The sequence below is a fragment of the Gordonia sp. DT101 genome, from assembly GCF_049844895.1.
GTDB lineage: Bacteria > Actinomycetota > Actinomycetes > Mycobacteriales > Mycobacteriaceae > Gordonia.
The window spans coordinates 915656-1030998 of sequence record NZ_JBNCLX010000002.1 but is presented as its reverse complement, the minus strand read 5'-3'; the positions used below and the strand labels follow the sequence as shown (position 1 = coordinate 1030998).

The following is a 115343-nucleotide window of genomic DNA, read 5'->3' as shown; positions in this document are numbered from 1 at the left end:
CCCCGGCCGCCAGGTCGCCGGTGCCGAATCCGCCGAGCAGATCCGTCAGCGGTTTGATCAGGATGTCGAGATTGATCGGCGGCAGCGGCGGCAGCCCCGGGAGCGGAGCCGATGGTGGCGGCATCGCAGGCAACGCAGGCAACCCGTGTCCGGCCAAGACGTCGGCGACGGTCTTGTCCAGGATCGGACCCAACGGTGACGCGTTGATCATCTCCTGGACCGTCATGTGCGACATGGCAGGTACGTCGGGAATCCCGGCCGGCAGCGGGCCCGGAAAGGGTGTGCCAGTCACAGGACCGATCGGATCGCGGAACCGGCTGCCGCATCCTCGGATTGGAACTCGGCCAGGCCCGCGAAGGTCGCTGCCGCGGTACCGGCATGGACCGCCGCGAGGTTGCCGACCGACATCAGGTGATTGGCCTGCGCCACGATGAAGGACGCCAGGAATTCCTGGCCGATGAGCCCGAACACCGGGACCATCACGGCGGTGTTCGCCGCGGCATTGATCGACCCGGCGGCGCCGACCGCGGTGGCCATGGCAGCACTCGTGGCCCCGAACGTCTCGACCACCTCCGGTACAACCGTCACATCGCTCATCGCTGTTCCCTCCCATTCACGACCATGGACGTTCTATTCATCTCGTTGCTTTCCTCGATCCGACGCATCGGCGACCGATCTGGTTCCCCACCAGGTGTCATCGGCACGCGATCATCCGCTCCGCAGTCGGGAGTCGAGCAGTTCACCGAAGGATTCGTTGAACTCTTCGGTGATCAGGGCACGTTTCGCGAAGGCGCGCTGGGCCGCCAGTGCTGCGGTCCCGACTATCAGTTCACCCAGGCGCGGCCCGCCGAGTTCGTTGGCTCCCGCCGCCAGCCACAGACCGGTCAGCCCACCGACACCGTCCACCTCGACGGTCACCAGATCGTCGGCCGACGTCTCCCGCACACTGATCGCCGCGAACTTCTCGTTCAGTTCGTACATGCTGTTCAACTGCGCGTTGGCCCGGGCCTCGAGCTCATCCATCGCCCAACTCATGTCGCGCCCCTCAGACCGATCGCAGCCAGGAGGCCGGCGCGTCATGGTCGCGGTCGTCGAGCTGTTCGGCTCGCGCGAGATCGTCGGGCCTGGGCAGTTTCATCGCGTCGACGACGTCTCGGGCGACCCCGGAGGCGACGAGTTGCTCGCGCAGCCGGATGCCGGCGGCCATCGCCGACTGCTGACAGAGCCGGAGAATCTCGCCGGCGAGAACGGCCGGCTCTTTCGACAGGGCCGAGTTGTCGATCCGCACCGACATCGGCAGCCCCTGCGGCGTGGTGACCACCGAGACGGCACCGGAGCGCGAGCGCGCCGACGACAGCGCGAGCGCCGCGTCGAGATCGTTCCCGTCGGCCGACCGGTCCGTCACGGCGTCCCCGGCGTGACCCGACCCGGCCCCGCGATCATGAGATGTCATGGCGATGTCCCCCCTTCATGACACTTGGACGCGACCCGGCCTCCATCGGTTCCCCGATCCGACGAACTCTTCCGGATCCCCCGATCGACCGCGCACACGCCATGTGAGTGTCTGCACCACGACGACCCGGGCGCACAGCTGTGTGCAGGTCGTCGTCGGAGATCCTCTCATAGCAGTCGCCGGCCATCCACACAACATCCGGGTTTCCCTCTGTTCGAACGACCGTGGGGCACCGGCTCTCGGTGGGTGTGCGATCCGGTGAGGATCAACCGTCCCCCGCACGCCCTGCACGTATCGCGATCGGCGATGCTGTCAGGGTGACGAACACCGACGTTCCTCCCCTGGGTGCACTCGATGGTCTCCGCGTGCTCGAACTGGGCACCCTGATCGCGGGCCCGTTCGCCGGACGCCTCCTCGGCGACATGGGCGCCGAGGTGATCAAGATCGAGGCCCCGGGCTCCCCCGACCCGATCCGGACCTGGGGACAGGCCGAACAGGACGGCGAGCGCGTCTATTGGACCGTCCACGCGCGCAACAAGAAGGCCATCACGCTCGATCTGCGGGCGGATGCGGGCCGCGACGTCTTCCTCGCCCTCATCGATCGCGCCGACATCGTGGTGGAGAACTTCCGGCCCGGCACCCTCGAGCGATGGGATCTGGGTTACGACGTGCTGTCGGGCCGCAATCCCGGGATCATCCTGGTCCGGGTGTCCGGGTACGGACAGACCGGACCGGCGGCGAGCCGAGCCGGGTACGCCTCGGTCGCGGAGGCCGAGAGCGGTCTGCGCTACCTGAACGGATACCCGGGCGAGGCCCCGCCACGGTTGGCGTTGTCGATCGGCGACACGCTGGCCGGCATGTTCGCCGCGCAGGGAGCGCTGGCCGCCGTCTACCGGCGGACGGTGACCGGAAGAGGGCAAGTCGTGGACACCGCTCTCACCGAGGCCTGTCTGGCCGTGCAGGAGTCGACGATCGCCGACTACGACCTCGCCGGCGTCGTCCGCGGCCCGTCGGGGACGCGGCTCGACGGCATCGCGCCGTCCAACCTCTACCAGGCCGCCGACGGGTTGCGCGTGGTGATCGCGGCGAATCAGGACACCGTCTTTCGCAGGCTCTGCGACGCCATGGGCCGACCCGACCTCGCGACCGACCCGCGGTTCGCCGACCACCGGGCGCGCGGGATCAACCAGGACGAACTCGACTCGATCATCGCCGACTGGGCCGGCGCGCACACCAGCACCGAGCTGATCGAGATCCTCGGGACGGCAGGCGTCGTCGTCGGCCCCGTGAACACGATCGCCGAGGTGGTGCGTGACCCGCAGATGCTGGCCCGCGACATGCTCGTGCCGCATCACGACGAGCGCCTGGGACGCGACGTGCTGGGGCCCGGCATCGTGCCGAGACTGTCCGAGAGCCCCGGTCGGGTGCGCACGGCCGGTCCGCCGCGCCCGGGCACGCACAACGACGAGATCTATCGCGGACTCCTCGGCCTCGACGACGACACGGTGTCCGCGCTCAGCGAGCAAGGGGTCATCTGAACGGTTGCGCCTGAGCGGTTGTGATCGGCACCCGGTCAGCGAACATGGCTGGTCAGCGACCCGTCACGAATGCCCCGGGAGTTCGGTGGCAGAATCGATCTTCGGTAGACTCCTGCAACGATGGCGTGCACTCCATCAAACGATCTACAGGGGGACCATTCCGCATGACGTACGACGACTCCGGAAGTGTGGACGATTCCGGCGTGCCGGCGCCCCCGCCGTGGCTCCAGTTCGCCGAACCCGAGCCACCCACGGCGCCCGTACCCGCACCTCGCGAGCAGTCCGCGTATCCGTCTCCACCGGAGCCGATGCGTCGCGACGTACCCGCGGATCCGACACAAGCGGATCATCGGGATTCGACGTCCGGTCATCACGCGGCCGCCGATCCCGGCGTCGGGCAGCCGGACCAGTCCACCGGGAAGTCCGCCGCCGAGAGCGGGCCACCGCCCGTCGACCGCGCGGGACCGCAGCGACCGGCCGGCGGGCTGCCGACACCCGGGCTGCCACCGCAGGGTGCGCCGCCGGGGCAGGCGGCGCCGTATCCGCCGCAGGTACCCCCGCACCAGAACCATCCATCACAGATGCCCCCGGGCGGGCCCGGCCACGTGCCCGCACCCCCGTTCGGACCGGGCGCACCGTACGGCGGTCCGTTCGGCGGTCCCCCGATGGGCCCGCCCGGATACGGCGACCCGCAGGCGGGCCCCGGCCTCGACGAGGTCGCCCTGATCCGCAAGGCCCGCCGGGCACCCAGCCGCGGGTGGCGCCGCGCCGTGCACACGATGTCGGCCGGCGCCATCAACCCCGGCGAATCACCTGCGGACATCGAATACAAACACCTGCTCGACCGGGTCAATCGGCCGGTTCGCGGCGACTATCGGATCGCCGTGCTGTCTCTCAAGGGTGGCGTCGGCAAGACCACCACCACAGTGGGATTGGGTTCGACGTTCGCATCGTTGCGCGGCGACCGTGTCATCGCCGTCGACGCCAACCCCGACCTCGGGACGCTGGCCCAGCGGATCCCGCAGCAGACCCGCTCCACGGTCCGCGATCTGCTCGCAGACCCCAACGTCTATCGTTACTCCGATGTCCGCGCACACACCTCCCAGTCGCCGAGTCGCCTGGAAGTCCTTGCCTCCGAACGTGATCCGGCGATGGCAGAAGCATTCAGCGACGAGGAGTACCGCGGCGTCATGCGGATCCTCCAGCGCTTTTACAACATCATCATCACCGACTGCGGCACCGGCTTGAGCCACTCGGCGATGAACGGTGTGCTGGACATGGCCAACTCGATCATCCTGGTCAGTTCACCGGCGATGGACGGGGCGCGCAGCGCGGGCGCCACCCTCGACTGGCTCGAGGCACACGGCTACGGCCATCTGGCCTCACGCGCCGTCGTGGTGTTGAGCTCGTCCCGCCCGGGCGCGTCGACGATCGACACCGACCAACTGGGGCAGCACTTCCTGACCCGGTGCCGCGCCGTGCACCAGGTCCCGTTCGACGACCACCTGTCCGAGGGCGCCGACGTGGACCTCGATCTGGTGAGCAAGCAGACGCGGCGTGCCTTCGCAGAACTGGCGGCCACCATCGCCGACGACTTCGCGTCGGTGTCCTCGGAGCGCGACGAGCCCTTCTACCCGTAGAGATCCCGATCCTCAGGCCGGCCGGTCCTCAGGCCGGCGGGTCCTCAGCGACCGAACCCCGGGACCGACGCCATCGGCGACCGAGATGGATCGCGGTGGGGATCACCACGGTCAGCACCGAGGCGATGATGAACAGCTCGATGTTGTCCCGGATGATCGCCACCTGTCCGAGGAAGTAGCCGAGGAGGATGATCCCGACCGCCCACACGACGCTGCCGAGGACGCTGAAGACGGTGAAGATCCGATAGGACATCCCGGTGAAGCCGGCGACCACCGGCGTCAGGGTGCGGATGATCCCGACGAAGCGTGCGAAGAACACTGTCAGAGCTCCGAAACGGTCGAAATACCGATGGGTTCGCTCCAGCGGCTCCGGACCGATCCAGCGCATCAGGCGGCCCTCGACGACCCCCGAGCCGAGACGCCGGCCGATCAGGTAGCCGAGTTGGTCGCCGAGGATCGCCGCGAGCGGGACAGCGACGCAGAGCCACCACAGCGGCGCGAACGGATCCGGTTGCGCCGCAAACACCCCCGCGGTGAACAGCACCGAGTCGCCGGGAAACACGAATCCGATCAGCAGCCCGGTCTCGACGAAGATCAGGATGCACAGACCGATCAGTCCGCCGGTCGCGAGGAAGGTGTCGATGTCGAACGGGTTCATCGCCTTCAGCGTACGGAGGACGGCCGCCTCGCCGCGCGATCCCGACCGTCGGATCCGGCCTTCGACGGTCCGAGGTTAACTCGATGCAACATCCCGCGCAGATTGTGCCAACGTGCGGTTTACTGATGGGTAACGACGCCGGACGGTCGTTGTGGATTCACTCACACCGCCGGACCGAACAAGCCATCACACCGATGTGGAGACGAGGAGGCCCCGTGTCCGGTTCCCCGCACCCGCCCGACACGGGCGTGCGGACGCACCCCCACACCCGTACCAACAGCGGAAAGGGGCGGGCGCTCCGACCGGTGAGCGACACCCAGATCCGCGTCGAGTACCACACGATTCACGGATATCGCCGCGCATACCGCATCGCCGGCAGCGGACCGGCACTGCTGCTGATCCACGGCATCGGCGACAACTCGTCGACGTGGGACGACGTGATACCGACGCTGGCCCAGCATTACACGGTGATCGCACCCGACCTCCTCGGACACGGCAAGTCGGAGAAGCCGCGCGCGGACTACTCGGTGCCGGCCTTCGCCAACGGGATGCGCGACCTGCTCGTGGTACTCGGACACACCAAGGTCACCGTCGTGGGCCACTCCCTCGGCGGCGGCGTGGCCATGCAGTTCTGCTACCAGTTCCCGCGTTTCGTCGAACGACTGGTACTGGTGGCCGCCGGCGGCGTGACGCGTGATGTCAATCCCGCGCTGCGCCTCGTGTCGATGCCCGTGGCACACGAGATCCTCACCATGCTCCGGGTGCCCGGCCTGCTCCCGACACTGCGCACGGCGGCACGGACTCTCGCCGCCGCGCCCGCGGTGCCGGGCCTCCCGTCGATGTCGCTGCGACGACTCCTCAACGACCACGAGGATCTGGTGCGGGTGCTGGGAGACCTCGCCGATCCGACGGCATCGGCGGCCTTCCTCCGCACTCTGCGCGCGGTGGTGGACTGGCGTGGTCAGGTCGTCACGATGATGGACCGGAGCTATCTCACCGAACGTCTTCCGGTGCTGCTCATCTGGGGCGATGAGGACACGGTCATCCCCTACCACCACGCGCAGCTCGCGCACTCCGCGATTCCGCACTCCGAGCTCGAGACCTTCTCCGATTGCGGGCATTTCCCGTTCCACACCGACCCGGAACGGTTCACCAAGGTCATCATCGATTTCATCGAGCAGAACGAGGCGGTGGTGTTCGATCCCGCGAACTGGCGTCAGCTGCTCTCCGAGGGGCAACAACGCGGTGGATTCGCCGGCGACGAGGAGACCGTCGAGGCCGTGCTCGAGGCGATCGAGGACGAGCGCAGCGCCACGTGACGACCGGTCACGCGAATGATTCACGGGTCGCGGTCATCATGCGATGATGTGCCGATGACCTACCCGGGACAACCCCCGAACGATCCCCCTCGCGACCCGGACGGCTGGTCGCCGACCGCCTACGGCCGTCCGTATGACCCCTACTCCCAGGGGAGCTCGTACCCGGCCAATCCGTACCCGCAGGGAAATCCGTACGGCTCCGCACCTGGCGCGCAGCCGTACGGTAACTACGGCGCCGGGTACCCGGGCATGGATCCGTGGGCGCCCTACGGGCGCGATCCCGTCACCGGACTGCCGTTCTCGGACAAGTCCAAGGTGGTCGCGGGACTGCTGCAGATATTTCTCGGCAGCTTCGGCGTCGGGCGATTCTATCTCGGCGACAATCAGACCGGCGGAATCCAGCTCGGACTCACCATCATCGGCTGGATCACCGCGATCTTCCTCGTCGGGTTCCTCATTCTCCTGGGCGTAGGCATCTGGGCCCTGATCGACGGGATCATGATGCTCACCGGCAGCGTGCGGGACAAGAACGGTCTGCCGCTACGATCCTGATCCGGACACCGCCACCGAACCTGAAACCGGCCGACGGCAACCTGTTTCGCGTCGAGAGCACCTCGGGTCCCGTCGAGAGCACCCCCTGCCTTGAATCTGCGCCGCTGCGCAATGTGGTTCTCTCGGCGAAGTCCAGGTTGCTGTCGACGGGATTCCGGTTGCTGTCGGCGAAATTCGGGTTGCTGTCGGCGAAATTCCGGTTGCTGTCGGCGGCGGGGTCAGCCGCAGCACCCTCCCGACGACGAGCTCCGGACGTCCCGGGTGATCACGTTGCGGGCGGCGAGTTCGTCGTCGCCCGGATAGTCGACGCCGATCAGGCACAGGCCACGCGCATCGGCCACCGGTATCCGACTGTTGCGCGACGTCTCTGCCAGCAGTCCACGGCACCACTCGAGGTCGCGCCGACCGTCACCGACGCTCGCGACCGCCCCGACCAGTGAGCGCACCATGGACCAGCAGAAGGCATCGGCGCTCACCCGACCGATGAGCACACCGTCGGTGTCGGCCGTCCACTCGAAGCGCTGGAGATCGCGGATCGTCGTCGCGCCCTCCCGGCGGCGGCAGAACGCCGCGAAGTCGTTGAGGCCCAACAACGAGCGAGACGCGATGTTCATCGCATCGATGTCGAGCGACCGGGACCAGGCCGCGGTGGTCCGAGCCACGACCGGTTCCGCGCCCCACCGCGCATCGGTGAGCCGGTAGACGTAATGCCGACGCAAGGCGGAGAACCGGGCATCGAAGTCACCGCTGACCGGTCCGATCGCGCGCACCCGGACATCGTCGGGCAGCATCTTCGCCAGCCGGCCGACCAGGCGCGACGGGTCGCCACCGATGGATCTGGTCTCCAGCGCGGACTGCGGGATCTCGGTGTGCGCGACCTGCCCGGTGGCGTGTACCCCCGCGTCGGTGCGCCCTGCGACGGTCAGCCGCACCGGCACCCGCAGGACGGTGGCCAGGGTGTCCTCGAGCAGTCCGCAGACGGTGCGCTGGCCGATCTGCCGTGCCCACCCGGCGAAGTCGGTGCCGTCGTAGGAGACGTCGAGGCGCAGTCGCACGGACGGGCTCACCGCAGGACGACAGAACCCGCCGGCACCGGATGCGGTGACGGCGGGTTCTGACAACTGCTCTGGACTCAGTCGTCCGACTTCTTCTCGTCGGCTGCGGCGTCATCCGCCGTGGCCGCACTCGACTGGTCGTCGACGGCGTCGGCGACAGCATCGGCGTTCTCGACCTCGGCGTCGGTGGCGTCGGCCTCCACGGCCTCCACCACGTTGTCGGCGTCGGCTGCGGGCTCATCGCCCTCGGCGACGACCTCTTCGGTCGCCTCCAGCTTGTCCTCGGCCGCCTTCTTGGAGGCCGCGACGCGGGTCGCACGGCTGGCCTCGCTGCTCGCGGTCGACTCGCGCACCAGCTCGATCACGGCCATCGGGGCATTGTCGCCCTTGCGCGGCAGCGTCTTGATGATGCGGGTGTAGCCACCGGGACGATCGGCGAAGAACGGGCCGATCTCGGCGAACAGGGTGTGCACGACATCCTTGTCCCGGATGTCCTTCATGACCTCGCGACGGTGGGCCAGCGACCCGTCCTTCGCGTGGGTGATCAGCTTCTCGGCGTAGGGGCGCAGCCGCTTCGCCTTCGCTTCGGTGGTGGTGATGCGGCCGTGCTCGAAGAGCGAGGTGGCGAGGTTCGCCAGCATCGCTTTCTGGTGGCTGGCCGACCCGCCGAGGCGGGCACCCTTGGTGGGCTTGGGCATTGTCTTCTCCTAGAAGAAACTCACGATCTCACGACCGGAAGTCAGGGTTTGGCAACAGCCTTACAGCTGCTCGGTTTCAGCGAAATCCTCACCGGAGTCGGCGTCGAACGACGCGTCATCCGACCACGTTCCGGTAGCCGGGTCGTAACCCGCGACCTGCGACGGGTCGAAGCTGGCCGGGCTGTCCTTGAGGGACAGTCCGAGCGCGTGCAGCTTGACCTTGACCTCGTCGATCGACTTCTGGCCGAAGTTGCGGATGTCGAGCAGATCCGACTCGGTCCGGGCCACCAGCTCGCCGACGGTGTGCACACCCTCGCGCTTGAGGCAGTTGTAGGACCGGACGGTCAGCTCGAGATCCTCGATCGGGAGGCTGAACGACGCGATGTGGTCGGCCTCGGCCGGCGACGGTCCGATCTCGATGCCCTCGGCCTCGACGTTGAGCTCCCGGGCAAGCCCGAACAGCTCCACCAGGGTCTTACCCGCCGAAGCGAGCGCGTCCCGAGCGGTGATCGAATTCTTGGTCTCCACATCGAGCACGAGCCGATCGAAGTCGGTGCGCTGCTCGACACGGGTGGCCTCGACCTTGTAGGTCACCTTGAGCACCGGCGAGTAGATGGAGTCGACCGGGATCCGGCCGATCTCCGCACCCGATGCCTTGTTCTGCACGGCCGGGACGTAGCCGCGGCCCCGCTCGACGACGAGCTCGATCTCGAGCTTGCCCTTGTCGTTCAGGGTGGCGATGTGCAGATCAGGGTTGTGCACGGTGACGCCGGCCGGCGGCACGATGTCGGCGCCGGTGACGGTGCCCGGGCCCTGCTTGCGGACGTACATGGTGACCGGCTCGTCTTCTTCGGAGCTGACCACGAGGCCCTTGAGGTTCAGGATGACGTCGGTGACGTCTTCCTTCACCCCGGGGACGGTGGTGAACTCGTGCAGGACACCGTCGATACGGATGCTGGTGATGGCAGCACCCGGGATCGACGAGAGCAGGGTACGACGCAGCGAGTTGCCGAGGGTGTAGCCGAATCCCGGCTCGAGGGGCTCGATGACGAACTTCGAGCGGTCCTCGGCGATGATCTCCTCGGTCAGAGTGGGTCGCTGTGAGATGAGCATTTCGTTGATTCTCCTTGTGGCCGACCGCTATTTGACGGCCTAGAAGGTGGACCGAACAGCTGTTGCTGTCTGGCGTTTCTGCTGTTGTGTAGTCGCGGTGACGATTACTTCGAGTAGAACTCGACGATGAGCTGTTCCGTGAGCGGCACGTCGATCTGAGCGCGCTCGGGCACCTGGTGCACGAGGATGCGCAGGGTCGACGGGACCACCTGCAGCCAACCCGGGACCGTACGGTCGCCCTGGATCTCCTTGGCGATCTGGAACGGCACGGTCTGCAGCGACTTCGGACGGACATCGACGATGTCGTACTGGCTGACCCGGTAGCTGGGCACGTCGACATTCACACCGTTGACGGTGAGATGTCCGTGGGTGACCATCTGGCGGGCCTGACGACGGGTCCGGGCCAGACCGGCCCGGTAGACGACGTTGTCGAGACGGGTCTCGAGGATCTTCAGCAGTTCGTCACCGGTCTTGCCGTTGCGACGGTTGGCCTCTTCGTAGTAGCGACGGAACTGCTTCTCCATCACTCCGTAGGTGAAGCGGGCCTTCTGCTTCTCCTGCAGCTGCTGCAGGTATTCGCTCTCCTTGATCCGCGAGCGGCCGTGCTGGCCGGGCGGGTAGGGGCGACGCTCGAACGCCTGGTCGCCGCCGATCAGATCGACGCGAAGACGACGGGACTTCTTTGTTGCGGGGCCGGTATAACGAGCCATGGTTTTCTAGTCCTCCCTTTCCCGCTAGACCCGGCGCCGCTTGGGCGGACGGCAGCCGTTGTGCGGCTGCGGGGTGACATCGGAGATGGTGCCGACCTCGAGGCCGGCGGCCTGCAGCGACCGGATCGCGGTCTCACGACCCGAGCCCGGTCCCTTGACGAACACGTCGACCTTCTTGACGCCGTGTTCCTGAGCCTTGCGCGCAGCGTTCTCCGCAGCGAGCTGTGCCGCGAACGGGGTGCTCTTGCGCGAGCCCTTGAAACCGACGTGACCCGAGGACGCCCAGCTGATGACGTTTCCGCTGGGGTCGCTGATCGACACGATGGTGTTGTTGAACGTCGACTTGATGTGTGCGCTGCCGTGCGGGACGTTCTTCTTATCGCGACGGCGGGTGCCCTTCTTGGGGCCTGCGCTACGTGACTTAGGAGGCATTACTTCTTCTTCCCGGCGATGGTCTTCTTCGGGCCCTTGCGAGTGCGGGCATTCGTCTTGGTGCGCTGGCCACGGACGGGCAGGCCACGACGGTGGCGCAGACCCTGGTAGCAGCCGATCTCGATCTTGCGACGGATATCGGCCTGCACCTCGCGACGCAGGTCACCCTCGACCTTCACCGAGGCCTCGATGTACTCACGCAGCTTCGCGACGTCTGCGTCGGTGAGATCCTTCGCACGAAGGTCGGGACTGAGCCCGGTGCCCTCGAGGATCTCCTGGGAGGTGGTACGCCCAACTCCGTAGATGTAGGTCAGTGCGATCTCCAGCCGCTTCTCGCGGGGGAGATCCACACCAGCAACACGTGCCATGTGGCGGATTTCCTTTTCTTGTCAGAGGTCTGCTCCCAGTCCGTCCCGAATCTGTTGCCGGACCGTTGTGTCCGGCCATTCGGGCTCCGGCCTCTGAACCGGAGGTGGGCGTCGACCCGTTTGTCGACACTGGTGTTGGGAGTGCTTCGTCGATATTCAGTTGTCCTTCAAGCGACCCGGAGGGTTGCCGTGATCAGCCCTGACGCTGCTTGTGACGCAGGTTCTCGCAGATCACCATGACCCGACCGTTACGGCGGATCACCTTGCACTTCTCGCAGATCGGCTTGACGCTCGGCTGAACCTTCACGTCCGCTTCTCCTTGAATGGTCGGGCACGGCTGTGCCGCGCCCGTCGGTGTTTTCCTTCAGCGGCGACTGCGCCGCCGCTGTGGTTCTTACCCGTGTTCCGGGGAAGTCTTACTTGTACCGATAAACGATGCGCCCACGACCGAGGTCGTACGGCGAGAGTTCCACGACGACCCGGTCCTCGGGCAGGATGCGGATATAGTGCTGCCGCATCTTGCCGCTGATGTGGGCGAGAACCTTGTGACCGTTCTCCAGCTCAATACGAAACATCGCATTGGGCAGGGGTTCGATGACTCGTCCCTCGACCTCGATGGCCCCGTCTTTTTTCGCCATGTCCTCCGCGATCCTGGCTGCTCACCCGAGGCTTCCTCGATCTGACCCGTAGGTTGGAAGCCCAGTTGAAACCGTGTTTATCCGTTAGTGTGATGACACCGAATCGGGTGACCGGTCTCATCGGCGGTGAAGCGCGTCGGACCCTCGACGTCACTCGGCGAACTGCCGGATGACACGCAAGGACCGGCGTGCGATGCACACCGACGTTCTATGTTACGCGAACTGGCAGAACAGTCCAAACCGCCAGGAGCGGCGGGGCCCGGATCGGTGTCGGCCCGACCGAGCGGACGTGTCTCGATCGGCTCACGGAGAAGGGATTCGTCCGCCGCCGCGCGCCGACAGGCGACCGGAGGCGAGTCCTCGTCGAAGCTCACACCGAACGCCACCGGACCCACCTCGAAGCGGGAGAATGGGCGGCGTGGGCACCGTCGACGATTACCTTGCCGGACTCGACCCCGACGATCGCGCGGCCGTCGACCGCGTTTATTCGATCGCCCGTGAGCTGGTCCCCGACACCGAGCAGGGCACCGGCTACGGCATGCCCGCACTCACCTACCGCGGCAAGCCGCTCCTCTCTGTCATGCGGACCAAGAAGCACATCGGTGTCTACCCGTTCAGCCGGGACGCGGTGGCGGTGGCCGCCCCGAGACTCGTCGGCTTCGATCTCGACAAGGGCACGATCCGGTTCCAGCCCGACACACCCCTGCCCGACGACGCCGTCCGGGCGATGGTGAGCGCCACGCGAGATCAGATCGCCGACGGCTGAAGATCATCGGCTACCGGCGACTTGTCGGACCGGGCGGCCATCACGGATTTTGCAGCGTCGCCTGGCACACCGTCGCCTGGCACACTGTTGGCCATGTCCGCGTTCTTGATTCGTTCCGCATTCACCGGATTCGCCCTGTGGATCGCGACCCTGATCGTCCCGGGTCTCGACTTCGTCGGCGGCTCGACGAACTGGGAGAAGTTCGGGATCGTCGTCGTGGTCGCGCTGATCTTCGGCGTCGTCAACGCGATCATCAAGCCGATCGTCCAGATCCTCTCGATCCCCCTCTACATCCTCACGCTCGGCCTCATCCACGTGGTGATCAATGCGTTCATGCTGGAGATCACGGCATGGATCACCCGTAACACCACCCACTGGGGCCTCGCTGTGGACGACTTCTTCTGGTCGGCGATCTTCGGCGCGATCGTGATCTCGCTCGTCGGCTGGGCCGTCGGCCTCGTCCTCAAGGAGCCGGCGTGAGTGCGCCCGGCGGCAGGTTCGTCCGACTGCTGGCGCTCGGGGCCGTACTGCTCGCCGTAGTCGGCGTATCCGCCTGTGGCAGTGACAACAGCGGTGACAAGCCGCGCACAGTGACGGTCGTGGGTAGCGGAAAGGTCACCGGCACGCCGGACACCCTCCGCGCCGACATCGGTGTCGAGGCGACGGCCGCCGACGTCTCCAGCGCGCTGAACGAGGCGAGCGCGAAGGTCAAACAGGTGACCGACGCTGTGGTGGCGGCCGGCGTGGAACGCAAGGACATCCAGACCCAGCAGGTGAACCTGAGCCCCCAGTACTCCAGCCCGATGCCCGGCGGCACCAGCGCGATCTCCGGCTATCAGGCGACCAACACGGTCCGCGTCACGATCCACGACATCGGCAAGGCATCCGACGTCTTGGCCGCCGCAGCCACCGCGGGCGGCGACAGCACCCGGATCAGCAATGTCAGCTTCGCCATCGACGACGACTCGGACCTGATGAAGAAGGCGCGTGAGGCGGCATTCGACGACGCGCGCAGCCGGGCCGATCAATACGCGGAACTGGCCGGCGACTCTCTCGGCAAGGTGCAGACCATCTCCGAAACGACGAGTGGCCAGGATCAGCCGACGCCGCTCCAGCGGGACTCGTCGGTGGGTGCCACACGGGTCCCGGTCGAGCCCGGCGAGCAGACGCTGACATTCAACGTCAACGTCACCTACGCGCTGACCTAGGTTTCCACCCCTGGTCGAGTAGCCTAGGGCGTGAGCGGAGGGTCAATCGATATCGCCGTATCCCCTCGTCGCGCAGTTGGTCTCGATACACCGACTCGCAAGCTCGTCGGCTACGCGACGCGCGGATGGGAGTCGCCAGGCGTATCAGTCGGCCTGCAGGATCGCGGCCAGTGGTGGCACCGGGTCGCCGTCGCCGAGCACCTGGACCGCCACATGATCGGCGCCCGATGACAGGTGCGCGTCGACCTGAGCCCGCACCGACGCCGCATCACCGTGCGCCACAAGGGTGTCGATGAGCGCGTCACTTCCACCGCCGGCGATGTCGTCGTCGGTCCAGCCGAGCCTCTTCAGGTTCGCGACGTAGTTGCGCAGGTGTAAATACGGCTTGTCGACCGGCGGGCGGCCCACCGCACGGGCGGCCGCCGGATCGGTGTCGACCACGACCTTGTGCTCCGGCGCCAACAACACGCCGGGACCGAGGATCTCGCGTGCCTCGGCGGTGTGGGCAGGCGGCGTCAGATACGGATGCGCACCGAGCGACCGATCCGCGGAGAGCTTCAACATCTTCGGGCCCAGCGCAGCCAGCAGGCGACGCTCCACGGGCACTCCCTTGCCGTCGAGGACGTCGAGATAGTCGACGACTGCTTCGTACGGCTTCCGGTACTCGGCATTGGCCTCGCGGTGGCCCGCCCCGATGCCGAGGTAGAAACGTCCCGGGAAGTCGGACTCGATCTCGAGGAACTCGTCGGCGATGGTCGCGGCCTCGGTGTTCCAGATGTTCACGATGCCGGTGGCCACCGTGATGTCCTCGGTGGCCTCGAGCACCGTGCGGACCGGCCCGAGATTCTCCGGCGATCCACCGAGCCAGATGGTGCCGTACCCGAGTTCCTCGATGGCCCGAGCCTGGTCCGGTGAGGACTTCCCCCACCCACCCCAGGCCCCGTGGGTGCCGAATCGTGCGACATGGGCTGCTCTGTCCGAACTCATGCCGCTGGCAACCTCCTGCGGCGGTTCACTATTCCGTCCGCAGGCAGGTGCGACGGACAGACTCACCCGTCGATACGAAACATACTGTTCAGCAGACCAATTCACGTACCGAACCCTGGCCGGGCGGCGCACGGCATCCACGGCCGGGCGCCGCCGTCGCGGTGACCGGGTGGGCCGTGGCACCCTGGTGCGCATGCGTGCTGTGGTCCAGCGAGTCACCGAGGCATCAGTGGCCGTCGACGGCCAGACGATCGGCGAACTCGACCTCGCAACCGGCCGACAGGGGCTCGTCGCCCTCGTCGGCGTCACCCACGACGACACCGCCGAACACGCCGCGAAACTCGCGGACAAGATCTGGCGGCTGCGCATTCTCGACCCCGACGATCAAGGCCGGGAGCGATCGGCGTCGGACTTGGACGCGCCGATCCTGGTGATCAGCCAGTTCACCCTCTATGCAAACACTGCCAAGGGGCGCCGTCCGTCCTGGAACACCGCGGCACCCGGTCCGGTCGCGGCACCTCTGGTGGACGCCGTCGCGGCCGCTCTGCGAGACGCTGGTGCGACCGTTGCCACCGGTGAGTTCGGCGCGAACATGGACGTCCGGCTGGTCAACGACGGCCCGGTGACCCTGGTCCTGGAGGTCTGAGGCGCATCGCCCTCACCGGTTTCGTCGGTCGCCCCGGGAGTAGCCTGAACGTCGATGGGACGCATCACCGCTCGACGGCGGGTGACCAGAGTCCGCGTCGGCGCGGAGCCCACAACACGCGCCGACGTGCTGGCCGTCGAAGAACCGTTGGAGATCCGGGTGGGAGGTACGGCGCTGGCCGTGACCATGCGTACGCCCGGCGACGATGTGGAGCTCGCGGCGGGCTTCCTGGTGTCCGAGGGAATCCTCACAGCCGCCGATGATCTCCGGACCGCGCGCTACTGCGCCGGTGCGACCGAGGACGGAACCAACACCTACAACGTCCTCGACCTCGCGATCGCCGACCACGTCACTCCGCTGGACGGCTCCCTCACCCGGAACTTCCTGACCACCAGCGCCTGCGGGCTGTGCGGGAAGTCGAGTATCGAGACAGTGGTGACGCGTTCGATCTTCGACCCCGCCGGTGACGACCTGACCGTCGACAGCGCCACGGTGCTCGCCCTTCCGGACCGCCTTCGCGACGGCCAGGCGGTCTTCGACAAGACGGGTGGACTCCACGCAGCCGCACTGATCGACGGCCGGACCGGCGAGCAACTCGTCCTGCGCGAAGACGTCGGGCGCCACAACGCGGTCGACAAGGTCATCGGATGGGCGTTGCTGCACGATCTGCTCCCCCTGGCCGGCCACATCCTGCAGGTCTCCGGCCGCGCCAGCTTCGAGCTGGTGCAGAAGGCCTCGATGGCCGGAATCCCGCTGCTCTCGGCGGTCTCGGCACCGTCGTCGCTGGCCGCCGATCTGGCCGAGGAGCGGGGCATCACCCTCGTCGGCTTCGTCCGTGACGAATCATTGGTGATCTACACCCGCCCGGATCGCATCACCGTCGCCGAACCCGCCGACGACGGTGCCGAGCGGTTCACGCCGGACGCGTCGTGAGAATCCTCGGACCGCCGGCCGTAATCGCGACGGTCTGCATCCCAGGTGCCGTCTTTCCACCTGTGGATTCGTGTTGCGGCTCCTCGAGACCCGACACAACCGGCGTCAGACGCCGCGCGCCCGGCGATCGTCGGACGAGGACGACAGGTAGGGCAACAGAACCTCTCGCTCGTCGCGATGCATCGCGGCCAGGCGGCCGACGATGTCACGGCCGTGGTCGGTGATGTGGATCTGCACGCGACGACCGTCGGTCGGGTGCGGCTCTCGACGGACCAACCCCTTCTCTTGAGCGCGATCGATGAGCTCGACGGCGCTGTGATGGCGTACCAGTAGTTGCTCGGCAACCTCTTGGACCGTGGCCACGCCGTTTCCCGGCAGTCCCATCAGCGCGAGCATGAGTTGATACTGACCACTCGTCACGCCACTCGACCGGATCGCCTCCTCGCTGAACCGCAAGTAGCGGCGGATGCCATAACGAAATCGCGCCAACGCGACGAAGTCAGCCGCGGACGCTGAGGATCGATCATCGGGCCCGTTCATCTTCCCCCTGTGTCCGCCGGACTTCAAAAGTATATCGTCACACGATATATTTACCTTCGCCGCTTGTTCTCCGATCCGTGAGGAACCACAGATGGACTCTCCGTCTCACGCATGGCGTGACCTGCGCGATGGCAACCGACGTTTCGTCGAAGACACCCCGCGCCACCCGAATCAGGACGCCGACACCCGGCATCGCCTGACCCGGTCACAACATCCCAAGGCCGTCATATTCGGCTGCTCCGATTCACGAGTCGCCGCCGAGATCGTCTTCGACCAGGGTCTCGGCGATCTTTTCGTGGTGCGCAACGCCGGTCACCTCGTCGATTCGTCTGTACTCGGCTCCATCGAGTTCGCACTGGACATCCTCGAAGTGCCACTGGTGGTAGTACTCGGCCACGACTCTTGTGGAGCTGTCGGAGCGACGGTGAATGCGCTCGACACCCTTGCACTTCCGTCCGGACACATCCGCGACCTGGTCGAACGTGTGACCCCGAGCATTCTCGCCGGACGAGAGGCAGGGCTCGAGACGGTCAACGAATTCGTGTCCGAGCACGTTCAACAGACCTCCGCGATGCTGATCGAACGGAGCAAGTCCATCGCGTCGAAGACCCGGTCCGGCGAGGCTGCCATCGTGGGCCTCACCTACCACCTCACCGACGGCGCGGTCGACGTCGTGAGTGCGCACGGTGAGATCGACCAACTTCCGTGTCACGGCTGATCTCGGTCGGCCACGGGACCCTCACAGGTGACGGGTTGATCCGGCTATTGCGCTCTGCAGACGTCCACTCCGTCGTCGACGTACGCAGATATCCCGGCAGCAGGAACAACCCTGATGCCCGGGCCGGAGCACTGGCCCGCCGGTTACCCGACGCCGACATCGCATACCGGACATGCCAGGCGCTCGGCGGTCGCCGACGTCTGGATCCGGACACCCCGCTGGTCGACACCTGGTGGCGCGTACAGCAGTTCGCCGCCTACGCGGCCCACACCCGAACCGACGAGTTCGACGCGGGATGCACCGAGCTCCTCGCCGAGGCCGCACGTCATCGCACAGCGATGATGTGCAGTGAGAGCGTCTGGTGGCGATGTCATCGACGGTTGATCGCCGACGTCGCAACACTCGTGCACAACACCACCGTCAGTCATCTGATGCACGACGGACGACTGGTCGATCATGTGCCCGCAGACGGTGCACGTGTGCGCGACGATGGTCATGTCGTCTGGGATTCTGTCACCCGATAGGATTCCGGGGATGGCGTCGACCGATTGAATGCACTGACGACGCCCAACCGCCCCTGAGATAGGAGGCCACATCGTCGTGACTTCACTCGACGGAAAGATCAAAGACCTGTACGACGAGGTCGTTGCCCGCAATCCGGGAGAGGCCGAGTTCCACCAGGCCGTGCACGAGGTGTTCGACAGTCTCAGTCTGGTACTGGCGAAACATCCGCACTACGCGGACTCCGGCATCATCAAGCGACTCTGCGAGCCGGAACGACAGATCATCTTCCGCGTGCCCTGGGTGGATGACGATGGGCGGGTGCAGATCAACCGTGGATTCCGGGTCGAATTCAATTCAGCGCTCGGCCCGTTCAAGGGCGGACTGCGCTTTCACCCCACCGTGTACCTGGGTGTGGTCAAGTTCCTCGGTTTCGAACAGATCTTCAAGAATGCCCTCACCGGGCTGCCCATCGGCGGCGGCAAGGGCGGGGCAGACTTCGATCCGAAGGGACGATCCGACGGCGAGGTGATGCGCTTCTGCCAGTCCTTCATGACCGAGCTGTACCGGCACATCGGCGAATACACCGACGTGCCGGCCGGTGACACCGGAGTGGGCGGCCGAGAGATCGGATACCTGTTCGGTCAGTACAAGCGGATCACCAACCGCTACGAATCCGGCGTGCTCACCGGCAAGGGCCTGGCCTGGGGCGGCTCCCAGGTACGCACCGAGGCAACCGGATACGGGGTCGTCTACTTCGTTCAGGAGATGCTCGCGGCCTCCGGCGCACAGTTCGACGGGCGCCGGGTCACCATCTCCGGCTCCGGGAATGTCGCGTTGTACGCGATCGAGAAGGTACAACAACTCGGCGGTCATGTGGTCGCCTGTTCGGACTCGAGCGGTTACGTCGTCGATGACAAGGGCATCGACCTCGAGCTGTTGAAACAGGTGAAAGAGGTTGATCGCGGTCGCATCTCGGACTACGTCGAGCATCGCGGGGAAAGCGCGCGTCTGGTCACTTCGGGCTCCATCTGGAACGTTCCGACCGACATCGCCATCCCTTGTGCCACCCAGAACGAACTCGGCGCCGACGATGCACGCGCGCTGATCGACAACGGATGCCAGATCGTGGCCGAAGGCGCGAACATGCCGACCACCCCTGACGCGATCCGCGCATTCGCGCAGGCCGGGGTGCGGTTTGCCCCCGGCAAAGCCGCGAACGCAGGCGGCGTCGCGACGAGCGCACTGGAGATGCAGCAGAACGCTTCTCGGGATTCGTGGAGCTTCGATCACACCGAGGGGCGGCTCGCCGACATCATGCACACCATCCACCACAACTGCCTGGCAACCGCGGACGAGTACGGTGTGCCCGGCGACTACGTGCTGGGTGCCAACATCGCCGGGTTCACGCACGTGGCCGACGCGATGCTGTCACTGGGCGTCATCTGAATCGATGCCCGACGACGTTCTCGCCGCGATCGTCCGTTGGTACGAGTGCGGTGGCGTCGTCGACGTACTCTCGCGGCGGCGAGACCACGCGGTGGTCTCCCTTCGGACCTGCGACGCAGGAGAAGAGATGGCGCGCCTGCACACCGACGACCACGCTGTTCTCCGCTGGATCGATGAGCATCTCGGCCGGTGCTGCCCACCGAGGGCTTAGCTCCACCCACCCGACGTCTTCAACCGCATCCGCCGGCCAGGGGGCGGGTCCGGCAGGTCGGCCCGACCGATCGCCAGGCCTAGACGCGGCAGGTCAGCGTAGCAACGGAGCACGCACCTCACCTGCGATCAGCGCAGGTGAGGAGTCAGTTCGGGCGTGTGGTGAGAATTCGTGGACCATCTCCGGTCACCACGACCGTGTGTTCCCAGTGCGCGGCCCGGGATCCATCGTCGGTGACAACGGTCCAGTCGTCGTCCAGAACACTGGTCTCAGTGGTACCCAGCGTCAGCATCGGCTCGATCGCGAGTGTGGAGCCCACGACCAACACCGGTCCGCGATTCGGTTTGCCCTCGTTGGCGAGGAAGGGCTCCATATGCATCTCCCGACCGATGCCGTGCCCGCCGTAGCCCGCGACGATTCCGAACGACCGGCCGAACTTCTGTTCGGCCGCAATCGTTCCCAACTCGATCGCGTGGGAGATGTCGGTCAGCCGAGCTCCCTCGACCATGGCCGCGATGCCCGCTTCCATGGCCAGTCTGGTGGCCTCGGAGAGATCCGAGTCGGCCTCGGAGAGTTCGCCCACGCCGAAGGTCCAGGCAGAGTCGCCGTGCCAGCCGTCGAGAATCGCACCACAGTCGATGGACACCACGTCACCATCGGCGAGGATGACGTCGGAAGACGGTATCCCATGCACCACCACGTCGTTGACGGAGCTGCAGATCGATCCGGGAAAGCCGTGATAGCCCTTGAACGACGGCACCGCACCGGCCTCCCGGATCACCGTCTCGGCGACCTCGTCGAGATCCTGGGTGCTCACACCGGATTCGGCAGCCGCGCGCACCGCGACCAGCGCAGCGCCCACGACGGCGCCGGCCGCCGCCATCGCGTCGACCTCACCGGCGGTCCGGAACGGAACCGGCTTGGGTTTGCGAAATGCCATGAGCGCGACCGATCTCTCTGTCGTCAGGTCGGCGAGATCAGGAAACGCCCGCGCCCAGCGCGCTCAGCACGCGCTGATGCACATCCTGCACGTCGCCGACCGCGTCGATGGTCTTGACCTGCTCGCCGTAGTACTCGAGCAACGGCGCGGTCTCCTTGGTGTAGACCGCCATCCGGTTACGGATCACGTCTTCGGTGTCGTCCGCGCGGCCGCGGGAGAGCATCCGGTCGACGACGACATCCGCATCGACCCGGAACGAGAGCACCGCGTCAAGCGAGGTGTCGAGCTTGGCGAGGATGTCCTTGAGCGCATCGGCCTGTTCGGTCGACCGCGGGAACCCGTCGAGGATGAACCCCTTCGCCGCATCGGGCTCGCCGACGCGGGCACGCACCATGTCGACCGTGATCTCGGACGGGACCAGGTCGCCGGCGTCGAGATACCGCTTCGCCTCGATACCGACCGCGGTTCCCTGGGAGATGTTGGCACGGAAAAGGTCTCCGGTGGAGATGTGCGGGATGCCCAGAGCCTCGGACAGCAGTTCCGCCTGAGTGCCCTTGCCAGCGCCGGGGGGGCCGAGAATCACGAGTCTCACTTGAGGAACCCTTCGTACTTGCGTTGCATCAGTTGACTGTTGACTTGCTTCATCGTGTCCAGACCCACACCGACCATGATCAACACGGCCGTGCCCCCGAATGGCAGGTTCTGCGCACCGCCACTGTTTCCGATCTCCAGGAACAGGTTCGGCAGTACCGCGATGATACCGAGGTAGATCGAACCCGGCAGCGTGATGCGGCTCAGCACGTAGCCGAGATAGTCCGCGGTCGGCGTTCCCGGACGGATGCCCGGGATGAACCCGCCGTACTTCTTCATGTCGTCGGCGCGTTCCTCCGGATTGAAGGTGACCGCCACGTAGAAGTACGTGAAGAAGATGATCATCAGGAAGTAGACGAGGATGTAGACCCCGCTGCTGGGATCGGTCAGGTACTGACTGATGTAGCGCTGCCACGTCGACTGCTCGCCTTCCGATTTCTGCGTCAACTGCAGGATCAGCTGCGGCAGATACAGCAGAGAGGACGCGAAGATCACCGGGATGACGCCGGCCTGGTTGACCTTCAGCGGTAGATAGGTCGACGAGCCGCCGTACATCTTGCGGCCGACCATCCGCTTCGCGTACTGGACCGGGATACGCCGCTGGCCCTGCTCGATGAACACGACACCGGCAACGATGACCAGCGCCGCGACACAGACGAGGCCGAAGACCAGGCCGCCGCGGGTATCCAGGATCATCTTGCCCTCGGACGGGATGCGCGCGGCGATGCCGGCGAAGATCAGCAGCGACATACCGTTGCCGATGCCGCGCTCGGTGATCAGCTCGCCGAACCACATCACCACACAGGCACCGGCGGTCATCACGAGCACGATGATCGCGAGGCCGAAGATGGACTGGTCATTGAGGATCTGGTCGGCCTGCGAACAGTCCTGGAGGAGCTGACCACGATCGGCGAGCGCGACGATGCCGGTCGACTGCAGCAATGCGAGCGCGACCGTCAGATAGCGCGTGTACTGCGTCATCTTGGCCTGGCCGGACTGGCCCTCCTTGCGCAACTGCTCGAAGCGCGGGATGACCACGGTCAGCAGCTGCACGATGATGCTGGCGGTGATGTACGGCATGATGCCGATCGCGAACACCGACAGCTGCAGCAACGCGCCGCCGGAGAACATGCTGATCAACGAATAGATGTCGGCGGAGCTGCCGTGCGACACCTCGTCGATGCACGCATGGACGGCTTTGTAGTCGACGCCAGGGGAAGGAATGGTCGCACCCAGTCGATACAGCACGAGAATGCCGATGACGAAGAGGATCTTCTTCCTCAGATCGGGCGTCCGGAAGGCCGCGACGAGGGGGGAAAACACTAACTCCTCCTAGGAACGACCACGCGGATGGACTAGGACGTCCCCCCGCGTGCTCGGCAATCGACGTTGATCGAAGCGTCAAGACAACGCTTGAACTCTAACAGTCACGCCATCGGCCCTCGTCAGCGCGACGGGGTGATGTCCGCCTTGTCCGATGGCCTCATGACGCCGAAACCGTCGGCCTGCGGGCAGCGCCGTTTCCGTGCTGCCCGCCGCCGACGGTATGTGGCTCAGAGTTCGGTGACGCTGCCTCCGGCAGCGGCGATCTTCTCTTTGGCCGAGGCCGTGAACTTGTTGGCGGAGACGTTGACCGCGACACCGAGGTCGCCGTCGCCGAGCACCTTGACCAACTGGTTCTTCCGAACCGCACCGGCCGCGACGAGTTCGTCGACCCCGATGGTGCCGCCCTGCGGGAACAGCTTGGCGATGTCGCCCACGTTGACGACCTGGTACTCGACCCGGTTGCGGTTGGTGAAGCCCTTCAGCTTCGGCAACCGCATGTGGATCGGCATCTGGCCACCCTCGAACGCGGCGGGCACGTTCTTACGTGCCTTGGTGCCCTTGGTGCCGCGACCCGCGGTCTTACCCTTGGACCCCTCACCGCGACCCACGCGGGTCTTGTCGGTCTTCGCGCCCGGAGCGGGGCGAAGATGATGGAGCTTGATTGTCATTACTTGACCTCTTCGACTGTCACGAGGTGCCGAACCACGTTGATGAGGCCGCGGTTGATCGGAGTGTCCTCGCGGGTGACCGACTTGCGGATGCCCTTCAGGCCGAGGGTCCGCAGGCTGTCACGCTGGTTGCTCTTGGTACCGATGGTGCCCTTGATCTGGGTGATCTTCAGCTCTGCCATCACTTAGCTCCCTGACTCAGCGCACGTGCACGCAGCATGCCTGCAGGCGCAACATCTTCGATCGACAGCCCGCGACGTGCCGCGACCTCTTCGGGACGCTGCAGCATCTTCAGAGCGGCAACGGTGGCATGCACCACGTTGATCGCATTGTCACTGCCGAGGCTCTTGGCGAGGACGTCGTGCACACCCGCACACTCGAGCACGGCACGCACCGCGCCACCGGCGATCACACCGGTACCCGGGCTGGCCGGGCGGAGCATGACGACGCCGGCCGCGGCCTCACCCTGCACGGGGTGGGTCACGGTGCCGCCGATCAGGGGCACGCGGAAGAAGTTCTTGCGAGCCTCTTCGACGCCCTTCTGGATGGCCGCAGGAACTTCCTTGGCCTTGCCGTAGCCGACGCCGACCATGCCCTGGCCGTCGCCGACCACCACGAGGGCGGTGAAGGAGAACCGACGTCCACCCTTGACCACCTTGGAGACACGGTTGATGGCGACGACGCGTTCGAGCTGGTTGCGGTCCTCGCGATCGCGACCTCCGCGGTCGTCGCGACGGCCACGGCCGCCGCCACCGCCGCGACGGTCGTTGCCGCCGCCTGCTGCGTTCGAGTTGTTGTCGTTTCCGGCGGGTCCGTTTCCGCCGTCACGCTGACGTCCGGGCATCAGAGGTTCCCTCCGGTCATGTTGGTGTAGCTGGTGCAGATGGTGATCATCAGAAGCTCAGGCCTCCCTCGCGGGCGGCGTCGGCGAGCGCGGCGATACGGCCGTGGTAGTCCTTGCCACCACGGTCGAACACGACGGCCTCGACACCGGCTGCCTTGGCACGGGCGGCGATGAGTTCGCCGACCTTGGTGGCCTGAGCCGTCTTGTCGCCGCCGGCGGCACGCACATCGGCCTCGATCGTCGACGCGGCGGCCAGCGTCTTGCCGGCCAGGTCGTCGATCAGCTGCACGTGGATGTGCCGCGAGCTGCGCTTGACGGCCAGACGCGGACGCTCGGCGGTGCCGCTGACCTTCTTACGGAGACGGAAGTGACGATTCGTGGTCGCGGTGCGACGACGGGTCGAGACGTCCTTGCCGAGTGGCTTGCGGGCGGTCTTGGTTGCTGTGTCAGTCATGGCTTACTTACCCGTCTTTCCGACCTTGCGACGGATCTGCTCACCCTCGTAGCGAATGCCCTTGCCCTTGTAGGGGTCCGGACGACGCAGGCGGCGGATGTTCGCCGAGATCTGGCCGACTTGCTGCTTGTCGATACCCGTGACCGAGAACTTCGTGGGCGACTCGACGGCGAAGCTGATGCCGTCGGGGGCCTCGATCGGCACGGGGTGGCTGTAGCCGAGGGCGAACTCGAGGTCACTGCCCTTGGCCTGCACGCGGTAGCCGACACCGAAGATCTCCATCTTCGTGGTGTAGCCCTGCGTGACGCCGATGACGAGGTTGTTCACCAGCGACCGGCTCAGACCGTGCAGTGCACGACTGCGACGCTCGTCATTCGGCCGGCTGACAACGACCGCGTTGTCTTCCTTGGCGATGGTGATCGGCTCCGACACGGTCAGGCTCAATTCCCCCTTGGGGCCCTTGACCTTCACGTTCTGGCCGTCGATCGTGACGTCGACACCAGCGGGGATCTCGATGGGGCTCTTACCGATACGCGACATGTTGAGACCTCCCCCTTACCAGACGTAAGCGAGGACTTCGCCGCCCACGCGCTGATTGGCTGCCTGACGGTCGGTGAGCAGACCCGATGACGTGGAGATGATGGCCACGCCGAGGCCGCCCAACACCTTGGGCATGTTGGTGGACTTTGCATACACCCGAAGACCCGGCTTCGAGACGCGGCGCAGACCGGCAATGCTGCGCTCACGGCTGGGGCCGTACTTCAGGGAGACGACGAGGTTCTTGCCGACCTCCGCATCTTCGGTGCGGTAGTCGGTGATGTAGCCCTCGCGCTTCAGGATCTCGGCGATGTTCACCTTGATCTTCGACGACGGGAGGGTCACCTCGTCGTGGAACGCCGAGTTGGCGTTACGCAGACGTGTCAAGAAGTCTGCGATCGGGTCAGTCATGGTCATGGTTGACCGTCAACCTTTCTCGTAGCGGTTCCCATACATCGTCGATCGTCGGATTCATATCCTCTGACCTGCGGTGGGCCTTCCACGAAGTGGATAGTTGTGTAAAGGTTCTTGCCGCCGATGCCCTTGGCTTTTCACCGGCACCGGAGACTATTCGGTTGTGGCGTGCGCGCCCCGGGGAAGACCGCAGAGCGCAGGCAACCGCTCTAGTGTAGAGAATTCGCTGGCCAGACCCAAATCAATGCGTTCGAGGCCCCACTCGCGTGGTCTCGATACGCCATCCCGCAAGCTCGATCGCTACTCGATCGGCGGCGGAAACCGGAGCCACCGTCACCACCCGCCGGTTGAGTGGGCACGAGCGAGCGAAGCGAGCCCGAGCCGTATCGAAACCCGAACCGACCACCCTCACTCCAGCACGAAGTCGAACCGTGACGTCGGCACCACGTCGAGGTTCCGGTCGGCACCGAAGCGGTTGACACTTTCGAGCATCCTCGTCATCCGCCGCTCGAGTTCCTGCTGGTCACCGCCGCTCCCGTAAAAGGCGTGGACGTCGGAGACGGCGGCCATCGGGAACAGCTCCTCGACGATGGCGTCGACGGCCGGGGCGTCGGGGGTCAGCGGTCGGCCGACGATGTTCTGGTAGTACCCGAAGGTCGCCTGGGTCTCGATGGCCACCTGTGTGTGCTCGTCCAGCCAGCGGTGCAGCCAGTCGGCGCGTGCGAGGCCGTCGGGTCGCCGGAGGAACGCGACGTTGCTCAACGCCGCGATCCGGCTGCCGTCGGCCGGGAGTTCCGGATCCAGCGGTGCGCGCTCGTCGACCTCCCACGCGGCCAGTCGCGCGACCCGCCCGGCGAGCACATCGAGCACCGGGGGCAGATCCGCGGCCCAGACACTCACGACGCCACCGATCGGCGGATCGAGTTCGTCGATGCGCATCGCACCGGCGACCGCATCGTCGGAGACGTTCACCTGCAGCCGTCGCGCACCCGCGGCCGTACACGCCTCGACCAGATCTGCCGCACGCAGCACCGCGCTCACGTCCTCGCCCCACACCACCGCAATCGCCTTCGTGTCCATGACGCTGCACGGTAGCCGCCCGCCGCGGCGCCGCTCCGCGGAACCCAGAGAGCGCGCCGTGTGCACAGACCGGGCATTTCCGGCACCATCGGGGAATGGACCGGCGACGTTCCGGACCGCAGGGCCGTCGCGGGCCGGTCGGTCGCAGCGGGTGACGAGTCGGCCGTTTTCGTCTGTACACGTCCGAAGGCGACAACCGATTGGTGCGGATGGATTTCGATGGGCGCCCGCCGCCAGACAACCCGTTCGGGAACGAGATCTGGTCGTACGGGCACCGCAACGTCGAAGGGCTCGCATTCGAAGGCGGCGGCCGTCTGTGGGCGACCGAGTTCGGTCAGGACGAGCTCAACCGCATCCGGCGGGGCGGCAACCACGGGTGGCCGGAGATGGAAGGGCGCACGGCGCGTGCGGGCGGCCCCGGCGACGCGCGGTTCATCGCCCCCGATGGTTCGCTGGGGATCAGCACCAGCAACACCGACGGCCGTGGGCGACCCGCCGGGAGACCAGACGGGCGACGACCGGATTCGGCAACTGACCGTGTGACCGGTCGCCCAGCTGCCACAGTTGATGTCATGGACGCCACCCGCCTTCCCGAACTTGTCGACCGACTCCTGACCACCGCCCACTCCGCCCGCAGCGGTCGCGCGGCACACACTCTCTACGGCAGCGCCGACCATCACCTGCGACAGACGGTCATCGCGTTGGTGGCCGGCCAGGGCCTCACCGATCACGAGAGCCCGGGCGAGGCCAGCCTGCAGGTGCTGCGGGGTCATGTGACCCTCTCGACGTCGGACGCGCAATGGCAGGGCGTCGACGGGGATCTGCTCGCCATTCCGCCCGAACGGCACGGACTTACGGCCCAGCAGGACTCCGCCGTCCTGCTGACCGTGATCACGGGGTGATCGCGTCCGCCACCGTTTCGTCATCAACCTCACAGATCGGCAATGCTGCTTGTGAAGTGACCAGTTGTGAAGTGGTGCATGGACAGAACTGACATGGGGCGTTTGTCATCCGATTTCCGGCATTTCACTTCCCCGGGGCCAAAGAACCGTATGGTTTTCGAGTGTGAGCCGATCATCTGGGGTTGACGGCAAAGCGGCGAAGGCTCTGCTGGACGTCGGCAGGTTCTTCACCCGGTGGGATGAAAGCGACGACGGCCGTGCGGTGTTCCGCCACGGCGGACGCTCTGGTGACGTCTTCTATCGTGATCGGTGGAGCCACGACAAGATCGTGCGGTCGACCCACGGGGTGAACTGCACCGGATCGTGCTCCTGGAAGGTCTACGTCAAGGACGGGATCATCACCTGGGAGACCCAGGAGACCGACTATCCCTCGGTCGGCCCCGATCGACCCGAGTACGAGCCCCGCGGATGCCCGCGCGGCGCGGCATTTTCCTGGTACACCTACTCCCCCACGAGGGTGCGCTACCCGTACGCGCGTGGTGTGCTCGTGGAGATGTTCCGGGAGGCGAGGTCCCGGCTCGGGGACCCGGTCCTCGCGTGGGCCGACGTCGTCGGAGACCCGATGCGACGCCGGTCCTATCAGCAGGCACGCGGCAAGGGTGGACTGGTGCGCGTCTCCTGGGACGAGGCGATCGAGATCGCGGCGGCCGCCCATGTACACACCATCAAGACCTACGGACCCGACCGATGTGCGGGCTTCTCCCCGATCCCGGCGATGTCGATGGTCTCTCATTGCGTCGGAACGCGATTCATCCAGTTGATCGGCGGCGTGATGACGTCGTTCTACGACTGGTACGCCGATCTGCCGGTCGCCAGCCCGCAGGTGTTCGGAGACCAGACCGACGTGCCGGAATCGGGCGACTGGTGGGATGCCACGTATCTGATGATGTGGGGCTCCAACGTGCCGGTCACCAGGACACCGGACGCCCACTGGATGGCGGAGGTCCGCTACCGGGGCACCAAGATCGTCACGGTCAGCCCGGATTACGCCGACAACACCAAGTTCGCCGACGAGTGGCTGCCCGCGCAGGCAGGCACCGACGCCGCGCTCGCCATGGCGATGGGACACGTGGTCCTGACGGAATTCTTTGTGCGCAAACGCACCTCGTTCTTCGACGAATACGTCCGCACCTACACCGATCTGCCCTTCCTGATTCACCTCGAGGAACGGGACGGTGACCGGGCACAGGGCTACGTACCGGGCAAGTTTCTGACGGCCGACGAAATAGATGACGCGACAACGGCCGCAGACGAGGATGTCTGGAAGACGGTGGTGCTCGACGAGGCGACCGGCCGACCGGTGGTACCGAACGGTTCCATGGGCTTCCGGTATGCCGACTCCGGTGTCGGTCGATGGAATCTCGACCTCGAGGAGGTCGTCCCAGCTCTGACCCTGTACGGCGATTCTGCCGAGACCGTGCCGGTGAGCTTCCCGGCGTTCGACGCGCCGGACGGCAGTGGGTCGGTCCTTCATCGTGGCGTTCCGGCGGTCCGTGTCGGTGGACACCTCGTCACCACCGTGTTCGACCTGATGCTGGCGCAGTACGGCGTGGGCCGGGACGGTCTGCCCGGTGACTGGCCCAGCGGCTACGACGACGTCGACACCCCGTACACACCCGCGTGGCAGGCCGAGATCACCAGCGTCCCGGCAGAGGCGGCCATCCGGATCGCGCGCGAATTCGCGGCCAACGCCGAAGAATCCGAAGGCCGGTCGATGATCATCATGGGGGCCGGGATCTGTCAGTGGTTCCACGGCGACGCCACCTATCGTGCGATCCTGTCGCTGTTGATCCTCACCGGCTGCATGGGCCGCAACGGCGGAGGCTGGGCGCACTACGTCGGGCAGGAGAAGTGCCGCCCGATCACCGGCTGGATCTCACTCGCCAACGGGCTGGATTGGACCCGACCGCCCCGCACGATGACCGGCACGTCGTACTGGTACATGCACACCGACCAGTGGCGCAACGACGGCTATTCGGCTGCCTCCCTGGCCTCCCCGCTGTCGCGCGGGGTCCTCGACCACGAGCACACGGCCGACGCGATCGCACAATCGGCGCGGCTCGGCTGGATGCCCTTCTACCCGCAGTTCTCGAGCAATCCCCTCGACGTCGCCGAGTCGGCGCAGGCCGCAGTCGACAGCGGCGATGCCGAGAACATCGGCAGCTACGTGGCGCGTGAGCTCACGTCGGGCGCCCTGACCCCGGCGATCTCCGACATCGACGCAGCCGAGAACTGGCCACGCACCCTGGTGCTGTGGCGCTCGAACCTGATGGGATCGTCGGCGAAGGGCAACGAGTACTTCCTCCGGAATCTGCTCGGCACCCATCACAACGTGCTCGGCACCGAGAATCCCGATGCTCCGCGTCCGCGCGACGTGGCGTGGCGCGACGAGGCCCCGGAGGGCAAACTCGACCTGCTGATGTCGGCCGATTTCCGCATGACGTCGACCACTCTGCTGTCCGATGTCGTGTTCCCCGCGGCAACCTGGTACGAGAAGCACGATCTGTCGTCGACGGACATGCATCCGTTCGTGCATGCCTTCTCGCCCGCGATCGATCCGCCGTGGGAGGCGAAGACCGACTTCGACATGTTCCATCTGCTCGCCACGAAGTTCTCCGAACTGGCGCGTACCCATCTCGGCGTGCGACGCGATCTGGTGAGCGTGCCGCTCCAGCACGACACTCCCGGTGAGATCGCGCAGCCGCATGGCCGGGTGGCCGATTGGTGGGGCTCCGACGGGGCGGTGCCCGGTCACCCCGGCCGCAACATGCCGAACTTCAGTGTGGTGGAACGGGATTACACGGCAATCGCGGACAAACTCGGCACCGTCGGGCCACTCGCCGATTCACTGGGCTTCAGCGTGAAGAACGTGACCTACGAGCTCACCGCCCAGACCCGGAAACTGGCCGAGTCCAACGGTGTGATGCTCGGCGGCGCCGGCGACGGCCGGCCCGCGATCGATACCGATGCCAAACTCGCGGAAGCGATCCTCGCCCTGTCCGGAACCACGAACGGCGAACTCGCCGTGCAGGGTTTCCGTACCCTCCAACAGCGGGTCGGGTTCCAGCTCGACGATCTGGCCCGGGGGTCCGAGGAGAAACGCATCCGGTTCGCCGACACGCAGCAGGCCCCCGTGCCGGTGATCACCTCACCGGAATGGTCGGGGTCGGAGACCGGCGGGCGACGCTACGCGCCGTTCACGGTGAACATCGAGCGCCTCAAGCCTTTCCACACCCTCACCGGTCGGATGCATTTCTACCTCGATCACGACTGGATGATCGACATCGGTGAGTCGCTACCGATCTACCGGCCGCCGCTCGACATGCACCGGCTCTTCGGCGAGCCGAAACTCGGTCCCGACGGCGACCGGGAGATCACGGTTCGCTATCTGACGCCGCACTCCAAGTGGTCGATCCACTCGGAGTACCAGGACAACCTGTTCATGCTCTCACTCTCGCGCGGCGGGCCGACCGCATGGCTCAGCCCGGCCGACGCGGCCTCCATCGATGTGCATGACAACGACTGGATCGAATGCGTCAACGCCAACGGCGTGGTGGTGTGCCGAGCGATCGTGAGTCACCGCATGCCGGACGGCGTCTGCTATGTCCACCACGCCCAGGAGCGCACCATCGATGTACCGAAGTCGGAGGCGACGGGGCGCCGCGGCGGTATTCACAATTCGGTGACACGGCTTCTCGTCAAGCCGACGCACATGATCGGCGGATACGCCCAACTGTCGTACGCCTTCAACTATCTGGGACCGGCAGGCAATCAGCGCGACATGGTCTCCACCATTCGCAAACGCAGCCAGGAGGTGACGTACTGATGCGGGTGATGGCCCAGATGGGCATGGTGATGAACCTCGACAAGTGCATCGGGTGCCACACGTGTTCGGTCACCTGCAAGCAGGCGTGGACGAACCGTGCCGGCACCGAGTATGTCTGGTTCAACAACGTCGAAACCCGTCCCGGCCAGGGTTATCCGCGACGTCACGAAGATCAGGAGACGTGGCGCGGCGGTTGGCACCTCAACAAGCGCGGAAAATTGCGGTTACGCACCGGTGGGCGGTTGCAGAAACTGTTGACATTGTTCGCAAGTCCTGTCCAGCCGACCCTGGATGATTACTACGAGCCGTGGACCTACGACTATCAGACCCTGGTCGACGCTCCACTCGGCGACGACTTCCCGGTGGCCCGACCCAAGTCGCTCATCACCGGCGAGGACACCAAGGTCTCGTGGTCGGCCAATTGGGACGACAATCTCGGCGGTGCACCGGAGATGGGCGGACTCGACCCCATCGTCGAGAAGCTGCGCCGGGAATCCGAGGATGCGATCAAGTTCAGCTTCGAGCAGACCTTCATGTTCTATCTGCCGAGGATCTGCGAGCACTGCCTCAACCCGTCGTGTATGGCATCGTGCCCGTCCGGCGCGATCTACAAGCGGTCCGAGGACGGCATCGTCCTCGTCGATCAGGATCGCTGCCGTGGCTGGCGTCAGTGCATCACCGGATGTCCCTACAAGAAGATCTATTTCAATCACAAATCCGGCAAGGCCGAGAAATGCACGCTCTGCTATCCGCGGATCGAGGTTGGGCTGCCCACGGTGTGCTCGGAGACTTGCGTCGGACGGCTCCGCTATCTCGGGCTGTTCCTCTATGACGCCGATGCGGTCACCGCGGCGGCCTCGGTGCCGGACGAGAAGGATCTTTACGAGGCGCAACTGGATCTGATGCTCGATCCCGAGGATCCTGAGGTCATCGCTGCCGCACGAGCACAAGGAATCCCGGCCGACTGGCTCGATGCGGCCCGCCGCTCTCCCGTGTACGCCCTGGCCAAGAAGTACCGGGTGGCGCTACCACTGCATCCGGAATATCGCACGATGCCCATGGTCTGGTACGTCCCGCCGCTGTCACCGATCGTGGATCTGCTCACCGAGCAGGGCCATGACGGCGAGGATCATCGGAACCTCTTCGGCGCCATCGACTCCCTACGCATCCCCGTCGACTACCTCGCGGAAATGTTCACCGCCGGTGACGGCACGGTGATCGAAGGAGTACTACGCAAGCTCGCCGCGATGCGTGCGTACATGCGCGACGTGACTCTCGGCCGCGAACTCGACCCATCGATCCCCGAACGTGTCGGCATGACCGAGGAACAGATCTATCAGATGTACCGGCTGATGGCGATCGCCAAGTACGAAGAGCGCTATGTGATCCCGACGGCTCACCTCGAACAGGCCCATGAGCTCGAGGAGATCGGTTGCTCGCTCGATTACGACGAGGGCCCCGGCATGTTCGAATCGGGCGCGTTCGGCGAGGCGAGCGGCCGGCCGGCTCCGGTCTCGGTCGAGACCTTCCATGCCCTGCGGCAACGCCAGACCAGCGACACCGCAGCGGGTTCGGAGAGCATGGCGGGTCGGACCAACCTGCTCAACTGGGACGGCAACGGGGTTCCCGACGGCATGTTCCCGCACCGATCGGAGGGACGATGAGATTCCCACGTCACCGCACGTCCGATCATGCGGTTGTCCGCCAGGTGGCGTCGGTGTGTCTCGGGTACCCCGACGACGAGATGATCGCCATGGTTCCGCTCATCGATGCCGCACTGGGCGAGCAGCCGGCCGACGAGGCGATCACCGGGCTCCGGTCCTTCGTCGCACACCTGCGGGATTCCGAGCCGAAAATGCTACGACAGGACTACACCGATCTGTTCGATCTATCCCGCAAGCACACGCTGTACCTGTCCTACTGGACCGCCGGCGACACCCGGCGACGTGGCACCGCGCTCGGTTTGTTCAAGCAACGCTACCGGGACAGTGGATTCCTGGTCGACCTGCGCGGCGAACTCCCCGACCACCTGCCGATCGTCCTGGAGTTCGCGGCTCGCGTCGATCCGCAAGCGGGCAGCGAACTGCTGCAGGAGCATCGGCCCGCCCTCGAACTCCTGCGGCTATCACTCGTGGATCGACAGACTCCCTACGTGGACGTCCTCGCCGCCGTGTGCGCAACGCTGCCCGGCGAATCGCCCGCCGACCGTCGGGCCGTGATGGCCATGCAAGGGGCGCCACCGCCCACCGAGACGGTCGGGCTCGAACCGTTCGATCCGAGGCTGCTCCCGATCGCCGGAACGAGGTGATGAAGTCATGGCCGTGGTGTTGTGGGGTGTGCTGCCGTACGTGACACTGCTGCTGCTCATCGGCGGCACCATCTGGCGGTACCGCTACGACAAGTTCGGCTGGACGACACGCTCCTCGGAGCTCTACGAGTCGCGCCTGTTGCGCATCGGGTCTCCCCTGTTCCACTTCGGCATCCTGGTGGTGATCATCGGGCACGCAATGGGTTTGGTGATCCCAGAATCATGGACCGAGGCAGTCGGTGTGTCTGAACACATGTACCACGTCGTCGCGGCCGGGTTCGGACTGATCGCCGGCGTGGCCACTCTGGGTGGGCTGGCGATCTTGATCTACCGGCGCCGCACCTCGGGGCCCGTGTTCATGGCGACCACCAACAACGACAAGGTGATGTACATCGTCCTGACCGCAGCACTGGTCCTCGGCCTCTTCATCACGCTGATCGGCACCGTTCCGGGTGCCGAGGGAGTGAACTATCGCGAAACGGTCGCACCGTGGTTCCGGTCGATCTTCTTTCTCCAGCCCGACGTCCACGCGATGAGCGAGGCGCCGCTGCGCTTCCACATCCACGTCCTCGTCGGGATGCTCGTGTTCGCGATGGTGCCGTTCACGCGCCTCGTCCACGCCTTCACCGCGCCGGTGCACTACCTGTTCCGGCCCTACATCGTCTACCGGAGCCGAGATGCTGCAGCGGCTCCCGGTAGTCGCACGTCCCGGCCCGGTTGGGCGCCCGTCGGAACCAAGGATCGGCAACGATGACCACCGCAACGTCGACACCGGCCGCACTTCGCGCGGGCCAGACGCTGAATCTCGCACTCGCGACCCTCGCCTTCTGCATCAGCTTCTGGGCGTGGAACCTGATCGCGCCGCTCGGCGTCCGGTATGCCGAGGACCTCGACCTGTCGTCCACGCAGAAGTCGGTCCTGGTGGCGATACCGATCGTCGTCGGCTCACTCGGACGCATCCTGACCGGGGCCCTCACCGACCGATTCGGGGGGCGTCTGATGTTCCCCATCCTCCTCGTCGCGACGGCGCCCTTCGTCGTACTCGTCGCAGTGGCAGGCGAACTCGGTTCGTACCCGATGATGCTCATCGTCGGATTCTTCCTCGGCATCGCGGGTACCACGTTCGCCGTCGGCATCCCATTCGTGAACGCCTGGTACGAGCCGTCGAAACGCGGTTTCGCGACTGGCATCTTCGGGGCAGGCATGGGCGGAACCGCGCTGTCGGCGTTCTTCACACCCCGTTTCGTGAGCTGGTTCGGTTACGTCGCCACTCACGTGATCATCGCGATCGCTCTGGTGGTGGTGGCCGTCCTCGTCTGGATGTTCATGCACGACTCCCCCGGGTGGCAACCGAACCGCGCGGCGGTGACACCCAAACTCATTGCCGCCGCGAAACTGCCGATCACCTGGCAGATGTCGTTGCTGTACGCGGCGACTTTCGGTGGTTTCGTCGCGTTCTCGACCTACCTCCCGACATACCTCAAGGACATTTACGACTTCGACCTGCAGGCCGCGGGAACCCGCACCGCCGGATTCGCCGTCGCAGCCGTCATCGCCCGCCCGATCGGCGGTGTGCTCTCCGACCGTTTCGGCCCCCGCCTGATCACGCTCATCTCGTGTGCCGGTGCCGCGGTGCTGGCGATCTGGATGATCACCGAGCCGCCACTGGAGATCCCCGCCGGCATCAACTTCGTGTTGATGGCGGCCTGCATGGGTCTCGGGTCGGGCTCGGTGTTCGCCTGGGTGGCGCAGGCCTCGCCTCCCGAACGCGTCGGATCGGTGACCGGCATCGTCGGCGCCGCGGGCGGGATGGGCGGCTTCTTCCCGCCGATGGTGATGGGCGCGACCTACAACGCTGCCGAGCACAGTTACACCATCGGACTGACGCTGCTCGTCGTGTTCGCGGCCGGGGCCGCGTTGTTCACGATCTTCGGGATCAAGCGCAGGCCGGACGCACTGTCCTCCGGGTGACGCGCGCGTTCATCTTCCCGCGATCTCATCTCGTTCTCGCGACGTCGGTCGAGGTCGCGGGAATGGAATGAGGTCGCGGTGCGATCGCGGCGCGTCCCCCGAGCCCCTCGGCCCGAGCCGAGGTCGGCGCGTACCGATATATTCCTCAACGATGTCCGCCGCACCCATGCCGCCGGCCGCCTCGAGGAGCCACTGACGTTGGAACACCATCCGCTGACGCCGTCGCAGAGCGCTGTGTTGTTCGTGCTGATGTCGCAGGCACGAGATGTCCCCAATCCGGAGCTCCGGGCCCTCGCGCCCGAACTGACCCGCCCGAGTCGGCAGAAGCTCAACGACCTCGGTCTCATCGAATCGGCGAAGGGACCACGCAACAGCTGGGTACACAGCCTGACCGATCGCGGGTGGGCCTGGTGTGCACGAGAACTCGACGAGACGCCACCCAAGGGCGCGCAGCCGCCGATTCGTGCGCTGTACGCGGTCATGGCCGGGATCGGGCGGTACCTGGCCGCCGACGACCTGCGCCTGCACGAGGTGTTCCGACCGCCGGCACCTGATCCGGGGCCGGCACCGGTGCCCGTCGCGGCGCAGACACAACCCACCGCGCCCGACGACGACATCGACCGACGGATCCGTGCCGCCTATGCGGACTCTGCGCGCGGGCGGCCCGGCGCCTGGGTGCCGATGACCACGCTGCGCGCCCGCCTCCCCGCAGTCGGCGCAGCCGCGCTCGACGACGCCCTCGTACGCCTGCAGCGGCGACCGGGCGTGAGTCTCATCCCGCAGGAGGACCAGATGCTGCTGACCGACGCCGACCGGTCGGCCGCGGTCCGGGTCGGCACCCAGCTGTGCCATCTCTTCGCGATCGAGGACCTCTGATGGAAGAACCCACCCGGCAGGCGCTCGAATCGATCCGACTCGACTGGGCCGCCACCCCCGACGACGTCTGGGGATCGCAGGCGCCACTGCACGTCCGAGGATTGCACGAGCCCACCGTCGACGAGATCGTCCGCGCCTTCGACGACGCCAGGCGCAGCAGTGGTGCGAGTCCGCTCGGGGTGGCCGTACGGGGACCGGCAGGCGCGGGCAAGACCCATCTGCTCGGCCAGGTGCGCGAACGAGTGCAGGCGGCCGGCGGATACTTCTTTCTCGTCAAACTCCTGGACGGTGAGGACTTCTGGCGTTCGGTGCTGGTCGCCATGCTCGAGGACCTGAGTCGGCCCACCCCGACCCACCGGTCCCAACTCGCCCAGCTCCTCGACCGACTCGGCCGCGACACCGGGGTCACGGCCGACGATCTGGAAGCCGTGACGGGCACCACCGAGGTGACCCCGAAGATCCTCGACCGGTTCATCACATCGGTGTACACCAAGCACTCTCGACACCGCCGCAGGTCTCAGCACATCCTGCGCGCGCTGGTGCTGACCGAGGCAGACGATTTCGCCACCAAGGATCTCGGCGAGGCGTTTCTGCACCTCGACATCGACGACGGGCAGGAGTTGGCCGTCTGGGGCATCCGCAACGCCCGACTCGGCTACCACGAGATCGTCGAGAACATCTCTCGGATCATCGCCTTCGACAACGCGTCGGTGCTCGCCATCGACCAGATCGACACGCTCATCGAGGCCGCGAAGTCGGAGAACCGCCACGACGAGAACGCCGTCGAGAAGGTTGCCCACGGCCTCATGTCGACCCGCGAGACGATGAGCCGCACGGCGGCGGTGGTCTCGTGCATCACGGCCGCCTGGGACTATCTGGAGAACCGGGTCATGGCGTCGGCGACCGACCGGTTCCGCCAACCACCACACCTGCAACGGCCATCGACCGCTGACTTCGGACGCGCGTTGCTGGCCAAGCGTTTTGCACCATGCTTCGCCGAGGTCGGCTTCCGCCCTCCCTACCCGACATGGCCGGTCACCGACCGGGCGCTCGCGGCGTCGGTGGACTTCACGCCCCGCGAACTGATGCGCACCGCCGACCGTCATATCGGCGCCTGCCTGCGCGCCGACACCTTCGCCGAGATGACGTCGCTGACCGCAGATCAACCGCTCGAGACCATGTCGCAGTCGGACGAGAATCCCGCGCTCGTGCAACTCGATCGGCGTTTCGACGAGCTGCTCGACGCGGCCGACCCGGCACCGGCCGTGGCCCTGGAGAGCGAGGATCGCGTCGTCCCGCCGTTGCTCCAGGCGGGCCTGGCTTCGTGGATCGAGGCACTCGGAGACGCCGGCACCGCCTTCAAACAGGATCCGAAGCCCAGCCCCAAAGCCGTTCTCCACGGGCGTATCCGGCGCATCCTCGACCCGGAGACCGATGCCGAACAGTCGTGGGCCTTTCGCGGGCTCTCGGCCTCACATCACCGCGCGGTGCAGGCCCGACTGGCGAACGCGACGACCGCGGCCGGACTCTCGCGTGGGAGTGCGGCCCGTGCACTCATCGTGCTCCGGCGCCGGCCCTGGCCGTCGGGCGCCAGGACCCAGGAGATGGTGGCCGAGTTCGAGCAACGCGGCGGCCGGGTGATCGCCTGGACCGATGAGGACATCCGGGTGCTGTCCGCGCTGGACCGGTTACGTTCGGAGCGATCGGAATTCCTCACCGAATGGATCGCGCGACGCAACCCCGCGGCCCGGGTCGGCTTCATCAAGGAGATCCTCGAACCGACCGTCGACGCACCGCCACCAGGCCTGGAACCTGTCCCGGGCCCCACCCCTGCCGAGCGGCCCCAGAGCCCTCGTGGCTGGACCGCGCCCGAATCGACCCGCCCCGTCGACCGCTATGCCGTCCCCGCACTCAGCGAGATCGCCCAGAATGTTGTCCTCGGCGCATTCTCTTCCGTAAAGGGCTCGCCTCCAAAGGTTTCGGGGGCACCGGGTGTGGCAGCACCGCAGCGCACCCGCGCGACGGCACCGGAAGGCACCGCCATCCCGCTCGGGTCCGTGGTCGGTGACGGACGTCCCGTGCACATCGGCCTCGAGGCCCTCCGCAAGCACACCGCGATCTTCGCCGGTTCGGGCTCGGGGAAGACCGTGCTGATCCGTCGGATCGTCGAAGAGGCTGCCCTGCAAGGTGTCTCCTCGATCGTCCTCGATGTGAACAACGATCTCGCACGTCTGGGGACGGCGTGGCCGCCGGGCACCCGCGACTGGCACAGGGACGACGAGCGCCCCGATGACAGGCGCCCCGATGACAGGCGCAAGGCGGCCGACTACCTCGCCGGCACCGAAGTCGTCGTCTTCACCCCTGGCCGCAGCAACGGCAGACCCCTGAGCTTTCGTCCACTGCCGGATTTCGCCGGCGTCCTCGACGACGCGGACGAATTCACCGCGGCGGTCGAATCCGCGGCGGCCGGTCTCATCCCCAGGGCGATGGTGGCCGGCAAGACCGCCAAGTCGGTGCAGTCGCGCGCGGTCCTGCACGATGCGCTCCGGTACTTCGGCAGGCACGGCGGCGGTGGCATTTCCGACTTCATCGACGTGCTCTCCGATCTGCCGGACGAGGTGAGCGGGCTGATGAACGCGCACAAATTCGCCGGTGAGATCGCCGAGAACCTGAAGGCGGCACGCGCGAACGATCCTCTGTTCGGCGGGCACGGCGACCCGGCGGACCCCGGCCTGCTGCTCACGCCGTCGCCGGGCTTCCGGGCGCGGGTGTCGGTGATCAACCTCGCGGCACTGAGCAGCGACGACAAGCGCAACAACTTCGTCAACGAGTTGCAGATGGCCCTGTTCGCATGGATCAAGAAGAACCCGGCGGCACAGCGACCGCTCGGCGGGCTCTTCGTGATGGACGAGGCGCAGAACTATGCGCCGTCGGACCGGATGACGGCGTGCACCCAGAGCACCCTCGCCCTGGTGTCCCAGGCCCGCAAGTACGGACTGGGCCTCGTCTTCGCCACCCAGGCGCCGAAAGGACTGGACAACAAGATCCCCGGCAATGCGTCGACCCAGTTCTTCGGCCTCCTCAACTCCCCCGCCCAGATCTCCGCGGCCCAGGGGATCGCCAAGACCAAGGGCAGCGTCATCCCGGATGTCGGACGGCTGTCGACGGGCGTGTTCTACACGGCTCTCGACGGCGGGGGGTTCGCGAAGACGCAGACTCCCCTGTGCCTCTCGTACCATCCGAAGAGTCCGCCGACGGAGGACGAGGTCGTCGCCATCGCCCGAGGAGACCGCTGACCTGCGGCTTTCGGTTCTGTCGGACCCGTTTGCTCTACTCGAGGACATCTTCGAACAAAGGAGCGAATCATGTCCGACCATGCCGCCGCCATCCGGGGACTGCGCCGCTGGCATCCGAACCCGTTGGTTCAGGACACGATCAACCGAATCCGAGCACACGGATGGGCGGTGACCGCGATCAGTGAGCAATGCTCGTGCCGGTCCGACGAGTGCCATCCGCCGGATTGCTCCTTCGCGTACACCTCGGGGATGGGCCTGCACAGCATCCCGGAACTCGCCGTCTACGGGCTCGACGCCTGGACGAGCCGGGAGTTGCTCAACGAGCTGGGCGACATCTTCCACACCTACGACTGGCGGGACGCGGTCGATCGAGGTGTCGACATCACGGTCAGCTCGCTCGAGGTCCCGGTTCGCGTCATCGAGATGATCGACAAGGACGATCTGATCGTGACAGGCGAGCTGTTCCCGGACGCGCCGGCACTGCAGGCGGTCTGGGCCGATGACTTCGGGAAATACCCGTGGGACGACGGCTATTCGCTCGCCGAGCTCGATCAGAAGCTGAAAGGCGTTGCCGGGACGGGCGCGGACCGCGTCCGCGCACAGCGGGTGATCAGCCGTGGGCCCGGACCCAACCGGGCGCAGCGCAGAGCCGCACTTCGCAGGCGCTGAACGCACGAACGGCCCCACCTCTCGCCTGAGAGGTGGGGCCGTTCGTCAAACCCGTTGAATCCGTAGCACTCACACGCGAAAGATGCGTGTCGGTACTACAAAATCGGGAGGGAAGTCACCAGCTGGACTTCTGCACGCCCGGAAGCTCACCGGCGTGTGCCATCTCGCGCAGGCACACACGGCAGAGGCCGAACTTGCGGAACACCGAGTGCGGACGGCCGCAACGGTTGCACCGGGTGTAGCCCCGCACGGCGAACTTGGGCTTCTTGTTGGCCTTGTTGACCAGAGCCTTCTTTGCCATGTCAGTTGTCCTTCACGGAGTTGTCTTTGAACGGGAAGCCCAGCGCGCGAAGCAGTGCGCGGCCTTCGTCGTCGGTGGTGGCCGAGGTGACGACAGTGATGTCCATACCCCGCGGCCGATCGATCCTGTCGATGTTGATCTCGTGGAACATCGACTGCTCGTTCAGGCCGAACGTGTAGTTGCCGTTGCCGTCGAACTGACGATCCGACAGTCCGCGGAAGTCGCGGATACGCGGGAGTGCGATGGACACGAGTCGGTCCAGGAACTCCCACATCCGGTCACCGCGCAGCGTGGCGCGGGCACCGATCGGCATGCCCTCACGCAGCTTGAACTGCGCGATGGACTTGCGGGCGCGACGGATCTCCGGCCGCTGACCCGTGATCAGGGCGAGGTCCTCGACCGCACCGTTGATCAGCTTGGCGTCGCGGGCGGCGTCGCCCACACCCATGTTCACCACGACCTTGACCACGCCGGGGATCTGCATGACGTTGTCGTAGGTGAATTCCTTGTTGAGCGCGTCCTTGATTTCCTCGCGGTAGCGCGTCTTCAGCCGAGGCTGGACATTTTCGGTAGTGGTCATGTCAGATGTCCTTCCCGTTCTTGCGGGAAATCCGGACCTTCTTGCCGGTCTCCGCGTCCTCGCGGTAGCCCACGCGGGTCGGAGTTCCGTCGGAGTCGACGACCATCACGTTCGAGACGTGGATCGAGGCCTCCTGGGTCACGATGCCGCCGGAGGCCGCGCCACGCTCGTTGGCCGAGGCGGCGGTGTGCTTCTTGATTCGGTTCACGCCCTCGACCAGGACCCGCTGCTCCTTGGGGAAGGCCTGGATGACCTTGCCCTTGGCGCCCTTGTCCTTGCCCGAGATGACGATCACGGTGTCACCCTTGTGCACCTTCATGTCAGATCACCTCCGGTGCCAGCGACACGATCTTCATGAACTTCTTCTCGCGCAACTCACGGCCGACCGGGCCGAAGATGCGGGTACCACGGGGGTCGTTCTCACCCTTGAGGATGACGGCGGCGTTCTCGTCGAAGCGGATGTAGCTTCCGTCCGCACGACGGCGCTCCTTGGAGGTGCGCACGATGACCGCCTTGACGACCTCACCCTTTTTGACGTTGCCGCCCGGGATGGCGTCTTTGACAGTGGCGACGATCACGTCACCAATGCCGGCGTAGCGCCGCGAGGAACCGCCCAACACGCGGATACAAAGGATTTCCTTCGCACCGGTGTTGTCGGCGACCCGCAGGCGAGATTCCTGCTGAATCACTCGTCAATCTCCTTGACCTGGATGTTTATGTCCGCCGGATTGCCGACCCGACGCACACGGTCTGTCGCCACCGAACACGCGCCTGCCTGGGGTTTTGCGTCCAACATGGCGTCAGAGCGGCCATCCCAGTGGGTTCACGAGCCGATTCGCGACACAGCCGTGCCGCAGGCAACCCCACAAGTGTAGGGGAAACCGCAGGTCGGAACCAAATCCCGGCCGATGCGACCGCGCACTCCACGATATCGCGGTTGCTGTCGGCGAGATTTCGGTTGCTGTCGGCGAAATGTCCGCTTCGCGAATGGCCGATTCACGCTGCCACCGATCCGGACCAATCTGCGCCGCCCCCTCACGCGAAGCACCGATAGACGGCCGACGCACCGGCAACCCGCCGAGCCAACAGCCGACCAGAGGGAGGACCGCGTGACCACCGACAACGCAATCCGCACCGACATCGGGCACATCGCACGCCACGGCGCGATCCCGATGACCGCCGCACAGCGTGGCATCTTCTACGCCCAGCAACTCGATCCCGAGGTGCCCATGTCGGTCGCGGCGTTCGCGGAGTTCCGCGACAACGTCGACGCCGATGTCATGGAGAGTGCGGTCGCCGCCACGGCGCACGAGACAGAGTCGGGACGCCTGCGGCTGATCGCCACCGACGACGGTGAGCCCGTGACCTTCGTCGACGACGATCGGACGATCATCCTCGGTCGGCGGGACTTCTCCGACGCCGACGACCCGCGGTCCGCGGCGATGGCCTGGATCGACGATCACCGGTCGCACGCCACCGACCTCTACAACGACGAGCTGCTGCAGACCTACCTGTTGCGCCTCGGTGACAAGCACCACATCTGGTACTGCTGGGGCCACCACCTGGCCTTCGACGGCTATGCCGCGATGTACATGATGATGCGCGTCGCCCAGCACTACACCGCGATCGTCGGCGACGACGAGGTGCCGCCCGCCCAAATCGCGTCGATGGCGCAGATCGCCGACTTCGACCGGGAGTACCGCTCTTCTGAGGCCTTCGCCGATGACCGGCGGTACTGGGCCGACCACCTCCTCGACGACGCAGGCGCCCTCCCCGAGATCACCTCCCTCTCGACGACGACCGCGGCCGCCGCGCCCACCGCCACGGTGCGGGCGCACACCCTCCCCCAGCCGCTCGTCGAGCGCATCCGCGAGATCGCCCGCGACCACGCCGTCCGGCCCGCCTCGGTGATCACCGCGGCGGTGGCCGTCTACCTCGCACGCTTCGCCGATCGCGACGAGGCGATGCTGAGCCTGCCCGTTGCCGCCCGCGACCGCGACATCCTGCGGACGTCGGCAGGCCTGACGTCGAACGTCGTGCCGGTGCGCGCCCGCATCGAGGCGCCCGACGAGCAGGAGGTCACGCTCGGCGAGTTCCTCCGCACGGTGAATGCCGACGTCAAACAGGCTGTACGCCACCAGAAGTTCCGCCACGAGGACATCACCGGGGATGTACTCGGGTCGCCCGGCGGACGTCGTGGCTTCTTCGGGCCGATGGTCAACGTGATGCTGTTCTTCGAGCACATCGACTTCGGCACACTTCGCGGCGAGCTCAACGTGCTCTCCACCGGGCCCGTCGAGGACGCGTCGATCAACGTCTATGACGGTTTCACCGGCGGTATGCGTCTCGACCTCGAGGCCAATCCGAATGTCTACTCCCCCGAGGAGATCGAGCGCCACCACGACCGGATCGTCTCCTTCGTCGAGCGGTTCGTGCTCACCGATCCCGGCAGCCCGGTCACCTCGATCCCGTTGCTCGCCGACGACGAGGGACCCGTCGCCCGCCGATTCGCAACCGGCGACGTCCTCGATCTCGGCGACACCACCCTGGTGGATCTCCTCACCGACTCATTCGCGAGCCACGGCACGGAGACCGCGATCATCGATGTCGACGGCGAAACCCTCGACCACTCGGCGTTCGCCGCCCGCGCCCGGTCGGTCGCCGACGGCCTCCGGGCCCGCGGTATCGGACCCGAATCGGTGGTGGGCGTCGGGCTCCCGCGCAGCGCCGAACAGGTCATCGCGTTGCACGGGGTGACCCTGGCCGGCGGGGCATTCCTGCCGATCGACCCGGCCGAACCGGCGGCACGTCTGCAGCACATTCTCGACACCGCACGGCCCGCGGTCGTGATCACCCCCGACGGCGCCGCCCTCACCGACCACGAGGTCGACACCGTCGGTCTCGACGAACTCCGAACCGATGCGCATCCCGGGCGCGGGCGCCACGCGGTGCACACACCCCGCGCCGCTCGACTACACGCCGATCATCCCGCGTACGTGCTGTTCACCTCGGGTTCCACCGGAAAGCCCAAGGGCGTCATGATCAGTCACCGGTCGATCGTCAACCGGTTGTCATGGATGCAATCCCGGTACGGCCTCGACAGCACCGATCGGGTGTTGCAGAAGACACCGGCCACCTTCGACGTGTCCGTCTGGGAGTTCTACTGGCCCATGATCACCGGGGCGACGATGGTGATCCCGAGCCCGGACGGCCATCGCGACCCGTGGTATCTGCGAGACGTGATCGCGCGGCACGCCGTCACCACCACCCACTTCGTCCCGTCCATGCTCTCTGCCTTCGCCGCGGCCCACGGTGGCGACGACACAGTGGCCGACGACCTGCGTTCACTGCGCCGGATCGTCACGAGCGGTGAGGCGCTGACCCCCGAAACCGTCGCGGCGGTGGAACGTCTCACCGACGCTCCGGTCCACAACCTGTACGGACCCACCGAGGCGGCCGTCGACGTCACCTTCCACGACCACTGCACATCCGATGCCGGCGCGGTGCCCATCGGCGCGCCGGTCTGGAACACGACGGTCCAGGTCCTCGACCACCGACTGGCCCCCCAGCCGATCGGCGCGATCGGCGAGCTCTATCTCGGCGGTATCCAGCTCGCGCGCGGCTACCGCAACCGTCCCGACCTGACGGCCGGCCGGTTCGTGGCCGACCCGTACGGCACCGGTGCTCGTCTCTATCGCACCGGCGACCTGGTCCGTCGCCGCGCCGACGGCGAACTGGAATACCTGGGCCGCAGTGACTCTCAGGTCAAGATCCGTGGACAGCGAGTGGAGCTCGGCGAGATCGAGGCCGCGTTGAGCAGCCTCGACGGCGTCCGCGCCGCCGGCGTGGTAGTCCGCGACGACGTGGTTGCCGACTCGGCCGCCGTCGTCGGCTATGTCAGCGGCGACGATCTCTCCGACCGCGCCCTGCGGGCCGAACTCGCAGACCGTCTCCCCGAGCACATGGTCCCGGCGATGATCGTCGTGCTCGACGAGCTGCCCACGACCGCCAACGGCAAGCTCGACCGGCGCGCGCTGCCCACGCCGCCGCGGCCCGACTCCGCCGAACATGTGGCGCCGCAGGGGCCGATCGGCGAGCTCGTCGCCGACACCGTCGGCAAGGTGCTCGGCACCGACCACGTCTCGATGTCGGACAACTTCTTCACGCTCGGCGGCAACTCGCTGTCGGCGACCCGCGTGGCGGCCCGACTCTCCCGCGCAATCGGACGACGGATCGATCTGCGCACGGTGTTCGACAGCACGGACCTCACCGGCATCGCCGACGCGGTCGCCGCGCTCGGGGTCGACGAGCAGACCCTGCGGGCCGGATCCGCCACCCATGATCCGGCCCCGGAGCGGGTCGACGGTCCGATCCCCCTCTCACCCGCCCAGTACCGCCTGTGGCTGGCCGCCCGACTCGACCCGGAAGCCGCTGCCACCTACAACATCCCGTTCACCGTGCGGCTGGTCGGCGAGCTCGACGTCGACGCCCTGCAGGCGGCGTTGAACGACGTCGTCGGACGCCATGAGCCGTTGCGGACCACCGTGTCCGAACGGGACGGCATCGCCTGTGCCGAGGTCGCCGACGCATCGGAAGCCCATGTCGCCCTGGATGTCTTCGATGCCACCGCAGGCGACCGGGCCGAGATCACAGGTGCACGCGAGTTTGCCGCCGCGCCGTTCGAGCTCGTCCGGTCCCTGCCCATCCGAGCCCGCCTGGTACGGACCGGCGACGACGACCACCGGCTGACCGTCGTCATCCACCACATCGCCGCGGACGGCTGGTCGCTCGCGCCGCTCGCCGCCGACCTGGCCGCCGCCTATCGCGCACGACGCGACGGCTCCGAGCCCGACTGGCCCGCATTGCCGCTGACCTACTCGCAGGTGAGCGCGGCACGCCATGCGTGGCTGACCGATTCGGGCCCCGACTCCCCCGTCGACGACGATCTCCGGTACTGGACCGAGCGCCTGGCACACTCCCCGCGGGAGACCGAGCTCCCGTTCGATCGTCCTCGTCCGCGCACTCCAGATTCCGCCGGCGCCACCCTGCACGCCGGGATCTCGGCGCCCCGCCATCGCGGGTTGCGAACGCTGGCCGCCGAGAACGACGCCACCACCTTCATGGTGCTGCACGCCGCGGTCGCCGCGCTGCTGCGCACCCTTTCCACCTCCTCCGACATCGCCGTCGGTACCCCGGTCTCCGGCCGTGGCGACGCCGAGATCGACGGTCTCGTGGGCATGTTCGTCAACACGGTGGTACTGCGCACCGAAGTGAACAAGGGAGCCGGCTTCTCTGACCTTCTCGCCGACGTCCGCGGTCGCGACCTGGAGGCGTTCGCGCATGCGGACCTTCCGTTCGACCGCCTGGTCACCGACCTGAACCCGGACCGGTCGGGCAACATCCATCCGTTCTTCCAGGTCTCGGTCGCCGTGGAGGACAGTTCGGCGATCGAGCTGGAGTTCGCCGGACTGAGCGCAACCGCGTCGCGCGTGGAGATCGGGCAGACGAAGTTCGATCTGCAGTTCACCTTCACCGAGCACACCGACGCCGACGGCGATCCCGGGGGCCTGGGCATCGACATCGACTACGCGACGGCGCTGTTCGATCGCGAGACGATCGCCGGCCTGTCCGCACGACTCGTCCGGCTCATCGACGCCGTCACCGCCCGCCCCGAGATCTCCATCGGCGACATCTCCCTCCTCGACCCGCACGAGCAACTCGACCTCGTGCCCGCGGTCGGTGCGGGCCGGCGGCCGGTGGAGCACCTGAGCCGCATCCTCGCCCGCGCGGTCGACGCCGAACCCGACCGGGTTGCCGTGAACGACGGCACCTCGGTCCTGACCTACCGCGAGCTCGACGCGGCCGCCAACCGTCTGGCACGGCTGCTCATCTCGCATGGCGCCGGTCCGGAACGCTATGTCGCCGTGTCGCTGCCACGCAGCGCCGACTGGATGATCACCCTGTGGGCCATCACCCGCACCGGCGCCGCATGGGTGCCGGTCGACCCGAACTACCCGCCGGAGCGCATTGCGTTCATGATCGGTGACTCCGGCACCCGGCTACTCGTCACCGACACGGCGTCGGCCCCCTCCAACGACGTCGTCGACGGTGACGATCTCCACACCGTGATCCTCGACGACCCGGCCACCGACGCCGCACGAAAGGCACTGCCCCACGGCCCGATCCGCGCCGGCGAGCTCGACGGACCCACGTCTGTCGACCATCCGGCCTACCTGATCTACACGTCGGGGACCACCGGCACCCCGAAGGGCGTGGTGGTGAGCCACCGCGGTCTCGCGGATTTCGCCGCGCAGCAGGTCGTCCACTTCGGACTCACTCCGCGCTGCCGCACCCTGCATCTCGCCTCACCGAGCTTCGACGCCTCGGTCCTCGAGGTGCTGATGGCGGTGTCCGCCGCGGCGACCATGCATGTCGCACCCCCGACCATCGTGGGCGGCGCAGAACTCGCCCACCTGATGCGCTCGGAGCGGATCACCCACGCATTCCTCACCCCCTCGTTGCTCACCACCATGTCTCCCGAGGAACTCCCAGATCTGGCCGCGCTGGTCATCGGCGGCGAACACCCCAATCCGGAGGTGGTGCGCCGTTGGTCGGCCGGACGCGCATTGTTCAACGCGTACGGCCCGACCGAGACCACGGTGGTGGCGACGATCTCCGAGGACATCACCCCGGACGCCCGAGCCCTCACCATCGGCCGCCCGATCCGTGGGATCGCCGCGATGGTGCTCGACGAACGGCTCCAGCCCGTCGCACCCGGTGCCGTCGGCGAGTTGTACATCGCGGGTCCCCATCTGGCCCGCGGGTACCACGGTGTGCGCCCGTTGACATCCAAGAGCTTCGTCGCCAATCCGTACGGAGACCCGGGTGACCGGATGTACCGGACCGGCGATCTGGTGCGATGGAACACCGACCGCGAGTTGGAGTTCCGCGGCCGGGCCGACCATCAGACCAAGATCCGCGGCCACCGCATCGAGCTCGGTGAGATCGATGCCGCCCTGGTCACCGACGACGCGGTGCGGGCCGCGGTCACCACCACAACCGGCGAGGGCGCACAGGCCCGCCTGGTGTCGTACGTGACCATCGAACCGGCTCAGACGGACGGTGCCGCCCGGCCGGCGGCCGGGGACACCGCCCGGGCGATCCGTGAACGGCTCGCCCGCCGCCTCCCCCGCCACATGATCCCCCACACCATCATCGAACTCGACGAGATCCCCACCACGCCGATCGGCAAGGTCGACATGCGAGCACTGCCGGATCCGGCAACCGCGGACGGCTCGACCGTCGGGGGCGTGGAGCATGTCGCGCCACGTACCGATACCGAACGCGCGGTCGCCGCCATCGTCGCCGACCAGCTCGGCCTCGATACCGCCGACGTCGGTCGCCACCACGACTTCTTCGATCTCGGCGGGAACTCGTTGTCCGCCACACAGATCGTCGGGCAGCTGGAGCAGATCAGTGGTCGCCGTATCGCGGTCCGCGACATCTTCGACCACTCGACCATCGAGGAGTTGGCCCGACTGGCGGTGCCGGCCGACACCGACGCCGACTACACCGACCATCGCCCGCTCGCCACCCTGCATCATGATGCCGACCTCGTCATCGCTCCCGGACCGGCACAGCAACAACTCTGGTTCCTCAACCAGCTGACCCAGGACCCGACGGGCACCGACAGCGAGTCGAGTACGGTCGGCCAGTACAACATCGCGTTCGCGCTCGACCTGCGTGGCGAACTCGACGTCGCCGCGCTCGACGGCGCCCTGCGCCACGCGATCGACCGGCACGAACCGTTGCGCACCACCTTCCCTGCGCACGACGGCCATCCGGTCATCGACATCCTGCCCGCCGACGCCGTGACCCTGGATCTGACGCCGACGGAGATCGGCGAGGACGAGTGGGTCACCGCCTCGGAGCAGTTGGCCCGCACGGCCTTCGACCTCACGACCCAGGCACCGGTCCGGGTGGTGCTGCACCGCATCGCCGATCGGGTGGCCGGGGAGCCGGACACCGAGGGTCACCACAAGCTGACCATCGTCGTGCATCACATCGCTGCCGACGGATGGTCGATGGCGCCACTCGCGCGTGACATCGCCGGCGCCTACGCGGACCTGCGAGACGGTCGATCACCGTCGCAGGCCGCACTTCCGGTCGGCTACCGCGACTATCTCCGGTGGCAGGCCGAGAATCTGGAAGGCCGGCTCGACGAGCTGGCCGGGTGGTGGGGTCGAGAACTCGACGGTCTCGACTCCACCCCCATCCTGATCCCTGAGCCCGCATCGACCGCGGAGTCCGTGGACGCCGACGCCACCACGGCGGCGGCGGACGTCGTCGAGGTGGAACTCGACGGTGCGCTGCGGTCGGCGCTCGGCGCCATCTCGGACGGCCGGACAACGGAGTTCATGACGATCCACGCCGTCTTCGCGGCGCTCCTGCACCGGCTGCACGCCGACCCCGACACACACATCGGCGGAACCCCGTCGGATGTCGTCATCGGCACCCCGGTGGCCGGTCGCACCGACCCGCGCCTGTCCGACCTGGTCGGCATGTTCGTGAACTCCGTCGTGCTCCGCACCCCGGTGGACGGTTCGGCCGGGTTCACCCACCTGCTCGACGAGATCCGGCCCCGCGACCTCGAAGCACTGTCGCAGGCCGACATGCCGTTCGAGAACGTGGTGGCGACCGTCAATCCGCCCCGCACAGGCCGGCATCCGATCTTCTCGATCGCACTCGCGTTCGACGCGGTACCCGGAGTCTCCAACTCGGCGCTGGGCGTCGACGTCCACCTCGACGGACTCGAGGTGACCGCGGAAGAGGTCGAGACCGGTGCTGCCCGCTTCGATCTCGAGCTGCGCCTGCGTGGCGACACGGCCCGGTTCACCTACGCGACCGATGTCTTCAGTCGCCCCCGTGTCGAGGCCATCGCACGGGGCCTGGTGGAGATCACCCAGCAGATCGTCGCCGACCCGGAGCGGCCGATCGATGATCTCCCGCTTTCGATCGACACCCCGGAACCCGTTGCGGCACTCACGGAGCCACTCCATCTGGCCGACATCCTGCGAACCACCGTCGCCGAGCATCCGGATGCGATCGCACTTCGCGACGGCGAGACCTCGTTCACCTACGCGGAACTCGATCGACGCGCCGCACGCTGGGCCGATCGTCTGAGCCTCCTGGGTGTCGGCGCCGAGGACGTGATCGCCGTGGCCTTGGATCGGTCCGCGGAATCGGTGGTCGCCACCTGGGCGGTCACCCGCACCGGTGCGGCCGTGCTGCCGCTCGATCCTCGCTACCCGTCCGACCGCGTCCGGCACATGCTCGACGACGCGCAGGCCGTCGTCGGGATCACCGGCCCGGACCGGTTCGGTGAACTGCCACATCATCTCTGGTGGCTGACCACCGACGAGCTCGACCTGCTGCCGGTGCCGACGGATCGCGCAGATCTCGCTGCCGACGATGTCCGCCGGAACCCGGACACCGTGGCCTACATCGTCTACACCAGCGGCTCGACCGGGAAGCCCAAGGGCGTCACCGTGACCCACCGCGGTCTCGCGGCCTACGCCGCCGCCCAACAGCAGACCTACGAACTCGCCGAGGGCGACCGCACCCTGCACTTCGCCTCACCGGGTTTCGACGCGTCGATGCTCGAGTTCCTGATGGCGTTCGCCACCGGCGCGACCATGGTCGTCGCCCCGCAGTCGATCTACGGCGGCGACGAACTCGTGGAGTTCATGGCGACCGAGCAGGTGACCCACGCGTTCATCACCCCGGCCGCGCTCTCCGCCGCCACCACGTCCGACCTCCCTGCGCTGCGATGCCTCGGCGTCGGCGGCGAGGCATCGAGCCCGGCCCTGGTGGCGCAGTGGGGCGCCGACAGGCGCTATCTGAACCAGTACGGGCCCACCGAGACCACCATCGTCTCCACCATCTCCCGACCGCTGCGTCCCGGTGACCCGATCACCATCGGCACCCCGATTCCCGGCTGTGGCGCCCTCGTCCTCGACCATCGGTTGCACCCGGTGCCGCCGATGGTGCCCGGAGAGCTCTACCTGTCCGGCCCCGGTGTCGCACGCGGCTACCTGGGACGCGCGGACGTCACCGCATCCCGATTCGTCGCGGCACCGGACGGTTCCGGCACGGTGATGTACCGGACCGGCGACATCGTGCACCGCGACCCGTCCGGATCGCTGGTCTACCACGGCCGCACCGACAATCAGGTGAAGGTGCGGGGCTTCCGCATCGAACTCGACGAGGTGTCGGGTGCACTCGCGGAGCATCCCGACGTCGACTTCGCGACCACGCTCGTCCGCGGCACCGGCGCCGATGCCGTCCTGGCGTCATACGTGACGCTGCACGACCACACCGATCCGGCCTCGGCACCGACCGGTACCGATCTCCGGAACACGGTGCGCGGTCGGCTACCCCGTCAGATGGTGCCGTCGTCGGTCACCGTGCTCGACCGGATTCCGCTGACCACCAACGGGAAGCTGGACCGGGCGGCGCTGCCCGAGCCGGTGGCCGTCGCCGATCCGGGTGGCCGCGCACCGTCCACCGCCGCGGAGACCTCGATCATCGGGATCCTCGCCGATGTCCTGGGTGTCGACACCGGTGCCGTCTCCGCCGACGACGACTTCTTCGGTCTCGGGGGCACCTCGCTCCAGGCGACCACCGTGGTCGGTCGGCTCAACAACGCCTACCCGTCGGTGGACTGGCGGGTGCGGGACATCTTCGACACCCCCGCCATCGCCGGGCTGGCCCGGATGGTCCCCGCCGACGCGGTGGCCGCTGCGGCGTCCGCACCTGCGGAGCCGGCCGCCGATCGGCCCCGACCGACGCGGGTGCCGCTGGCACCGGTCCAGCGTCGCCTGTGGTCGCTGGCGCGCACGGCACCGGACGCCACCGACTACCTGATGCCCTTCGCGGTCCGTCTGAGCGGCGCACTCGATCCGGAGATCCTCCGCGACACCCTGATCGACCTCGTGAATCGGCATGCGTCCCTGCGCACCATCTACCCGGTGGTCGAGGACACTCCCGTCGGTGTGGTGCTCGACGACACGGCGAGCATCGTCGGCGATCTCACCCCGATCGCGGGCGACGACACGATGCGCGATCGGCTGCTCGCGCCGATGGATGTCACCACCGATGCGCCGCTGCGCGCCGCGGTCATCGAACACGCCTGCGACGAGCACACTCTGGTGCTGGTGATCCATCACATCGCCGCCGACGGCGCCTCACTGCCGGTGCTGATGGGCGATCTCGTGACCGCCTACACCGAGCGCGCGGCCGGACGCACGGAGATCTGGACGCCGGCGGTGGTCGACTACCGGGATTACGCATCGGAGGTCGCCGGTGACGGAGGCGTCGCGGATTCCGCCGAGGCGGATCGACGCTACTGGGCCGACGTACTCGCCGGTTCACCTGCCGAGACGACGATCCCCACCTCGTCCCCGGCCGGCCGACCCGACGGCGGCGAAGGGGCATCGGTGGTGACCGCGGTGGACGACGAACTCCGCACCGCACTGGCCGAGTTCGCCCGTGAACGCTCGACGACGCCGTTCGCCGTGCTGCACACCGCACTCGCGGTTCTGCTGCATCGCCTCGGGCTCGGTGACGACCTGGTCATCGGTACCCCGGTGGCCAATCGCGCACCGCGCGGCTCCTCGGCCGGCTACGAACGTGTCGTCGGGATGTTCGTGAACACCCTGGCGCTGCGCACCCGTCTCACACCCGAGGAAACGGTTGCGCACCTGCTCGACGCGACGCGAGCCGCCGACCTCGAGGCGCTCGACCACCTCGACGCGCCCTTCGACGACATCGTCACCGACGTCAACCCCACGCGCGAGATCGGGAGGCATCCCCTGTTCCAGATCGCGTTGTCGGTGCACGACTTCGCCGAGTCCTCGCCGGCGGATGGCGGATCGATCCCGATGACCGGCGAGCTCACGCTCGGACTATCCGAGATCGGCACGCGCACCGCCAAGTTCGACATGCAGTTCACCGTGACCGGGATGGCCCCGGCCGCAACCGAGGCGGCCGTCGAGCTGACCTATGCGACCGCACGGTACTCCCGAGGGGATGCCGAGCAGATCGTCACGCGACTGCTGCGCGTGGTCCGCGCGTTCATCTGCGACCCGGACCGTGCGGTCGGGGACATCCGGATCACCGACCCGCTCGAGGTCGCTGAGGTCAGTCCCGCCACCGGCCCGGACGCGGCGCCGCAGGCCACCTTCGGCGAACTGCTCGCCGACGCCGTCCGGCGCAATCCAGAGGGCTGGGCCGCGGTCACCGACGGTGACGCGATCACCTACGCCGATCTGGACGCACGATCGAACCGCCTGGCCCGGGTCCTGCTCGGACGCGGGGTCGGTGACCAGCCGGAAACCGTTGTCGCGATGGCCATCCCCCGATCGATTCAGGCCGTCGTGACGATCTGGGCGATCATCAAGTCCGGCGCCGCGTATGTGCCGGTCGACCCGACCTACCCACCCGAGCGAATCCGTCACATGCTCGACGACAGCGGCGCATCGATGGTGGTCACCACCTCGTCGAGCCGCGCAGGCTTCGGCGACGCCCTCCACCTCCCCGTCCTGGTGCTCGACGACCTGTCGACCCGGACCCGGTTGGGCCATTCCTCGCCCACCCCCATCCGGGAGAGCGAGCTGGCCGCGCCGGTCCGGCCGGATCAGTTGGCGTACATCATCTACACCTCGGGTTCCACCGGCCGCCCGAAGGGTGTCCTGGTCCCGCACAGCGGCCTCGCCGCCGTCCACGAGGAGCTCCGGACCCGGATGCACCCGGACCGCGAATCCCGTGTCCTGCACTTCGCCTCGCCCAGTTTCGATGCGTCGGTGCTGGAGTTCCTCATGGCCGCCGCCGGCGGCGCGGCCCTCGCGATCGTGCCGCCAGGGATCTACGGGGGCACCGAACTCGAACGCTTCATCGATCGTCATCAGGTCAGTCACGCGTTCATCACGCCGGCCGCGGTGGCCACCATGGACCCGGCTGCGGTGCCGCGACTGCGGGAGCTCGCCGTCGGCGGCGAGGACTTCGGCTCCGAGCTGGTCCGCCGCTGGGCACCCGGCCGCATGATGTTCAACGTCTACGGTCCCACCGAGACCACCGTGATCATCACCGGCAGTACCGCATTGGACCCGGGCGGCCTGCTGACCATCGGAACCCCGAACAACGGGGTGGGCACACTGGTGCTCGACCGGCGTCTACACCCCGTGCCGACCGGTGTGGTCGGTGAGCTTTACCTCATCGGCGACCAGGTCACCCGCGGCTATCACCGACGACCGGAGCTCACCGCGACCAGGTTCGTCCCGGCGCCGATGGTCACCGGCGACGCATATGCCGGTCAGCGGATGTACCGCACCGGCGACCTGGTGCGGTGGACTCCGGACGGCCGTATCGAGTACGTCGGCCGCGCCGACAATCAGGTGCAGGTCCGCGGCTTCCGGATCGAGCTCGGGGAGATCGACGATGCCCTCGCCGCCCATCCCGCAGTGGATTTCGCGGTCACCGTGGTGGACGAGTCCGCCGGTGCCCCGACGTTGCGCAGCTATCTGACGACCTACCAGGGCGTGACGATGGACAGCGACGACATCCGCGCCCATCTCGGATCGCGGCTACCGCGGCACATGCTGCCGTCGTCGATCACCCGGCTGGACGAGGTGCCGCTCACGCCGACCGGCAAACTCGATCGCGAGGCGTTGCCCGCCGCATCCGGGGCGACACCGTCACGCGCGCCGCGTCCGGGCATCGAACAGCAGATCGCCGCGGTCTTCTCCGACGTGCTGGCGCTCGACGAGAACTCGGTGGGCGCCGACGACGGCTTCTTCGATCTGGGCGGCAACTCGCTGATGGCCACCACCGTCGCCGCTCGGCTGGGCGACCTGCTCGGCTGCGAGGTCCCTGTCCAGACGCTGTTCGCGGCGCCGACCGTCGCCGAGTTGGCCGCGGTCACCGAGACTGCCGGGCGCCGGGCCGGCGCCGGACCCGATGGCGCGCCCTCGATCACCGGCGTCGGTTTCGACCCGCTGCTGGCGCTGCGACGGGCACCGTCGAACGCGGAGACGACGCAACCACCACTGTTCGTGATCCACCCGGCGATCGGGCTCTCGTGGAGCTTCGCGTCGCTGCTGCCCCACGTGGCACCGGACCGTGCGGTCTACGGACTGCAGAATCCGATGCTCACCGGCGAGCCCGCGGCACAGACGATCTCCGAGCTGGCCGCCGACTATGTGGCCCGAATCCGCACCGTCGCGCCGCACGGGCCCTATCACCTGGTGGGTTGGTCGCTCGGTGGACTGATCGCCCATGAGGTGGCGATCGCGCTGCAGGCGGCCGGCGAGGAGGTGGCACAGCTGGTGCTGCTGGACTCGTTCGTGCTCGCCGACCGCCCGGACCTCGCGACCGAACCGTCGGTGGCGGAACTGCTGTCCGAGTTCGGCATCACTGCCGCCGATGATGGGCGAGAGCCCTCGGTCACCGAGGCATGGCAGGCCGTGCGTGCCGCGGGCGGACCCCTCGCCGGGCTCTCCGAGGCCGACTTCGCGGCCGTCCACCGAACGTTCCGGCACGCGACACCGCTCGCCGCGCACTGGCGTCCCGGCACGTTCCACGGCGACATGACATTCGTGACGGCGGCGGGTGACCCACCGCCCGGGCGCCCTGCGGTGGACGACTGGCGCGATCACGTCAGCGGTGAGATCGCCGAGACCATCGTGGACTGCGCCCACGCGCGGATGCTGCTGCCGGAGAACGTGACCGGATTCGCGGCCGCGATCGACTGCACCACCGGCGATGCCAACCCGGCACCCGCCACCACCGATCTGGACACCGATAACGGAATCGCCAACGAGGAGGAAGCATGACTAATCCGTTCGACGACACCGAAGGGGTGTTCTTCGTGCTGGTCAACGACGAAGGGCAGCACTCACTCTGGCCCGAGTTCGCACCGGTACCGGAGGGCTGGCGCACCATGCACGGCCCCGCCGGACACGACGACTGCCTCGCCTACGTGGAAGAGAATTGGCGCGACATGCGGCCGACCAGCCTGATCCGGGCGATGGAGTCGGCTGCGGCAGCAAAGGAGAGCGAGGACCGCATTGGGACGGCACAGCATGATTGACGCCACCGATCACACCGACGACATCGAGGACACCGGCGATGCGCGTGCCCTCCGGCTGTCGGGCGTCCGGAAGACCTACCGCTCCGGCCTTTTCGGGCGTGGGCCGCGGGTCCATGCGCTCGACGGACTGGATCTGACCGTTCCCACCGGAACCGTGCACGCGCTCCTCGGACCCAACGGCGCAGGCAAGACCACCACGGTCCGGACCGTCGCGACCCTGCTCCGGCCGGACGAGGGAGAGGTGGAGGTCTGCGGGCTCGACGCGGTGGCCGAACCGGACGCCGTGCGTGCCCGGATCGGCGTCTCCGGCCAATATGCCGCCGTGGACGGCACTCTCACCGGTTTCGAGAATCTCCGTCTGGTCGGTCAGCTGTACAAGCAGTCCCGCGGCGAGGCCTCCGACCGTGCCCGCGAACTGATCGCGGACCTCGCGTTGGAGGACGCCGCCGACCGGCCGATGCGTACCTACTCGGGTGGCATGCGCCGACGGCTCGACCTCGCCGGAGCGCTCATCAACCGCCCCGAGCTGATCATCCTGGACGAACCGACCACCGGTCTCGATCCCCGTGGCCGGCGACAGATATGGGAGGTGATCGAGACCCAGGTGGCGGCCGGTACGACCGTGTTGCTCACCACCCAGTACCTCGAAGAGGCCGATGCGCTCGCCGATGCCATCACCGTCATCGACCATGGGCGCGTGCGGGCACAGGGCACCGCCGACGAGCTGAAATCGACCACCGCACAGTCGCTGCTCACCATCGAGGTACGCGGGACCGAGGATTCCGACGAGCGATCCGGCCTGGTGGCCACCACCCTCGCCGAGGTCGGCCTCGGGATGCCGAGCAGGCTCGGGCCCAACCGCTGGTCGGTGCCGGTCGCCGACGGCACCCGAAGCGGCGTGGACGCCGTGAAGATCTGCGACCGCGCCGGAATCGACGTGGTCGACGCCGAGGTGACCACCCCGACCCTCGACGACGTGTTCCTGCGCCTCACCGGCAGACCCGAGGACGACGATCCCGACGCAGGCGAGGCGCAGGCCCGCACCGAACGATTGGAGCGAGTGTGATGTTCGCCGACACCGCCGTCATCGTCGAACGCAATCTCCTGACGGTCCGACGTATCCCGACCCTGCTGGTGAGCGCGACGATCCAGCCGCTGATGTTCGTGTTCCTGTTCGCCTACGTGTTCGGCGCCACCTTCGGCGGCGGATCGTATCGAGAGTTCCTGATGGCCGGGATCTTCACCCAGACCGTCGTCTTCAATGCCGCCTTCACCACCGTCGGACTGGCAAACGACATGTCCGACGGCATCATCGACCGGCTCCGGTCCCTGCCGATGTCCCGGCTCGGCGTGATCGCGGGCCGGGTCACCTCGGACATGTTGCTCGGGATACTCGGACTCGGGGTGATGGTGGCCTGCGGGCTGGCCATCGGCTGGCGCGTCCGTGGCAGTGCTCTCGATGCGGCCATCGCCTTCGGGGTCCTGTTGCTGTTCGCTCTGGCGATGGCGTGGGTCGGTGCGGTGACCGGATTGGCGGCGCCCAATGTCGAAGTGGCCCAGAGCATCGGGTTCCTGTGGATGTTCCCGGTGACCTTCCTGTCCAGCGCCTTCATCTCGGCGCAGAGCCTGCCCGGTTTCCTCCGGCCGATCGCGGAGTGGAATCCGGTCACGGCCGTCGCCACCGCCTGTCGCCAGAAATTCGGCAATGCCTCACCGCCGGATTTCCCGGCGCCCACCGGCTGGGTGGCCGAGCATGCGGTGAGCTACTCGATCGGCTGCAGCGTCGCCATCCTGGCGATCTGTATCCCGTTGTCGCTCATCCTCTACCGCAAGTCCACCGCGTAGGGGCTCGCCCCGACGTCTCCGGCGGCGTCCCCGCATCGGCTCACGCCGGCGCGGGGACGCTTGCGTTTCTCACACCCGAGGGTCCCTAGATCGGGATCTGGGTGAGGATCGGCGTGGTGGGCTGAGCCGACCCGCCTCGGGGTTCGATGGTCACCGCCAGCACCTTCGAGTTGTCGAGAGCATCGACGAGCGTGGGTGCGTTCGCCCCGCCGGGCGGGATGAGTCCGGCCGAGACCGGATTGTCCGCCTTGCCGACGAGCCAGAGTTGGTATTCGCGGTCGTCGGCGATCGGATTGCGCAGGTCACGCAGGAGGGCGACCGCCTGATTGCGTTCGCGCGAGGTCACCACCGACATCGTGCCGCGATCGTCCTGCAGATCACCGACGGCCAGTTGGGCATCGGGCGCCTTGAGGACGTCGAGAACCTGCTGATCCGACTCGGCCACCGTGGAGGCGGGCGGCGCATCGGGAGCGGTCGTCCGGCCGACGATCACGCCGGCGCCGAGCGCGACGACGACCGCCGCGGCAGCGGCGGCCACCCCGACGGCCCATCGTCGGCGGCGGCGATGCTCATCCATCGACACGATGTTGCCGGCCGTCGGTGCATCCGGCTGATCGGGCTGATCGACCTGCGGCGGAACGGGTTCGTCGGGTCCGCCGACCGCGGCGCCGCCCGCGTCCGCCGCCTCGATGTCGACAGTGGCGGCGAAAACAGTCTCGAGAACACGACCCCGCAACGCGTTCGGCGGTTCGAGAGCATACGAGCTCGCGAGATCGGCCATCGCCGAGCGGGTGTCGGCGATGCGTCCGTCGTAGATCCGACGCTCCACCGGCGACAATCCGCCCAATTCGCGCTCCACCCGGGCGTCCTCGGCTGCGGTGAGGATGTCCACGGCGAAGAGTTCGACGTGGTCGTCGAGCCAGTCGGTGTCAGGCATCGTTCTGGCTCCTCAGGCAATGGCGCAGCTTACGCAATCCGTCCCGGATACGGGACTTGATGGTGGGCAACGGCGTCGAGGTCTGCTCAGCGACCTCGGGATAGCTCATTCCGCTGAAATAGGACATCTCGATGCTATCCCGTTGCAGATCGGTGAGCCGGTTCAGACACGTCCGGAGTTCGTCGTTCTCCTCACGATCGACCACGATCTCCAGCGGCGCAGGCGTTCCCGCGGGCGCCTGATTGGTGGCGCCGTACTCGGCGATCTTCCGGTGTTGCAGTTCTTCGGTCCGTACCCGGTCGACGGCCCGTCGGTGCGCGATCGTCATCATCCAGCTGATCACGGTGCCTCGCGCGGGGTGATAGTCGGCGGCCTTCTGCCAGAACACAAGATAGGCCTCCTGCACCACCTCCTCCGCATAATTGCGGTCGCGCACGACACGGAGGGCCAAACCATAGATCCGGGCGCTCGTGAGGTCATACAGACGCGCGAATGCCCCCCGGTCGCCGCCGGCCGAATCGGCCAGCAGCGTTCGGAGGAGATCGGTGTCGTTACCCGCACCTGTGGAAGTCACTCCCCCACGGTAGCCAAAGAGTCCCGCATCATGCGCGCGTTCACGATGTCCCGAGCGGCTCACGGAACGGTCAGGTTCATCACCTAGACTGAGCAGCCACGCTCTCGGACCAGAACGGATGTACATCGTGGGTAGATCTCAGCGCCTCCTCCTCGGGGCGATACTGACGGTGGTCGCAACCGTCGCGGCACTGGTCGCAGCCGTTCCCGGTATGTCCGCTGCGGCCACGACATCGCATGTCGTGAGCCGCTACGACGACGATCCCCAGCAGGTCACGCTGATGGTCTACTCGGCATCCATGGGACGCAACATCCCGGTCACCGTGTTGACGCCGCGTAATCGATCCACCCCGAGTCCCACCCTGTATCTCCTCAACGGTGCCGGCGGCGGCGAGGACTCCGCGACCTGGGATGCCCGGACCGATTACAAGCAGTACTTCGCCGACCAGAACGCCTATGTGGTGACGCCCATCGGCGGCGCGTTCTCGTACTACACGGACTGGCAGCGCGATGACCCCGCACTCGGGCGCAACAAGTGGCAGACCTTCCTCACCAAGGAACTCCCGCCCCTCATCGACGCCGAGTTCAACACGACCAAACGCAACGGCCTCGCCGGGATCTCCATGGCGGGTACCTCGGTGCTCAACCTGGCCATCGCCGCACCCGGTCTGTACAAGTCCGTGGCGGCCTTCAGCGGTTGCGCGCGGACCAGCGACCCGGTCGGGCAGGAGTACATCCGCCTCGTCGTGCAGGATCGCGGCGGCGCGAACATGACCAACATGTGGGGACCGCTCAACGGCCCGGGATGGCGTGCGAACGATCCGTACCTCAACGCCCAGAAGTTGCGCGGCACCAAGCTGTACATGACCGCCGGCACAGGGTTGTCCGGACCGCACGAGCAACTCAGCGACCCGGGCGTGAATGGCGATCCGTTGTTCCTCGCGAACCAGGCGGCGCTGGGCGGTGTGATCGAGGCCGCCATCGACCAGTGCACGCGACAGATGGCGACCCGGCTGGCCGACCTCCACATCCCGGCCAGCGTCAAGCTACGACCGACCGGCACCCATTCATGGGGCTACTGGCAGGACGACCTGCACCAGACCTGGCCGCGGATGGCCGCCGACCTGCGCTGAGGACCAGGGCCACGCCGGCAGGCCGGTCACCAACGATCGAGGCTGGTGTACCCGTCCTGCAGCGCACGGGCGAGCAGATGTGTCTTGGTCGGGGCGTCCCGCCCGACCGCCGAGTACTTTGCCCGGATGCGTGCGAGATGAGTGCTCACCGTCGACGCCGAGATGAACAACGACGCGGCCGCGTCTTCCTTCGACTCGGCCGCCAACCAGCCGAGCAACACCTCGACCTCACGTGACGAGAGCACCGGCCGTCGGTGCGGCGTCACCGCCCCGTCGAAGTTCCGATGGTCCGAGATTCGGGCCACACTGCGATCCGGCCTGTCCTCACCGGAGGTGTGGTGCTGCGGCGCCGGCACGCCGATCTCGCCGCGGCGGGCATCGGCGCCCCGCGCCAAGTGAATGGGCACTCGTGAACTGGCGGTCACTGGTCATCCTTCGCTCTGCACGACCGCATGCGTAATACGGTCTGTTGTCCCACGGAGCGCCCCAGTCCCCCCGACAAGACCGCACCACAGGTAATGAACATTAGGGACTTGTCGCCGTGATCGTTAGACCCAGAACTGGGGACATCGCGTGTTCACGCGATCGTGCAGAGCGTTTGCGACGGGTGCGACCTGGCTGATTCGGTCGCGCCGGGTCACCCCTCGGACCGTCCTGGCCCGTCGCGGCGCGATTGCCGGCCCGCCGCGGCCCCCCGTCCGGGAACCGGCAACCAGCCGTCCTCGACTGCTCGCTTGAACAGATCGAGTTTCGTCCGTGTGGGCCGGCCCGCGGCCGCATATTTTTGACGGATCCGTTTGAGGTACTCGTTGACCGTTTCCGCGGTCACCCCGAGCGCCGCCCCGACGCCGGCGGATGTCTCACCCGACGCATAGAGGGTGAGTACCCGCTGCAGCTGCGGACTCAGGTCCACGGCCTCGAGCTCCGGGTCGGCATCGATCGCGGCGGCCCACTCGGTGGTCAACACCTCACATCCCGACCCTGCCGACCTGATGGCTTTCACGATCTCGTCTTCGGATGCCGATTTGAGGACGACCCCGAGCGTGCCGGCGCGGGCCGCCGAGCGCAGCAAGGAAGGGTGCTCCCCAGAGGTGTAGACCACCGTGCCGATACCCGCGTCCGTGAGACGGGTCACGTTCTGGCCCGGCGTCGTCCCGTCGTCGAGGCGCAGGTCCAGGATCACGATGTCGGTCTGGATTCCTTGTTCGAGAAGGCCGCTGACCGTGGACGCCGAGCACACGAGATCCATGTCGGGTTGCCGATCCAGGATGCGTTCGATGCCCCAGACCGGGGAAGGGTGATCGTCGACCATTCCGACCCTCAGCACCGTCGGCGCATCCGGTGTCATCGCCATCCCTTCCGGTCATTCCCTCCTCCGTCGAGGGTATCGGCATCACCGTCCGCAGTCCTGCCACCCGGCGACCTCGCGTCGGTTCACTCGACCCGCTGGCCCCGCGACGATCGACCTGGCACCATGAGAAAACGAGAACGTGTTCTAGTAGAACCCCCGATTTCCGGTCGAACCCGAGGAGACCCGCCGATGGCTTCCGCCGCATCCACTCACGACGTACTGGGCACCACAGTCACCATGCCGGTCGAGATCCGGCATGCCCGATGCTTCGTCGCCGGCTTCACCGCGGACAGCGACGCCGTCGAGCACGCGATCCGCACCGGTGGCGATGCGGGCGACGCGTACCCGCGTCCGCTGCGCATCCGGCCCGGACGCACCATGTGCATGCTGGTGTTCGTCGACTACGTCGACGGCGACCTCGGACCGTACAACGAGTTCGGTGTCTGCTTCCTCGTCGAGGATCCGACCCGGCCTCCCTCGTCACCGATCCGGGCTCTTCGCTCCCTGATCGGCGGCGATGCCCGTGCGCTGATCCATCACCTGCCGGTGGACGGCGACTTCACCCTGGCCGCGGGCCGCGGCATCTGGGGCTTCCCCAAGACCCTCGCCGATTTCGAGGTCGATCACGATTCGTCGACCAAGCACGGCCGCGTCGTCGCCGACGGACAGCTCGTCGCGGACCTGACGGTCCGCCCGGGGATACGGGTCCCGGACTCCGCGCAGGACACCGTCCTCAACGCCTACTCCCAGCTCGACGGCGTCCTGCGGATGACGCCGTGGCGACTCACCTCGACCTCGGGCACCCGCACCCGCATGGGCGGCGCCGACCTCGTCCTCGGGACCCACCCGATCGCCGACGAGCTGCGCTCCCTGAAGCTGAGCCGGCACGCGCTGATGGCGTCCTCGGTCTCCCGGGTCACGATGGCTTTCGAGGACGCGACGGTCATCTCCGCCACACCGTGACCACCCTGTAACAATCCGCCGCCGCGGACCGACTACTTTGTGAGTTCATCCGCCCGCAACCCGTGGGCCGTCCTCGACCGTGCCGGATCCGGCGACGGTCGGAATCCCGACCAAAGGAGTGAATCGCACCGTGAGCCCGCTCAGGCGCTGGACAACGGTCCTGTTGATCGTCGTCGGGTCGGTGGCGTCACTCCTCGCCACCGCCGGCACCGCCCAGGCCGCGCCGGCGAAGCCGTCGCGGATCGTGAAGGTCGTCCACGACGGACCGCAACAGGACACCCTGACCGTCTACTCGGCCGCGATGGGCAAGACTTTCCCGGTCGAGGTGCTCACCCCGCGCGACCGCAGCACCCCGTCTCCGGTCTTCTATCTGCTCAACGGTGCGGGCGGCGGCGAGGACGGGGCGACGTGGGCGGCCCGCACCGATTACAAGAAGTACTTCGCGGACAAGAAGACCTACGTGGTGACTCCCATCGGCGGCGCCGCGTCGTACTACACCGACTGGATCCACGACGACCCCGAGCTCGGACGCGTCAAGTGGCAGACCTTCCTCACGAAGGAACTCCCCCCGCTGATCAACCGACAGTTCTCGACCACCGGACGCAATGCCATCGGCGGCATCTCGATGTCCGGGACGTCGGTGCTGAATCTGGCGATCGCCGCGCCGAAGCTCTACCGGGCCGTCGGTGCATTCAGCGGTTGTGCCCGCACCACCGATCCCCTCGGCGAGGCCTACGTCCGGATCGTCGTCGAGAGTTTCAGTGCACGCAAGGTCACCAGCATGTGGGGCCCACCCGGCGGTCCGGTGTGGCGTGCGAACGACCCGTACCTCAATGCCGAGAAACTGCGTGGCACCAAGATCTACATGACGAGCGGCAACGGTCTGCCGGGTCCGCACGAGACTCTGAACGATCCCTCCGTCAAGGGCGACGCCGCGTGGCTGGCCAACCAGACCCTGGTCGGCGGTGTCCTGGAGAGCGCCGTCGGGCAGTGCACCGGCCAGATGGCCCGGCGCCTCGCCGATCTGCACATCCCGGCCGACGTGTCGGTGCGTCCCAACGGCACCCATTCCTGGGGGTACTGGCAGGACGATCTGCGCCGGACATGGCCGAAGATCGCCCGCGACCTGGCATCCTGACCGCCTGGCATCCTGACCGCGCACGCCCGTCGTCGGGCATCACCCGGCAGGCATCGCCCACCAGGGCCGGTGACCCGACGGCGCGGCGTCAGCCCCACTCGGCAGTCATCGGCGACGCCCGCTCGTCCTCTCGCGCGAAGAGCCGCCACGGTCGCCACGTCCGCGTCCGCGGATCGAACGGCTTCACCCGCAGCCACCAGACGAAGAGGGACGTGTACAGCAGCGGTGACTGCGCCACCATGAAGCTCGCCTGGCGATGCCGACCGTGAGCCTTCGTGGTCTTCACCGCCGCGGCCCGATATTTCCGATTGGCCCACGGGCTCATCCGGAATCGGCGGGGCGACACCCCCGCCAGCATCGCCGGCACCACCCACACGACCGCGTCCTTCTCGAGCAGCGTGAAGAACAGATCGATGTCCTCATGGGTACCCGGAAGATTCGGCACATCCGACCGGACCGAGTCCCATGCGGTGCGGCGTATCGCCATGTTGTTCCCCAGCAGCGTGAACGCCTTGCGGCCCTCCGAGGAGCGTTCGGCGTTACGGCGCTGACGCTTCTCGAACCGGTGCTCGAGTGGGACGTCGTACAGGTAGTCGAAGCCGGTGACCGCGGCGACTTCTGGTCGCCCGGTCATGAACTCGACGAGTGACGCGCACCAGTTCGGGTCCAGCCGCGTGTCTGCATCGATCCGGCCGATGACGTCGGTGGACGACGCGTCGAAACCGGCATCGCGCGCCCACCCGACGCCTTGGCGCGGCGCGGTCACGATGCGGATGGGAAGCCGATGGGAAAACGACTCGGCGACGGCGACCGTCCGGTCGCTGCAGTTGTTGTCGACGACGATGCACTCGTCCACGGCACGAGTCTGAGCGGCGATGCCCTCCAGGCACGCGGCGATGACCTCTTCTTCGTTGTAGACCGGAATCACCACACTGACCGTGAACATCTCGCGTCTCCCTCGCTGTCGGTGCTCGTCGCATGTTAACCAGCGCGACCGCGCAGCGCGGCGTCGGCACCGCGCATCCGGTGGCGGATTCACCCGTCCGGACCCGTCATCCGGATACCGACATCGACGAATCCGCACCAGCGCTTCTCTAGACTGAGACCGCCAGCCCATTCGTCGAAGGATGCCCATGAGCAATCTCGAGATCCAGCCTGCCGAGCTCGACTGCCGGTCGGGTGCGACAGATCCCGCGCAGGACTCGGGGAGGCCGGCCGTGGAGGTGCTGACCGCACGTGACGTCCCGCTCGGCGGGCCGCGGGCGATGACGGTGCGTCGCACGCTGCCGCAGCGCAGACGATCGCTGATCGGCGCATGGTGCTTCGCCGACCATTACGGCCCGGACGACGTCTCCGCGACCGGCGGCATGGACGTTCCGCCGCATCCCCACACCGGGCTGCAGACGGTGAGCTGGCTGTTCTCCGGCGCGATCGAGCACCGCGACACCATGGGCAACCACGCGGTGGTGCGGCCGGGAGAGCTGAATCTGATGACCGCGGGCCACGGGATCGCGCACACCGAGGTCTCTACCCCCGACACCACGTTGCTGCACGGCGTTCAGCTGTGGATCGCGTTGCCGGCGGCCGCGGCCGACACGACCAGGGACTTCGCGCACCACGTACCGGCCGTGATCGAGCGGGAGGGCGTCGCCGTGCGCGTGTTCCTCGGGGAACTGCTCGGCGAACGTTCGCCCGTCCAGACCTTCACGCCACTGATGGGCGCCGAGATCACCATGACGCCCGGCGCCGAGATCGATCTGCCGGTGTCGCCGTCCTTCGAACACGGGATTCTCGTGGACGCCGGGCGCATCCGACTCGTCGACGTCGCCGCCGAACCGCTCGAGCGCACCGAACTGGGATACGTGGGCGTCGGAGCGACACATCTGCGGGTGCGCAATGACGCCGAAGAGGATGCGCGCCTGGTGATCCTGGGCGGCACCCCCCTCGACGAGGAGATCATCATGTGGTGGAACTTCGTCGGCCGCAGTCACGACGACATCGTCCGGTACCGACAGGAATGGACCGATCACAGCGACCGATTCGGGCAGGTGGAGGGCTATCAGGGCGAGGTCCAGCACCTGCCCGCACCGGCCCTGCCCACCACACACCTGAGACCCAGGCGCATCCCGCCGGGCCGCGCCTGAGGCCCGTTCAGGCCTGCTCGCCCAACAACTTTGCGAAGTTGGCGATACCCGCCTTCTCGACCGCCGACTGGTGGGCCCCTCGACTGTCGTCCTTGTCCCGGTCCGCCCCGTTCGCCTGCGCCCGGCCGGCCGGGGCGCCCTGCTCGAGCCGGCCGGGTGGCAGTGCGGCGACGAGTTCGGTTGCCGCACGACGGATTCGGTCCGACAGCAACGCGGTGTCGCCCGACGTGCCGGCCCAATCTTCGGCCGCCGCGTAGACCGCGGTCGGCATGACCACCGCGCGGAGGTAGGCGAACAGCGGACGCATGGCGTGATCGAGAACCATCGAGTGCCGCGGACTGCCGCCGGTCGCCGCGATGACCACCGGGAGGCCCTGCATCCGATCCACCTCGACGAGGTCGAAGAACGACTTGAACAGACCGCTGTAGGACGCATTGAAAACCGGTGTCGCGACGATCAATCCGTCGGCGCCGTGGACCGCGTCCACCGCCGCGCGCACCCCGCCGACCGCAAATCCGGTCGTCATAGACCGCGCGACGTCGACGGCGAGATCCCGGAGGTCGATGACCTCGACGTCGATGTTCAGCCCGTCCCGCACCGCGTGCTCGGTGATGGCGTCCACGAGCCGGTCGACTAGCAGGCGGGTCGACGACGGGTCACCGAGCCCAGCGTTGACCGCGACCACCCGCATGCTCACGAGCGCACCGCCCCCGGCTGTGCCGGCTGACCGGCATCCGCAGTGGCCGACACGTCGCGGGCGGCCACCAGCGAGGCGTGCGTCGGCGCATCGGGAACATCGGCCGGACGGCCCTGTGCGAATCCGGCCCGCAGATCGGGCAGGACGTCGCCGAGCAGGTCGAGTTGCTCGAGCACCGTCTTGAGCGGCAGGCCGGCATGGTCCACCAGGAACAGCTGACGCTGATAGTCACCGAAGGTCTCGCGGAAAGTGAGCGTCTTGTCGACGAATTCCTGTGGGCTGCCGACGGTCAGCGGTGTCTCCGAGGTGAATTCCTCCAGGGACGGACCGTGTCCGTAGACAGGGGCGTTGTCGAAGTACGGACGGAACTCACGGACCGCGTCCTGTGAGTTCTTCCGGATGAAGAACTGTCCGCCGAGACCGACCACGGCCTGGTTCGCCGTGCCGTGCCCGTAGTGCTCGAACCGCTCGCGGTAGAAGCCGATCAACTGCTGGAAGTGCTCCTTCGGCCAGAAGATGTTGTTGGCGAAGAAGCCATCGCCGTAATAGGCGGCCTGCTCCGCGATCTCGGGGCTGCGGATCGATCCGTGCCAGACGAACGGGGCGACGCCGTCCATCGGCCGCGGCGTGGAGGTGAAGGAAGTGAGCGGGGTGCGGAACTTGCCCTCCCAGCTGACCACGTCCTCGGTCCAGAGCCGATGCAGCAGGTGATAGTTCTCGATGGCGAGCGGGATGCCCTGGCGGATGTCCTGACCGAACCACGGATAGACCGGGCCCGTGTTCCCCCGGCCGAGCATGAGGTCGACGCGGCCGTCCGCGAGATGCTGGAGCATCGCGAAGTCCTCGGCGATCTTCACCGGGTCATTGGTGGTGATGAGGGTGGTGGCCGTCGACAGCTGGAGCGTGCTGGTCTGGGCGGCGATGTAGGCGAGGGTGGTGGTCGGCGACGACGAGAAGAACGGCGGGTTGTGGTGCTCGCCGATTGCGAACACATCGAGGCCGATCTCCTCGGCCTTCTTGGCGATCTCCACGGCTGCCGTGATCCGCTCGTGCTCGGTCGGCGCCACCCCCGTGGTGGGATCGACCGTGATGTCACTGACGCTGAAGAGTCCGAACTGCATGTCGCGCCTCCTGTGTCTGATGCAAATCTGTCTGATACGAACGTCACCCAATCTAACCGGACCGCGGTCCGATTAATTCCGCGATCGGGCCCCCAGCTGCGTAGGTTAGTGTTGGCTCATCCAAGAGGAGGAGGCGAAATGAAGGTTCGGAAGTCCGTGGCCGCAGCGCTGCTCGCCGGAGCGACGATGCTGGTCGCAGCCGGCTGTTCCGACGAGGCGAACGACACCGTCAGCAGTGCCGCAAGCGGTGCGTCGGCAGCGGTGGCGTCGGCAGCCAGCGACGCCAAACAGGCCGTCGTCGGACTGAGCACCGACGATGCCCAGGTGATCCTGCGCAAGTCGGTCGACCCGGCAACCTCGTCAACAGAACTCGACGCAGTGGTCGACACCACGAACCCCGTCACCAAGGCCGCCATTCAGGGCTACGCGAAGGCCTCGAACATGGCCGGCTACACCCCGGAGGTGTACACGGTGAAAGAAGTGAAGGCCGACGGTGACGACAAGGCGGTCGCGACGGTGTCGATCAAGAGCCCGCACGCACCCCAACCGGTCGACGTCACACTCGCCTACGTGAAAGCCGACGGTGACTGGAAGCTCGCCGGCAGCGCGGTGACCCAACTCTCGTCCATGGGTGGCCAGCACGGGGGCTGATCCCGAGACATTCGACGAATCTCGCCGCAGCCCCGCAGGGGGTGCGGCGAGATTTCTGTCTGCCGGGCGGTGCGATGTCGTGACCTGCCCGCGTGCGCGGTCACCGGCGGACGCGAGGGGAATCAGGAACAATGGACCGGCGGCGCGGAATCTGCTCGCCGGCCGTCAGGAGGTTCGCCATGCGGGTGACCGAACACCCCACCCAGCCGATCGATGCGCCGGTCACCGATCGCCACCTACGGTGGCCACCGCCCGAGGATGCCGACCGACCGGCCGCCGAAGATCTGTCGATCGCCGACAACCCGGTCACCGGCGAGAACATCGGACACGTGCCTGCTCAGATCATCGCCGCACCGCCGGTGCATGCGCCGTTGCCCAGGGTCGGCGAGATCTGGGACCTGCCGGTACACACGGTCGACCCGGCCTGGTCGGATCCCGCATGGACCGCGGCAGCGTCCACGTATCCAGCATCCGTATATCCAGGGTCCACATATCCAGCGTCCACATATCCGGCGTCGCCATATTCACCCGGATACGGACAGCAGAAGCGGCCGGCGCCGGGCACCGCGACGGCCGCCGTGGTGGCCTCATCAGCGTCCCTGCCACTCGCGCTGCTCGGGGTCGGCGCGGTGCTCGGATTTCTCGGCGTCGTCCTGGGGATCGTGGCGGTCGTCCAGATCGGGTCGGGCCCACAGATCGGTTCGGGCCAACAGATCGGTTCGGGCCAACAGCGCCGTCAGGGGACGGGCCAGGCGGTGGCTGCCATCGTGATGGGTACGGCGAGCGTCGTCGTGGGCACGCCGATCCTACTGGTGATCCTGGCCGTTCTCGCCGTCATCTGAGACCGGCGAGGAACTCCGGAGCCATTCCTGGTCTCGACGGAGACGGGGTCTCAGCCGACGGCGCGCAACTCGTTGTCGGCACCGCCCTCGATGTCCCGTCCCAGCCAGGCGACGACCTCGCCGACCACTCGATTGCGCTCGGCGGTGCCGTCGATGCGGGTCAGGGACGGCATGCAGTGGAGCAGGCCGGCATGGAACGCGGCGTCGCGGGACAGGCCGTGGCGATCCATCACGGACTCGTACGACGAGATGCTCTCGTCGAGGGCACGATAGCTGACGACGTCGTCGCCGAAGCGCACAGCCGTCAGGCGCGGTGTCACCTGCGCCCGCTTCTGGATGTCTTCCAGCACGTCAGTCATCTTCACAGCCACTCCCCCGACTTCGTGATGTCGACCCTGGCCACTCTGCCTCCCAGTTCGAGCCGGCACCGGGTCCTTCTTATATAGCTTGCCTTGCTAACGGCACTTTGGAAACCGGTGACGCGGTATCTGTCGGCGAATCCACAGAAACTCTGCGTTAATTGCCGTGTTCAGATGTTACGTCCGTGAACAGAGTTATCGGAGTGACCAATGGGCTTGATGTGCAAGCGTTATCGCTGCGACATTTCGCCGCGATCTCACTCCGACGCTGAGCCGCCCTGCGCAGCCTTGTCCGCCTCCATGGCGTCGATCAGGCTCTTCGGCCGCAGATCGGTCCAGTTCTGCTCGACGTACTCCAGGCAGGCCGCACGGCTGTCCTCGCCGAAGACCTTGGTCCAACCGGCCGGGATGTCGGCGAACGTCGGCCACAGCGAGTGCTGGTTCTCGTCGTTCACCAGCACGAAGAATCGGCCGTTCTCGTCATCGAAGGGATTCGTCATAGTCGGTCCTTTCCACTCTCACCGGTCACGGACTCGTGACCACCATCGATAGTCAACCATTGGTTCAGCTCGGGCCCGATCACCTCCAGCGCCGAAGCGTTCGCCAGACCGAGGTGGTCGGCGTCGACATCGACGTTCGCGATCGAGCCGTTGACATAGGGTTCCCAGCCGCGGGCGACCGCGCTCGGGTCCGCTTTGTCCCTGGTGGCCGTGAACACCAGCAACGAACCATCGAACGGTGCTGGTCGGAACTGTTCCACGAGTTCCTCTCCGGTGGCAAAACTGTCCATGACCCACTGCACCTGATCGGCGCTCAACAGCCCCATCGACGATATCTGCTGCCGGATGATCTCCGCGACGTCCTCGGCGGACTCGGCACGGACGTCCTCGCCCAGGTCGAAGAGGTCTCGCCAGCCGCCCAGGAAGTCGCCGACGAAATCTCCACCGAGTCGGACGCCTGCGGATTCCTCGTCCGATGCCGGAACCGGTGAGGAGTCCATCACGCCGAGGAATGCCACCTCCTGCCCCTCGGCCTGCAGCGCGGTGGCCATCGCGTAGGCCACATAACCGCCCAGCGACCATCCCAGCAGGTGATAGGGCCCGTCCGGAGAGATCCGGCGGATCTCGGCGAGGTAGCGGTCGGCCATCTCCTCGATCGACTCGGCACTCGGTTCCCCGGCCACGGCGTGCGGGTCCTGGACGCCGTAGACGGGACGATCCCGGAGATAGGGCACGAAGCCGCCATAGAACCACGCGAGCCCGCCCGCCGGATGGATGCAGAACAAGGGTGCCCGGGAACCCTGGGCGTTGAGCGAGATGACCACATCTCCGCCGCTGCCCGACCCGCCGCCGATCCTGGCCCCGAGCCCGCGCGGGGTCGGATCGTTGAACAGCCAGGCGAGCTCGACGTCGGCGCCGCGCTCACGCAGTCGGCCGACCACTTGGGTCGCCGACAGCGAGTTGCCGCCCAGGTCGAAGAAACTGTGGAGGGCCCCTACCGCATCCACGCCGAGGACGTCGGCGAACACACCCGCCACCGTCCTCTCGTCGTCGGTCGCGGGTTCCACATACCGCTCGGCGTCGGTATCGATCACCGGTTCCGGTAGGGCGCGCTTGTCGAGCTTGCCGACCGGCGTCAGTGGCAGCGAGTCGAGTACCGCGATGCTCGCGGGCACCATGTGTGAGGGCAGCCGCCCTCCGACGAACTCGCGCAGCACGCGGACGTCGACCGCTGAGTCCGCGACGACGTAGCCGGCCAGCGCGGTCGCCACCGATCCGCCCACGCCCAGTACCACTGCCGATTCCACCGAGGGATGCGAGGCGAGGACCGCCTCGATCTCACCCAGCTCGATGCGCAGCCCGCGCAGCTTCACCTGGTCGTCGGACCGACCCGCGTACTCGACCACGACGTCGCCGGTGTCGTCCCGGCGCCACCGCACCACGTCGCCGGTCCGATACATCCGGTCGCCTGCGTCCCCGAACGGGTTCGCGACAAACCGTTCGGCGGACAGCCCGGGTCTGTCGAGGTAGCCGCGCGACAAGGCGCGACCCACCGCGTACAACTCGCCCGGGACCCCGACGGGCACGGGTTGCAGTCGACTGTCGAGGACCAGCAGTTCCACCCCCGCGAGCGGCCGGCCCAGACGAACGGGCCGGCCCGCCTCCATCGCGGTGCTGAGAGTGATGCCGATCGTCGTCTCGGTCGGCCCGTAGAGATTGTGGATCGGCACATGCGGCGACCACGCCTCGACCAGGGACGGCGGCACCGCCTCACCGCCGGCCATCAGACCTTCGAGGTCCGGCAGCCCGGCCGGGTCCAGCGTCGACAGCACCGTCGGGGTGAGGAACGTGTGGGTCGTGCGGTGTTCGCGCATGAAGTCCTGCAGCACCGGACCACCGACCGCATCTGCCGGCCGGTAGGCGACCGCGCCGCCGTTGACGGTCGCGAGCAGGTACTCGAGCACCGATGCGTCGAAGCTCGGCGAGGCGAATCCCAGCACCACCGGAGCATCACCCACCGACAGTCGGGCCGACTCCTGCGCAGCGAAGTTCGCCAGCCCGGTGTGGGTCACCGAGACGCCCTTCGGGCGTCCGGTGGAACCCGACGTGTAGATGACGTACGCAACGTTCTCGGGCCGGACCGGCCCGAGCTTCTCGTCCGTTCGGAGCGGGTCGTCGCGGAGACTCCCGACCTCGGCTCCCACCGCGTCGTCGTCGAGACGCACCCAGGCGAATCCCTGGTCCGGCAGGTCGCCGGTGGCGATGGTCAGACCCAGGATCGCGCCGGAGTCTTCGACCATGGTGGCCACCCGATCGGCCGGATAGTCCGGGTCTATCGGCACGTAGCCCCCGCCGGTCTTGGCGACCGCCCAGATCGCGGTCAGCAGTTCGACCGAACGCCCGACCGCCAGCGCCACCAGGGACTCCACCCCGATCCCACGTGAGATCAGCCACCGCGCAATCTGATTGGACCGACGGTCGAGCTGATCGTAGGTCAGTGACGCGCCGGTGCCGTCGACCACCGCGACCCGGTCCGGATGTCGGGTGGCCACGTCGGCGAACATCTCGGCGAGCAGCCGCGGCTCAGTGCCGACGCCGCCGGAGACAGGTGCCAGAGCACGCCCGTCGACGGCCCCGACGAGCGGGATGTCGGCCGTGAGCAGGTCCGGTCGGGTCGCGACGGTACGCAGGATCTGCACGAGCGCATCGATGAAGACCTGGATCTGGCTCTCGTCGAACGCCGCGGGCAGGTACTTGAGGGTGAGCGAGATCCGTTCCCCGGGAACCGGTGACGTGGACATGTTCAGCGGATAGTGCGTCGCGTCGGTGCCCTCGAAGTCCTGTATCTCGAGGCCACCGGTCAACGCCGCGTCGGTGGTCGAGAGCGAATCCGTGTCGACCGGATACGACTCATGCACCGTCAACGTGTCGAACAGTGGCCCACCGACCCCGGCCAATGCCGTCAACTCCGGCAACACCAGATGCTGATGGTCGAGCACCGACACCTTCGCCGCCTGCAGCCGGCCCAGTACGTCCGAGATGGGCGCAGCCGGGTCCACATCCACCACGGCGGGCAGGGTGTTGATGAAGAGCCCGACCATCGACTCCACACCCTCCAGATCTGCGGGGCGCCCCGACACCGTCTCGGCAAAGGTCACCACCTGGTTGCCGGTCAGCCGCGACAGCAACACCGCCCACGCGAACTGCAGCACCGTGGCCACCGTGGCACCCTCGGCCCGCCCCACCGCCTCGATCCCCGCGGTCAGTTCGGCATCCAGGATCGTCGAACGGTCCTGCGGCAACGATTCCGCGGTGGCCTCGACGCCCGGCGCGACCAGGGTCGGTCCCTCCAGCGGAGCCAGCACCGCACGCCAGGCCGCCGACCCGGCAGTCCGGTCGATCATCGCGAGGCGCCTCAGATGATCCGCGAAATCTCCACTACCCCTGCCGATCTGGCCGGTATAGGTGGTACCACCGGCGTAGAGCGCCAGCAGATCGGCCAGCACCAACGGACCCGACCACCCATCGATCAGGATGTGATGATTGGTGACCACCAGGTGTGCGGCGTCGCCATGACGAATCAGAGCGAACCGCATCAGCGGTGGCGCCTCGAGGTCGAACGGTGCCGAGCGCTGCGCGTCCGCGATCTGTCGGATCGCCTCGTCGACCTGGCCGCCGCCATCCCCTCCGTCGAGATCGACGACCTGCCAGGGCAACACGACAGACTCCGGGATCACCGCGACGACCGCACCGCTGCCGGTACGGACGAAACCGGACCGCAGGGCACGATGGTGTGCGAACAAGGCCTCGGCCGCGACCTGCAGACGGGCGACGTCGATGGTCCCACCCAGCTTCAGGATCGACTGCACCACATACACATCCACCGATGATTCGGTGCCGCCGTGCCCAGCGATCTCCGACTCGAAATGGAGTCCCCGCTGCAGCGGCGCCAGTGGCCAGATGTCCGCGCGCGGGTACCGCAGGTCGAGGGCGTCCAGATCGGCCTGCGAGACCCCCGTACCCGGCACATCCGACGGCGACAGTCCCGGATCATCCTCCTGCACCGACTCGACCACGGCCGTCAATTCGGCCGACCAGCGCTGCGCGAGGTCGGCAGCGTCCGCGGCCGACACGATCCCCTGGACGAACAGGAAGTCTGCCACGAGTTCACGGCCTTCATCCGTGGTCTCGGCACCGGGAGTCTGCGAGCGGGCCGCTTGTTGCGTGCCCACGTTCACCGTCAGCACATTCATCGCCGTCATCGCCCCGGAGACCGACGCCGGCAGCGACGGCGCCTCCACATCGACCATGAACGGGAGTTCGATCTCGTCTCGGGCGCCGCGGGTGCCTGCGCCGAAGAAGTTGAAGCCGATCGACGGCAGCGCACACCCGCCCAGTCGCGGATCACCACCGAAGCGCAACAACCCGAACCCGATCCCGCGGTCGGGCTGGCCGAGTCTCTCCTCCTTGGCCGCCTTCACCGCGTGCACGATGCTGCCGGCCGGGTCGACCGTCATCGGTGTGATCGCGGTGAACCAGCCCACCGTCCGCGACAGATCCGCGGACCGCGGGTCCGAACCCCGCTCGACAACCTCCTCGTAGCGGCCGTGTCCCTCCATCAGCACCGACACCGCCGCGTCGTCCGCGATGTCGCGCGACCGCTGCCAGGATCGGACCGCCCGTGCCAACGCCGCCACCAGCGCATCGTTCACGTGGCCGGCAAATGCCTCCGGCACCGCCGTGAGCAGCGCCTCCGTCACTCTCGAATCGATCCGAACGCGTTCCGCGGACACGGAACCGAAGCGATCCCGCGTGCGGTCCAGCGGCGAGCCGAAGCTGGTCGGTTCCCGATCCACCCGGGCCAGCCAGTGGTCGACCTCGGACTCGTGGTCGGCGATCTGTGTGTCGAGCGCGGCATGCCAGGCGCGGGCCGAGGTCACCTCGGCCCGAACCGAGAGCTCCTGACCTGCCTGCATCTGACTCCAGACAGTCACCACATCCTCGATCAGAATCGGCCACGACACCGCGTCCACGGCGAGATGGTGGATCGCCAACACCACGCGCGCACCGTCGGAACCCGTGACCAGGATCGAGGACACCAACTGTCCGACAGCAGGATTCAACTCACTGAGGGCCACAGCGTGCGCCGCGTGCAACGCCTGGTGGAACCCGGCCGAGGCCACCGCTGCGTCGGCACTCGCCTCGTCGACCACACACCTACGACCGTCACCGGCCGTCCCGACCCACACATCGTCGTCGAAGACGAGCCTCGCCGACATCGCCGGATGCGCCGCCACCACCGTCTGCAGCACCTGGCGCAGCGTGATGACATCGAGTCCATCCGGCGCCACCAGCACGACCGACTGCGAGAAGTCCGCGAAATCCTCCGCGGAGTCCGACAACTCGAGCATCCAGGACGCCACCGGCGGGATGACCATCTCGGGGGGGTCACCGGCAGGCTCCTCCAGGAGCGCCAGTTCCTCACCACCGGCCGCCACCGCACGCGCCATCGCCCGGACCGACTTGTGTTCGAACACATCTCGCGGCGACACCACCAACCCGGCCGCCCGGGCCCCCGACGACACCTGGATCGCCAGGATCGAATCCCCGCCGAGCGCGAAGAACGATTCGACGACGCTCACCCGGTCGACACCGAGGACGCCCGCCACGACCTGGGCGAGCGTCTCTTCCACCGATGACTCGGGTGCCACGTAATCCTCGCCGGCGCCGCCGATCTCCGGCATCGGCAGGGCGCGCCGGTCCAGCTTGCCGTTGGCCGTCAGCGGCAGATGACTGATCGGGACGATCAGCGCGGGCACCATGTACCCGGGAACCGCGCGGGCCACGGTGTCACGCACGGACTGCGAGTCCGGTTCCATACCGGGCTCGGCAACCACATAGCCGATCAGCTGTTCACCACGACCGGGTAGGTCGACGACGCCGGCGGCGGCCGCGGTCACACCGTCCACTCCGAGCAGCGCCGCCTCGATCTCGCCGAACTCGATCCGGAATCCGCGCAGCTGCACCTGAGCGTCGCCGCGTCCCAGGTACTCGATGTCGTCGCCCACGCGGCGGGCCAGGTCGCCGGTCCGGTACATCCGGCCGCAGTCGGGACCGAACGGGCTCGCGACGAACCGCGTCGACGACAGGCCGCGCCGGCCCAGATACCCCTGCGCCAGCTGGCCGCCGGTGACGTACATCTCGCCGATCACGCCGGGCGGTACGGGGTGCAGACGTCCGTCGAGGATGTGGATGCCGAGCGAATGCAGCGGGCGACCGATCAGCGAGGCGTCACCCGCGGCGACCAGCGCGCGGTCCAGTGGGCGGAAGCTGACATGCACGGTGGTCTCGGTGATCCCGTACATGTTCACCAGCTGCGGGGAGTCCCCGGGGTGATCGTCGAACCATCGGCGCACCTGGTCGAAACTCAGTGCCTCGCCGCCGAACACGAGATAACGCAGCGGGAGATCCACGCTGTTCCGGCGGCGCGCGTCGATCAGTTGATAAAAGGCCGACGGCGTCTGACTCAGGATGGTGACGCCCTCGTCCGCCAGCAGTTCGACGAACGCGTCGGGATCACGGGCGAGGTCGCGGTCGACGATGACCAGCCGACCACCCGACAGGAACGGTCCCCACAGCTCCCAGACCGAGAAGTCGAACGCATACGAATGGAACATGGTCCACACGTCGGTGGCCCGGAACTCGAAATCGCCTGCCGCGGTGTCCATCAGGGTCACCACGTCCTGATGGGTGATCTCCACCCCCTTCGGCAGGCCCGTCGACCCGGAGGTGTAGATCACGTACGCCCGCGCCGACGGCGGGATCACGACGGGCGGGGCGGTCTGTGCGGCACCCTCGGCCACCAGATCCGCGACGTGCGCGGTCGTCACGCCGGGCGGCAGCACCGAGAACAATTCGTGGCCTGCGGTGGCCGCATCCGTGATCACGGTGCCCACCGCGGCATCCGAGACGATGAAGGCCAGGCGTTCGGCGGGATTCGTCGTGTCGAGCGGCAGGTACGCCGCCCCCACCTTGAGCACACCGAGCACGGCGGCGACGAGATCCACCGTGCGCGCGGTGGCCACCCCGACCAGATCGCCGAACCCGACACCGCGGGCCCCGAGTGCGGCGGCGACCGCGTCCGAACGCGTCTGCAGCGCCTCGTAGGAGAGGGTGACGCCGTTGGCCGTGACCGCCTGTCGCCCACCGTGTGCGTCCACCGTCGACCGGAACAGGTCGACGAGAGAGCGACGGGTGTTGACGGTGTCGACGACGGGTGCCGGCAGGGCCGACAACACGGCGGCCTCGGCGGCCGACACGAGGGTGACGTCACCGACCGGCCCGTCGACCGACTCGAGGCACCCGGCGAGCACACGCACGAAGCGGTCCGCCATCGTCTCGATCGTCGACCGATCGAAGAGGTCTGTCGCATAGACGATCTGGGCCGGCCAGGACGTATCCGGCGAGTCGGCGGCGATACCGAAGGTCAGGTCGACCTTGGCCGGGGTCTCGGGGGGCTCCACCGGCGAGATCGTCAGACCGGCGACCGTGGTCGCGCCCACTCCCGCCGCGAGCTCCGGCAGGGCTGCCTGGTGGAAGGTCAGCAGGATCTGGGTCAGTGGCGCGAACGCCTCCGACCGGACGGGGTCCAGGTGGTCCACCAGCGCCTCGAACGGGACGTCTGCGTGGGCGAAGGCGTCGAGATCGGTCACCCGGACCTGATCCAGGATCTCGCCGAAGGACATCGGCGCATCGACCCGGGTGCGCAGCACGAGGGTGTTGACGAACATGCCCACCAACGCGTCCAGCTCCCGACGGCCACGGCCCGCGATCGGGGTGCCGACCGCGATGTCGTCGGTCGCCGACAGCCTCGCCAGCAGCACCGACAACCCGGCGTGCACCACCATGAACGGAGTCACGCCGAACTCCGTGGCCACCGATCCGATCCGCTCGACCACGTCGGCGGGAATCCGGAACGGAACCTGATCACCCCGCTGGCTCGCGACCACCGGACGCGGTCGGTCCGACGGCAGTTCGAGCACGTCGGGCAGCCCGGACAGCCGCTTCGCCCAGTATGAGAGCTGTTGCGCCACCACCGAATCGGCATCACCCGCCGAGCCGAGCACCTCGTGCTGCCAGATCGCGAAGTCGGCGAACTGCACCTCGAGCGGCGCGAAATCCGGCGCCATGCCGGCCGCGCGCGCGGCGTATGCGGCCATCACGTCGCCGATCAGCGGAGCCATCGACTCGCCATCGGCCGCGATGTGGTGGGCCACCAGCGCGAACACCCACTCGTCGCCGCCGACGTGCCACAGTCGGGCACGCAGGGGCCACTGCGCGGTCACGTCGAAGCCCGCGGTCACGTCCGCATCGAGTGCCGCAGCGGAGTCGACGATCGCCCAGTCCAGCTGTCCGGCAATGCCGTCGAGGGGCGCGATCTCCTGGATCGGCGACCCGGCCACCGACGGGAACGTGGTACGCAGGACCTCGTGTCGCGCCACCACGTCGGCCAGCGCCGAGCGCAGCGCGGCGACGTCCAGAGCGCCCGTCAGCCGCAACACCACCGGGACGTTGTAGGTCGAGGCCGAGGGTTCGAACTGATTGATGAACCACATGCGCGATTGCGCGAACGACAGCGGCACCCGTTCAGGACGCGGCACAGCCGCCTTGACCGGCGCCAGACCGAGTCCCCGACCGTCCAGTGACCGGGCCAGCTCACGGACCGACGGCGCCTCGAAGACGTCGCGGACGGACACATCGACTCCGGACACGTCCGAGACGCGGGCGGCCACCCGGGTCGCGGAGAGCGAGTTGCCGCCCAGTTCGAAGAAACTCTCCATGACGCTGACCGGTCCGATTCCCAGCACGTCGGCAAACACCTGCGCCACCGACTCCTCCGCCCCGGTGGCGGCGGCCACGAACTCACGCCCGCCGTCGGCCATCGGCTCGGGCAGAGCGCGTTTGTCCAGCTTGCCGACCGGTGTCAACGGCAGCGCATCCAGCACCGTCAGACTCGACGGCACCATGTGCGACGGCAATCGCTGCCCCACAAAGGCCCGCAGCTCACCGGTCTCGACGTGCTCCCGGAGCACGACATAGCCGGCCAGCGCGGTGGCCACCGAACCGCCGACACCGATCACCACCGCCGATTCGACCGAGGGATGAGAGGCGAGGACCGCCTCGATCTCTCCCAGCTCGATACGCAGACCACGGAGCTTCACCTGATCATCGCTGCGACCCAGATAGTCGAGCGCGATCTCGCCGGAACCGTCGCGCCGCCAGCGCACGACGTCGCCGGTGCGATACAGCCGCTCGCCGTCGACGCCGAACGGGTTCGCGACGAACCGTTCGCAGGTCAGTCCGGGCCGTCCCACATATCCGCGGGCGAGCACCCCACCGGCGATGTACAACTCACCTGCGACACCGACCGGCACCACGCGCAGCCGCGAATCCAGTACCAGGAGGGCGACTCCGGGTATCGGCCCGCCGAGGGTCGTCGGCACGCCGGGCCGCATCGCGTCACTCATCGCCACGACGATGGTCGTCTCGGTGGGGCCGTACATGTCGTGGAACCCGACCAGCGATCCCCAACGATCGACCATCGCGGGCGGTACCGCCTCGCCGCCGGCGGCGAGCACCCGCAGATCCGGCAGTCCTTCGGGTTCCAGCGTGGCGAGCACTGTCGGCGTCAGGAACGTGTGTGTCACCCGCTGTGCACGCATGAACTCGGCCAGCGGTTCCCCGCCGAGCGCATCGTCGGGGCGGTACACGAGTGCCGCACCCGCGGCGACCGCCATCAGCCATTCCAGGACCGACGCGTCGAAGCTCGGGGAGGCGAACCCCAGCACGCGCGAGCGATCGGTCACGTCGAAACGGTCGACCTCGGTCAGCGCGAAGTTCTCCAGTTTGCGGGCGGTGAGCTGCACGCCCTTCGGTGTACCGGTGGAGCCCGACGTGTAGATCACATAGGCGACGGCATCCAGATGGGGCGTGCCGATCAGTTCGTGATCGGCCACCGGATCCGGACTCATCTCGTCGATCGCCGCCAGGGTCTCGGCGGAATCCATGGTGGCCCAGTCGGCCATGGTTCCCAGGGCAGATCGGTGGCGCCCGGCGGTGAGGCCCAACCGAACACCCGAATCGGCCAGCATGTGCTCGATGCGCTCGATCGGATACGCCGGGTCGATCGGCAGGTGGCCGGCTCCGGTCTTGGCCACCGCCCAGATCGCGGTCAGCAACTCGACCGATCGGCCCAGTGCCAGCGCCACCAGCGTTTCGACGCCGACACCCTGCGAGATCAGCCATCGTGCAACCTGATTGGATCGAGCATCGAGGGCGTCGTAGGTTAGCGCGGCCCCGGTCGCGTCGACCACCGCGACACGGTCGCGATGGCTCTCGACGACATCGGCGAACATCGCACTCAGCAGCCGGGGCGGCGCGGCAGGTCCACCTCTCACCGGCGCCAAGGCGGCGACGTCACCGGCGGTGAGCAGATCGATGTCGCCTACCGCGACGGTGGGATCGTCGACCATCGACTCGACGATCCGCAGCCATGCCGTCAGGAATTCACGGACCGTCGACTCGTCGAAGATCGAACGCGCATAGACGAAATCGACGGTCATCGGCGATACCGCCGTCCGCCCGGTCACCGCCACCGACAACTCGAACTTGGCGACCTGATCTGCCAAATCGAGTGGTTCCGCACGGAGTCCCGCCGTCTCGAGGGCTGCCGTTCCCCGATCGCCGTCGACGTGGGTGAACGCGATCTGGGCGAGGGGCGGGAAGGCCGTCGACCTGGTCGGCGCGAGTTCGTCGATCAGCTCCTCGAACTGGACATCGGCGTTGGCGAACGCATCGAGATCCTCGCGCCGCACCTTCGCGACGAGGTCGGTGACCGTCTGGGCCGGGGGCACCGCGGTGCGCAGCACCAACGTGTTCACAAACATGCCGACCAGATCACCGAGCGCCGGATCCGTGCGGCCGGCGATCGGCGTGCCGATCACCACATCGTCGGTCGAGGCCAGCCGCGCGATCAGGATCGCCAGTGCCACATGGGTCGCCATGAACGGGGTGACTTCTTCGGCGCGCGCGAACTCCTCCACCCGGCGGGCCAGATCGTCGTCGACGGTCATCGACACCACACCGGCCATGGTCTGCATGACCGCCGGCCGCGGCCGATCCATCGGCAGATCGGTCACCGACGGCACAGCCCCGAGGTGCTCACGCCAGTAGCCGAGCTGCTGCGCGAGTCGGCTCGCCGGGTCGTCGACGTCACCGAGCATCTTGCGTTGCCACAGTGCGTAATCGGCATACTGCACCGCGAGGGGTCGCGCACCGGGGACCGAGTCGTCGACCCGCGCGAGGTACGCGGACAGCAGATCACGGACGAACACCGCGGTCGACGACCCGTCGAACGCGATGTGGTGAGCGGTCAGCACCACATCGTATGTGTTGTCGGCGGAACGGCGCACGCACCCACGGATCGGCAGGTCGACGGTCACGTCGAAGCCCTTCGCCGCCGAGGCCGTCACCTCACGTTCGTCGTCCACCACACGCCAATCGAACAGATCGCGGGCACGGTCGGCAGCGAGAATGCGCTGGACGGGAGCGTCGCCGTCGAGCGGGTACACGGTGCGCAGCACCTCGTGGCGTTCGATCACGTCGCCCAGCGCACCCACGAGATCGTCGAGGTCGAGGTCACCGGTCAGCCGCAGCGCCATCGGGATGTTGTACGCGGGCGACGAGGGGTCGAACCGGTTGATGAACCACATGCGAGACTGCGCCATCGACAGCGGCAGCCGCTCCGGCCGCCGGGAAGCGACCAAGGGCGCCACGGTCTGTGCACGCCCGCCCACCGCCGCGATCAGCGCCCGCACCGAGGGGAACTCGAAGAGGTCGCGCACCGACACGTCGACACCCAGATCGTCGGCAACCCGGGCGGCGGCACGCATCGCCGACAGCGAGTTGCCACCGACCTCGAAGAACGATTCGGTCACCCCGACCTGCTCCACGCCGAGCACCTCACCGAACACCTCGGCCACCATCACCTCGGCGTCGGTGTCCGGAGCCACGTATTCGCCGACCTCGAACACCGGGGCGGGCAACGTCTTCCGATTGAGTTTGCCGGAGCTGTTGAGTTCGATGTCGTCGAGGAACATCCATACCGTCGGTCGCATGTACGCCGGCAATGCCTCGGCGACGAGCGTCGTGACCGCGGCTTCGTCGACAGAGGCGGGCGCCACATACGCGACGAGGTGGTGGCCACCGATGGGCGCGTCGACCACCGCACACGCCACGTGCACCACCCCGGGTGCCGAGGCGATGACCGACTCGATCTCGCCGAGCTCGATGCGCTGCCCACGCAGCTTCACCTGGAAGTCGGTGCGGCCCAGATACTCGATCTCGCCACGATGTGCCACACTCGGCCCGCTCGCTCCGCTCCCGGCGCCGGGACTCCAACGGACGAGGTCGCCGGTGCGATACAACCGCTCGCCGTGGCCGCCCAAGGGATCCGCCACGAACCGCTCGGCCGTCAGCCCGGGGCGTGAGGCGTAGCCGCGTGCCAGCTGCACGCCACCCAGATACAACTCGCCGGGGACACCCGGCGGCACCGGGCGCAGGCGCGCGTCCAGCACGTACGTCGACGTGTTCCATTCCGGCTGACCGATCGTGACGCGATCGGCGCCGGTCACGTCGACGGCTGTCACGTCGACGGTGGCCTCCGTCGGCCCGTAGAGGTTGACGATCTGCACGCCCGGCAATGCACGGTGCGCGTGGGTCGCCACCGAGACGGGCAGCGCCTCACCCGAAGTGAGCAGCCAACGCAGCAGATCGAGCCCGTCCAGCTTCTCGGCCGGGACCACGTCCAGGAAGACCGACAACATCGACGGCACGAAATGCACCGACGTCACGCGTTCGTGCGCGATGAGATCGGCGATGTAGACCGGTTCCAGGTGACCACCTGCGCGCGCGACGATCGTCGTGGCCCCCATCATCACGGGGGCGAACAACTCCGGCACCGACACGTCGAAGGTGAACGGCGTCTTCAGCATCACCCGCTCGGCCGCGGTCCAGTCGAAGATGTCCAGGCACCACCGCATCCGGTTCACCAGCGCGCGGTGCGACACGGTCACGCCCTTCGGGCGGCCTGTCGATCCCGAGGTGAACAGAGTGTATGCGGCATCATCGGAACGCAAGGGCGCCGGCCGATCCGCGTCGGTCACGATCGGTACCGACAGGTCGACCTCATTTGACGCGTCCACCTCGACCGTCCGCACGCCGTCGACCGTCGCGGCGACGACGGCTCGTCCGGCACCGACGACGAGCACGCGGACGCGGGCGGTGTCGAACATGTACTCCACGCGGTCGACCGGGGTGTCGGGATCGATGGGGACGTATTGCGCGCCTGCGGCGAGGACGGCATTCACCGCGACCACCATCTCCACCGAACGCTCCAGCGAGACCCCCACGGCCACACCCGGTCCGGCACCGGCGGCGATGAGTTCGCGGGCCAGCACCGCGACCCGCGCGCCGAACTCGGCGTAGGACACGGACCTGTTGCCGAACACCAGCGCAACGGCATCAGGTGTACGGAGAGCCTGTGCAGCAACGAGGTCGGGTACCAGATCGGCGGGCACATCGACGACGGGGCCCAACGACCAGCTCTCCACGACGGCCTGCTCGTCGGTGGAGATGAGATTCACGTCGCCGACGGCGGCGGGCGGGCTCGCGACCAGTTCGGTCAGCACCGACACGAACCGGTCGGCCATGTTCTCGACGGTCGGGCGGTCGAAAAGATCGGTCGCATAGACGATCGAGCACGCCCAGTCGCCTTCCACCGCCGAACTCACCGTCACTGACATGTCGAGCTGTGCGGGAACCCACGACGGTTCGATCGACTGCACCGACAGCCCCCCTATCGACAGCTCGGCCGACTCCGCCGACGCGGCCGGATCGAAGGAGAGCATGACCTGCGCCAGCGGCGCGAATGCCTCCGAGCGCGTGGGATTGAGCGCCTCGACGACGGTTTCGAACGGGACGTCCGCATGAGCGAAGGCATCGAGATCCGTCAGCCGGATGTCGTCGAGCAGAGCCGCGAACGTCATCGCGGTGTCGACCCGGGTCCGCAGGACCAGGGTGTTCACGAACATCCCGACGAGTGGGTCGAGCGCCGCCTGACCGCGGCCCGCGACAGGGGTCGCGATGGTGATGTCGTCGGTGGCCGACAGCCGCGCCAGCAGGACTGCGAGACCGGCGTGCACCACCATGAACGGCGTGACCCCGAACGCCCGGGCCACGACACCGATCTGCCGTCCGAGTTCGGCGGGCAACACGAACCCGGCGCGTGCACCCCGATGGGAGGCGACGGCCGGACGTTCCCGGTCCGTAGGGAGTTCGAGCACGCCGGGCGCGTCGACGAGTTGGTCTCGCCAGTACGACAGTTGCCGGCCGATCACCGTATCCGGTGCATCCGGCGACCCCAGCACACGGTGCTGCCAGATCGCGAAGTCCGCGAATTGGACTGCCAGCGGCGCAAATTCGGGCTCTCGTCCCTCTGCCCGAGCGACATACGCGGATACGACGTCGGTCACCAGCGGCAACATCGACTCGCCGTCCGAACCGATGTGATGTGCGATCACCGCGAGCAGGTACTCGTCGTCGGAAACCGCGAGCAGCCGTACCCGCAGCGGCCATTGTGCGGTCACGTCGAAGCCGGTCGTCATCGCCGTCTCCACGTCGGCCTGCGTGTCCACCACGGCCCAGTCCAGCCGTTCGGTCACCTGGTCGACCGGACCTATCACCTGCACCGGCAGACCGTCGACGGCCGGGAAGGTCGTCCGGAGCACCTCGTGGCGCTCGACGGTGTCCACCACCGCGGCGCGCAGGGCATCCACGTCGAGTGCGCCGGCCAGGCGGAGGACCGCCGGGATGTTGTACGTCGCGGTGCCGGGCTCGTATCGGTTGATGAACCACATGCGGGTCTGCGCGAACGACAGCGGGATGGGCGCCGGTCGCGGGGTCACGGCCACGAGGGGCGCCAGACCCGCGCCACGCGACGAGACCGCGGCCGCCAGGCCGCGGACCGTCGGGGAGTCGAAGATGTCCCGCACCGACACCGCGGCACCGAACTCGTCGGCCACCCGGGCCGCCACCCGCATCGCCGACAGCGAGTTGCCGCCGACGGCGAAGAAGGATTCAGTCACGCCGACCTGCGCCACGCCGAGCACCTTCGCGACAATCGCCGCGACGGATTCCTCGGCATCGGTGGCCGGGGCCACATATTCGGCCGCCTCGAAGACCGGGGCGGGCAGCGCACGCCGGTCCAGCTTGCCCGCGCTGTTGAGGGCGATGTCGTCGAGCAGCATCCACACCGATGGACGCATGTACTCGGGCAACGCCTCGGCGACCGCCGCCTTCACCGCACCCTCGTCGACCGTGGACGGGGCGACGTAACCGACGAGATGTTGCCCGCCGCCCTCGGTCTCGACGACCGTGCACGCCACGTGCACCACCCCGGGCGCGGAGGCGATGACCGACTCGATCTCACCCAGCTCGATGCGCTGTCCACGCAATTTGACCTGAAAATCGGTGCGCCCCAGGTACTCGATCTCACCTCGGTGATTCCAGCGGACGAGGTCACCGGTTCGATACAACCGCGAACCCGATGCCCCGGACCCCGCTCCACCGAAGGGATCGGCCACAAAGCGCTCGGCAGTCAAACCCGGACGCGACTCATAACCGCGTGCCACCTGGACACCACCGAGGTAGAGCTCACCCGGGACGCCGGGCGGCACCATCCGCAGGCGGGCATCGAGGACCAGTGTCGACGTGTTCCACACCGGCACACCGATGGGCACCACGTCGGGCGCATCGGTCACATCCGCAGATGCCACTTCGACGGCAGCCTCGGTGGGACCGAACAGGTTCACTATCGCAACCTGCCCGAGCAGCTGGTGGGTGTGTGCGACGACCGGCGGCGGCAGCGCCTCACCCGAGCAGAACAACCACCGCAACGAGTCCAGCGTGGTGATCTTCTCGGCGGGCACGACATCCAGGAACACCGAGAGCATCGACGGCACGAAATGTACCGACGTCACGCGCTCGCGGGCGATGAGGTCGGCGATGTATATCGGGTCCGCATGCCCGCCCGGGCGCGCCACGATGATGGTCGCGCCCGCCATCACCGGGGCGAACAGCTCCGGCACCGAAACGTCGAAGGTGAACGGCGTCTTCAACACCACCCGGTCGCCGGTCGACCACGGATACTGATCCAGGCCCCACCAGAGCCGATTCACCACCGAGCGGTGCGAGACCGTGACGCCCTTCGGACGGCCGGTCGACCCCGAGGTGAACAGCGTGTAGACCGCGTCGTCGGCGCGCAACGGGGTCAGCCGATCCGCATCCGTCACCGGCGCGACCGACAGGTCGACGGCACCCGAGGCGTTCACCTCGATCACGGTGGTGTCCGTGCCCAGCGCGTCCACCGACGCGGGCGCACCATCGCCACCGACCAGGACCACCCCGACGCCCGCGGTGTCGACCATGTACTGCACGCGATCCGCCGGGATCGCGGGATCGATCGGCACGTAATGCCCGCCCGCCGCGACGACGGCATGGATCGCGACCACCAGCTCCACCGATCGGTCCAGCGAGACCCCCACGGCCACACCGGGAGCCACGCCTGCCGCGATCAGCTCGCGCGCCAGCACCGATACCCGCGCACCGAATTCCGTATACGTGAGTGCGCGGCCGTCGAAGACGAGTGCGGTCTCGTCGGGTGTCCGAAGGATCTGCGCGGCAACGGCATCGGCCACCGAACCAACCGGGACGGGGACGTCGGCGCCGACCGACCCACCGGCGATCAACGCCCGGTCACGGTCGGTGAGCAGCGGCACGTCGGCGACGAGCATCGCCGGCGCGGAGGCCGCGGCACCGAGGATCTCGACCACGGCGTCGGCGAACACGCGGATCTGGTCGTCGGCGAATGCATCCGGCAGGTACTTGATGGTGATCGACAACCGATCACCCATCGGCGAGGTGATCATGTTCAACGGGTAATGCGTCGAATCGCTGACCACCGCCTCCCGGATGTCGAGGCCACCGGTGAGAGCGGCGTCGCTGGTCGAGAGCGACTCGGTGTCGACCGGATACGACTCGTGCACGGTCAGCGTGTCGAAGGAGCCCGAAACATCCGTCAGGGCCAGCAGTTCCGGCAGGCCCAGGTGCTGATGGTCGAGAACCGACACCTTCGCCGCCTGCAGGCGTGCGAGCACCTCCGAGATCCGAGCCGACGGGTCGACGTCGACCACCGCGGGCACAGTGTTGATGAACAGGCCGACCATCGATTCGACACCCTCGAGATCGGCCGGGCGGCCCGACACCGTCTCACCGAAGGTGACCACCCGGTTGCCGGTCAGCCGGGACAGCAGCACCGCCCAAGTGAACTGCAACACCGTCGCCACGGTCGCGCCCTCGGCCCGCGCGAGCGCCTCGACGGCAGCGGTCAACTCCGCATCGACGACCACGACATGGTTCCTCGGCAACGACTCACGGGTCGCCACGCTGCCCGGCGCCACCAACGTCGGGCCCTCGATCGGTGCCAGCACCTCACGCCACGCGGCGAGACCGGCGTCGTCGTCGACGACGGCGACATGCTTCAGGTAATCCTCGAAGTCGCCTCCGCCCGTACCGATCCGGCCGGTGTAGGTGTCGCCCGTGGCATAGAGCGCCAGCAGGTCGGCGAGCACCAGCGGACCGGACCATCCGTCGAACAGGATGTGATGGTTGGTGATGACCACACTCACGCCACCGGCATCGCGGGCGAGCACGACGCGTAGCAGTGGCGGCCTGGACAGATCGAACGGCTCGACCCGCTCACCCGCGGTGATCTCGTCAACCCGAACCTTCCGCTCGACGTCGTCGACCGCACCGAGATCGACGGTGCGCCAGGGCACCCGGACCTCATCGGGCACCACTGCGACCACAGCACCACCCTCGGTCTGGACGAAGCCCGACCGCAGCACGCGATGATGGGCCACGAGGCTCTCCACCGCTGCTCGCAGTCGTGGCTCGTCGACGTCGCCGCCCAGCCGCAGGACCGCCTGGCTGACGTACACGTCGACGTCGTCGGCGCCCGCCCCCGAGGACAGCGCGGACTGGAGGTAGAGCCCCTTCTGCAGGGCGGAGAGGGGCCAGACCGGTGCACCGGGGTGACGCTCGGCGAGCACATCCAGGTCGGCCTGGGTCACCCCCGAACCCGAGACATCCGATGGCGACAGCCCCGGATTCCCACCGCTCGTGACCACGTCGACGATGGCCGCCAACTCGGCCGACCACCGGTCGGCGAGATCCTCGACATCCGCGGCGGACAGGATCCCGCCGGCGAACAGGAAATCCGCCGACAACTCACGACCGCGAGGCGTGAGCTTCGTCCCGACGTTCACGGTGATGGCGTTCATCGCGGTCATGCCACCCGCCACCGACGACGGCAGGGCCGGAGCGTCGGCGTCGACCATGAACGGGACCGTCATCGGTTCGGCGTCGACGCCGCGGCCGCCGGCACCGAAGAAGTTGAATCCGATCGACGGCAACGGCCGTCCCGCCAATCGCTCGTCGCCACCGAATCGGAGCAACCCGAACCCGATTCCGTGATCGGGCTGGGTCAGACGCTCCTCCTTCGCCGCCTTCACCGCGTGCACCACGTCGGCGGCCGGATCCACGAGCATCGGGGCGATCGAGGTGAACCATCCCACTGTCCGCGACAGATCCGCGGTGCGCGGATCGGCACCGTGCGCGAGCACGTCCTCGTACCGACCGTGCCCTTCGACCAGCACACCGACCGGCGCGGAGTCGGAGATCCCCCGCGCGACTTGCCAGGAGCGCACCGCACGTGCCAGGCCCGCCAGCAACGCATCGTTGACATGACCGGAGAACGCCTCGGGGACCACTGTCACCAACGCCTCGGTGACCGCCGCATCGACCCGGTGCGGCACCGATCCCACTGTCGAGAACCGGTCGCGCGCAGGGTCGATCACGGCTCCGAGGTCGGTCGGGTCACCCGACCGCGACAACCAGTGGCCGATCTCGGCCGAACGATCGGTACGCCGGTGCGCCAGTGCCGTGTGCCACGCACGCGCCGACGTCACCTCCGGTCGCACCGTCAACTCGTCGCCGGACACCAACTGTCCCCACACCGTGATGACGTCTTCGATCAGCACCGGCCATGACACCGCGTCCACACCGAGGTGATGGATGGCCACCACCACCCGCGCGCCGTCGGCACCCGACACCAGCACAGCCGAGATCAGCACGCCGTTCGACGGATCCATCCGCCCCAGCGCCGCCGCATGCGCCGAGCGCACCGTGTCGGCGAACTCCGGCGTCCCGGTCGCCGCGGGCGTCGAGACCTCGGCGACCACCGGAGGATGACCGACTCCAGCGGTCTGGCACCACCGGCCGCCGGTGTACACCAGACGGGCGGACAGCATCGGGTGCGCATCGGCGAGGGTGCCGAGCACCGCACTCAGCACGGCGACGTCCGCTGCATCCGGCGCCACCAGGACCACCGACTGCGAGAAGTCGGCGAAGTCCGCCGGGGTGTCGGACAACTCCAGCATCCAGGACACCACCGGCGACAGTTCCACCTCGCCGGTGGGGCCCCCGGCCGGTTCGTCGACCATGGGCACCCGATCGCCACCGGCCGCGAGCGCCCGGGCCATCGCACGCACGGACTTGTGCTCGAACACCTCGCGCGGCGACAACGACAGCCCGGCCGCGCGGGCCGCCGAGGACAACTGGATCGACAGAATCGAATCACCGCCGAGCGCGAAGAACGACTCGACGACGCTCACCCGGTCGACGCCGAGAACCCCGGCCACGATCGCTGCCAGGGTCTCCTCTGCCGACGACGACGGCGGGACGTGGTCGGCGGTGTCGGTGACGATCACCGGTGCCGGCAGGGCGCGCTTGTCCAGCTTTCCTGCCGGGGTCAGGGGCAAGGCGTCGAGCACCATGATGCTCGACGGCACCATGTGCGACGGCAGGCGTTCGGCGACATGATCGCGCAGCGACGCGACGTCGACCGACCGGTCGGCGACCACATAGCCCGCCAGCGCGCTCGCCACCGATCCGCCGACTCCGACCACCACGGCCGACGCGACGGCCGGATGAGACTCCAGAGCAGCCTCGATCTCCCCCAGTTCGATGCGCAACCCGCGGAGTTTCACCTGGTCGTCGCTACGCCCCACGTACTCGAGCACGAGCTCGCCCGTCTCGGTGCGGCGCCATCGGACGACGTCGCCGGTGCGGTACATCCGATCGCCCCGGCCTCCGAACGGATTCGCCACGAACCGTTCCGACGTCAACGACGGACGGCGCAGGTACCCGCGGGCGAGCGCCACACCGCCCGCGTACAGGTCACCGGGCACTCCGACGGGGACGGGATTCAGCCGGCCGTCGAGCACCAGGAGCCCCACACCGTCGATCGGGCCGCCGATGTGGACCGGCGAGCCGGGTGTGAGTGCGCGACTCATCGCCACGGCGATCGAGGCCTCGGTGGGCCCGTAGGCGTTGAAGAAGGAGAGCCCCGACGACCACCGGTCGACCAGGGTCTGCGAGACCGCCTCACCACCGGACATGAGGACGCGGAGATCCGGCACCGAATCCGGCTCCAGGGTCGCCAGCACCGTGGGGGTCAGGAACACGTGGGACAGTCGCTGGTCGCGGATCAGCGCCGCCAGCATGTCGCCGCCGAGCACGCTGTCCGGCCGGTACACGAAGGTCGCTCCGGAGGTCGACGCGAGCAGCCATTCGAGAATCGACGCATCGAAACTGGGAGAGGCGAATCCGAGAACCCGAGACCGTGTGTCGACGCCGAACCGGGCGACCTCGGCGACCGCGAAGTTGTGGATGCCACGATAGGTCACCGACACCCCCTTCGGGGTGCCCGTCGAACCGGATGTGTAGATCACATAGGCGATGGCGTCGAGCCGTGGTGCGGCGGGCAACTCGTCGGCCCGCACCGGCGCGTCGTCGAATGCGCCACCGATCTCCTCCGATCCGATGCCGTCCACCGGGCTCCAACGCACCCCTGACGGCAACGCCGAACGCAGCCGCGTGGTCGTCAGGCCGGTGCGCACCTGCGAGTCGGTGAGCATGTGCTCGATCCGCTCGGCGGGATAGTCCGGGTCGATCGGCAGATAGCCTGCACCGGTCTTGGCCACCGCCCACATCGCCGTCAGCAGTTCGACCGAGCGGCCGATCGCGAGCGCGACAAGGGATTCGGTGCCGATCCCCTGCGCGATCAGCCAACGCGCCAGCCGATTGGAACGGGCGTCCAGCTCGGCATAGGTCAGTTCCGCCCCGTGCCCGTCGGACACCGCGACGTGTTCCGGATGAGCGCGGGCGATCTCGCCGAACACCTCGGCCAGCAGCCGCGGGGCCGCCACCGGCCCACCGGTCACCGGAAGCAGTGCCCTGGCCTCGTCGTCGGCGAGCAGAGAGGTGTCACCGATGGGCAGGGCGGGCTCGAGGGTCAGCTTGTCGAGCAGCCGGACCAGTTGTGCGGCCATGTGCTCTGCGGTGGGGGCGTCGAACAGATCGACCGCGTAGATCAGCGAGCCGTGCCACCTGTCACCACCGTCCGTGATGCCGACGGTGAGATCGACCTTCGCCGGAACACCTTCGACAGCAATGGAACTCACTTCCAGGCCGGCGATGTCCGCGGTGAGGACGCCACCCTGGGCGAACTCTGCGAGCACCGACTGATCGAAGGACAACAGGACCTGTGTGAGGGGGGCGAAGGCTTCCGACCGCACCGGTTGTAGGTGCTCCACCACCGTCTCGAAGGGCACATCCGCATTCGCGAACGCCTCCAGATCGGTGACCCGCACCTGATCCAGCACGTCGACGAACGACATTTCCGCCCCGACACGTGTCCGCAGCACCAGCGTGTTCACGAACATCCCCACCAGTGGATCCAGCACCCGCTGACCGCGGCCCGCGATCGGCGTGCCGACCGCGATGTCGTCGGTCGCCGACAGCCGGCCCAACAACACGGCCAGGCCCGCGTGCACCACCATGAACGGCGTCACGCCGCGCTCGCGCGCCAGCACCGAGATCCGGTCGACCACCCAGGTGGGCACCTCGAACGAGACCTCCGCGCCACGCTGCGACGCGACGACCGGACGTGGCCGGTCCCCGGGGATCTCGAGCACGTCGGGCACGCCGGCGAGTTGCGTCGACCAGTAGGCGAGCTGACGCCCCACCACCGAATCGGCGTCGTCGGCAGAACCCAGCACCTCATGCTGCCAGATCGCGAAATCCGCGAATTGCACGTCCAGGGGCGCGAACTCGGGCTCGACGCCCGCCACCCGCGCCGAATAGGCTGCAACCACATCGGCCACCAGCGGCCCCATCGACTCGCCGTCGGCCGCGATGTGATGCGCCACGAGGCCGAACACGAACTCGTCCGCCGAGCTACGCCACAGTCGTGCCCGCAGCGGCCACTGCGATGTCACATCGAACCCGCCCGCTATCGCGGCCTGCAGTTCGTCGCCCGAATCCACCACCGCCCAGTCCAGTCGCTCGGCGACCTCCTCCGGAGAATCGACGACCTGTACCGGAATACCTTGCCGCGCCGGGAACGTCGTACGCAGCACCTCGTGCCGGATCACCACATCCGTCAGGGCGGCACGCAGCGCGTCCACGTCGAGATCACCCGCCAGTCGCAGCAGCACCGGGATGTTGTACGTCGACGCCGCCGGATCGAACTGGTTGATGAACCACATCCGCAGCTGCGCGAACGACACCGGCACCTCGTCGGGCCTCGGCTGCACGGGCGTGACGGGTGCGAGCGCAACCCCACGACCGCCGACCACGTCGGCCAGGCCACGCACCGACGGCATGTCGAACACATCCCGCACCGACAGATCCACGTTGAAGGCCTCGCCTGCGCGCCCGACGATACGTGCCGCGGCCAGGGAGTTGCCGCCGAGATCGAACACCGAGTCGGCGACGCTGACCCGTTCGAGACCGAGCACGTCCGCGACGATCTCGGCGAGGATCTTCTCGGTCTCGGTGCCGGGTGCGACATACTGCGCCACCGTGAGGATCTCGGGTTCGGGCAATGCCCGGCGGTCCAGTTTCCCGTTCACCGTGAGCGGCAGCTGATCGATCGGCATCACCACGTCGGGCACCATGTAACTCGGCAACGCCCCTGCCGCGGCGATGCGGATCTCGGATGGGGCCACATCGGTGTCGGCCTCGAGCACCACGTAACCCACCAGGAGTTCGTCACCGTTGTCGCGCTGCCGGACCGCCACCGCGGCCGCGTCGACTCCGCGCGTGGCCAGCAGCGCCGACTCCACCTCGCCGAGCTCGATGCGGAAGCCACGCAGTTTCACCTGCGCATCCGACCGACCGAGATACTCCAGCGTCCCGTCCCGCCGGATCGCGAGGTCACCGCTGCGATACATACGCGTTCCGTTGCCGGTGAACGGATCGGCGACGAATCGTCCCGACGTCAGCCCCGGACGGCCGAGATACCCACGCGTCACCTGGGTGCCACTGACATAGATCTCGCCCGGCACTCCGTCCGGCACCGGACGGAGTCGGTCGTCGAGCACATGGATCGTCAATGCGGGCAGACCCTCACCCACATCCGAGCCCTTCGCGGACGCCACGAAGTCGGGATCCAGTGCCCGGAACGTGGAGTGCACCGTGGTCTCGGTGATCCCGTACATGTTCACCAGTACGGGGCCCACCGTGCCCTCGGCCTCGAGCCGGTCCTCGTACCACCGACGCACCTGCGCGAAATCCAGTGCCTCACCGGCGAACATCATGTAGCGCACGCTCGCGGACAACGGATTGCGCGACGACGGACGCACGGCCGCGGCGAGCTGGTAAAAGGCCGACGGCGTCTGCGAGACCACCGTGACCGATTCCGTGGCGAGCAGTTCCGCGAACTCGTCCGGGCTGCGGGTGGTCAGGAAGTCCACCACCACCAGCCGCCCGCCGAACAGCAGCGGTCCCCACATCTCGAAGACCGACACGTCGAACGCATAGGAGTGGAACATCGTCCACACATCTGCCTCGGTGAACCCGTAGTGCCGCTGAGCCGCAGACATCAGCGCGATCACGCTACGATGTTCCACCACAACACCTTTGGGTCTACCAGTGGAGCCCGACGTGAAGATCAGGTAAGCGACTTGTCGAGGGTCGATCGACGCCGGGAGCGAGTCTTTCCCCGACGCACCGGCCGTCATCAGTTCGTCGACGGTGCTGCGCTCGACGTCGAGGAAGTCGAGTGTCTCCCGTCCGCCGTGGTCGGTGATGATCAGCGACGGCGCGGCATCCGCGACGACGAACGAGAGTCGCTCGGCCGGATGTGACGTGTCCAGGGGCAGATAGGCCGCGCCGGACTTGAGGATACCGAGGATCGCGACCATCACCTCGACGGTCCGTGGGGTGGCCAGTCCGACGACGTCTCCTTCGGCGACGCCGGCGGCGACCAGCCCGGCGGCGACGGCATCCGACCGCTTGTCCAGCTCGCGATAGGTCAGCGCAGCGCCGTCCAGGTCCGTCACCGCGACGTGTTCGGGGAACCGGTGGACCGCCGAGCGGAAGATCCCCGGCAACGATCCCCAGTCCGATGTCCCCGCCACCGCACAGGCCCGTCCGCGGATCTCCTCGAGCGCGGCCTGTGTCGCGGTGGCGATTCCCGCCGGGTCGAGACCGTCCCGAGGGATCAGTGCCGTCACGATGGCGCTCACCGCCGCCTCGGTGTCCAGGCCCCGGGCGGTGAACACCGCCGCGGTCGCACTCACACGCGTGTTCAGATCTGCGAAGGTGGTGCGCCCACCGGCATGCGACAGGGCGATTGTCTCCGGCTCGATCTGCGCCGCAATGGTGATCAGGTCTCGTGTCGGCGGACGCCGTCCCCATCCCGTAGAAATGTCCACCACGTCCGCACCGATCCCCGTCACGTCCGTTCGCTACCTTCCGCCTCGACCGAATTCGTAGGGTTTCCGCCGCGCGCGGCGTCACGATCGCGCCGGCCGGCGGCGATCACGCCATGGGCACGCTCACGGAGCTCGGCCAGCAGTCCGTCGAAACCCTCCGGGCCGGATTCCGCCAGCCCGGGAACAAGTGTCATGAGAGCCATCGTCAGCGCCGAATCCGAATCCGACGCTGCAGGATTCATCGCACTGGTCATGATCTCGAGGTCCCCGAAACCGAGTGCCGCCGGACCGCCGACCGCGGTGGCGGTGCGATCGATCGCGGCGGCCTCGAAGACCAGCACGGCCAGACTCTCGTCCGCGTCGTCCACCGGCGATCCGGCCGCCGCCACCACCTCGTCGTCGAGACGGATGCTCACGTCACCGACCACACACTCCGGGTCGTCCGCGACCGCCTCCAGCAGCTGCAGATACCGCAGGGCCATCCGATCGATCGTCGTCCGGTCGAAGAGATCTGCGGCATAAAGGAATTGCCCGCGCAGCGCGCCCCCGCTCCCGTCCCGGTCCGGGTCGTTCGGGAAGAGGGTGAGCTGCAGGTCGACCTTGGCCGATGCCAGCTCCTCGTGTATCGGCTCCACCGTGAGCCGATCGAACTGCAGCGTCGGGAACTCCACGTCCTGGAACGCGAGCATCACCTGATAGACCGGGTTGTAGGACGTGGGCGGCTTGGGCAGCGTCCGGGACACGATGTTCTCGAACGCGATGTCGGTGTGCGACATGTCCGCGAGATCGTCGTTGCGCACACGCTCCAGCAGGTCGACGAACCGCTCACCCGGGCTCACCCTGGTCCGCAGGGCCAACGTGTTGACGAACATCCCCACCACGTCGTCGAGACTCTGCTCGCCACGGCCGGCGAACGGCGTTCCGATCACCAGGTCGTCGCGGCCCGAGATCCGGTTCAACAGCATCGCGAACGCGGCGTGGATCACCATGAACGACGTGGTGTGATGTTGCCGCGCAACGATGTCCAGATTGGTCACCACAGACGCGGGGACCTCGAAGTCCACCATGTCGCCGCGGAAACTGGGCGTCTTCGGCCGGGAGTGGTCGTGGGGCAGCTCCAACCGCTCGGGCGCTCCCGCCAGCCGCTCGTCCCAGTATGCGAGTTGACGCTCCTCCTCGGTGACGCCGTCGCCGTCGGTGACCGCCAGACGTTCGGACAGCCAGAGGCTGAAGTCCGCGTACTGCACCGGCAGGGGTTTCCATGCCGGCTCCGCCCCCGCGCTGCGTGCCGCGTACGCCGTCATCAGATCCCGCGCCAGTGGCGCCATCGAGGCCCCATCCGCGCTGATGTGGTGGACCACGAAGACCAGGATGTGCTCGTGCGCAGAGACCTTGAGCAACACCGCCCGTACCGGCGGTCTGGTGGTGATGTCGAAACCCTCGCCGGTGACCTGACCGATGGCCGACTCGATCGATGTCGTGACGGTGCGCTCCTCGATGGTCAGCTCACTCTCGACCACGTCGGCAGGCATGATCACCTGGATCGGCTCGTCATTGATCATCGGATAGGTCGTGCGCAGCGATTCGTGTCTGCGAACGATGTCGGCGGTCGCGAGCTGGAGCGCGACGACATCGAGATCGCCCGTCAGTCGCAACGCCATGGCGACGTTGTAGGCCGCGGACCGCGGATCGGCGCGGTTGACCAGCCACAGCCCACGCTGCATCCCGGACACACGTACCAGCTCCGCTCGGCTGCGCGCGAGCAGCGGCGGGCCGCCCTGCCCGGTCGGACCACCGGCGAGAGCCTGGGCGAGCGACGACACCGTCGGGCGCTCGAACAGCAGCTTCACCGGGACCTGTCGATCCAGGAGCGCGGACAGTCGGGAGGTCACCTTGGTCGCCGAGAGCGAACTGCCACCGAGGTCGAAGAAGTCGGCGTCGGCACCCACCCGATCCTGGCCGAGCACCTGGCCGAAGATGCCCGCGACGACCGCCTCCATCTGCGAGGTCGGCGCCCGGTACGGCGCGGACACGGTGAAGTCCACCGGCGGAAGTGATTTCCGGTCGATCTTGCCGGCGGTGGTCAACCGGAATTCCTTCACGATCACCACCGCGTGCGGGACCATGTAGCCGGGCAGTTGCGCAGCCGCGTGTTCGAGTATCCGCTTGGGCTCGGCCGCCGCGCCCTCGACCAGTCGTGCGTAGGCCACCAGCACGTCGTCACCGCCCGGCCCGGGAACCCCGAGGCTGACCACCTCGGTCACCATCGGGTGATGCAGGATCGCGGCGTCGACCTCACCCGGCTCGATCCGTAGCCCGCGGATCTTGAGCTGGAAGTCGGTGCGGCCCACGTACCGGAGATTTCCCGACGCCGTTCGCATGGCCCGATCGCCCGTGCGATACATCCGATCTCCGGCGGAGAACGGGTTCGCCACGAACCGGGTGGCGGTGAGATCGCTCCGCCGATGATAGGCACGGGCGAGCTGGGCCCCGGACAGATACAGCTCACCGGGCACCCCCACGGGGACCGGGCGAAGGGTGTGATCGAGCACCAGACTGCCGACTCCCGGCACCGCTTGCCCGATCGTGACCTCGTCGCCGTCGTGCAACGGCCCCGCCGCGGTGGCCCAGATCGTCACCTCGGTCGGGCCGTACAGGTTGAAGAACGCCCGGCCGGCCCGCGCCCACTTCCGCATCAGATCGGGGGGGCACGCCTCTCCGACACTGATCACGCGGCTCAGGCTGGGTACGGCGGCCGGTTCCAGCGTGCCGAGCGCGGACGGGGTCATGACCGCATGGGTGACCCGATGCCGGTCGATGAGCTCGGCGAGTTCGTCGCCGCCGAACACACCCGCCGGGCTGACGACGAGCTCGGCACCCGTGCACAGTGCCATGAGGATCTCGAAGATGGACGCGTCAAAACTCGGTGACGCGACGTGCAGCACCCGGGAGCGCTCGTCGAGGCGCAGGATCTTCTGCTGATTGGCCACCACGTTCGCGAGGCCGACGTGACTGAGCGCGGCCGCCTTCGGGCGCCCGGTGGAACCGGAGGTGTAGATCAGGTACGCGAGATCGTCCACGCGCGGGGCGCGCCGGAGCTCACCGGCGTGCAGGCGCGCACCGCTGTGACCGGCCAGTTGCAGCTCCACCGCCGCGTCGTCCACCTCCAGCCAGGAGACACCCTCGGGTGCCTTGCCCCGGACGGCCGTCGATGTCAGTCCAAGGGCCGCCCCGCTGTCGGCGAGGATCTCCGCGAGCCGTGACGGCGGATGGCCGGGATCGATGCTGACGAACGCGGCGCCCGACTTGATCACCGAGACCATCGCGAGCACCGAGAGATGCGAACGCGGGATGCAGATGGCGACCACGTCGCCCGGGCCCAGACCACGGGCGACCAGTTCCCGCGCGAGTTGATTCGACACCACTTCCATGGTCGACCAGGTGATGGTGGACGTGCCGCTGATCGCCACCGCCGCCGGATTCGCGTGCACCACTCCGGCGACCAGCAGGTCGCGCAGGGTCTCCGGGATCACTCGCGTTTCCGGAGGAGCGGTCAGTGCCGCCCGCTCCTCCCCCGCCACGAGATCGATCGTGCCGACCGGTCGGGCAGGCGACTCGATCATCGTCCGCAGGACGGTGACGAGTTGCGTCGCGACCCGCTCGATCGTTCGGTGATCGAAAATATCTGCAGCGTAAGCGTATTCCACGTCCAGACCGGTTCCACCAACCTGGTCGGTGACCGTTACCGAGAGATCGAACTTGGCCGCCGGAACACGTGCGTCGAGCATCTCGGCCGACTCGACCCAGTCCCCGAGCGCCGTCGCCTGCCCTGGATGCATGGTCAGCGCCACCTGGAACAACGGGGTGTGGGCCGCCGATCGTTCGGGGGCAACTGCTTCCACGACTCGCTCGAAGGGGATGGACGAGTGCCGCATCGCCCGGGTGCGGATGGTGTGCGCCCGGTCGAGCAGTTCGGCGGTCGTGTCCTCCGGGCGCATCGATGTCCGCAGCACCACGGTGTTGACGAACATGCCCACCAGGTCGGCGGTCGCGGGCTCGTCGCGGCCGGCGACGGCCGTCCCGATCGCCACCTCGTCCACCTCTGCCCACCTTGCGAGCAACACCGCGAATGCGGTGTGCACCACGGAGAACGGCGTGACATTGTGATCCCGGGCGAGGGTGCGGATACCGGCCGCGAGGTCGGCGTCGAACACCGTGTCGACGTATCCGCCGTTACCGGTCGCGACGTGCGGACGCGGATGGTCGGTGGGCAACGGCAGGAAGCCCGGGAGCCCCGACAGTTCCTCCTCCCAGAACGCCAGGCCCTCCCGGGCGACCGGGGTCGGGTTCTCCGGGTCACCGAGGAGTTGATGCTGCCAGATCGCGAAGTCGGCGTACTGCACCGTCAGCGGCGGCAATGCCGGGCCGTCGCCGGAGCGCCGCCCGGTGTAGGCGACGAAGAGATCGCGGATGAGCGGTATCAACGAGAATCCGTCTCCCGCGATGTGGTGGAGCACCACGACCACGACGTAACCGGTCTGATCGCGGAGAATCCTCGCGCGGAACGGGATGTCGTGGGCCAGGTCGAACCCCCGGGCCGCCTCCGCGGCGATCGTCTCGTCGACTCCCTCGTCGACGACCGCGACCTCGATGTCCAGAAAGTCCATCGCCTCGGCTCGCGACAAGATCTCCTGCACGGGCTCGCCGCCCACGGACGCGAACCTGGTGCGCAGGGTCTCGTGGCGATCGACCAGGTCACCGAGTGCACCTTGCAGCGCATCGACGTCGACGTCGCTCCCGAGCCGGACGGCGCCGGGCATGTTGTAGGTGCTCGCCACCGGATCCATCCGGTTCACGAACCACAGGCGCGTCTGCGAGTGCGACAACGGGATCGTATCGGGACGCTGCTCGACCCGGATCAGTTCGGGTCGACCATCGGCCCCGCCTCGCCGGGAACGCTCCGCGATCTCGCCGACGTCGACCGAGGTGAACACATCGGTCAGGTCGATCCGAACATTGTGCTCGACCCGGCCCCTCGACACCAGGCGCGCGGCCATGAGCGAATCACCGCCCAGCGCGAAGATGTTGTCGCGCAAACCGACACGTTCGACACTGAGGAGTTCACCGATCAGTGCTGCCAGCGTGTGCTCCACCGGCGTGCGCGGCGCCTCGTAGGCGATGACCGGACGCAGGTCCGGCGCAGGCAGTTGCTTGCGATCGAGTTTGCCGGTGGCGTTGATCGGGAACTGATCGAGCAGCACCGCCGCCGACGGGACCATGTGCGACGGTAGGTGACGACGGCACCAGGACAGCGCCGCGGCCTCACTGACCGAATCGTCGTCGGACCGCAGATATGCGACCAGGACCGGTCCCGGCGCCAGGTCGGTGCGCGGCACCACCGCGGTCGCATCCACTCCCGGCATGCTGTCGAGCACCGACTCGATCTCACCGGGTTCGATCCGTTGCCCGCGGATCTTGACCTGGAAGTCGGTGCGCCCGAGGTAATGCAGCTGGCCATCGGGGCTCCAGCGAACCAGGTCGCCGGTACGGTACATCCGGGAACCGTTCGGACCCAGGTGGTTTGCGACAAACCGGTCGGACGTCAGATCCGACCGACCGACATAGCCGTCGGCGAGCTGACACCCCGCGAGATACAGTTCGCCCGCGACACCGGCGGGAACGGGCCGCAGCCGCGTGTCGAGGACGTAGACGTCGGTGTTGGCCACCGGCCGGCCGATCGGCACCGGGCCGTCGTCGGCGACCACCCGATACTCGGTGACATCGATCGCGGCCTCGGTCGGACCATAGAGATTGACCAATTCGGCCGACGACCCCTCTAGCACGCGGTCGGCGAGGAGTCGCGGCAGCGCCTCGCCGGAGGTGAATACCCGCCGCACGGTCGGGGGCAGCAGTGTCAGGTGCCCGTCGTTCTGCAGGACCTCGGTGTAGACGTCGAGCATGGACGGCACGAAGTGCAGGACGTTCACCTGCTCCTCGGCGATCAGGTCGAGAAGGTATTCCGGGTCGCGGTGTCCGTCCGGCCGGGCGATCACCATCTGCGCTCCCTGGGCCAACGGCCACAACAGCTCCCAGACGGAGACGTCAAAGGTGAACGGCGTCTTGTACAGCACCTTGTCGCCTGCGACCAACGGGTAGTTGTCCTGCATCCAGGCGAGCCGGTTGTGCACTGCAGCGTGCGACACCTGCACACCCTTGGGGGTTCCGGTCGACCCCGAGGTGAACAGGACGTACGCGGCCTCGCTGCCGCCACCCGTCACACGGGCCGGCGCGAGATCGGCGATCGCAGCAGGATTGTTTGCGGCAGAGTCGAATCCGATGGAACTCATCAGTGCCGCGTCGACGATCAGGTGGGCGGCGACGGTCTCGGCGATGAGACGGCGACGCTCCTGCGGCTGTGCAGGATCGACGGGGACGTAGGCCGCTCCGACGGAGAGCGTCGCGTAGATGGCGGCGACCTGTGCGATGCCGCGGTCGAGGGCCACCACCACGTGGTCGCCGCGGCCGATGCCCGAATCGACCAGGTGTGTTGCGATCAGAGTCCGGAGGCGATCGAACTGGGTGTAGCTCCAGCGCCGTCCTCCGGACTCGATGGCGACGTCGTCGCCGCGGTCACGAACCCGCTGCTCGAAGGCGGCGAGCAGGTGTGCATCGGGATCCGGCGGCGTCGCCTGTGGTCCGATACCGAGGCCGACCATCTCCTCGCGCTCACCGTCGAGCAGCAGATCGACGTCACCGATCAGCAGATCCGTATCGGAGAAGATGCGGTCGAGGAAGGCCATGAAGCGCTGCAGATGCCCCTCGAGTTCGACGGCCGAGTAGAGATTCGGATTGCCGTGGAAGTCGACCACCAGCCGCGCGCCAGGGCTGGCCTGATAGACGTTCAGCCGCAGATCCTCCAGAATACCCGATGTGAGAATGTGGTAATCAACTGTGGCACCGGTCAATTCGATCGGCTTGTCGAAGAACATCAGGTTGATGATCGGGCCGAACGACGCGGTGTTCGCATCCTGCAGGCCGGCGTCGATGCGGATGTCCTCGAACCGGTACCGCTGGTGGCGGAGGGCACCGGTCAGCTCGAGCTGGACCTGTTCGATCAGGCCGCGCATCGTCAGCCGCGAGGCGTCGCGGACCCGAACCGGCAGCATGTTGGCAAGCATTCCGCTGGCGCGCTTGATCTTTGCCGTCGAGCGACCGGTCACGGGGAGGCTCAACACCACGTCGTCGGTGCCGGCCATCCGGGCCAGGTAGGCGGAGAAGCCCGCGGTCAGGAGCACCGCCGCCGATGTGTTGGCCTCGGCAACGACACGGTCGAGATCGGACTGCTGGGATGCGCTCAGCTCCGACCCGGCGACCAGGTTACGAGGTGACAGCTCCGCGGCCACCGATCGATGTGCAAGCGTGACGCGTTCCGGCAGATCCCGGACCCGCTCGACCCAGTACTCGCGGTCGGTCTCCCGGCGGGTACCGGCGATGTACTTCTTGTCGTCCTCCACGAGTTCGGCGAGTGACGCGCCCCGGTTCGGGATGAACTCCGAACCCTCGACGGCCGCGTTGTACCTGGTCACCACCTCGAGCACGCCGGTCAGCCCGGCATAACCGTCCATCGCGATGTGATGAGCCCGCACATACCAGAAGGAACGGTCGTCGGCGACCCTGATGACCGTCGACACGACCAGGTGGTCACGTCGCAGATCCATGTGCTGCTGATAGTCGTCGTTCATCCATCGGAGCGCGGCACCGACGGGATCCGCATGGTCGCGGAAATCGAGGAAATCGAGATCGTTGTCGAGATCCTGATCGACGATCTGCATCGGTACGCCGTTGACTTCTAAGATCCGGGTGAAGGCGGACTCACGTTCACGGGCATTCGTGACGATCGCGTCTCGGAAGTACTCACGATCGAGCGGGCGGTCTTTGTCCCGGATATCGAGATACTGAGCAACGGTAACGGAATAGTCGGCAGAGAGATTCTCGGCAAACCACATCCCGCGCTGCGCGGCGGTCAGCGCGAAGGGGACCAGTTCGGCCCCGCTCTCTGTGTCTTTCTCAGTGGCGTCATGGGCGTTCTCGACCGAACCCATAGCCCCTCTTTCCCAGGTCAGCGGCCAGCCCGGCCCGGCGTCGGTGGACGTTCAACCGACGCTCGGGTCGTTGTGGGCTGTCTGTTCGCGGGAACTCCGTTCCCACGCAACAGTGTGCGTCATTATCCACCCTTCAGAACGAAATTCACCATGATTCGGTTGAATGTACGAGCCCTTTCACGGGTATCCGAATCTCTGGTAAACAGCTAGCTCACGATAGGAATTCGGCAGTGGGGCCCAGATCGTTACGCGCCCGACTTCGAAGTCGTCCAAACGTACTAATGCGGTGTGCGGCGATGTAATGATTCCGAGTCCGAGAGCGAGAATCTTTCCAGACTGTTCCGACAATTTCGGTACCATCGCCCACACCGGACGCACGAAACCGCCCACGGGCACGGGGCCGGCGTCCCCGGACAATCCATGCGGAACCGCGCGGCCCGTGACGGGCGGTGAACACCCCGCCCCGACTCGGGCGACCGAGATGGCCCGATAGGAGCAGTCGATGGTCGAGCAGTCCGGCGGGCCGACGGCCGCCCGATCCAGCCTGTCCACGACGCACGGCGGGATGCCGGGCACGCCGGCCTCCGCCGACGGGCCGGTCGAGCAGCTTCCGGCCGACGCCTCTCGCGTCATCGCCGGGGATGTGGAATCGACCCCGGACACACCCGCGGCACCCCGACACGCGGCGGTCGTCGCCGATGAGGCGCCGACGATGCCCGTCCAGGCGGTGCCGACCGAGGAAGGTGGCCCGCCGATCGACGACGACCCGCCACGCGGTGTGGCGTCCGGTTGGCACATCGTCGAATCCTCCTCGCCGACAGAGACCGACGCGGTCCCGGATGCCCGGACACCGCAGGCACCGTCGCCGGTGGCGGGCAACACCGATCCCACCGCCGATCCCACTGCGGAAGGCGGCTCCACGGCGCGGCCCGCCATCGAAGTCGTCGACCTGCACAAGCGATTCGGGGACAACGTCGCCGTCGAGAGCGTCAGCTTCTCGGTCGCGCGGGGTTCCATCCTCGCACTACTCGGGCCCAACGGCGCGGGCAAGACGACGACCGTCAACATGTTGTGCACCCTCCTCAAGCCCGACGGGGGCAGCGCGGTCGTCGGCGGCCACGACGTGGTGGCCGACGCCGCCGGGGTCCGCCGATCGATCATGCTGACCGGTCAGTTCGCCGCGCTCGACGAAGCGCTCAGCGGTCGGGACAATCTGATCCTGTTCGGGCGGCTGATGGGTCTGTCGAAGGCGGTGGCACGGTCGAGAGCCGACGAACTGCTCGCATCGTTCGAGCTGACCGCGGCCGCCAAACGCAAGGTCGGCGAGTACTCGGGCGGTATGCGGCGCCGGATCGACATCGCATGCGGGCTCGTCACGCAACCCGAGATCGTGTTCCTCGACGAACCGACCACCGGACTCGATCCGCGGAGTCGCCAGGAGGTGTGGAAACTCGTCGAGTCCCTGCGGCGTCAGGGCGTGACCACGCTGCTGACCACGCAATATCTCGAGGAGGCCGACACCCTGTCCGACCACATCGTGGTGATCGACAAGGGCCGGGTGATCGCGTCCGGTACCGCCGACGAGCTCAAGACGGCGACCGGCGCATCGCATTATCAGGTGACCCCCACCGATCCCGAGGATCTCGATCGACTGCTCGCGTGCCTGGACGGGATCGCGGTCGGCGGGCACGGCGCCGCGATCCCCGCGCACGAGCCCGACGAGGCCGCCACCTTTGTCACGGTCCCGGCCACCGCCGGGGCCGACACGCTGGTCGAGATCGTCCAGCGCACCAAGGAGGCCGGCATCCGGCTGTCGGATGTGGCGCTGTGCCGCCCGAGCCTCGACGAGGTCTTCCTCGCCCTGACCGACCCGGCCGACACCACGGCCGGGTCGGCCGCCGGCGACGAGCAGAGTCCGGCCGGATGACCCTCGAGGCGGCACACCTCGGCCGGCCCAGGACCCGGGCCGGTGCGCAATGGTGGACGCTGACCGGTCGGGGTATCTCCTCGATGGTGCGCAACGGTGAGATCATCTTCGCCTTCGTCGCGCCGGTGCTCCTGGCGATCTGCTTCTATGTCCCGCTGCGGTCGATCATGAACGCGGATCCGGGGATGGACTATGCGGACTTCCTGATGCCGATCATCTCGTTGCAGTCGGTCAGTTTCGTCGCGTCGTCGGCGGCCATGAGGTCCGCGGTGGACGCCACCAAGGGCATCAACACCCGGTTCCGGACCCTCCCGATGCCGCCGGTGATCCCTCCCCTTGCCCGGATGGGCACCAACACCGTGCTGCTCGTCATCTCGATCGTCTGCGCGACCGCGACCAGCCTGGTGATGGGATGGCGGCCGAACGGGGGCGTGCTGGACACGATCGGGTTGTTCGCGGTCGTGCTGGTGGTCGGCATTCTCATCGCTGTCCTCGCCGATGCGGTCGGGCTGCTCTCCAACAGCCCGGAGGCCACCAGTCAGGCACTCTCGCTGCCGATTCTCATCCTCGGCATGTTGTCTACCGGCTTCGTGCCCGAAAGTCAGTTCCCGGAATGGATTCAGCCGTTCGTGCGGAACCAGCCGATCTCCCAGTTCGCGACCGCGATGCGTTCGCTCAGCGACGGCACCGCCACCCTCGACCTGCTCACGCCCACGATCTGGTGGTGTGTCGGCCTGGCTGTCGCCGGGGGCGTGCTCACGGCGCTGGGTGTCCGCCGGGTGGTGCGATGACCACCGTCGCGGCGGCGCCCGTCGGCCGGCTCCCCGTCGAACGGTCGGCGCGGGCATTCGTCGAGCAGAGCGCGGTGCTCGCGTGGCGTCAGATCTCGGTCATGGTGCGGGACCGGGGCACCTTCCTCCAGCTGGTCCTCGTGCCGCTCCTGACGCTCGTCATGTTCAAGGTGGTGCTCGGTGATGCGATCGGCACTGCCACCGGGCAGGACAGCACCTACGGCACCGTGCCATTGGTGATCCTGGTGAGCGCCATGTTCGGGTCGGTGGCCGCCGGCATCCGCCTGAACCAGGAGCGGGGTACCGGTCTGCTCGCGCGCCTGTATGTGCTGCCGATCAACCGTGCCGCCGACCTCACGTCGCGGCTGCTGAGCGAGGTCTTCCGCATCGTCGTGGTGACGGCGCTGCTGATCGCCGTCGGCTCCACCATCGGCTTCGACATCACCGGTGGTGTGGTCGCGGTCCTCGGGATCTTCGGGGTCTCGCTGATGTTCGGCGTCGCCTACGCGATGCTGGTGCTCGCCCTCGCGGTCAGCGCTCGCCCCTCTGCTCCGCTGGTCCCGCTGTTGTCGCTGGTCTCGAGTGTCCTCATGTTCTTCAATTCCGGGTTCTCCCCCGTCGAGGCCTACCCGGGTTGGCTGCAGCCCATCGTCGAGAACCAGCCGATGAGTCCGGCCATCGAGGTGATGCGATCGCTGGCCGCGGGTGGCCCCATCGCGGAGAACATGATCAAGGTCGTCGTCTGGACGGTTCTCATCGTCGCCGCTTGCCTGTACCCCGCACTGCACGGATATCGCAGGGCCGCCACCGCACGGTGAGCGGAGCGGCCTCAGCCGACCGAGCGCAACATTCCGTAGCCGTCACCGATGTCCCGTGCGAGCCACTCCACCACCTGGCCCACCGCGGTGGCGACCGCCGACGGCTCGTCGAGCGAACCGATGCGCGGCAGGCAGTGCAGGATGGCCGCGACCAACGACGAGCCGACGCCGAGCCCGTTGCTCTCGGCGACCAGGTCGTACCTCGTGAGGGCGCCGGCCAGATCCTGGTAGGTCGCCGAGTCGCCACTGTGTCGGACCGCCGTCAGGCCAGGGGTGACCTCGGCGCGACGATGGACTTCGTCGCACGTCGCCCGCAATCGCGGGAATTCCCATGATCCCATGTCACCGTCCATTCCTGACCTGCTCTCCGCCGGCCGAAAAAGCGTCCGACAATCCTCCGGATCCGGGAAATCGCTGTGTGCAAATGATGACAGATACTCCCTGGGATTGTCACCGGAGGACGACGAGAAAATTTACCGGTGGCGATGTCGTGTACACCGTCGTGGCCGTGTGCACGACATCCCGCCACGGCCCCGCCCGACCGGTCAGCCTGCCCGGTCCGCCTCCATCGCGTCGATGAGGCTCTTGGGCCGCAGATCCGTCCAGTTCTTCTCCACGTACTCCAGGCAGGCCGCACGGCTGTCCTCGCCGAAGACCTTGGTCCAACCGGCCGGGATGTCGGCGAACGTCGGCCACAGCGAATGCTGGTTCTCGTCGTTCACCACGACGTAGAAGCGGCCGTTCTCGTCGTCGAATGGATTGGTCATGATCGATCGTTCCTCTCGTTCAGGGAAGGCGGCCGTGTGGCCGACCCGGGATTGCGCTCTGGTGCACGTCGTCCACGCCTATATCGTCATCGGTCCCCCAGGCGTTCCGCGAGCCAGGGACCGATGATCTCGAGCGATGTGGCATCGGCGAGTCCCAGGTGATGGGCATCGACATCGATGTTCGCGATGGTCCCGGTGACGTATCGGCGCCACGACGCGCGGACCGCGGCGGGGTCGGTCTTGTCGGCGGTCGCGGTGACCACCGCGAGGGGCCCGTCGAAGACGTCCGGACGATGGGTCGTCACGATGGTCTCAGCGGCCTCGAAGCTGTCCATCACCCACTCGACCTGTTCGGCGCGGAGCAGACCCATGGCGGCGATCTGCTCGCGGACCACGCCCGCGACCTCCTCGGGTGTCCGCGCGTGGACGTCGTCGCCGAGATCGAACAGATCCCGCCATCCGCCGAGCATGTCCCCGACGACCGCGCCGCCCGCCTGATCGGTCGGGTCGTCCGCCACACCATGCGATGCCGAACGCTCCGGGGTGTGATCGGCGGGCGCGGCGGCGTCCATGATGCCCAGGAATGCCACCTCGGCGCCGTCGGCCTGCAACATCGTCGCCATGGCGTGGGCGACGTGGCCACCCAGCGACCAGCCGAGCAGGTGATACGGACCGTCCGGCGACACCCGCCGGATCTCCTCCACATACCGCGCGGCGAGTTCGTCGACGGTGGCCGCGCTCGGTTCTCCGGACACCACATGCGGGTCCTGCAGACCGTAGATCGGCCGATCGTGCAGATGCGGGGCGAGCCCGCCGTAGAACCACGCCAGTCCGCCGGCAGGGTGCACGCAGAACAGCGGTGCCCGGCTGCCACCACGGCGCAGCGGCAACACGATCTCGCTCGTCGTGCCACCGTCGCTGTCACCCGCGATGCGGCCGGCCACACCGCGCACCGTGGGATCACTGAACAGCCACGAGAGTTCGACGTGCGGGGCGTGATCGCGCAGTCGTGACACCACCCGTGTGGCGGACAGCGAGTTCCCGCCGAGATCGAAGAATCCGTCGGTGGCGCCCACCTGATCGACTTCGAGGACGTCCGCGAACACGGCGGCCACGCGGCGCTCGGTGTCCGTCACCGGTTCGACGTAGACCGTGGGTTCGGTCACCGGTTGCGGCAGAGCCTTCTTGTCGAGCTTGCCGACCGGGGTCATCGGCAGGGTGTCGAGGACGGTGAACGACGCTGGGATCATATGCCGCGGAAGATGATCCGCGAGATGGTCACGCAGCCGCTCGACGTCGAGGTCCGCGTCGCCGACGACGTAGGCCGTGAGGGCGGTGACCGGCTGTCCGACACCGAGTACCACGGCCCGCCGGACATCGGGATGCGAACCGAGGACGGTCTCGATCTCACCGAGTTCGATCCGCAGGCCGCGCAGCTTCACCTGGTCGTCGCTGCGGCCACCGAACTCGATCGTGTGCCGGCCGTCGCGGTCGAGCGCCCAGCGGACCACGTCACCCGTCCGGTACATCAGTTCGCCGGGGCGGCCGTGCGGGGATGCCACGAAACTCGCCGCCGTCTGACCGGCCCGTGCGAGATAGCCACGGGCCAGCGCCTTCCCGATGACGTAGAGTTCGCCCGGCGTTCCGACGGGCACCGGGCGCAGTCGGCTGTCGAGCACCACCAGTCGCACCCCGCGGAACGGGCTGCCGACGTAGATCGGTTCGCCGGCGCGCATGGGCGGTGTGTAGGTGACGGCTATCGTCGCTTCCGTCGGCCCGTACGCGTTGTACAGGTCGACGTGCGGAACCCACTCGTCGACAAGCGTCTGCGGCACCACTTCGGCACCGGTGGTCAGCGACCGCATATGCGGTAGGCCTTCGGCCCTCAAGGTGGCGGCCACACTGGTCGGCACCATTGCGTGAGTGATCCGCTGCTCGGCGAGATACCGGTGGAGATCATCCCCACCCACCGCATCGGCCGGCCGATAGACCAGCGTGCCCCCGCCGAACATGGTGACGACAAGCTCGAAGATCGAGACGTCGAAACTCGGCGACACATATCCGAGCGTGCGCGAACCCGGCTCGTAGGGAATTGATTCGATGGAGCCCATGGTGAAGTCATAGAGGCCTCGGTGGGTCACCGCGACACCCTTGGGCCGTCCGGTCGATCCCGACGTGTAGATCACGTACGCCAGGTTGTCCGGGCGCGGAACCCCGCGCAGTTCGGCTGGTGACAGCGGGTCCGCCGACATCTCACCGTCGGGAGTCCGGCCGCTCTCACCATCGCTGCCGTGGACCTCGTCGCCCGCCAGGGTCAGCCATCGCGGCCCCGTGCCGGCGAGATCGGCGATCCCCGGCACGGTCAGTCCCAGTTCGGCGCCGCAGTCATCGATCATGGCCATGACGCGATCGCGTGGGTAGTCGGGGTCGATCGGGACGAACGCGGCACCGGCCCGCGTCACCGCCCAGATCGCGGTCATCAGCTCGACCGAGCGTGGGATTGCCAGGGCCACACGCGAATCCGGTCCGGCCCCCGCCGCGATCAGGACCCGCGACAACCGGTTCGCCCGTTGATCCAGCTCGGCATAGGTCAGCGTGTTGCCCGACGCGTCGGCGACCGCCTCCCGGTCGGGCCACACCCGCGCCGCCCGATCGAACATCTCGCCGAGCAGCATCTGGCCGTCGGACGCCGGCCCCGACACCGGCACCAGCTGCGCGCGCTCGGTGTCGTCGAGCAGATCCACGTCGCCGACGGCGATCTCCGGCGACCCGGTCACCGCGTCCAGCAGCCCGACCAGGCGGCGCGCGAGTGCGGCCACCGTCGACTCGTCGAAGAGGTCGGTGGCGAAGACGACCGACCCGGTCCACGGCAGGCCCTCGGGCGCGGCGGACACCGCGACCGTGAGGTCCACCTTCGCCGATACCTCGGGGGCGGTGAGTGGGGTGATCTGCATGCCGTCGATCTCGGCTCCGGCGAGGGCGGCCGGCGCGAAGTCCGCGACCGCGGACTGGTCGAAGGTGAGCGACACCTGCGTCAGCGGCGCGAAGGCCTCCGATCGCACCGGGTTGAGGCGCTCGACCACGGCCTCGAACGGCACGTCCACGTGCTCGAAGGCGTTCACGTCGGCCCGCCGCACCTGCTCGACCAACTCCCCGAACGACTTCGCCGGATCGACCGGCGTGCGCAGCACCAGGGTGTTGACGAACATGCCGACGAGATCGTCGAGCACGCGGTGTCCACGTCCGGCCGTCGGCGTGCCGATGGCGATGTCGTAGGAGGACGACAACCGCGCCAGCAGGACGGCGAGTGCGCTCTGCACCACCATGAACGGTGTCGCCGCATGGGCCTGCGCCAACGCGGCGACCCTGCTCGCGACCGTGGCCGGTACCTCGAAGTGCGCCAACGCCCCCCGATTGGTGGCCACCGGTGGGCGCGGACGATCGGCCGGGAGTTCGAGGACATCGGGCAGTCCCGCGAGTTCGTGCTCCCAGAAATCGAGCTGCCGTCCGATGACCGACTCCGGATCGTCGGGTGCGCCGAGCTCACGCTGCTGCCACAGCGCGTAGTCGGCGAACTGTACGGCGAGGTCCGGCCGCTCCGGCGCCGCACCCCGACGGCGTGCGGCGTAGGCGGTCATGAAGTCGGCGACCAGCGGGGCGATCGATTCGCCGTCGGCCGCGATGTGGTGCACCACCACGGCGAAGACGTGCTCATCGACCGCGGCGCGCCAGAGGCGCACGCGAACAGGTGATTCCGTCGTGACGTCGAACCCGACCGACAATGCGGCCTCGAGATCGGCACGGTCGTCGACGACCGCCCAGTCGAGTCGCGCGCCCACGTCATCGGCGCCGTGCACGAGCTGGCGCGGGATGCCGTCGGCCTCGGGGTACGTCGTCCGCAATATCTCGTGGCGTGCCACCACATCCGTCGCCGCGCACTGCAGGGCCGCGACGTCGAGGGCGCCCTTCAGGTGCAGGACGATCGGGATGTTGTAGGTCGCCGCGGCCGGGTCGAACCGGTTGATGAACCACATTCGTTGCTGGGCGAGGGACAGCGGTACCTCTGCCGGACGCGGCGTCACCGCCACGATCGACGATGCCTGCTGACCCGAGCCGGGCGCCACCCGTGCGACCAGCTCGCGCACCGACGGCGCATCGAACAGCATCCGCACCGGGATCTCGGCGTCGAGCGCCTCGGCGACCCGCGCCGCCACCCGGGTGGCCGAGAGCGAGTTGCCGCCCACGTCGAAGAAACTGTCGGTGACGCTGATCCGGTCCGTGCCGAGCACGTCGGCGAACACCTGCGCCACGGTCTGTTCGAGCGGCCCGGACGGCGCGACGAACTCACCGGCTCCGGCGAAGTCCGGTTCCGGCAGTGCGCGGCGATCGAGTTTGCCTGCGGTGTTCATCGGGATGTCGTCGAGCAGGGTCCAGATCGACGGACGCATGTACTCGGGCAGCGCCTGCGCGACATCACGTTTGACGACGTCGAGGTCGATGCCGTCACCGGCCAGATAGGCCACGAGGTGTTCACCCCCGCCGGGCGCGGTCGCCACGGTCGCGGCGGCGTGGACCACACCGGGCGAGCCGGCCAACACCGACTCGATCTCGCCGAGCTCGATCCGCTGTCCGCGGAGCTTGACCTGGAAGTCGGTGCGGCCCAGGTACTCGAGTTGGCCGTCGTGATCGACCCGCACGAGGTCACCGGTGCGATACAGGCGCTCACCGGGCTCGCCGAACGGATCGGCGATGAACCGCTCCGCGGTCAGATCCGGACGTGCGGCGTACCCGCGCGCGAGTTGGACACCACCGACGTACAGTTCTCCCGCCACGCCGGCGGGTACCGGCCGTAACCTGCCGTCGAGCACGTGGGACGTCGAATTCCACACCGGCACACCGATCGGGGTCGTCGAGTCGTCCTCGTCGATCACCTCGACACGCTGATAGGTGATCTCGACGGCGGCCTCGGTCGGACCGTACAGGTTGAACAGATCCGCACCGGGTATCTGCGCACGCGTCTGGGCGGCCACCGCAGGCGGCAGTGCCTCGCCCGTTGTCGACAGGATCCGGACGCTGTCGAGGGCGGCCAGCCGGTCGGGATCCGCGAGTTCGAGGAACACCGACAACATCGACGGTACGAAATGCACCATGGTGGCCCGATGCTCGACGATCTGGTCGGCGACATATACCGGGTCCAGGTGTCCGTCGGCCCTCAGGACCAGCGTCTGGGCGCCGATCATCAACGGCGCGAACAGTTCCGGCACCGAGCAGTCGAAGGTGTACGGCGTCTTGAGCACGACGGTGTCGGCACTGCCGATCGGCAGCTGATGCAGACCCCACCAGAGCCGGTTCAGCACCGCGTCGTGCGGAAGTGTGACGCCCTTCGGGCGGCCCGTCGAGCCGGAGGTGAAGATGGTGTAGGCGGCGTGCTCGGGCCGCAGCGGCGCGAGCCGATCGGCGTCGGTGACCGGTGTGGTGTCCCCGGCCAGGCCCGTCCGGGCGTCGACGGTGACGATCTCGACGCCGACCTCCGTCAGTGCGGGCGGCATCGAACCGGGCGCGACGAGCACCGATGCGACCCCGGCGGTCTCGACCATGTAGCCGATGCGATCGGCGGGTGCGGAGGTGTCGATCGGGACGTACTGGCCACCGGCGGTCACGACGGCATGAACGGCGACGACCATCTCGACCGAGCGCGGCATGCAAATTCCGACCGCGACGTCGGGACCGACTCCCCGCGAGATCAATTCCCGGGCCAGCACATTGACTCGTCCGGCGAACTCGGCATAGCTGACGGCACGGTCGGCGAACCGCAGCGCGGTGGCCCACGGGGTCCGCTGCGCCTGCCGCGCGACGATCTCGCCGATGAACTCGTCGCTGACGAGCACATCGGCACCCTGTGCGCGCTCGGCATTCTCGAGCAGCTCGGACCGATCGAGGATCTCCGCGTCGCCGACCCGTCGCCGCGGATCCGCGGTCAGCGTGTCGAGGAGACGGACGAACCGGTCGGCGACGGACCGCACGGTCACCCGGTCGAACAGGTCGGCCGCATAGACGATGTCACCGCGCCAACCACCGTCGACGCCGTTCGTGGCCACCCCCACCGACAGGTCGAGCCGGGCCGGCGGAACACCCGGATCGGCGACCGGCGTCACCCGCAGGCCGGGAGCGTCGTCGACCGGGTCCTCGAACGCGGCGAGCGACTCGCCCGCACGTACCAGGCTCTGATCGAAGGAGAGCATCACCTGTGCCAGCGGCGCGAACGCCTCCGAGCGAACCGGATCGAGTCTCTCCACGAGGTATTCGAACGGTACGTCGGCGTTGGCGAGCGCGTCGAGGTCGGTCCGACGGACGAGGTCGAGCACCTCGCCGAAGGTTGCCGCGCCGTCGACGCCGGTGCGCAGCACCAGTGTGTTGACGAACATCCCGACGAGGTCGTCGAGAGAGGCCTGCCCCCGACCGGCGGTCGGTGTGGCGATCGCGACGTCCGACGTCGCCGACAGCCGGGCCAGCAGCACCGCGAGCGCGCCGTGCAGGACCATGAACTCGGTGACACCGTGGTCGCGGGCCAGCGACTCGATGCGATCGACGATGCGTCGCGGGATCGAATACTCGACGAGTCCGCCACGCATCGACGCGACCTGCGGACGCGGTCGGTCGGTCGGGAGCTCGAGCACATCCGGCAGCCCGGCGAGCTGATCCGTCCAGTAGCCGAGTTGTCCACCCAGCACCGACGACGGGTCGTCGGCGGCGCCGAGCACCCGCTCCTGCCAGAGCGGGACATCGGCGAATTGCACGGCG

At 67.6% G+C, this 115343-nt stretch carries 78 protein-coding genes and 1 pseudogene (2 of these 79 running past the window's edge); 36 read left to right on the top strand and 43 right to left on the bottom strand.

Annotation, left to right across the window (positions count from 1 at the left end):
* From ACLQ3I_RS11015 to ACLQ3I_RS11000, 4 genes are all read right to left on the bottom strand, one after another.
* Positions 1–235, bottom strand: partial view of a hypothetical protein gene (locus ACLQ3I_RS11015; protein ID WP_425792074.1) — the beginning only. The gene continues 1073 nt to the left of window position 1, outside the view; only the first 235 of its 1308 coding nucleotides appear in the window; it begins with the start codon at positions 233–235; the stop codon falls past the left edge of the window.
* A gap of 53 nt (positions 236–288) precedes the next feature.
* Positions 289–597, bottom strand: coding sequence for a type VII secretion target (locus ACLQ3I_RS11010; protein WP_425790855.1), 309 nt, complete (start codon positions 595–597; stop codon positions 289–291).
* A gap of 111 nt (positions 598–708) precedes the next feature.
* Positions 709–1035: a YbaB/EbfC family DNA-binding protein gene (locus ACLQ3I_RS11005; RefSeq protein ID WP_425790854.1), complete on the bottom strand. Its 327-nt coding sequence runs from the start codon at positions 1033–1035 to the stop codon at positions 709–711.
* A gap of 10 nt (positions 1036–1045) precedes the next feature.
* A complete protein-coding gene (locus tag ACLQ3I_RS11000; RefSeq protein ID WP_425801816.1) occupies positions 1046–1453 on the bottom strand; it encodes a hypothetical protein in 408 nt (135 codons plus the stop codon).
* Between the two features lie 317 nt (positions 1454–1770).
* Between ACLQ3I_RS11000 and ACLQ3I_RS10995 the strand changes: the two genes are divergently transcribed.
* Together ACLQ3I_RS10995 and ACLQ3I_RS10990 are read left to right on the top strand one after the other, a co-directional pair.
* Complete coding sequence (locus ACLQ3I_RS10995; protein WP_425801814.1) at positions 1771–2991, top strand: CaiB/BaiF CoA transferase family protein; 1221 nt, start codon at positions 1771–1773, stop codon at positions 2989–2991.
* Between the two features lie 164 nt (positions 2992–3155).
* Positions 3156–4631, top strand: a complete 1476-nt coding sequence (locus ACLQ3I_RS10990) for an AAA family ATPase (protein ID WP_425801812.1) — start codon at positions 3156–3158, stop codon at positions 4629–4631.
* Positions 4632–4659: 28 nt separating this feature from the next.
* Here ACLQ3I_RS10990 and ACLQ3I_RS10985 read toward each other — a convergent pair whose 3' ends face one another.
* A complete protein-coding gene (locus ACLQ3I_RS10985) occupies positions 4660–5289 on the bottom strand; it encodes a DedA family protein (RefSeq protein ID WP_425790846.1) in 630 nt (209 codons plus the stop codon).
* A gap of 248 nt (positions 5290–5537) precedes the next feature.
* On the opposite strand from ACLQ3I_RS10985, the gene ACLQ3I_RS10980 reads away from it, so the two are divergent.
* Together ACLQ3I_RS10980 and ACLQ3I_RS10975 are read left to right on the top strand one after the other, a co-directional pair.
* The gene (locus ACLQ3I_RS10980) at positions 5538–6608 is read left to right on the top strand and encodes an alpha/beta fold hydrolase (protein ID WP_425792073.1); all 1071 of its coding nucleotides are present in this window, start codon (positions 5538–5540) and stop codon (positions 6606–6608) included.
* Positions 6609–6662: 54 nt separating this feature from the next.
* Positions 6663–7160, top strand: coding sequence for a TM2 domain-containing protein (locus ACLQ3I_RS10975; RefSeq protein WP_425790844.1), 498 nt, complete (start codon positions 6663–6665; stop codon positions 7158–7160).
* 218 nt (positions 7161–7378) lie between these two features.
* On the opposite strand, the gene truA is transcribed toward ACLQ3I_RS10975, so the two are convergent.
* From truA to infA, 8 genes are all read right to left on the bottom strand, one after another.
* Positions 7379–8227 carry a tRNA pseudouridine(38-40) synthase TruA gene (truA, locus tag ACLQ3I_RS10970; RefSeq protein ID WP_425790842.1) on the bottom strand — a complete coding sequence of 283 codons (849 nt, stop codon included), beginning with the start codon at positions 8225–8227 and terminating at the stop codon, positions 7379–7381.
* A 65-nt stretch (positions 8228–8292) separates the two neighbouring features.
* A complete protein-coding gene (rplQ, locus tag ACLQ3I_RS10965; RefSeq protein ID WP_425790840.1) occupies positions 8293–8913 on the bottom strand; it encodes a 50S ribosomal protein L17 in 621 nt (206 codons plus the stop codon).
* Between the two features lie 60 nt (positions 8914–8973).
* Positions 8974–10026 (bottom strand): DNA-directed RNA polymerase subunit alpha, encoded by a 1053-nt coding sequence (locus ACLQ3I_RS10960; RefSeq protein WP_267629812.1) that lies wholly within the window; start codon positions 10024–10026, stop codon positions 8974–8976.
* Positions 10027–10130: 104 nt separating this feature from the next.
* Positions 10131–10736, bottom strand: coding sequence for a 30S ribosomal protein S4 (gene rpsD, locus ACLQ3I_RS10955; RefSeq protein WP_425790837.1), 606 nt, complete (start codon positions 10734–10736; stop codon positions 10131–10133).
* Between the two features lie 24 nt (positions 10737–10760).
* Positions 10761–11168: a 30S ribosomal protein S11 gene (gene rpsK, locus ACLQ3I_RS10950; protein WP_161062115.1), complete on the bottom strand. Its 408-nt coding sequence runs from the start codon at positions 11166–11168 to the stop codon at positions 10761–10763.
* Positions 11168–11536, bottom strand: a complete 369-nt coding sequence (gene rpsM, locus ACLQ3I_RS10945) for a 30S ribosomal protein S13 (protein ID WP_425790834.1) — start codon at positions 11534–11536, stop codon at positions 11168–11170. The genes rpsK and rpsM overlap by 1 nt, the downstream gene beginning before the upstream one ends.
* Positions 11537–11729: 193 nt before the next feature.
* Positions 11730–11843, bottom strand: coding sequence for a 50S ribosomal protein L36 (gene rpmJ / locus ACLQ3I_RS10940; RefSeq protein ID WP_005207978.1), 114 nt, complete (start codon positions 11841–11843; stop codon positions 11730–11732).
* A gap of 109 nt (positions 11844–11952) precedes the next feature.
* Positions 11953–12174 (bottom strand): translation initiation factor IF-1, encoded by a 222-nt coding sequence (gene infA, locus ACLQ3I_RS10935; protein ID WP_005170487.1) that lies wholly within the window; start codon positions 12172–12174, stop codon positions 11953–11955.
* A gap of 418 nt (positions 12175–12592) precedes the next feature.
* On the opposite strand from infA, the gene ACLQ3I_RS10930 reads away from it, so the two are divergent.
* From ACLQ3I_RS10930 to ACLQ3I_RS10920, 3 genes are all read left to right on the top strand, one after another.
* Positions 12593–12940: an iron chaperone gene (locus ACLQ3I_RS10930; RefSeq protein WP_425801810.1), complete on the top strand. Its 348-nt coding sequence runs from the start codon at positions 12593–12595 to the stop codon at positions 12938–12940.
* A gap of 93 nt (positions 12941–13033) precedes the next feature.
* Positions 13034–13420 carry a phage holin family protein gene (locus ACLQ3I_RS10925; protein ID WP_425790830.1) on the top strand — a complete coding sequence of 129 codons (387 nt, stop codon included), beginning with the start codon at positions 13034–13036 and terminating at the stop codon, positions 13418–13420.
* Positions 13417–14148: an SIMPL domain-containing protein gene (locus ACLQ3I_RS10920; protein WP_425801808.1), complete on the top strand. Its 732-nt coding sequence runs from the start codon at positions 13417–13419 to the stop codon at positions 14146–14148. The genes ACLQ3I_RS10925 and ACLQ3I_RS10920 overlap by 4 nt, the downstream gene beginning before the upstream one ends.
* A gap of 144 nt (positions 14149–14292) precedes the next feature.
* Here the strand turns inward: ACLQ3I_RS10920 and ACLQ3I_RS10915 are convergent, their stop codons facing one another.
* Positions 14293–15135: an LLM class F420-dependent oxidoreductase gene (locus ACLQ3I_RS10915; protein ID WP_425801805.1), complete on the bottom strand. Its 843-nt coding sequence runs from the start codon at positions 15133–15135 to the stop codon at positions 14293–14295.
* Between the two features lie 193 nt (positions 15136–15328).
* Here ACLQ3I_RS10915 and dtd point away from each other — a divergent pair, with 193 nt between their 5' ends.
* Positions 15329–15781 (top strand): D-aminoacyl-tRNA deacylase, encoded by a 453-nt coding sequence (dtd, locus tag ACLQ3I_RS10910; RefSeq protein ID WP_425801803.1) that lies wholly within the window; start codon positions 15329–15331, stop codon positions 15779–15781.
* Positions 15782–15835: 54 nt separating this feature from the next.
* The gene (fdhD, locus tag ACLQ3I_RS10905; RefSeq protein WP_425801801.1) at positions 15836–16714 is read left to right on the top strand and encodes a formate dehydrogenase accessory sulfurtransferase FdhD; all 879 of its coding nucleotides are present in this window, start codon (positions 15836–15838) and stop codon (positions 16712–16714) included.
* 105 nt (positions 16715–16819) lie between these two features.
* On the opposite strand, the gene ACLQ3I_RS10900 is transcribed toward fdhD, so the two are convergent.
* Positions 16820–17254, bottom strand: coding sequence for a MarR family winged helix-turn-helix transcriptional regulator (locus tag ACLQ3I_RS10900; RefSeq protein WP_425790821.1), 435 nt, complete (start codon positions 17252–17254; stop codon positions 16820–16822).
* A 91-nt stretch (positions 17255–17345) separates the two neighbouring features.
* On the opposite strand from ACLQ3I_RS10900, the gene ACLQ3I_RS10895 reads away from it, so the two are divergent.
* From ACLQ3I_RS10895 to ACLQ3I_RS10880, 4 genes are all read left to right on the top strand, one after another.
* Positions 17346–17972 (top strand): carbonic anhydrase, encoded by a 627-nt coding sequence (locus ACLQ3I_RS10895; protein ID WP_425801798.1) that lies wholly within the window; start codon positions 17346–17348, stop codon positions 17970–17972.
* Positions 17960–18496: a DUF488 family protein gene (locus ACLQ3I_RS10890; protein WP_425801795.1), complete on the top strand. Its 537-nt coding sequence runs from the start codon at positions 17960–17962 to the stop codon at positions 18494–18496. The genes ACLQ3I_RS10895 and ACLQ3I_RS10890 overlap by 13 nt, the downstream gene beginning before the upstream one ends.
* Positions 18497–18572: 76 nt before the next feature.
* Entirely contained in the window at positions 18573–19922 is a 1350-nt protein-coding gene (gene gdhA / locus ACLQ3I_RS10885; protein WP_425801792.1) for an NADP-specific glutamate dehydrogenase, read from the top strand.
* A 4-nt stretch (positions 19923–19926) separates the two neighbouring features.
* Positions 19927–20133 (top strand): hypothetical protein, encoded by a 207-nt coding sequence (locus tag ACLQ3I_RS10880; RefSeq protein ID WP_425801789.1) that lies wholly within the window; start codon positions 19927–19929, stop codon positions 20131–20133.
* Between the two features lie 145 nt (positions 20134–20278).
* On the opposite strand, the gene map is transcribed toward ACLQ3I_RS10880, so the two are convergent.
* The 10 genes from map to ACLQ3I_RS10830 form a co-directional block, all read right to left on the bottom strand.
* On the bottom strand, positions 20279–21073 hold the full coding sequence (gene map, locus ACLQ3I_RS10875; protein WP_425790808.1) for a type I methionyl aminopeptidase: 795 nt from the start codon (positions 21071–21073) through the stop codon (positions 20279–20281).
* A gap of 37 nt (positions 21074–21110) precedes the next feature.
* The gene (locus ACLQ3I_RS10870; RefSeq protein ID WP_425790806.1) at positions 21111–21665 is read right to left on the bottom strand and encodes an adenylate kinase; all 555 of its coding nucleotides are present in this window, start codon (positions 21663–21665) and stop codon (positions 21111–21113) included.
* Complete coding sequence (gene secY / locus ACLQ3I_RS10865; protein ID WP_425790804.1) at positions 21662–22987, bottom strand: preprotein translocase subunit SecY; 1326 nt, start codon at positions 22985–22987, stop codon at positions 21662–21664. The genes ACLQ3I_RS10870 and secY overlap by 4 nt, the downstream gene beginning before the upstream one ends.
* Before the next feature lie 230 nt (positions 22988–23217).
* On the bottom strand, positions 23218–23658 hold the full coding sequence (rplO, locus tag ACLQ3I_RS10860; RefSeq protein WP_425790802.1) for a 50S ribosomal protein L15: 441 nt from the start codon (positions 23656–23658) through the stop codon (positions 23218–23220).
* Positions 23658–23840, bottom strand: coding sequence for a 50S ribosomal protein L30 (rpmD, locus tag ACLQ3I_RS10855; RefSeq protein ID WP_164308718.1), 183 nt, complete (start codon positions 23838–23840; stop codon positions 23658–23660). The genes rplO and rpmD overlap by 1 nt, the downstream gene beginning before the upstream one ends.
* Complete coding sequence (gene rpsE / locus ACLQ3I_RS10850) at positions 23840–24502, bottom strand: 30S ribosomal protein S5 (protein WP_425790800.1); 663 nt, start codon at positions 24500–24502, stop codon at positions 23840–23842. Before rpsE ends, rpmD begins: the two co-directional genes overlap by 1 nt.
* 49 nt (positions 24503–24551) lie before the next feature.
* Entirely contained in the window at positions 24552–24956 is a 405-nt protein-coding gene (gene rplR, locus ACLQ3I_RS10845) for a 50S ribosomal protein L18 (RefSeq protein WP_425790798.1), read from the bottom strand.
* Positions 24957–24959: 3 nt separating this feature from the next.
* On the bottom strand, positions 24960–25496 hold the full coding sequence (rplF, locus tag ACLQ3I_RS10840) for a 50S ribosomal protein L6 (protein WP_425790796.1): 537 nt from the start codon (positions 25494–25496) through the stop codon (positions 24960–24962).
* 15 nt (positions 25497–25511) lie between these two features.
* Positions 25512–25910 (bottom strand): 30S ribosomal protein S8, encoded by a 399-nt coding sequence (gene rpsH, locus ACLQ3I_RS10835; RefSeq protein ID WP_267629835.1) that lies wholly within the window; start codon positions 25908–25910, stop codon positions 25512–25514.
* 405 nt (positions 25911–26315) lie between these two features.
* On the bottom strand, positions 26316–26987 hold the full coding sequence (locus ACLQ3I_RS10830) for a hypothetical protein (protein WP_425801787.1): 672 nt from the start codon (positions 26985–26987) through the stop codon (positions 26316–26318).
* 209 nt (positions 26988–27196) lie between these two features.
* Here ACLQ3I_RS10830 and ACLQ3I_RS10825 point away from each other — a divergent pair.
* The 10 genes and pseudogenes from ACLQ3I_RS10825 to ACLQ3I_RS10780 form a co-directional block, all read left to right on the top strand.
* Positions 27197–27319, top strand: a pseudogene (locus ACLQ3I_RS10825) (PQQ-dependent sugar dehydrogenase); the annotation flags it as partial.
* A 240-nt stretch (positions 27320–27559) separates the two neighbouring features.
* Entirely contained in the window at positions 27560–27889 is a 330-nt protein-coding gene (locus ACLQ3I_RS10820; protein WP_425792072.1) for a cupin domain-containing protein, read from the top strand.
* Positions 27890–28052: 163 nt separating this feature from the next.
* Positions 28053–31775, top strand: coding sequence for a nitrate reductase subunit alpha (locus tag ACLQ3I_RS10815; RefSeq protein WP_425801784.1), 3723 nt, complete (start codon positions 28053–28055; stop codon positions 31773–31775).
* Positions 31775–33439: a nitrate reductase subunit beta gene (gene narH / locus ACLQ3I_RS10810; RefSeq protein WP_425790790.1), complete on the top strand. Its 1665-nt coding sequence runs from the start codon at positions 31775–31777 to the stop codon at positions 33437–33439. The genes ACLQ3I_RS10815 and narH overlap by 1 nt, the downstream gene beginning before the upstream one ends.
* Positions 33436–34083, top strand: coding sequence for a nitrate reductase molybdenum cofactor assembly chaperone (gene narJ / locus ACLQ3I_RS10805; protein WP_425801781.1), 648 nt, complete (start codon positions 33436–33438; stop codon positions 34081–34083). Before narH ends, narJ begins: the two co-directional genes overlap by 4 nt.
* A 7-nt stretch (positions 34084–34090) precedes the next feature.
* Positions 34091–34837 (top strand): respiratory nitrate reductase subunit gamma, encoded by a 747-nt coding sequence (narI, locus tag ACLQ3I_RS10800; RefSeq protein ID WP_425790786.1) that lies wholly within the window; start codon positions 34091–34093, stop codon positions 34835–34837.
* Positions 34834–36054 carry a nitrate/nitrite transporter gene (locus tag ACLQ3I_RS10795; RefSeq protein WP_425801778.1) on the top strand — a complete coding sequence of 407 codons (1221 nt, stop codon included), beginning with the start codon at positions 34834–34836 and terminating at the stop codon, positions 36052–36054. The genes narI and ACLQ3I_RS10795 overlap by 4 nt, the downstream gene beginning before the upstream one ends.
* A 78-nt stretch (positions 36055–36132) precedes the next feature.
* Positions 36133–36930, top strand: coding sequence for a MarR family transcriptional regulator (locus ACLQ3I_RS10790; protein ID WP_425801775.1), 798 nt, complete (start codon positions 36133–36135; stop codon positions 36928–36930).
* A complete protein-coding gene (locus ACLQ3I_RS10785; protein ID WP_425801773.1) occupies positions 36930–40226 on the top strand; it encodes a helicase HerA domain-containing protein in 3297 nt (1098 codons plus the stop codon). Before ACLQ3I_RS10790 ends, ACLQ3I_RS10785 begins: the two co-directional genes overlap by 1 nt.
* 69 nt (positions 40227–40295) lie before the next feature.
* Positions 40296–40895, top strand: a complete 600-nt coding sequence (locus ACLQ3I_RS10780) for a DUF4262 domain-containing protein (protein WP_425790778.1) — start codon at positions 40296–40298, stop codon at positions 40893–40895.
* A 115-nt stretch (positions 40896–41010) separates the two neighbouring features.
* Here ACLQ3I_RS10780 and ACLQ3I_RS10775 read toward each other — a convergent pair whose 3' ends face one another.
* The 4 genes from ACLQ3I_RS10775 to rplN are packed head-to-tail and all read right to left on the bottom strand — an operon-like array spanning position 41011 to position 42465.
* Complete coding sequence (locus ACLQ3I_RS10775; protein WP_161062092.1) at positions 41011–41196, bottom strand: type Z 30S ribosomal protein S14; 186 nt, start codon at positions 41194–41196, stop codon at positions 41011–41013.
* A 1-nt stretch (position 41197) separates the two neighbouring features.
* Positions 41198–41776, bottom strand: coding sequence for a 50S ribosomal protein L5 (gene rplE / locus ACLQ3I_RS10770; RefSeq protein WP_425790775.1), 579 nt, complete (start codon positions 41774–41776; stop codon positions 41198–41200).
* A gap of 1 nt (position 41777) precedes the next feature.
* Positions 41778–42095: a 50S ribosomal protein L24 gene (rplX, locus tag ACLQ3I_RS10765; RefSeq protein WP_164308704.1), complete on the bottom strand. Its 318-nt coding sequence runs from the start codon at positions 42093–42095 to the stop codon at positions 41778–41780.
* A gap of 1 nt (position 42096) precedes the next feature.
* Positions 42097–42465, bottom strand: a complete 369-nt coding sequence (rplN, locus tag ACLQ3I_RS10760; RefSeq protein ID WP_425790773.1) for a 50S ribosomal protein L14 — start codon at positions 42463–42465, stop codon at positions 42097–42099.
* A 420-nt stretch (positions 42466–42885) separates the two neighbouring features.
* On the opposite strand from rplN, the gene ACLQ3I_RS10755 reads away from it, so the two are divergent.
* From ACLQ3I_RS10755 to ACLQ3I_RS10740, 4 genes are read left to right on the top strand one after another with little or no spacing between them, the layout of a single operon-like run.
* Entirely contained in the window at positions 42886–56667 is a 13782-nt protein-coding gene (locus ACLQ3I_RS10755) for an amino acid adenylation domain-containing protein (RefSeq protein WP_425801769.1), read from the top strand.
* A complete protein-coding gene (locus tag ACLQ3I_RS10750) occupies positions 56664–56924 on the top strand; it encodes an MbtH family protein (protein ID WP_425790769.1) in 261 nt (86 codons plus the stop codon). Before ACLQ3I_RS10755 ends, ACLQ3I_RS10750 begins: the two co-directional genes overlap by 4 nt.
* The gene (locus ACLQ3I_RS10745) at positions 56917–57990 is read left to right on the top strand and encodes an ATP-binding cassette domain-containing protein (protein ID WP_425801766.1); all 1074 of its coding nucleotides are present in this window, start codon (positions 56917–56919) and stop codon (positions 57988–57990) included. The genes ACLQ3I_RS10750 and ACLQ3I_RS10745 overlap by 8 nt, the downstream gene beginning before the upstream one ends.
* Entirely contained in the window at positions 57990–58769 is a 780-nt protein-coding gene (locus ACLQ3I_RS10740; protein ID WP_425801763.1) for an ABC transporter permease, read from the top strand. Before ACLQ3I_RS10745 ends, ACLQ3I_RS10740 begins: the two co-directional genes overlap by 1 nt.
* 85 nt (positions 58770–58854) lie before the next feature.
* Here ACLQ3I_RS10740 and ACLQ3I_RS10735 read toward each other — a convergent pair whose 3' ends face one another.
* Together ACLQ3I_RS10735 and ACLQ3I_RS10730 are read right to left on the bottom strand one after the other, a co-directional pair.
* The gene (locus ACLQ3I_RS10735) at positions 58855–59706 is read right to left on the bottom strand and encodes an anti-sigma factor (RefSeq protein WP_425801760.1); all 852 of its coding nucleotides are present in this window, start codon (positions 59704–59706) and stop codon (positions 58855–58857) included.
* Positions 59699–60280, bottom strand: coding sequence for a sigma-70 family RNA polymerase sigma factor (locus tag ACLQ3I_RS10730; RefSeq protein WP_425790761.1), 582 nt, complete (start codon positions 60278–60280; stop codon positions 59699–59701). The genes ACLQ3I_RS10735 and ACLQ3I_RS10730 overlap by 8 nt, the downstream gene beginning before the upstream one ends.
* A 118-nt stretch (positions 60281–60398) precedes the next feature.
* Between ACLQ3I_RS10730 and ACLQ3I_RS10725 the strand changes: the two genes are divergently transcribed.
* The gene (locus ACLQ3I_RS10725; RefSeq protein ID WP_425790759.1) at positions 60399–61412 is read left to right on the top strand and encodes an alpha/beta hydrolase; all 1014 of its coding nucleotides are present in this window, start codon (positions 60399–60401) and stop codon (positions 61410–61412) included.
* 26 nt (positions 61413–61438) lie between these two features.
* Here ACLQ3I_RS10725 and ACLQ3I_RS10720 read toward each other — a convergent pair whose 3' ends face one another.
* Both ACLQ3I_RS10720 and ACLQ3I_RS10715 read right to left on the bottom strand, forming a co-directional pair.
* Positions 61439–61768 (bottom strand): response regulator transcription factor, encoded by a 330-nt coding sequence (locus tag ACLQ3I_RS10720; protein ID WP_425792071.1) that lies wholly within the window; start codon positions 61766–61768, stop codon positions 61439–61441.
* A gap of 281 nt (positions 61769–62049) precedes the next feature.
* Positions 62050–62766, bottom strand: coding sequence for a LuxR C-terminal-related transcriptional regulator (locus tag ACLQ3I_RS10715; protein ID WP_425790757.1), 717 nt, complete (start codon positions 62764–62766; stop codon positions 62050–62052).
* 186 nt (positions 62767–62952) lie between these two features.
* Between ACLQ3I_RS10715 and ACLQ3I_RS10710 the strand changes: the two genes are divergently transcribed.
* Positions 62953–63726, top strand: coding sequence for an acetoacetate decarboxylase family protein (locus ACLQ3I_RS10710; protein ID WP_425790756.1), 774 nt, complete (start codon positions 62953–62955; stop codon positions 63724–63726).
* 130 nt (positions 63727–63856) lie between these two features.
* Entirely contained in the window at positions 63857–64864 is a 1008-nt protein-coding gene (locus ACLQ3I_RS10705) for an alpha/beta hydrolase (RefSeq protein WP_425790754.1), read from the top strand.
* A gap of 88 nt (positions 64865–64952) precedes the next feature.
* On the opposite strand, the gene ACLQ3I_RS10700 is transcribed toward ACLQ3I_RS10705, so the two are convergent.
* Positions 64953–65810: a glycosyltransferase family 2 protein gene (locus ACLQ3I_RS10700; RefSeq protein ID WP_425801757.1), complete on the bottom strand. Its 858-nt coding sequence runs from the start codon at positions 65808–65810 to the stop codon at positions 64953–64955.
* Between the two features lie 187 nt (positions 65811–65997).
* Between ACLQ3I_RS10700 and ACLQ3I_RS10695 the strand changes: the two genes are divergently transcribed.
* On the top strand, positions 65998–67008 hold the full coding sequence (locus tag ACLQ3I_RS10695) for a pirin family protein (RefSeq protein WP_425801754.1): 1011 nt from the start codon (positions 65998–66000) through the stop codon (positions 67006–67008).
* A 7-nt stretch (positions 67009–67015) separates the two neighbouring features.
* Here the strand turns inward: ACLQ3I_RS10695 and ACLQ3I_RS10690 are convergent, their stop codons facing one another.
* Positions 67016–67699, bottom strand: coding sequence for a CE1759 family FMN reductase (locus ACLQ3I_RS10690; RefSeq protein WP_425792070.1), 684 nt, complete (start codon positions 67697–67699; stop codon positions 67016–67018).
* Positions 67700–67701: 2 nt separating this feature from the next.
* Positions 67702–68826: an LLM class flavin-dependent oxidoreductase gene (locus ACLQ3I_RS10685; protein WP_425801751.1), complete on the bottom strand. Its 1125-nt coding sequence runs from the start codon at positions 68824–68826 to the stop codon at positions 67702–67704.
* Positions 68827–68964: 138 nt separating this feature from the next.
* On the opposite strand from ACLQ3I_RS10685, the gene ACLQ3I_RS10680 reads away from it, so the two are divergent.
* Both ACLQ3I_RS10680 and ACLQ3I_RS10675 read left to right on the top strand, forming a co-directional pair.
* The gene (locus tag ACLQ3I_RS10680; protein WP_425801748.1) at positions 68965–69477 is read left to right on the top strand and encodes a DUF4878 domain-containing protein; all 513 of its coding nucleotides are present in this window, start codon (positions 68965–68967) and stop codon (positions 69475–69477) included.
* A 179-nt stretch (positions 69478–69656) separates the two neighbouring features.
* Entirely contained in the window at positions 69657–70319 is a 663-nt protein-coding gene (locus tag ACLQ3I_RS10675) for a hypothetical protein (RefSeq protein WP_425801745.1), read from the top strand.
* 50 nt (positions 70320–70369) lie between these two features.
* Here ACLQ3I_RS10675 and ACLQ3I_RS10670 read toward each other — a convergent pair whose 3' ends face one another.
* The 4 genes from ACLQ3I_RS10670 to ACLQ3I_RS10655 form a co-directional block, all read right to left on the bottom strand.
* Positions 70370–70678, bottom strand: coding sequence for a hypothetical protein (locus ACLQ3I_RS10670; protein WP_425790743.1), 309 nt, complete (start codon positions 70676–70678; stop codon positions 70370–70372).
* A 257-nt stretch (positions 70679–70935) separates the two neighbouring features.
* Positions 70936–71178, bottom strand: coding sequence for an MbtH family protein (locus ACLQ3I_RS10665; protein ID WP_425790741.1), 243 nt, complete (start codon positions 71176–71178; stop codon positions 70936–70938).
* Positions 71175–96161 carry a non-ribosomal peptide synthase/polyketide synthase gene (locus ACLQ3I_RS10660; protein ID WP_425801742.1) on the bottom strand — a complete coding sequence of 8329 codons (24987 nt, stop codon included), beginning with the start codon at positions 96159–96161 and terminating at the stop codon, positions 71175–71177. Before ACLQ3I_RS10660 ends, ACLQ3I_RS10665 begins: the two co-directional genes overlap by 4 nt.
* A complete protein-coding gene (locus tag ACLQ3I_RS10655; RefSeq protein ID WP_425801740.1) occupies positions 96158–104239 on the bottom strand; it encodes an amino acid adenylation domain-containing protein in 8082 nt (2693 codons plus the stop codon). Before ACLQ3I_RS10655 ends, ACLQ3I_RS10660 begins: the two co-directional genes overlap by 4 nt.
* Before the next feature lie 502 nt (positions 104240–104741).
* Here ACLQ3I_RS10655 and ACLQ3I_RS10650 point away from each other — a divergent pair.
* Genes ACLQ3I_RS10650 through ACLQ3I_RS10640 form a run of 3 tightly spaced genes read left to right on the top strand, consistent with a single transcriptional unit; the run spans position 104742 to position 107775 of the window.
* Positions 104742–106166: an ATP-binding cassette domain-containing protein gene (locus tag ACLQ3I_RS10650; protein ID WP_425801737.1), complete on the top strand. Its 1425-nt coding sequence runs from the start codon at positions 104742–104744 to the stop codon at positions 106164–106166.
* A complete protein-coding gene (locus tag ACLQ3I_RS10645) occupies positions 106163–106957 on the top strand; it encodes an ABC transporter permease (protein ID WP_425801734.1) in 795 nt (264 codons plus the stop codon). The genes ACLQ3I_RS10650 and ACLQ3I_RS10645 overlap by 4 nt, the downstream gene beginning before the upstream one ends.
* The gene (locus tag ACLQ3I_RS10640; protein WP_425801731.1) at positions 106954–107775 is read left to right on the top strand and encodes an ABC transporter permease; all 822 of its coding nucleotides are present in this window, start codon (positions 106954–106956) and stop codon (positions 107773–107775) included. Before ACLQ3I_RS10645 ends, ACLQ3I_RS10640 begins: the two co-directional genes overlap by 4 nt.
* Before the next feature lie 11 nt (positions 107776–107786).
* Here the strand turns inward: ACLQ3I_RS10640 and ACLQ3I_RS10635 are convergent, their stop codons facing one another.
* The 3 genes from ACLQ3I_RS10635 to ACLQ3I_RS10625 all read right to left on the bottom strand — a co-directional run.
* Positions 107787–108116 (bottom strand): hypothetical protein, encoded by a 330-nt coding sequence (locus tag ACLQ3I_RS10635; protein WP_425790729.1) that lies wholly within the window; start codon positions 108114–108116, stop codon positions 107787–107789.
* A gap of 204 nt (positions 108117–108320) precedes the next feature.
* Positions 108321–108542 (bottom strand): MbtH family protein, encoded by a 222-nt coding sequence (locus ACLQ3I_RS10630; protein WP_425790727.1) that lies wholly within the window; start codon positions 108540–108542, stop codon positions 108321–108323.
* A gap of 86 nt (positions 108543–108628) precedes the next feature.
* Positions 108629–115343: the final stretch of a non-ribosomal peptide synthase/polyketide synthase gene (locus tag ACLQ3I_RS10625; RefSeq protein WP_425801728.1), read on the bottom strand. Its footprint extends 46991 nt past the window's final position; the window shows 6715 of its 53706 coding nt (coding positions 46992–53706); its start codon lies off the right edge, out of view; it ends in the stop codon at positions 108629–108631.

Excerpts from the sequence above, each read along its gene's own strand:
- ACLQ3I_RS10680 (WP_425801748.1), top strand. The coding sequence starts at position 68,965 with ATGAAGGTTCGGAAGTCCGTGGCCGCAGCGCTGCTCGCCGGAGCGACG.
- rpsM (WP_425790834.1), bottom strand. The coding sequence starts at position 11,536 with ATGGCACGTGTTGCTGGTGTGGATCTCCCCCGCGAGAAGCGGCTGGAG.
- rpsE (WP_425790800.1), bottom strand. The coding sequence starts at position 24,502 with ATGCCCGGACGTCAGCGTGACGGCGGAAACGGACCCGCCGGAAACGAC.
- ACLQ3I_RS10715 (WP_425790757.1), bottom strand. The coding sequence starts at position 62,766 with ATGGCGATGACACCGGATGCGCCGACGGTGCTGAGGGTCGGAATGGTC.
- ACLQ3I_RS11010 (WP_425790855.1), bottom strand. The coding sequence starts at position 597 with ATGAGCGATGTGACGGTTGTACCGGAGGTGGTCGAGACGTTCGGGGCC.
- fdhD (WP_425801801.1), top strand. The coding sequence starts at position 15,836 with ATGGGACGCATCACCGCTCGACGGCGGGTGACCAGAGTCCGCGTCGGC.
- ACLQ3I_RS10880 (WP_425801789.1), top strand. The coding sequence starts at position 19,927 with ATGCCCGACGACGTTCTCGCCGCGATCGTCCGTTGGTACGAGTGCGGT.
- narH (WP_425790790.1), top strand. The coding sequence starts at position 31,775 with ATGCGGGTGATGGCCCAGATGGGCATGGTGATGAACCTCGACAAGTGC.
- ACLQ3I_RS10675 (WP_425801745.1), top strand. The coding sequence starts at position 69,657 with ATGCGGGTGACCGAACACCCCACCCAGCCGATCGATGCGCCGGTCACC.
- ACLQ3I_RS10775 (WP_161062092.1), bottom strand. The coding sequence starts at position 41,196 with ATGGCAAAGAAGGCTCTGGTCAACAAGGCCAACAAGAAGCCCAAGTTC.
- ACLQ3I_RS10975 (WP_425790844.1), top strand. The coding sequence starts at position 6,663 with ATGACCTACCCGGGACAACCCCCGAACGATCCCCCTCGCGACCCGGAC.
- ACLQ3I_RS10710 (WP_425790756.1), top strand. The coding sequence starts at position 62,953 with ATGGCTTCCGCCGCATCCACTCACGACGTACTGGGCACCACAGTCACC.
- ACLQ3I_RS10785 (WP_425801773.1), top strand. The coding sequence starts at position 36,930 with ATGGAAGAACCCACCCGGCAGGCGCTCGAATCGATCCGACTCGACTGG.
- ACLQ3I_RS10685 (WP_425801751.1), bottom strand. The coding sequence starts at position 68,826 with ATGCAGTTCGGACTCTTCAGCGTCAGTGACATCACGGTCGATCCCACC.
- ACLQ3I_RS10690 (WP_425792070.1), bottom strand. The coding sequence starts at position 67,699 with ATGCGGGTGGTCGCGGTCAACGCTGGGCTCGGTGACCCGTCGTCGACC.
- narI (WP_425790786.1), top strand. The coding sequence starts at position 34,091 with ATGGCCGTGGTGTTGTGGGGTGTGCTGCCGTACGTGACACTGCTGCTG.
- dtd (WP_425801803.1), top strand. The coding sequence starts at position 15,329 with ATGCGTGCTGTGGTCCAGCGAGTCACCGAGGCATCAGTGGCCGTCGAC.
- ACLQ3I_RS10745 (WP_425801766.1), top strand. The coding sequence starts at position 56,917 with ATGATTGACGCCACCGATCACACCGACGACATCGAGGACACCGGCGAT.
- map (WP_425790808.1), bottom strand. The coding sequence starts at position 21,073 with ATGGCATTTCGCAAACCCAAGCCGGTTCCGTTCCGGACCGCCGGTGAG.
- ACLQ3I_RS10985 (WP_425790846.1), bottom strand. The coding sequence starts at position 5,289 with ATGAACCCGTTCGACATCGACACCTTCCTCGCGACCGGCGGACTGATC.
- ACLQ3I_RS10960 (WP_267629812.1), bottom strand. The coding sequence starts at position 10,026 with ATGCTCATCTCACAGCGACCCACTCTGACCGAGGAGATCATCGCCGAG.
- ACLQ3I_RS10630 (WP_425790727.1), bottom strand. The coding sequence starts at position 108,542 with ATGACCAATCCATTCGACGACGAGAACGGCCGCTTCTACGTCGTGGTG.
- ACLQ3I_RS10670 (WP_425790743.1), bottom strand. The coding sequence starts at position 70,678 with ATGACTGACGTGCTGGAAGACATCCAGAAGCGGGCGCAGGTGACACCG.
- ACLQ3I_RS10750 (WP_425790769.1), top strand. The coding sequence starts at position 56,664 with ATGACTAATCCGTTCGACGACACCGAAGGGGTGTTCTTCGTGCTGGTC.
- ACLQ3I_RS10780 (WP_425790778.1), top strand. The coding sequence starts at position 40,296 with ATGTCCGACCATGCCGCCGCCATCCGGGGACTGCGCCGCTGGCATCCG.
- rplO (WP_425790802.1), bottom strand. The coding sequence starts at position 23,658 with ATGACAATCAAGCTCCATCATCTTCGCCCCGCTCCGGGCGCGAAGACC.
- rplQ (WP_425790840.1), bottom strand. The coding sequence starts at position 8,913 with ATGCCCAAGCCCACCAAGGGTGCCCGCCTCGGCGGGTCGGCCAGCCAC.
- ACLQ3I_RS10725 (WP_425790759.1), top strand. The coding sequence starts at position 60,399 with ATGTACATCGTGGGTAGATCTCAGCGCCTCCTCCTCGGGGCGATACTG.
- ACLQ3I_RS10635 (WP_425790729.1), bottom strand. The coding sequence starts at position 108,116 with ATGGGATCATGGGAATTCCCGCGATTGCGGGCGACGTGCGACGAAGTC.
- ACLQ3I_RS11000 (WP_425801816.1), bottom strand. The coding sequence starts at position 1,453 with ATGACATCTCATGATCGCGGGGCCGGGTCGGGTCACGCCGGGGACGCC.
- ACLQ3I_RS10795 (WP_425801778.1), top strand. The coding sequence starts at position 34,834 with ATGACCACCGCAACGTCGACACCGGCCGCACTTCGCGCGGGCCAGACG.
- ACLQ3I_RS11005 (WP_425790854.1), bottom strand. The coding sequence starts at position 1,035 with ATGAGTTGGGCGATGGATGAGCTCGAGGCCCGGGCCAACGCGCAGTTG.
- ACLQ3I_RS10735 (WP_425801760.1), bottom strand. The coding sequence starts at position 59,706 with ATGCCTGACACCGACTGGCTCGACGACCACGTCGAACTCTTCGCCGTG.
- ACLQ3I_RS10925 (WP_425790830.1), top strand. The coding sequence starts at position 13,034 with ATGTCCGCGTTCTTGATTCGTTCCGCATTCACCGGATTCGCCCTGTGG.
- rplE (WP_425790775.1), bottom strand. The coding sequence starts at position 41,776 with ATGACCACTACCGAAAATGTCCAGCCTCGGCTGAAGACGCGCTACCGC.
- rplR (WP_425790798.1), bottom strand. The coding sequence starts at position 24,956 with ATGACTGACACAGCAACCAAGACCGCCCGCAAGCCACTCGGCAAGGAC.
- rpsD (WP_425790837.1), bottom strand. The coding sequence starts at position 10,736 with ATGGCTCGTTATACCGGCCCCGCAACAAAGAAGTCCCGTCGTCTTCGC.
- narJ (WP_425801781.1), top strand. The coding sequence starts at position 33,436 with ATGAGATTCCCACGTCACCGCACGTCCGATCATGCGGTTGTCCGCCAG.
- ACLQ3I_RS10695 (WP_425801754.1), top strand. The coding sequence starts at position 65,998 with ATGAGCAATCTCGAGATCCAGCCTGCCGAGCTCGACTGCCGGTCGGGT.
- ACLQ3I_RS10915 (WP_425801805.1), bottom strand. The coding sequence starts at position 15,135 with ATGAGTTCGGACAGAGCAGCCCATGTCGCACGATTCGGCACCCACGGG.
- ACLQ3I_RS10895 (WP_425801798.1), top strand. The coding sequence starts at position 17,346 with ATGGACTCTCCGTCTCACGCATGGCGTGACCTGCGCGATGGCAACCGA.
- rpmD (WP_164308718.1), bottom strand. The coding sequence starts at position 23,840 with ATGGCAGAGCTGAAGATCACCCAGATCAAGGGCACCATCGGTACCAAG.
- ACLQ3I_RS10900 (WP_425790821.1), bottom strand. The coding sequence starts at position 17,254 with ATGAACGGGCCCGATGATCGATCCTCAGCGTCCGCGGCTGACTTCGTC.
- rplF (WP_425790796.1), bottom strand. The coding sequence starts at position 25,496 with ATGTCGCGTATCGGTAAGAGCCCCATCGAGATCCCCGCTGGTGTCGAC.
- ACLQ3I_RS10650 (WP_425801737.1), top strand. The coding sequence starts at position 104,742 with ATGGTCGAGCAGTCCGGCGGGCCGACGGCCGCCCGATCCAGCCTGTCC.
- ACLQ3I_RS10645 (WP_425801734.1), top strand. The coding sequence starts at position 106,163 with ATGACCCTCGAGGCGGCACACCTCGGCCGGCCCAGGACCCGGGCCGGT.
- ACLQ3I_RS10990 (WP_425801812.1), top strand. The coding sequence starts at position 3,156 with ATGACGTACGACGACTCCGGAAGTGTGGACGATTCCGGCGTGCCGGCG.
- rplX (WP_164308704.1), bottom strand. The coding sequence starts at position 42,095 with ATGAAGGTGCACAAGGGTGACACCGTGATCGTCATCTCGGGCAAGGAC.
- ACLQ3I_RS10640 (WP_425801731.1), top strand. The coding sequence starts at position 106,954 with ATGACCACCGTCGCGGCGGCGCCCGTCGGCCGGCTCCCCGTCGAACGG.
- infA (WP_005170487.1), bottom strand. The coding sequence starts at position 12,174 with ATGGCGAAAAAAGACGGGGCCATCGAGGTCGAGGGACGAGTCATCGAA.
- ACLQ3I_RS10700 (WP_425801757.1), bottom strand. The coding sequence starts at position 65,810 with ATGTTCACGGTCAGTGTGGTGATTCCGGTCTACAACGAAGAAGAGGTC.
- ACLQ3I_RS10655 (WP_425801740.1), bottom strand. The coding sequence starts at position 104,239 with ATGGGTTCGGTCGAGAACGCCCATGACGCCACTGAGAAAGACACAGAG.
- ACLQ3I_RS10740 (WP_425801763.1), top strand. The coding sequence starts at position 57,990 with ATGTTCGCCGACACCGCCGTCATCGTCGAACGCAATCTCCTGACGGTC.
- ACLQ3I_RS10820 (WP_425792072.1), top strand. The coding sequence starts at position 27,560 with ATGGACGCCACCCGCCTTCCCGAACTTGTCGACCGACTCCTGACCACC.
- rpsH (WP_267629835.1), bottom strand. The coding sequence starts at position 25,910 with ATGACCATGACTGACCCGATCGCAGACTTCTTGACACGTCTGCGTAAC.
- ACLQ3I_RS10830 (WP_425801787.1), bottom strand. The coding sequence starts at position 26,987 with ATGGACACGAAGGCGATTGCGGTGGTGTGGGGCGAGGACGTGAGCGCG.
- rpsK (WP_161062115.1), bottom strand. The coding sequence starts at position 11,168 with ATGCCTCCTAAGTCACGTAGCGCAGGCCCCAAGAAGGGCACCCGCCGT.
- ACLQ3I_RS10665 (WP_425790741.1), bottom strand. The coding sequence starts at position 71,178 with ATGACGAATCCCTTCGATGACGAGAACGGCCGATTCTTCGTGCTGGTG.